At 58.5% G+C, this 111,891-nt stretch carries 106 protein-coding genes and 7 pseudogenes (2 of these 113 only partly in view); 69 read left to right on the top strand and 44 right to left on the bottom strand.

What is annotated here, in order from left to right; translation table 11 throughout:
* The 13 genes from AC4ANK_RS18240 to AC4ANK_RS18180 form a co-directional block, all read left to right on the top strand.
* Positions 1–231, top strand: partial view of an STAS domain-containing protein gene (locus AC4ANK_RS18240; RefSeq protein WP_002554287.1) — the 3' portion only. 120 nt of this gene lie to the left of the window's left edge; 231 of the gene's 351 nt are visible here — the last part of the coding sequence; its start codon lies off the left edge, out of view; its stop codon occupies positions 229–231.
* Positions 188–1,894: a fused response regulator/phosphatase gene (locus tag AC4ANK_RS18235; RefSeq protein WP_031597201.1), complete on the top strand. Its 1,707-nt coding sequence runs from the start codon at positions 188–190 to the stop codon at positions 1,892–1,894. The genes AC4ANK_RS18240 and AC4ANK_RS18235 overlap by 44 nt, the downstream gene beginning before the upstream one ends.
* A gap of 33 nt (positions 1,895–1,927) precedes the next feature.
* Complete coding sequence (locus AC4ANK_RS18230) at positions 1,928–2,284, top strand: Hpt domain-containing protein (RefSeq protein ID WP_002554284.1); 357 nt, start codon at positions 1,928–1,930, stop codon at positions 2,282–2,284.
* A gap of 125 nt (positions 2,285–2,409) precedes the next feature.
* Entirely contained in the window at positions 2,410–3,813 is a 1,404-nt protein-coding gene (locus AC4ANK_RS18225) for a flagellar hook-length control protein FliK (RefSeq protein WP_002554283.1), read from the top strand.
* Between the two features lie 778 nt (positions 3,814–4,591).
* Complete coding sequence (gene fliL, locus AC4ANK_RS18220; RefSeq protein WP_002554282.1) at positions 4,592–5,092, top strand: flagellar basal body-associated protein FliL; 501 nt, start codon at positions 4,592–4,594, stop codon at positions 5,090–5,092.
* A gap of 9 nt (positions 5,093–5,101) precedes the next feature.
* Positions 5,102–6,070, top strand: coding sequence for a flagellar motor switch protein FliM (gene fliM, locus AC4ANK_RS18215; RefSeq protein WP_002554281.1), 969 nt, complete (start codon positions 5,102–5,104; stop codon positions 6,068–6,070).
* A gap of 61 nt (positions 6,071–6,131) precedes the next feature.
* Positions 6,132–6,590, top strand: coding sequence for a flagellar motor switch protein FliN (gene fliN / locus AC4ANK_RS18210; RefSeq protein ID WP_002554280.1), 459 nt, complete (start codon positions 6,132–6,134; stop codon positions 6,588–6,590).
* Entirely contained in the window at positions 6,591–7,031 is a 441-nt protein-coding gene (fliO, locus tag AC4ANK_RS18205; protein ID WP_002554279.1) for a flagellar biosynthetic protein FliO, read from the top strand.
* Complete coding sequence (gene fliP, locus AC4ANK_RS18200) at positions 7,031–7,783, top strand: flagellar type III secretion system pore protein FliP (RefSeq protein WP_002554278.1); 753 nt, start codon at positions 7,031–7,033, stop codon at positions 7,781–7,783. The genes fliO and fliP overlap by 1 nt, the downstream gene beginning before the upstream one ends.
* A gap of 25 nt (positions 7,784–7,808) precedes the next feature.
* Entirely contained in the window at positions 7,809–8,078 is a 270-nt protein-coding gene (locus AC4ANK_RS18195; RefSeq protein WP_002554277.1) for a flagellar biosynthetic protein FliQ, read from the top strand.
* Positions 8,079–8,084: 6 nt separating this feature from the next.
* Positions 8,085–8,870: a flagellar biosynthetic protein FliR gene (gene fliR / locus AC4ANK_RS18190; protein ID WP_002554276.1), complete on the top strand. Its 786-nt coding sequence runs from the start codon at positions 8,085–8,087 to the stop codon at positions 8,868–8,870.
* Position 8,871: 1 nt separating this feature from the next.
* Entirely contained in the window at positions 8,872–10,008 is a 1,137-nt protein-coding gene (gene flhB, locus AC4ANK_RS18185; RefSeq protein WP_002554275.1) for a flagellar biosynthesis protein FlhB, read from the top strand.
* A gap of 525 nt (positions 10,009–10,533) precedes the next feature.
* Entirely contained in the window at positions 10,534–11,514 is a 981-nt protein-coding gene (locus AC4ANK_RS18180) for an IS5 family transposase (RefSeq protein WP_044424202.1), read from the top strand.
* 199 nt (positions 11,515–11,713) lie between these two features.
* Here the strand turns inward: AC4ANK_RS18180 and AC4ANK_RS18175 are convergent, their stop codons facing one another.
* The gene (locus AC4ANK_RS18175; RefSeq protein ID WP_081050563.1) at positions 11,714–11,968 is read right to left on the bottom strand and encodes a hypothetical protein; all 255 of its coding nucleotides are present in this window, start codon (positions 11,966–11,968) and stop codon (positions 11,714–11,716) included.
* Positions 11,969–12,122: 154 nt separating this feature from the next.
* On the opposite strand from AC4ANK_RS18175, the gene AC4ANK_RS18170 reads away from it, so the two are divergent.
* The 10 genes from AC4ANK_RS18170 to AC4ANK_RS18125 all read left to right on the top strand — a co-directional run bounded on the left by AC4ANK_RS18170 (position 12,123) and on the right by AC4ANK_RS18125 (position 23,103).
* Positions 12,123–12,821, top strand: a complete 699-nt coding sequence (locus AC4ANK_RS18170; protein ID WP_003370693.1) for a phage minor tail protein L — start codon at positions 12,123–12,125, stop codon at positions 12,819–12,821.
* 2 nt (positions 12,822–12,823) lie between these two features.
* A complete protein-coding gene (locus AC4ANK_RS18165; protein WP_058887070.1) occupies positions 12,824–13,606 on the top strand; it encodes a C40 family peptidase in 783 nt (260 codons plus the stop codon).
* A complete protein-coding gene (locus AC4ANK_RS18160; RefSeq protein ID WP_058887069.1) occupies positions 13,603–14,190 on the top strand; it encodes a tail assembly protein in 588 nt (195 codons plus the stop codon). Before AC4ANK_RS18165 ends, AC4ANK_RS18160 begins: the two co-directional genes overlap by 4 nt.
* A gap of 54 nt (positions 14,191–14,244) precedes the next feature.
* Positions 14,245–17,985: a TipJ family phage tail tip protein gene (locus tag AC4ANK_RS18155; RefSeq protein ID WP_460384841.1), complete on the top strand. Its 3,741-nt coding sequence runs from the start codon at positions 14,245–14,247 to the stop codon at positions 17,983–17,985.
* A gap of 426 nt (positions 17,986–18,411) precedes the next feature.
* Positions 18,412–19,137, top strand: coding sequence for a hypothetical protein (locus AC4ANK_RS18150; protein ID WP_460384843.1), 726 nt, complete (start codon positions 18,412–18,414; stop codon positions 19,135–19,137).
* A gap of 23 nt (positions 19,138–19,160) precedes the next feature.
* Entirely contained in the window at positions 19,161–20,501 is a 1,341-nt protein-coding gene (locus AC4ANK_RS18145) for a tail fiber domain-containing protein (RefSeq protein WP_058887066.1), read from the top strand.
* A 64-nt stretch (positions 20,502–20,565) separates the two neighbouring features.
* A complete protein-coding gene (locus tag AC4ANK_RS18140) occupies positions 20,566–21,099 on the top strand; it encodes a glycoside hydrolase family 19 protein (protein ID WP_058887065.1) in 534 nt (177 codons plus the stop codon).
* Entirely contained in the window at positions 21,096–21,626 is a 531-nt protein-coding gene (locus AC4ANK_RS18135) for a DUF2514 domain-containing protein (RefSeq protein WP_095179052.1), read from the top strand. The genes AC4ANK_RS18140 and AC4ANK_RS18135 overlap by 4 nt, the downstream gene beginning before the upstream one ends.
* A gap of 56 nt (positions 21,627–21,682) precedes the next feature.
* Complete coding sequence (locus tag AC4ANK_RS18130; protein WP_019741277.1) at positions 21,683–21,862, top strand: hypothetical protein; 180 nt, start codon at positions 21,683–21,685, stop codon at positions 21,860–21,862.
* Positions 21,859–23,103 carry an SGNH/GDSL hydrolase family protein gene (locus AC4ANK_RS18125; protein WP_460384846.1) on the top strand — a complete coding sequence of 415 codons (1,245 nt, stop codon included), beginning with the start codon at positions 21,859–21,861 and terminating at the stop codon, positions 23,101–23,103. The genes AC4ANK_RS18130 and AC4ANK_RS18125 overlap by 4 nt, the downstream gene beginning before the upstream one ends.
* A gap of 81 nt (positions 23,104–23,184) precedes the next feature.
* On the opposite strand, the gene AC4ANK_RS18120 is transcribed toward AC4ANK_RS18125, so the two are convergent.
* The 3 genes from AC4ANK_RS18120 to AC4ANK_RS18110 are packed head-to-tail and all read right to left on the bottom strand — an operon-like array spanning position 23,185 to position 24,558.
* The gene (locus tag AC4ANK_RS18120) at positions 23,185–23,634 is read right to left on the bottom strand and encodes a DUF1493 family protein (RefSeq protein WP_058886975.1); all 450 of its coding nucleotides are present in this window, start codon (positions 23,632–23,634) and stop codon (positions 23,185–23,187) included.
* A complete protein-coding gene (locus AC4ANK_RS18115; RefSeq protein WP_081050543.1) occupies positions 23,612–24,043 on the bottom strand; it encodes an STM2901 family protein in 432 nt (143 codons plus the stop codon). Before AC4ANK_RS18115 ends, AC4ANK_RS18120 begins: the two co-directional genes overlap by 23 nt.
* 11 nt (positions 24,044–24,054) lie before the next feature.
* Positions 24,055–24,558 (bottom strand): Hcp family type VI secretion system effector, encoded by a 504-nt coding sequence (locus AC4ANK_RS18110; RefSeq protein ID WP_002553420.1) that lies wholly within the window; start codon positions 24,556–24,558, stop codon positions 24,055–24,057.
* Between the two features lie 167 nt (positions 24,559–24,725).
* Here AC4ANK_RS18110 and AC4ANK_RS18105 point away from each other — a divergent pair.
* Positions 24,726–24,923: pseudogene (locus tag AC4ANK_RS18105) on the top strand (SGNH/GDSL hydrolase family protein); the annotation flags it as partial.
* 21 nt (positions 24,924–24,944) lie between these two features.
* Here AC4ANK_RS18105 and AC4ANK_RS18100 read toward each other — a convergent pair.
* From AC4ANK_RS18100 to istA, 4 genes are all read right to left on the bottom strand, one after another.
* Positions 24,945–25,583, bottom strand: coding sequence for a hypothetical protein (locus tag AC4ANK_RS18100; RefSeq protein ID WP_058886976.1), 639 nt, complete (start codon positions 25,581–25,583; stop codon positions 24,945–24,947).
* Positions 25,584–25,937: 354 nt separating this feature from the next.
* Positions 25,938–26,393 (bottom strand): topoisomerase DNA-binding C4 zinc finger domain-containing protein, encoded by a 456-nt coding sequence (locus AC4ANK_RS18095; protein ID WP_081050545.1) that lies wholly within the window; start codon positions 26,391–26,393, stop codon positions 25,938–25,940.
* 210 nt (positions 26,394–26,603) lie between these two features.
* Positions 26,604–27,407, bottom strand: a complete 804-nt coding sequence (gene istB / locus AC4ANK_RS18090) for an IS21-like element ISPsy20 family helper ATPase IstB (RefSeq protein WP_031598096.1) — start codon at positions 27,405–27,407, stop codon at positions 26,604–26,606.
* A complete protein-coding gene (istA, locus tag AC4ANK_RS18085) occupies positions 27,400–28,899 on the bottom strand; it encodes an IS21-like element ISPsy20 family transposase (protein ID WP_122302115.1) in 1,500 nt (499 codons plus the stop codon). Before istA ends, istB begins: the two co-directional genes overlap by 8 nt.
* A 137-nt stretch (positions 28,900–29,036) precedes the next feature.
* Here istA and AC4ANK_RS18080 point away from each other — a divergent pair, with 137 nt between their 5' ends.
* The 4 genes and pseudogenes from AC4ANK_RS18080 (at position 29,037) to AC4ANK_RS18065 (ending at position 30,930) form a co-directional block, all read left to right on the top strand.
* Positions 29,037–29,552 carry a hypothetical protein gene (locus AC4ANK_RS18080; protein WP_460384848.1) on the top strand — a complete coding sequence of 172 codons (516 nt, stop codon included), beginning with the start codon at positions 29,037–29,039 and terminating at the stop codon, positions 29,550–29,552.
* A gap of 60 nt (positions 29,553–29,612) precedes the next feature.
* A complete protein-coding gene (locus AC4ANK_RS18075; RefSeq protein ID WP_460382697.1) occupies positions 29,613–30,362 on the top strand; it encodes an IS5 family transposase in 750 nt (249 codons plus the stop codon).
* A 14-nt stretch (positions 30,363–30,376) separates the two neighbouring features.
* Positions 30,377–30,739, top strand: a pseudogene (locus AC4ANK_RS18070) (chemotaxis protein CheW); the annotation flags it as partial.
* Positions 30,740–30,804: 65 nt separating this feature from the next.
* Positions 30,805–30,930, top strand: a complete 126-nt coding sequence (locus AC4ANK_RS18065; protein WP_080164905.1) for a hypothetical protein — start codon at positions 30,805–30,807, stop codon at positions 30,928–30,930.
* A gap of 87 nt (positions 30,931–31,017) precedes the next feature.
* Here the strand turns inward: AC4ANK_RS18065 and AC4ANK_RS18060 are convergent, their stop codons facing one another.
* Together AC4ANK_RS18060 and AC4ANK_RS18055 are read right to left on the bottom strand one after the other, a co-directional pair.
* Positions 31,018–31,416 carry a hypothetical protein gene (locus AC4ANK_RS18060; protein WP_002553904.1) on the bottom strand — a complete coding sequence of 133 codons (399 nt, stop codon included), beginning with the start codon at positions 31,414–31,416 and terminating at the stop codon, positions 31,018–31,020.
* Positions 31,417–31,510: 94 nt separating this feature from the next.
* A complete protein-coding gene (locus AC4ANK_RS18055) occupies positions 31,511–32,386 on the bottom strand; it encodes an MBL fold metallo-hydrolase (RefSeq protein WP_057425750.1) in 876 nt (291 codons plus the stop codon).
* A gap of 109 nt (positions 32,387–32,495) precedes the next feature.
* Here AC4ANK_RS18055 and AC4ANK_RS18050 point away from each other — a divergent pair, with 109 nt between their 5' ends.
* The gene (locus tag AC4ANK_RS18050; RefSeq protein ID WP_002553902.1) at positions 32,496–33,392 is read left to right on the top strand and encodes a LysR family transcriptional regulator; all 897 of its coding nucleotides are present in this window, start codon (positions 32,496–32,498) and stop codon (positions 33,390–33,392) included.
* A gap of 120 nt (positions 33,393–33,512) precedes the next feature.
* Here the strand turns inward: AC4ANK_RS18050 and AC4ANK_RS18045 are convergent, their stop codons facing one another.
* From AC4ANK_RS18045 to AC4ANK_RS17995, 11 genes and pseudogenes are all read right to left on the bottom strand, one after another.
* Positions 33,513–34,241, bottom strand: coding sequence for a methyl-accepting chemotaxis protein (locus AC4ANK_RS18045; RefSeq protein WP_369812063.1), 729 nt, complete (start codon positions 34,239–34,241; stop codon positions 33,513–33,515).
* Between the two features lie 129 nt (positions 34,242–34,370).
* Positions 34,371–35,297 (bottom strand): annotated as a pseudogene (locus AC4ANK_RS18040) (HAMP domain-containing protein); the annotation flags it as partial.
* A gap of 370 nt (positions 35,298–35,667) precedes the next feature.
* Positions 35,668–36,240, bottom strand: coding sequence for a sarcosine oxidase subunit gamma (locus AC4ANK_RS18035; RefSeq protein WP_002553900.1), 573 nt, complete (start codon positions 36,238–36,240; stop codon positions 35,668–35,670).
* Between the two features lie 3 nt (positions 36,241–36,243).
* Complete coding sequence (locus AC4ANK_RS18030; RefSeq protein ID WP_002553899.1) at positions 36,244–39,150, bottom strand: 2Fe-2S iron-sulfur cluster-binding protein; 2,907 nt, start codon at positions 39,148–39,150, stop codon at positions 36,244–36,246.
* Positions 39,147–39,452 carry a sarcosine oxidase subunit delta gene (locus tag AC4ANK_RS18025; protein WP_002553898.1) on the bottom strand — a complete coding sequence of 102 codons (306 nt, stop codon included), beginning with the start codon at positions 39,450–39,452 and terminating at the stop codon, positions 39,147–39,149. The genes AC4ANK_RS18030 and AC4ANK_RS18025 overlap by 4 nt, the downstream gene beginning before the upstream one ends.
* 13 nt (positions 39,453–39,465) lie before the next feature.
* The gene (locus AC4ANK_RS18020; RefSeq protein WP_002553897.1) at positions 39,466–40,707 is read right to left on the bottom strand and encodes an FAD-dependent oxidoreductase; all 1,242 of its coding nucleotides are present in this window, start codon (positions 40,705–40,707) and stop codon (positions 39,466–39,468) included.
* On the bottom strand, positions 40,689–41,591 hold the full coding sequence (gene folD / locus AC4ANK_RS18015; RefSeq protein WP_002553896.1) for a bifunctional methylenetetrahydrofolate dehydrogenase/methenyltetrahydrofolate cyclohydrolase FolD: 903 nt from the start codon (positions 41,589–41,591) through the stop codon (positions 40,689–40,691). Before folD ends, AC4ANK_RS18020 begins: the two co-directional genes overlap by 19 nt.
* Complete coding sequence (purU, locus tag AC4ANK_RS18010; protein WP_460384852.1) at positions 41,588–42,454, bottom strand: formyltetrahydrofolate deformylase; 867 nt, start codon at positions 42,452–42,454, stop codon at positions 41,588–41,590. The genes folD and purU overlap by 4 nt, the downstream gene beginning before the upstream one ends.
* 271 nt (positions 42,455–42,725) lie before the next feature.
* Complete coding sequence (locus tag AC4ANK_RS18005) at positions 42,726–43,454, bottom strand: DUF4198 domain-containing protein (protein WP_002553894.1); 729 nt, start codon at positions 43,452–43,454, stop codon at positions 42,726–42,728.
* A gap of 38 nt (positions 43,455–43,492) precedes the next feature.
* Positions 43,493–45,604 carry a TonB-dependent siderophore receptor gene (locus AC4ANK_RS18000; RefSeq protein ID WP_031595376.1) on the bottom strand — a complete coding sequence of 704 codons (2,112 nt, stop codon included), beginning with the start codon at positions 45,602–45,604 and terminating at the stop codon, positions 43,493–43,495.
* 225 nt (positions 45,605–45,829) lie between these two features.
* Complete coding sequence (locus AC4ANK_RS17995; protein WP_002553892.1) at positions 45,830–47,131, bottom strand: Nramp family divalent metal transporter; 1,302 nt, start codon at positions 47,129–47,131, stop codon at positions 45,830–45,832.
* Between the two features lie 162 nt (positions 47,132–47,293).
* On the opposite strand from AC4ANK_RS17995, the gene AC4ANK_RS17990 reads away from it, so the two are divergent.
* Positions 47,294–48,034, top strand: coding sequence for a carbon-nitrogen hydrolase family protein (locus tag AC4ANK_RS17990; protein WP_002553891.1), 741 nt, complete (start codon positions 47,294–47,296; stop codon positions 48,032–48,034).
* 6 nt (positions 48,035–48,040) lie between these two features.
* Here AC4ANK_RS17990 and AC4ANK_RS17985 read toward each other — a convergent pair whose 3' ends face one another.
* From AC4ANK_RS17985 to AC4ANK_RS17975, 3 genes are all read right to left on the bottom strand, one after another.
* Positions 48,041–49,294 carry an MFS transporter gene (locus AC4ANK_RS17985; RefSeq protein WP_031595374.1) on the bottom strand — a complete coding sequence of 418 codons (1,254 nt, stop codon included), beginning with the start codon at positions 49,292–49,294 and terminating at the stop codon, positions 48,041–48,043.
* Between the two features lie 106 nt (positions 49,295–49,400).
* Entirely contained in the window at positions 49,401–49,583 is a 183-nt protein-coding gene (locus AC4ANK_RS17980; RefSeq protein WP_002553889.1) for a DUF1289 domain-containing protein, read from the bottom strand.
* 1 nt (position 49,584) lies between these two features.
* On the bottom strand, positions 49,585–49,956 hold the full coding sequence (locus AC4ANK_RS17975) for a hypothetical protein (RefSeq protein WP_002553888.1): 372 nt from the start codon (positions 49,954–49,956) through the stop codon (positions 49,585–49,587).
* Between the two features lie 341 nt (positions 49,957–50,297).
* On the opposite strand from AC4ANK_RS17975, the gene AC4ANK_RS17970 reads away from it, so the two are divergent.
* From AC4ANK_RS17970 to AC4ANK_RS17930, 9 genes and pseudogenes are all read left to right on the top strand, one after another.
* Positions 50,298–50,798, top strand: a complete 501-nt coding sequence (locus tag AC4ANK_RS17970; protein ID WP_031595372.1) for an Hcp family type VI secretion system effector — start codon at positions 50,298–50,300, stop codon at positions 50,796–50,798.
* A gap of 23 nt (positions 50,799–50,821) precedes the next feature.
* Positions 50,822–51,341, top strand: a pseudogene (locus AC4ANK_RS17965) (DUF2778 domain-containing protein).
* A 25-nt stretch (positions 51,342–51,366) separates the two neighbouring features.
* Complete coding sequence (locus AC4ANK_RS17960) at positions 51,367–51,636, top strand: hypothetical protein (RefSeq protein ID WP_016981348.1); 270 nt, start codon at positions 51,367–51,369, stop codon at positions 51,634–51,636.
* Between the two features lie 151 nt (positions 51,637–51,787).
* The gene (locus AC4ANK_RS17955; RefSeq protein WP_054082596.1) at positions 51,788–53,047 is read left to right on the top strand and encodes an IS256-like element ISPsy17 family transposase; all 1,260 of its coding nucleotides are present in this window, start codon (positions 51,788–51,790) and stop codon (positions 53,045–53,047) included.
* Positions 53,048–53,140: 93 nt separating this feature from the next.
* Positions 53,141–54,213: pseudogene (locus AC4ANK_RS17950) on the top strand (SMP-30/gluconolactonase/LRE family protein).
* Between the two features lie 72 nt (positions 54,214–54,285).
* Complete coding sequence (locus AC4ANK_RS17945) at positions 54,286–55,119, top strand: DUF1206 domain-containing protein (protein WP_460384856.1); 834 nt, start codon at positions 54,286–54,288, stop codon at positions 55,117–55,119.
* Between the two features lie 199 nt (positions 55,120–55,318).
* Positions 55,319–56,449 (top strand): annotated as a pseudogene (locus AC4ANK_RS17940) (HAMP domain-containing protein); the annotation flags it as partial.
* Positions 56,450–56,590: 141 nt separating this feature from the next.
* Positions 56,591–57,304, top strand: coding sequence for a methyl-accepting chemotaxis protein (locus AC4ANK_RS17935; RefSeq protein WP_369812062.1), 714 nt, complete (start codon positions 56,591–56,593; stop codon positions 57,302–57,304).
* A 17-nt stretch (positions 57,305–57,321) separates the two neighbouring features.
* Positions 57,322–58,242, top strand: a complete 921-nt coding sequence (locus AC4ANK_RS17930; RefSeq protein ID WP_002553883.1) for a substrate-binding domain-containing protein — start codon at positions 57,322–57,324, stop codon at positions 58,240–58,242.
* A 135-nt stretch (positions 58,243–58,377) separates the two neighbouring features.
* Here the strand turns inward: AC4ANK_RS17930 and AC4ANK_RS17925 are convergent, their stop codons facing one another.
* Positions 58,378–59,322 (bottom strand): DNA/RNA non-specific endonuclease, encoded by a 945-nt coding sequence (locus AC4ANK_RS17925; protein ID WP_002553882.1) that lies wholly within the window; start codon positions 59,320–59,322, stop codon positions 58,378–58,380.
* A gap of 210 nt (positions 59,323–59,532) precedes the next feature.
* Between AC4ANK_RS17925 and AC4ANK_RS17920 the strand changes: the two genes are divergently transcribed.
* The 3 genes from AC4ANK_RS17920 (at position 59,533) to AC4ANK_RS17910 (ending at position 63,526) form a co-directional block, all read left to right on the top strand.
* Complete coding sequence (locus tag AC4ANK_RS17920; protein ID WP_002553881.1) at positions 59,533–61,146, top strand: methyl-accepting chemotaxis protein; 1,614 nt, start codon at positions 59,533–59,535, stop codon at positions 61,144–61,146.
* A gap of 165 nt (positions 61,147–61,311) precedes the next feature.
* Positions 61,312–63,108, top strand: coding sequence for a methyl-accepting chemotaxis protein (locus AC4ANK_RS17915; protein WP_002553880.1), 1,797 nt, complete (start codon positions 61,312–61,314; stop codon positions 63,106–63,108).
* Between the two features lie 106 nt (positions 63,109–63,214).
* Complete coding sequence (locus AC4ANK_RS17910) at positions 63,215–63,526, top strand: DUF6482 family protein (RefSeq protein WP_031595366.1); 312 nt, start codon at positions 63,215–63,217, stop codon at positions 63,524–63,526.
* 8 nt (positions 63,527–63,534) lie between these two features.
* Here AC4ANK_RS17910 and AC4ANK_RS17905 read toward each other — a convergent pair whose 3' ends face one another.
* The 3 genes from AC4ANK_RS17905 to AC4ANK_RS17895 all read right to left on the bottom strand — a co-directional run bounded on the left by AC4ANK_RS17905 (position 63,535) and on the right by AC4ANK_RS17895 (position 66,970).
* Positions 63,535–63,933, bottom strand: coding sequence for a RidA family protein (locus AC4ANK_RS17905; RefSeq protein WP_460384859.1), 399 nt, complete (start codon positions 63,931–63,933; stop codon positions 63,535–63,537).
* Positions 63,934–64,010: 77 nt separating this feature from the next.
* Positions 64,011–65,984: a DNA topoisomerase III gene (locus AC4ANK_RS17900; protein ID WP_460384861.1), complete on the bottom strand. Its 1,974-nt coding sequence runs from the start codon at positions 65,982–65,984 to the stop codon at positions 64,011–64,013.
* A gap of 158 nt (positions 65,985–66,142) precedes the next feature.
* A complete protein-coding gene (locus tag AC4ANK_RS17895; RefSeq protein ID WP_002553876.1) occupies positions 66,143–66,970 on the bottom strand; it encodes an HDOD domain-containing protein in 828 nt (275 codons plus the stop codon).
* 333 nt (positions 66,971–67,303) lie between these two features.
* Here AC4ANK_RS17895 and AC4ANK_RS17890 point away from each other — a divergent pair.
* From AC4ANK_RS17890 to AC4ANK_RS17815, 16 genes and pseudogenes are all read left to right on the top strand, one after another.
* Positions 67,304–68,332: pseudogene (locus tag AC4ANK_RS17890) on the top strand (HAMP domain-containing protein); the annotation flags it as partial.
* Positions 68,333–68,425: 93 nt separating this feature from the next.
* Positions 68,426–69,190: a methyl-accepting chemotaxis protein gene (locus tag AC4ANK_RS17885; protein WP_369812061.1), complete on the top strand. Its 765-nt coding sequence runs from the start codon at positions 68,426–68,428 to the stop codon at positions 69,188–69,190.
* Positions 69,191–69,447: 257 nt separating this feature from the next.
* Positions 69,448–70,281 (top strand): phosphonate ABC transporter ATP-binding protein, encoded by an 834-nt coding sequence (gene phnC / locus AC4ANK_RS17880; protein ID WP_002553874.1) that lies wholly within the window; start codon positions 69,448–69,450, stop codon positions 70,279–70,281.
* Positions 70,282–70,319: 38 nt separating this feature from the next.
* Positions 70,320–71,330 carry a phosphonate ABC transporter substrate-binding protein gene (phnD, locus tag AC4ANK_RS17875; protein ID WP_002553873.1) on the top strand — a complete coding sequence of 337 codons (1,011 nt, stop codon included), beginning with the start codon at positions 70,320–70,322 and terminating at the stop codon, positions 71,328–71,330.
* A gap of 28 nt (positions 71,331–71,358) precedes the next feature.
* Entirely contained in the window at positions 71,359–72,147 is a 789-nt protein-coding gene (gene phnE, locus AC4ANK_RS17870; RefSeq protein ID WP_002553872.1) for a phosphonate ABC transporter, permease protein PhnE, read from the top strand.
* A 36-nt stretch (positions 72,148–72,183) separates the two neighbouring features.
* Positions 72,184–72,918 (top strand): phosphonate metabolism transcriptional regulator PhnF, encoded by a 735-nt coding sequence (gene phnF, locus AC4ANK_RS17865; RefSeq protein ID WP_002553871.1) that lies wholly within the window; start codon positions 72,184–72,186, stop codon positions 72,916–72,918.
* A gap of 14 nt (positions 72,919–72,932) precedes the next feature.
* Positions 72,933–73,397, top strand: a complete 465-nt coding sequence (gene phnG, locus AC4ANK_RS17860) for a phosphonate C-P lyase system protein PhnG (RefSeq protein ID WP_002553870.1) — start codon at positions 72,933–72,935, stop codon at positions 73,395–73,397.
* Complete coding sequence (phnH, locus tag AC4ANK_RS17855) at positions 73,397–73,993, top strand: phosphonate C-P lyase system protein PhnH (RefSeq protein WP_005732946.1); 597 nt, start codon at positions 73,397–73,399, stop codon at positions 73,991–73,993. The genes phnG and phnH overlap by 1 nt, the downstream gene beginning before the upstream one ends.
* Positions 73,993–75,072: a carbon-phosphorus lyase complex subunit gene (locus tag AC4ANK_RS17850; protein ID WP_002553868.1), complete on the top strand. Its 1,080-nt coding sequence runs from the start codon at positions 73,993–73,995 to the stop codon at positions 75,070–75,072. The genes phnH and AC4ANK_RS17850 overlap by 1 nt, the downstream gene beginning before the upstream one ends.
* Before the next feature lie 11 nt (positions 75,073–75,083).
* Complete coding sequence (locus tag AC4ANK_RS17845) at positions 75,084–75,956, top strand: alpha-D-ribose 1-methylphosphonate 5-phosphate C-P-lyase PhnJ (RefSeq protein ID WP_369812060.1); 873 nt, start codon at positions 75,084–75,086, stop codon at positions 75,954–75,956.
* Positions 75,953–76,774: a phosphonate C-P lyase system protein PhnK gene (gene phnK, locus AC4ANK_RS17840; RefSeq protein WP_031596842.1), complete on the top strand. Its 822-nt coding sequence runs from the start codon at positions 75,953–75,955 to the stop codon at positions 76,772–76,774. Before AC4ANK_RS17845 ends, phnK begins: the two co-directional genes overlap by 4 nt.
* 41 nt (positions 76,775–76,815) lie before the next feature.
* Positions 76,816–77,532 (top strand): phosphonate C-P lyase system protein PhnL, encoded by a 717-nt coding sequence (phnL, locus tag AC4ANK_RS17835; protein WP_002553866.1) that lies wholly within the window; start codon positions 76,816–76,818, stop codon positions 77,530–77,532.
* Positions 77,526–78,671: an alpha-D-ribose 1-methylphosphonate 5-triphosphate diphosphatase gene (locus tag AC4ANK_RS17830; RefSeq protein ID WP_460384866.1), complete on the top strand. Its 1,146-nt coding sequence runs from the start codon at positions 77,526–77,528 to the stop codon at positions 78,669–78,671. Before phnL ends, AC4ANK_RS17830 begins: the two co-directional genes overlap by 7 nt.
* The gene (gene phnN / locus AC4ANK_RS17825) at positions 78,671–79,237 is read left to right on the top strand and encodes a phosphonate metabolism protein/1,5-bisphosphokinase (PRPP-forming) PhnN (RefSeq protein ID WP_002553865.1); all 567 of its coding nucleotides are present in this window, start codon (positions 78,671–78,673) and stop codon (positions 79,235–79,237) included. Before AC4ANK_RS17830 ends, phnN begins: the two co-directional genes overlap by 1 nt.
* The gene (gene phnP / locus AC4ANK_RS17820) at positions 79,228–79,977 is read left to right on the top strand and encodes a phosphonate metabolism protein PhnP (protein WP_460384868.1); all 750 of its coding nucleotides are present in this window, start codon (positions 79,228–79,230) and stop codon (positions 79,975–79,977) included. The genes phnN and phnP overlap by 10 nt, the downstream gene beginning before the upstream one ends.
* 138 nt (positions 79,978–80,115) lie before the next feature.
* The gene (locus AC4ANK_RS17815; protein ID WP_002553863.1) at positions 80,116–82,485 is read left to right on the top strand and encodes a glucose/quinate/shikimate family membrane-bound PQQ-dependent dehydrogenase; all 2,370 of its coding nucleotides are present in this window, start codon (positions 80,116–80,118) and stop codon (positions 82,483–82,485) included.
* Between the two features lie 79 nt (positions 82,486–82,564).
* Here the strand turns inward: AC4ANK_RS17815 and AC4ANK_RS17810 are convergent, their stop codons facing one another.
* From AC4ANK_RS17810 to AC4ANK_RS17755, 12 genes are all read right to left on the bottom strand, one after another.
* Positions 82,565–82,867, bottom strand: a complete 303-nt coding sequence (locus AC4ANK_RS17810; protein WP_031596837.1) for a contact-dependent growth inhibition system immunity protein — start codon at positions 82,865–82,867, stop codon at positions 82,565–82,567.
* A gap of 145 nt (positions 82,868–83,012) precedes the next feature.
* The gene (locus tag AC4ANK_RS17805) at positions 83,013–83,459 is read right to left on the bottom strand and encodes an SMI1/KNR4 family protein (RefSeq protein ID WP_460384871.1); all 447 of its coding nucleotides are present in this window, start codon (positions 83,457–83,459) and stop codon (positions 83,013–83,015) included.
* Positions 83,460–83,560: 101 nt separating this feature from the next.
* Positions 83,561–84,034, bottom strand: a complete 474-nt coding sequence (locus tag AC4ANK_RS17800; RefSeq protein WP_004665578.1) for a hypothetical protein — start codon at positions 84,032–84,034, stop codon at positions 83,561–83,563.
* Positions 84,034–85,404, bottom strand: coding sequence for a DUF6861 domain-containing protein (locus tag AC4ANK_RS17795; RefSeq protein ID WP_002553862.1), 1,371 nt, complete (start codon positions 85,402–85,404; stop codon positions 84,034–84,036). The genes AC4ANK_RS17800 and AC4ANK_RS17795 overlap by 1 nt, the downstream gene beginning before the upstream one ends.
* A gap of 347 nt (positions 85,405–85,751) precedes the next feature.
* Complete coding sequence (locus tag AC4ANK_RS17790; protein ID WP_031596835.1) at positions 85,752–87,275, bottom strand: amidase; 1,524 nt, start codon at positions 87,273–87,275, stop codon at positions 85,752–85,754.
* Positions 87,276–87,393: 118 nt separating this feature from the next.
* Complete coding sequence (locus tag AC4ANK_RS17785; RefSeq protein WP_002553860.1) at positions 87,394–88,545, bottom strand: M20 family metallopeptidase; 1,152 nt, start codon at positions 88,543–88,545, stop codon at positions 87,394–87,396.
* Positions 88,542–89,969 carry a M20 family metallopeptidase gene (locus AC4ANK_RS17780; protein ID WP_002553859.1) on the bottom strand — a complete coding sequence of 476 codons (1,428 nt, stop codon included), beginning with the start codon at positions 89,967–89,969 and terminating at the stop codon, positions 88,542–88,544. The genes AC4ANK_RS17785 and AC4ANK_RS17780 overlap by 4 nt, the downstream gene beginning before the upstream one ends.
* Positions 89,966–90,979: an ABC transporter ATP-binding protein gene (locus AC4ANK_RS17775; RefSeq protein WP_031596834.1), complete on the bottom strand. Its 1,014-nt coding sequence runs from the start codon at positions 90,977–90,979 to the stop codon at positions 89,966–89,968. Before AC4ANK_RS17775 ends, AC4ANK_RS17780 begins: the two co-directional genes overlap by 4 nt.
* A complete protein-coding gene (locus AC4ANK_RS17770; RefSeq protein ID WP_460384874.1) occupies positions 90,976–91,977 on the bottom strand; it encodes an ABC transporter ATP-binding protein in 1,002 nt (333 codons plus the stop codon). The genes AC4ANK_RS17775 and AC4ANK_RS17770 overlap by 4 nt, the downstream gene beginning before the upstream one ends.
* Positions 91,978–91,993: 16 nt before the next feature.
* Positions 91,994–92,902, bottom strand: coding sequence for an ABC transporter permease (locus AC4ANK_RS17765; RefSeq protein WP_002553856.1), 909 nt, complete (start codon positions 92,900–92,902; stop codon positions 91,994–91,996).
* 8 nt (positions 92,903–92,910) lie between these two features.
* A complete protein-coding gene (locus AC4ANK_RS17760) occupies positions 92,911–93,828 on the bottom strand; it encodes an ABC transporter permease (RefSeq protein ID WP_002553855.1) in 918 nt (305 codons plus the stop codon).
* 102 nt (positions 93,829–93,930) lie between these two features.
* On the bottom strand, positions 93,931–95,451 hold the full coding sequence (locus AC4ANK_RS17755; protein ID WP_031596833.1) for an ABC transporter substrate-binding protein: 1,521 nt from the start codon (positions 95,449–95,451) through the stop codon (positions 93,931–93,933).
* Between the two features lie 205 nt (positions 95,452–95,656).
* Between AC4ANK_RS17755 and AC4ANK_RS17750 the strand changes: the two genes are divergently transcribed.
* The 4 genes from AC4ANK_RS17750 to AC4ANK_RS17735 all read left to right on the top strand — a co-directional run bounded on the left by AC4ANK_RS17750 (position 95,657) and on the right by AC4ANK_RS17735 (position 99,434).
* A complete protein-coding gene (locus AC4ANK_RS17750) occupies positions 95,657–96,565 on the top strand; it encodes a LysR substrate-binding domain-containing protein (RefSeq protein WP_002553853.1) in 909 nt (302 codons plus the stop codon).
* Positions 96,566–96,738: 173 nt separating this feature from the next.
* The gene (gene folE2, locus AC4ANK_RS17745) at positions 96,739–97,644 is read left to right on the top strand and encodes a GTP cyclohydrolase FolE2 (RefSeq protein ID WP_002553852.1); all 906 of its coding nucleotides are present in this window, start codon (positions 96,739–96,741) and stop codon (positions 97,642–97,644) included.
* 11 nt (positions 97,645–97,655) lie between these two features.
* Positions 97,656–98,216 (top strand): gamma carbonic anhydrase family protein, encoded by a 561-nt coding sequence (locus AC4ANK_RS17740; protein WP_460384877.1) that lies wholly within the window; start codon positions 97,656–97,658, stop codon positions 98,214–98,216.
* Positions 98,217–98,267: 51 nt separating this feature from the next.
* Positions 98,268–99,434, top strand: coding sequence for an acetyltransferase domain-containing protein (locus tag AC4ANK_RS17735; protein ID WP_002553850.1), 1,167 nt, complete (start codon positions 98,268–98,270; stop codon positions 99,432–99,434).
* A gap of 48 nt (positions 99,435–99,482) precedes the next feature.
* Here the strand turns inward: AC4ANK_RS17735 and AC4ANK_RS17730 are convergent, their stop codons facing one another.
* On the bottom strand, positions 99,483–100,088 hold the full coding sequence (locus AC4ANK_RS17730; protein WP_460384879.1) for a helix-turn-helix domain-containing protein: 606 nt from the start codon (positions 100,086–100,088) through the stop codon (positions 99,483–99,485).
* A 290-nt stretch (positions 100,089–100,378) separates the two neighbouring features.
* On the opposite strand from AC4ANK_RS17730, the gene glnT reads away from it, so the two are divergent.
* The 6 genes from glnT to AC4ANK_RS17700 all read left to right on the top strand — a co-directional run bounded on the left by glnT (position 100,379) and on the right by AC4ANK_RS17700 (position 108,169).
* Complete coding sequence (glnT, locus tag AC4ANK_RS17725) at positions 100,379–101,713, top strand: type III glutamate--ammonia ligase (RefSeq protein WP_002553848.1); 1,335 nt, start codon at positions 100,379–100,381, stop codon at positions 101,711–101,713.
* 124 nt (positions 101,714–101,837) lie between these two features.
* Positions 101,838–102,758 (top strand): class II glutamine amidotransferase, encoded by a 921-nt coding sequence (locus AC4ANK_RS17720; protein WP_004665566.1) that lies wholly within the window; start codon positions 101,838–101,840, stop codon positions 102,756–102,758.
* Complete coding sequence (locus AC4ANK_RS17715) at positions 102,755–103,438, top strand: GltB/FmdC/FwdC-like GXGXG domain-containing protein (RefSeq protein ID WP_002553846.1); 684 nt, start codon at positions 102,755–102,757, stop codon at positions 103,436–103,438. Before AC4ANK_RS17720 ends, AC4ANK_RS17715 begins: the two co-directional genes overlap by 4 nt.
* Positions 103,439–103,453: 15 nt before the next feature.
* Positions 103,454–104,788 carry an FMN-binding glutamate synthase family protein gene (locus AC4ANK_RS17710; protein ID WP_002553845.1) on the top strand — a complete coding sequence of 445 codons (1,335 nt, stop codon included), beginning with the start codon at positions 103,454–103,456 and terminating at the stop codon, positions 104,786–104,788.
* Between the two features lie 587 nt (positions 104,789–105,375).
* Positions 105,376–106,701, top strand: coding sequence for an ammonium transporter (locus AC4ANK_RS17705; RefSeq protein WP_460384882.1), 1,326 nt, complete (start codon positions 105,376–105,378; stop codon positions 106,699–106,701).
* Positions 106,702–106,817: 116 nt separating this feature from the next.
* Positions 106,818–108,169, top strand: a protein-coding gene (locus AC4ANK_RS17700) for an IS3 family transposase (protein ID WP_095077641.1) whose coding sequence is annotated in 2 segments (ribosomal slippage) — positions 106,818–107,277 and positions 107,277–108,169 — 1,353 coding nt in all. Because the reading frame shifts where the segments join, the coding sequence is not laid out codon by codon here.
* Positions 108,170–108,705: 536 nt separating this feature from the next.
* On the opposite strand, the gene AC4ANK_RS17695 is transcribed toward AC4ANK_RS17700, so the two are convergent.
* From AC4ANK_RS17695 to AC4ANK_RS17685, 3 genes are all read right to left on the bottom strand, one after another.
* Positions 108,706–109,032: a DUF7693 family protein gene (locus AC4ANK_RS17695; protein ID WP_002554133.1), complete on the bottom strand. Its 327-nt coding sequence runs from the start codon at positions 109,030–109,032 to the stop codon at positions 108,706–108,708.
* A gap of 82 nt (positions 109,033–109,114) precedes the next feature.
* The gene (locus AC4ANK_RS17690; RefSeq protein WP_002554132.1) at positions 109,115–110,026 is read right to left on the bottom strand and encodes a hypothetical protein; all 912 of its coding nucleotides are present in this window, start codon (positions 110,024–110,026) and stop codon (positions 109,115–109,117) included.
* A gap of 65 nt (positions 110,027–110,091) precedes the next feature.
* Complete coding sequence (locus AC4ANK_RS17685) at positions 110,092–111,252, bottom strand: TDT family transporter (protein ID WP_002554131.1); 1,161 nt, start codon at positions 111,250–111,252, stop codon at positions 110,092–110,094.
* A gap of 129 nt (positions 111,253–111,381) precedes the next feature.
* On the opposite strand from AC4ANK_RS17685, the gene AC4ANK_RS17680 reads away from it, so the two are divergent.
* Positions 111,382–111,891, top strand: the 5' portion of a protein-coding gene (locus tag AC4ANK_RS17680; RefSeq protein ID WP_460384885.1) for a LysR family transcriptional regulator. The gene runs 441 nt beyond the window's last position; 510 of the gene's 951 nt are visible here — the first part of the coding sequence; the start codon lies at positions 111,382–111,384; its stop codon lies beyond the right edge, outside the window.

Below are 111,891 nucleotides of genomic sequence, written 5' to 3'. Positions count from 1 at the left end.
CTGAACTATGTGGTCGACCTGCGGGGCACGCATTACCTGGACAGTTCTGCGTTGGGGATGCTGTTGCTGTTACGCGACCATGCCGGTGGCGATAAAGCGGTGGTGCACCTTGTCAATTGCACGCCTGATGTACTGAAGATTCTGGCTATTTCCAATTTCTCGAAGTTGTTCGAACTGAGCATACCCAGTGCAGTCATCCCCGAAAAAACTGTGCATTCTGATCGCCGATGACAGTGCCAGTGACCGGTTGCTGCTTTCAACCATCGTTGCGCGGCAGGGCCACAGGGTTCTCAGTGCTGGCAATGGTGTCGAGGCTGTGGCCATCTTCAAGGCCGAAAGCCCGCATTTGATCCTGCTGGACGCCATGATGCCGGTCATGGATGGTTTTGAAGCGGCGCGACGGATCAAGGCGATGAGTGGTGAGTCGCTGGTGCCGATCATCTTCCTCACCTCGCTGACTGAAGGCGAAGCGCTTGCACGCTGTCTGGATGCCGGTGGCGACGACTTCATGTCCAAGCCTTACAACCCGCTGGTGCTGGCCGCCAAACTCAATGCCATGAACCGCTTGCGGGTGTTGCACGAAACCGTCCGTCAACAACGTGACCAGATCAGCAAGCACCACGAGTACCTGCTCAACGAGCAGCGTGTCGCCAAGGCGGTGTTCGATCAGATTGCCCACGCCGGTTGCCTTGGGGCCGGCAATATCCGCTATTTGCAGTCTCCTTATGCCTTGTTCAACGGCGACCTGATGCTGGCCGCCTACACGCCGGCCGGGCACATGCAGGTCCTGCTTGGGGATTTCACCGGGCACGGCTTGCCGGCTGCCGTCGGGGCGATGCCGCTTGCCGAGGTGTTCTACGGCATGACCGCCAAGGGCTACGGCCTGGTTGAAATCCTTCGTGAAATGAACGCCAAGCTCAAACGCATCCTCCCCGTCGACATGTTCTGTTGTGCAACGCTGCTTTGTATCAACCTTGCACAACGGCAGGTCGAGGTCTGGAGCGGGGGCTTGCCGGACGGCTACCTGTTGCGTGGCGCGCAGGGTGAGCATGTGCCGCTGGCTTCCAGTCACCTGCCATTGGGCGTGCTGAGTGTCGATGCTTTCGATGCACGCACCGAGGTCTATCCGTTGGCGCCGGGCGATCGCATCTTCCTGCTGTCCGACGGGGTGCTCGACACCAGCAACAACAATGACGAACTGTTCGGTGCGCAGCGTTTGCGCCAGGTGCTTTCTACCAACCGCGAGCCGCATTTGCTGATCGAGGAAATTCTCGTAGCGCTCAACGATTTTGGTGGCAAGGCACGTGACGATGTCAGTCTGCTGGAAATCAGCGCCGTCGATGAGCCATTGCAGAGTCTGCCTGCCCTGACCTATTCGGACAGCGGTGCCTCCAGCCCACTGGACTGGTCGGCCAGCTTCGAGTTTCGCGCTTCGACCCTGAGGCGCTTCAACCCGTTGCCGTACGTCTTGCAGTTGCTGCTTGAAGTTCATGGCCTGCGCAATCAGGGTGCTGCATTGCACATGGTGCTCGGCGAGCTTTATAGCAATGCACTGGAACATGGTGTACTAGGGCTGGATTCGGCGCTAAAGCATGATGCAGCAGGTTTCGCCCTGTATTATCAGCAGCGCGCCGAGCGGCTTGGCATGCTTCAGACCGGGTTTATCCGCGTGACTGTGCGGGTCGAGCCGGTCGCAGCGGGTGGTCGGCTGACCCTCAGCGTGGAGGACAGTGGTCAGGGATTTGATATTGAAAAAGTCCGGATGCAGATACCTGCGGGCAATGAGCTGTATGGTCGCGGGCTCCGCCTGGTGTGTGAATTGAGTCGTGAGGCTCGATGGTCCGCGGATGGCAGGACGGCCTGCGTGGAATTTTCCTGGGAGGGAGTGGCATAATCCCCCCTGGAGTCTTGATCAAGGAGTGAACAAGTGTCGATTCATCTGGATTACAGCGTGCTGAATGCCTTGCAGGAAGTCATGGAGGACGAATATCCGACCTTGCTGGATGTGTTCCTCAAGGATTCCGAGCAGCGTATCGCGCAACTGCGTCTTGCTGTTCAAGTCAGCCATCCTGACTTTCAGGAATTGAGCCTCACCGCGCACAGTTTCAAGGGCAGCAGCGCCAATATGGGTGCCTTGCAACTTTCCGAGTTGTGTCGTCAGTTGGAAGAGCAGTCCCGTCAGCAGTTGTTCACAGGTCTGCCAGAGTTGATCGGTAAAATCGACAGCGAATACATGACTATTCGCGGTTTGTTTAACGCAGAGCGGCAGTTGTTTGTCAGCTGATCACTGATTTCCAGATCCCCGATCTTCCTTTATTCGGCAACCTTTGAAGTGGGTGTGGAAGGTTGGCCCGCATATTGCTAAGTGTTCTGGTAAGGCGATAACCAGCAGCTTATGCGGAGACCGAAATGCCCCTCGCTACCAATGCGCTTCTTCAGGCCACAAGCACTGCGACCTCAAGGTCCGGTACGGCCAATAATGCGGTCAAGTCTGCTGACAGCAGCAAAGACGGGGCCTCCAGCTTTTCCAATGTCTATGCCAAACAGGCGAAGGATGCCGTTCCGTCGCGTGATGATGCGCCGGTCAAGCCGGCTCGCGACAAGGCTGCGCCTGACAAGGACAAGGTTGCCGCCGGCAAGGACAAGCCTGCCAGTGATCAGGCCAATGCCGCTGACACGTCGAGTGTTGCCGATAGCGGCAATGATTTGCCAACCCGATCGACTGCCGCTGAGGATGATGCTGCCAGTGCCGGTTCAAAGCAGGATGACGCACAGGCATCTGCCGACTCTGCATTGACTGAAGGGCTGGCGATTGTCGATCCGGTGCTTGACCCGGCGTTGCAGGCGATGGCTGCTCAAGCGCCTGCGTTGCCGGTCGCCAGACCACAAAGCCCTGACGCCACGGCTGCGCCCGTAGCTACCGTGCTCACGGTCACTCAGGCTGCTCCGCCCGCAGCGACTGAAGAAGCATTCAATCCGGACGCCGATCCGCTTGATGGTCTGGATGCAGTGCAATTGGCGCTGGAGAATGCCAACGCCAAAACGCAGCTGGCTGCGCAGAATACCCATGCTGCCAACAAAGCGACGCCGACCAACGCAGAGGCCGATCCAAACCAGAATCTCGTCAATAACCTGTCGGCCCTGAGCGAGCAGCTTCCCTCGGAAGAGAGCAGCACGGAAAGCAGTGACAAGTCGTTCAGCGGCTTGATCGGCGAAGGACTGAAGGATGTCAAAAGCGCCGCGGGCGACACGCGCGTCGACAACTTTGCCGATCGCCTCGCTGCGCTGAGCCAGGCCGCGCAACCGGCCCGTGTTGCGGCAGCACCTGCCGCAGCGCCGTTGATGAATCAGCCGTTGGCCATGCACCAAAGCGGCTGGACCGAAGGCATTGTCGACCGCGTCATGTACCTGTCGAGCCAGAACCTCAAAACCGCCGATATCAAGCTGGAGCCCGCCGAACTCGGACGTCTGGACATTCGCATCAACATGGCACCTGAGCAGCAGACCCAGGTAACGTTCATGAGCGCCCATATGGGCGTGCGTGACGCACTGGAAAGCCAGATGTCGAGGTTGCGTGAGTCGTTCGTTCAGCAGGGGCTTGGCAACGTCGACGTCAACGTTTCCGACCAGTCGCAACAGCAGGCCCAGCAACAGGCTCAAGAGCAGGCCAGCCGTGCCCAGCGCAACGGTCGTGGCAATGGCGTGAGCTCAGGCGACACTTCGGATGAGATTGCAGGCGTCGATGCCGCTGTTCCGGTCAGCCAGCCGGCTGCACGCGTGATCGGCAGCAGCGAGATCGATTATTACGCGTGATGCTCCTTGCCTCACATGGCAGCCGCGACGCGAAGTCATGCCTTGTCTGCTAGTTGTTAAGGCAGAAATGATTTTCGATCCCGATGGTACAGACGACGCAAATTGCGACCTTAGTGACGGCTGAGTCCTGGCGCTGATCCGGGGGTAGCCTGGCAGGACGCCAGGCTAGCCGCACCGGGCCATGGATGGCCCGTTGCGGCGACCCCCGGATCAGTGACAGGGCGAAGGAACCCGACGAAGTCGGGCCGGAAACAGGAGCGAGGGGATTTGCCTACTTTGGCCTCATCAAAGTAGGTCGCCGAGGGACGAAAAGGTAACCTGAGCCGGACACAAACATAACTGACATAGCAGAACCGCTGTGTGACGCAGAGCGTCACGAAAGGCATTACCACGCGGAGCGTGGGAACGAGAATCTGGGCCGAACGCCAATCCACCTGATCTCGCAGGACCGCTGTGTGACGCAGAGCGTCACGAAAGGCATTACCACGCGGAGCGTGGGAGCGAGAATCTGGGCCGAACGCCAATCTACCTGAAGTCGCAGAACTGCCGTGTGACGCAGAGCGTCACGAACGGCATTCCCACGCGGAGCGTGGGGACGATAGTCATCAGCTCCCGGGTCGGGCTGATTCGGCACTGACACAAGCATTACCATCCCTCCGCGCCCAGCCGCGTAACCGGTTGTGTCCAATACATCTCCATCTCGTACAACTCTGGCATAACACTTGCTCTGCCTCTGTCACGTATTGAAGAACCTATTGAATAGTGACGGATTATTGGCATGGCGAAGAGCGAAGAAGTTAAAGACCCGGCAACCAAAGGCAAACTCAAGCTCATCATCCTCGCCGTTGTGGCGTTGCTGCTGGCGGTAGGTTTGTCGGTGGGCGCGACCTGGTTCCTCATGCACAAGAGCGAAAGCACACCAGACCCGGCTGCTGCCGCTGCCGCAGCTAACGTCAAGCCAGTGGCGGTGTTCGAACCCATGACCCCGGCCTTCGTGGTCAACTTCAACTCCAATGGTCGCCAGCGCTATATGCAGGTCAGTATCACCATGCTGGCGCGCAATGCCGCCGATATGGAAGCGCTGAAGGCGCATATGCCGCTGATCCGCAACAACCTGGTCATGCTGTTTGCTGCTATACCCTTTGAGTCGCTGGCCTCGCCGATCGGCCAGGAAATGCTGCGTCAGAAAGCGACCGCGAGCATTCAGGAAGTGGCACAGAAAGAACTCGGCAAGACTGTGATTGAACAGCTGCTCTTCACTAACTTCGTATTGCAGTAGGACTCTCACATGGCCGTGCAAGACCTGCTCTCCCAGGATGAGATCGACGCGCTGCTGCATGGCGTCGACGACGGGATGGTCCAGACCGACACCGTCAGCGAGCCTGGCAGCGTCAAAAGCTACGACCTGACCAGTCAGGACCGGATTGTCCGCGGGCGCATGCCGACGCTGGAAATGATCAACGAGCGATTCGCCCGCTACACGCGTATCAGCATGTTCAACCTGCTGCGCCGCTCGGCGGACGTGGCGGTGGGTGGCGTTCAGGTCATGAAGTTCGGCGAGTACGTGCATTCGCTGTACGTGCCGACCAGCCTCAACCTGGCCAAGATCAAGCCGCTGCGTGGTACTGCGCTGTTCATCCTTGATGCCAAGCTGGTGTTCAAGCTGGTGGACAACTTTTTCGGTGGCGATGGCCGTCACGCCAAGATCGAAGGCCGTGAGTTCACGCCGACCGAACTTCGCGTCGTGCGCATGGTGCTGGATCAGGCGTTCATCGACCTCAAGGAAGCCTGGCAGGCCATCATGGAAGTGAACTTCGAGTACATCAACTCGGAAGTGAACCCGGCCATGGCCAACATCGTCGGGCCGAGCGAGGCCGTGGTGATTTCCACTTTCCATATCGAACTGGATGGCGGTGGCGGCGATCTGCACGTGACCATGCCGTACTCGATGATCGAGCCGATCCGCGAAATGCTCGATGCCGGTTTTCAGTCGGATCTGGACGATCAGGATGAGCGCTGGATCAACGCGCTCAAGGAAGACGTTCTTGATGTCAATGTGCCGCTCACCACGACCATCGCTCAGCGCCAGTTGCCGTTGCGGGACATCCTGCACATGCGTCCTGGTGACGTTATCCCGGTGGAACTGAGCGAGTCGCTGGTCATGCGTGCCAATGGCGTACCGTCATTCAAGGTCAAGCTTGGCTCGCACAAGGGCAAGATGGCCCTGCAAGTAATCGAACCCATAGCGCGACGCTGACCTGTCTGGTCAACGTCGGAAATTGTTGCGTAACTGAAATACTGCGTGCAGAGGACAACTGATGGCTGATGAAAACGATATGACGTCTGCTGAAGATCAGGCGTTGGCCGACGAGTGGGCTGCTGCATTGGGCGAAGCTGGCGACAGTCAGGCTGATATCGATGCGTTGCTGGCGGCGGATGCGGGGAATTCGGGTAGCCGGATGACCATGGAAGAGTTCGGCAGCGTGCCGAAAAGCACGGGTCCGGTTTCTCTGGACGGTCCCAACCTGGATGTGATTCTCGACATTCCGGTGTCGATCTCCATGGAAGTGGGCAGCACCGATATCAATATTCGTAACTTGTTGCAGCTCAACCAGGGCTCGGTGATCGAGCTGGATCGCCTGGCTGGCGAACCGCTGGATGTGCTGGTCAACGGCACGCTCATCGCGCATGGCGAGGTGGTGGTGGTCAACGAGAAGTTCGGCATCCGTCTGACCGACGTGATCAGCCCGAGCGAACGCATCAAGAAGCTGCGCTAAATGAGGCGCTGGCTAAGTGTTCTGCTAACCCTGCCGTCGCTGGCCTGGGCTGCCGAGCCCGCTGCTCAGGCCGCACCTGCGCAGGTAGCCAATACGGTATCCGGCGGTATGGGCGGGCAGTTGGTGCAGCTGCTGTTCGGTCTGATATTGGTGATCGGTCTGATTTTCGTGCTCGCATGGCTGATGCGCCGCGTGCAGCGCGTGGGGCCGAACAATGGTCAGGTCATCGAATTGGTGAGTTCGCGCGCGCTCGGTCCGCGTGATCGGTTGGTGCTGGTGCAGATCGGCAGTGAACAGATCTTGCTGGGTATCACGCCAGGGCGGATCACGCCCCTGCATGTGCTCAAGGAACCGGTACAGGTGCCAGTGCGTGAGCAGGCGACCCCTGAATTCGCTCAGCGCCTGATGGAGCTGATGGGCAAGGATAAGGACAAGAAGTGATGGGCGCGCTGCGTTTCGTGATACTGCTGTTGCTGGTCATGGTGACGCCTGCTGTACTGGCAGCCGATCCGCTATCGATACCGGCGATCACGCTGTCCAATGGTGCGGATGGTCAGCAGGAGTATTCGGTCAGTCTGCAGATCCTGCTGATCATGACTGCGCTGAGCTTCATTCCGGCGTTTGTCATGCTAATGACCAGTTTCACCCGGATCATCATCGTCTTCTCGATTCTGCGTCAGGCCCTCGGTTTGCAGCAGACACCTTCCAACCAGATCCTGACGGGCATGGCGCTGTTTCTGACCATGTTCATCATGGCGCCGGTTTTCGACCGTGTGAATCAGGATGCGCTGCAGCCTTACCTGGCTGAAAAGCTCACTGCACAGGATGCAGTCGCCAAGGCGCAGGTGCCGATCAAGGATTTCATGCTGGCGCAAACCCGTACCAGTGACCTTGAGCTGTTCATGCGCCTGTCCAAGCGTACCGACATCCCCACCCCGGATGCCGCGCCGCTGACCATTCTGGTTCCAGCGTTCGTGATTTCGGAGCTCAAGACGGCGTTTCAGATCGGCTTCATGATCTTCATTCCGTTTCTGATCATCGATCTGGTGGTGGCCAGTGTGCTGATGGCGATGGGTATGATGATGCTGTCGCCGCTGATCATTTCGCTGCCGTTCAAGATCATGCTGTTCGTGCTGGTGGATGGCTGGGCGCTGATCGTCGGCACCCTGGCTGGCAGTTTTGGTGGCGTATGAGCCGTTTCACTGAGGAGTCTGCCCGATGACGCCGGAAGTAGCTGTCGATCTGTTTCGCGAGGCGCTGTGGCTGACCACCGTGCTGGTCGCGATTCTTGTGGTGCCGAGCCTGTTGTGCGGTCTGCTGGTGGCGATGTTTCAGGCGGCCACGCAGATCAACGAACAGACCCTGAGCTTCCTGCCGCGCCTGTTGGTCATGCTCGTGACGCTGATTGTCATCGGCCCCTGGCTGCTGAAAATTTTCATGGAATACATGCTGTCGTTGTACACCAGTATTCCGACGCTGATCGGCTAGCGCCGCATGCAGCCGATGCTTGCGCTGACCGATATCCAGATCAGTACCTGGGTAGCGAGCTTCATGCTGCCGATGTTTCGTATCGTCGCGTTGCTGATGACCATGCCGGTGATCGGCACCACGCTGGTTCCCCGACGCGTGCGTCTTTACCTCGCATTTGCCATCACTGTGGTGGTCGCTCCAGCGCTGCCAGCCATGCCGCCGGTTCAGGCGCTTGACCTCAGTGGGCTGTTGCTGATCGGCGAGCAGATCATCATCGGTGCCGGCATGGGGCTGTCCCTGCAGATGTTTTTCCATATCTTCGTGATCGCCGGGCAGATCATCTCGACGCAGATGGGCATGGGCTTTGCCTCGATGGTCGACCCTACCAACGGCGTATCTTCGGCTGTCATTGGCCAGTTTTTTACCATGCTGGTCACGCTATTGTTCTTGTCCATGAACGGCCATCTGGTGGTGTTGGAAGTGCTTGTCGAAAGCTTCACCACGATGCCGGTGGGTGGTGGTCTGCTGGTCAATAATTTCTGGGAGCTGGCGAACGGGCTAGGCTGGGCGTTGAGTTCCGGACTCAGGCTGGTGTTACCTGCTATTACTGCGTTGCTGATCATCAACATCGCTTTTGGCGTCATGACCCGTGCAGCGCCGCAACTCAACATCTTCTCGATCGGTTTCCCGCTGACTCTCGTGCTGGGCATGGTCATCCTGTGGATGAGCATGGGCGATATTCTCAATCAGTATCAGCCGATTGCCAGTCAGGCACTGCAATCGTTGCGCGACATGGTGAGGGCTCGTTGAGATGGCAGAAAACGAGAATGGCCAGGACAAGACAGAAGACCCCACGGAAAAAAAGGTCAAGGACTCCAGAGCGGATGGGCAGATTGCGCGCTCCAAGGAGCTGACCACGCTGGTGGTCATGCTGATGGGGGCGGGCGGGTTGCTGATGTTCGGCTCAGGCATTGCGCAGATGATGTCCGAGCTGATGCGCGACAATTTTACGATCAGCCGCGAAACGCTCATGGATCAGTCATACATGGGCAAGGCGTTGCTCAGCTCCGGCCTGCACGCGCTGGTCGTGATGCTGCCGTTTCTGATCGCCATGCTGGTGGCGGCGCTGGTGGGGCCGATCATGCTTGGCGGCTGGTTGTTCGCAACCAAATCGCTGATGCCCAAATTCAGCCGGATGAACCCGGCGGCAGGGCTCAAACGCATGTTTTCACCGCATGCGCTGGTCGAGCTGCTCAAATCCTTCGGCAAGTTTTTGATCATCCTCGCCGTTGCGCTGGTGGTCTTGAGCAACGAGCGCAATGATCTGGTGGCCATCGCTCATGAGCCATTGGAACAGGCGATGATACACAGCCTGCTGGTGGTCGGCTGGAGCAGCTTCTGGATGGCCTGTGGTCTGATATTCATTGCTGCTGCCGACGTGCCCTTTGTACTGTATGAGGCGCACAAGAAGTTGCTGATGACCAAGCAGGAAGTGCGCGACGAGCATAAGAACAGCGAGGGCAGCCCCGAGGTTAAACAGCGTATTCGCCAGTTGCAGCGCGAAATGTCCCAGCGGCGGATGATGGCGTCGATTCCGGAAGCGGATGTCATTATTACCAACCCGACGCACTTTGCCGTAGCCTTGAAATACGATCCCGAGCAGGGCGGGGCGCCGATGTTGCTGGCCAAGGGCACGGACCTGGTGGCGCTGAAGATTCGCGAAATCGGCGCGCATAACCAGATACTGATTCTGGAATCTGCGGCGTTGGCCCGCTCCATCTACTACAGCACCGAGCTGGACCAGGAAATCCCTGCCGGGCTCTATCTGGCCGTGGCCCAGGTGCTGGCCTATGTCTACCAGATCCGCCAATTCCGCGCCGGTCAAGGCAAGCGCCCAGACCCACTGGGTGACATCAAGATCCCGCCCGACCTGCAGCGCGATGCGTAGCCCTTTGCTTTGTCGCCAGCAGACCACCCTCGCACCCGTGCTCCGCATGGGTATGCGGTTCCTGAAGCTCTGCGTCCGCTCTTGGGCGTGTGGTGCGGCGCAGATTTGTGACGCAGAGCGTCACCCACGGCATTCCCACGCTGGAGCGTGAGGAACGATCATCTCAACTATCGTGCGACGCTCCGCGTCGCATGCCGTTCCGGGCGCTCTGCGTCCGCTCTGTGCGATTCCCACGCAGAGCGTGAGGAACGATCATCTCAACTATCGTGCGACGCTCCGCGTCGCATGCCGTTCCGGGCGCTCTGCGTCCGCTCTGTGCGATTCCCACGCAGAGCGTGAGGAGCGATCATCTCAACTATCGTGCGACGCTCCGCGTCGCATGCCGTTCTGGACGCTCTGCGTCCGCTCTTGAAGATTTTCTGACTGCGCAAGGTATGCTGGTTTCCCATTACTTCTGTCTCTAAGGAATCTCCGAACAAGTCCCGGTTATGCGAAAATCGCCTGACCACCTGATCCGAGCCTCCCATGAGCCAGATGAGCTTTTCCGATTTCGAATATGCCAGCAAGCGCAAGCAGACACGCCGCGAACGCTTCCTCGCCGAGATGGATCAGGTCGTCCCCTGGACAGGTCTGCTGGGCCTGATCGAACCGTTCTACCCCAAGGCCGGCGGTGGCAGAAAACCTTATCCGCTGGAAACCATGCTGCGCATTCACCTGCTGCAGAACTGGTTCTCCCTGAGTGATCCGGCCATGGAAGAAGCGCTCTACGAAATCACCCCCATGCGCCAGTTTGCACGCCTGACGTTGAGTGCGCCGATACCGGAAGACACCACGATCATGAACTTCCGGCACCTGCTGGAGAAACATCAACTGGCTCCTGCAATCCTCGCGGTCATCAACGGTTATTTGCAGGAAAAAGGCCTGTCGCTGCGCCAGGGCACCATCGTCGATGCCACCATTATTCATGCCCCAAGCTCGACCAAGAACAAAGACGGCGAGCGTGATCCCGAGATGCATCAGACAAAGAAGGGTAACCAGTATTTCTTCGGTATGAAGGCCCACATCGGCGCTGACGTTGAGTCTGGACTGGTTCATCACGTCCATGGCACTGCGGCCAATGTGGCCGATGTCACTCAAGTCGCCGAACTGCTCCACGGGGAAGAAAACGCGGTCTATGCGGACGCTGGCTACACCGGTGTCGAGAAGCGTGAAGAGCACGAAAATCGTAACGTGATCTGGCAAATCGCGGCGCGGCGCAGCACGTATTCCAAGCTGAACAAACGCAGCCTGTTGTACAAAGCCAAGCGCAAGATCGAGTACTGCAAAGCGCAGACACGCGCCAAGGTCGAGCATCCGTTTCGGGTCATCAAGCGCCAGTTTGGTTACGTGAAAGTACGCTTTCGTGGGCTGATGAAAAACACGGCCCAACTGACCACGCTGTTCGCCCTGTCGAACCTGTGGATGGCTCGAAAGCGACTAATGGGTTTGGGTGAGTTGCGCGCTTAACACGGAAAACCGAGCGAAAAACGCGCTCGACTCACACTGCATCAGACCGTTTTCAGAAAAATAGCGCTATGTGCCTGGCAAATTACGGCTTGCCACCGCTGCGCGGCAAGTTGATCGGAGCATCCCTAGGTCATCATTTACATAAATATCGTCGTTTTTCAGTCTTCAGCTGCAAAGCGCGACGGATTTTAGGAACTATTTAGAACTTTGTTTGTGCTTTAACTATCAAGCGCCATTGAACTTTACGCGCGTCTCTATGCTTGTGTTCATCATGCAAAGGAAGGCATGCGCCTTTTAATGAAATAGTTTCATCCCCACATCCTTCGCAACGATAAATTCCCGATGCCAGAGCACTTTCTCCAGGAACATGAAGCCTGTTCCATTCGACATCGCCCAGAAGCGACGCTCTGGCCTTGGACAGATGCATTACTGTCTCTTCAGTCACGAGAGCCATTTGATTCCTATAGTCCGTTAAAACTTTGACGCTACCGCATGCATCCTACCGTCGCCACTGGATTTTCATCCATTCCTGGTTGTATAAACAGTGGGTGTGGGAATTTTTGACCCTAATCACCCGCCAAGTACGGGGTTTTTTATAGGTAATTACCATGATTTACAGCGCGGACATCCAAAAGTTGGAGCCCGGGAACCAGATTCGCCTGTACGAACTGGATGCGACGAGGCTGGGAGCCACGCTCTGGCGCTTCCACGGGCATGAGCATGAGGGCGACATCATCTGGCAGGGCCAGCTGTATTCGCCTATCCAGATCGAGGTCACCGGTTTAGATATCCGTGGTGATGGCCGCCCAGCCACACCCAAGCTCAGGCTGGCCAACGAGCTGTCGGGTATTCCGCGAGCAGTGTCAGCGCTTTGCCTTCAGTTCAAGGACCTCGCTGGCGCGGACTTCAAGGTGATCGAAACCTTCAAGCACTTCCTGGATGCCGCGAACTTCGACGGGGGCAACCCAGATGCCGCAGATCAAAGCCGCACCAGCCTTTGGAGGATCGAGCAGAAGACCGAAGAGAACTTTTCGGCGGTCGGCTTCGAGCTTTCCAGCCCCATCGACATGGAAGGCCAGCAGCTGCCGTCCCAGCAGATCACCAAGTTGTGCCGCTGGGCGATGCGTGGCCAGTACCGGCAGGAGGCTTGCGCCTACACAGGCACCGCGTATTTCGACAAGAAGAACGAACCCACCGACAACCCTGCGCTTGACCGCTGCGGGGGCTGGTGGAGCAGCTGCAAGTTGCGCGGCAATACCCGCCGGTTCGGCGGCTCCATGGGCGCAAGCCTGATCGCCAAGGGATAACCATGCGAATCAATCAAAAGCTTCAGGACGACATGAGGGCGCACGCCGAGCAGTCACACCCGGCCGAGGCCTGCGGGCTGCTGATCAAGACCGAGGCCGGGCGTGAATACGTGCCGTGCGGCAATGTGGCCACCAACCCGCTGCAGCACTTCCTGATCGACAAGCACGACGCTGCGGCGGCAGAAGACAGGGGCGAGGTGCTGGCCATCGTGCACAGCCACCCTGACCGAGCCGCAACGCCGAGCATGACCGATCTGGTCAGCTGTGAGCTGCATGAATTGCCTTGGGCGATTGTGAGCTGGCCTGTCGGTGACATTCAGTGGTTCAAGCCGAGCGGTTTCCAGGCCCCCTTGCTGGGCCGGGACTTCTCTCATGGCCTGCTCGATTGCTGGGCGGCCTGCCGCGACTGGTACGCCCGCGAGGCCTCACTCCCGCTGCCGAACTTCGAACGCAAGGAACTGTGGTGGGAAGATCCGGACAGCCCCAGCCATTACGAAGAGAACTACGAGGCCTGCGGCTTCGTCCGGGTCGAACAGCCCCAGCGCGGCGACCTGCTGGTGTTCCAGGTCCCTACCGTGGGCAGGCCTTGTCACTTCCCGAACCACGCCGCGATCTACCTCGGGGCCGATGCCAGCCTGCACAGCGAGGACGCGCCGGCACTGGGCGGGTCTGGTCCGTTCATCTATCACCACATGCCCGGTCGCCTGGCTGCCCGTGAGGTCTACGGCTGGTCGATGGCCAACCGCGTGAAACTGATCCTGCGCCACAAGGAATACACCCCATGACCATGCGCACCATCGTGCTCTACGGCGTTCTGCGCAAGCATTTCGGCCGGGAGTACCGTATCGACGTGCACAGCGTGCGCGATGCCGTGAATGCCCTTTGCGCGATGAAGCCCGGCTTCGAGAAGTTTCTGCGGACCGGCGAAGAGCGTGGCTTGGTGTTCAGCGTCTTCTGCGGCAAGCGCAACGCCGGCGAGGCCGAGTTCGATATGCAGGGCAGCGACAACACCGATATCCGCATCGTGCCGCTGATCCAAGGTAGCAAGCAGGCCGGGTTGTTCCAGGTGGTGCTGGGCGTGGCGCTCGTCGTGGGCGGCCTGTTCTCTGGCGGTACGACTACAGCGCTGGGCATGGGTCTGCTTGGCGCGGGTGCGGCGGTCGGCCTCGGTGGTGTGGTGCAGATGCTTTCTCCCACAACGACTGCCAGCGTGGGCAACAACAACGATGACGGCAACAACCCCAGCTACGGTTTCGGCGGCGCAGTGACCACTGTTGCCCAGGGCAACCCCTATCCCGTGCTCTACGGCGAACGAGAGATCGGCGGTGCCGTCGAGTCGGGCGGCATTTACACACAAGATCAGATTTGATCATCAGGTAACACCAGACCCGCTTCGGCGGGTTTTCTTTTTTCTGGGGGCGGTATGGCAAGTGCGGTAGCAGCGCGAAGCATTCGCGGGAGCAAGGGCGGCGAGGCCACACAGAAGCAGCCGACGATTGCGTTAAACAGCACAGCTTCCATTGCCACCGCGCGCATCGTCTACCTGTGGAGCTGGGGGCCGATCGTCGGCCCAGTGAACGGTCGTCGGTCAATCAAGCTTGACGGCACTCCTTTGGAGGCCGAGGACGGCACAGATAATTTTCCGGGCGTGAAGTGGCAGTTCCGCAATGGCGAGCTGAACCAGCAGCGCCTTGAGGGCATTGCCGAGTCCAGCAACGAAGTCGACGTAAACCAGCAGTTGCTCAGCACTACACCTTACCTGCGCACCGTGAATAACCCGGTGCTGGATGCGCTTCGCATCCGGTTCAGCTGGCCACAACTCCAGTCGCAGGACCAGAGCGGCAATATAAACGGCGTGCGAATCGATTACGCGATCGACCTGGCCACTGATGGCGGGCCGTTTGTTCAGGTCCTGGCGGACTCCGTAGACCGCAAGAACGTCACCAAGTACGAGCGCAGTCATCGCATCAACCTGCCTGCGGGCAGCCGCTGGACTATGCGCGTGCGCCGGATCACGCCGGAGGCCAACAGCTCGCTGATTCAGGACAGCATGTTTATCGAGGCGGTGGCCGAGGTCGTAGACAGCGATCAGGAGTTTCCGCTCACCGCCGTGGGCTGCGTTGAATATGACGCCCAGCAGTTCGGCGGCGATATCGCCAAGATTGCAGTGCTAATGCGCGGGCGCATCGTGCGCGTGCCGAACAACTACGACCCGGAGACGCGGACCTATGCAACGTCCGGCGCGGGTACCAGCAACGGGATATGGGACGGTACGTTCAAAGAGGCCTACACGAATAACCCGGCCTGGGTGTGCTACGACATTGCGCTGAACCCGTATTACGGCCTCGGACACCGGATCGATGCCACGATGGTGGACCGCTGGAACCTGTACCGCATTGCGCAGTATTGCGACCAGATGGTGCCGAACGGCGTGGGCGGCACGCACCCCCGGATGACTTGCAATATCTACCTGCAAAAGCAGGCGGATGCTTACGCGGTGCTGCAGGACCTGTCGGCCATCTTCCACGGCATGAGCACCTGGGATGGCAGCCAGATCACGTTCAACGCCGACATGCCAGGCGACCCGGTCTACACCTACAACCCGTCGCAGATCCTGAACAACGGTGAAATCCAGTATTCGGGCACCCGGGCGCGCGACCGCCACAACCTGGCAATGGTGACCTGGGACAACCCTGACCAGAGTTTTGCGACGGACAAAGAGCCTGTCTTTGATGATGTGGCGATGGCCGAATCTGGATCGGTCAACGAGCTGTCGGTGGACGCCTACGGCTGCACTTCACTCGGGCAGGCGCAGCGCGCAGGCCAATACGCTCTGATCACCGAACAGATGCAGACAAGGCCCGCGACCTTCCGCGTTGGCCTGGACGGCGGCATTCCGAAGACAGGGCAGATCATTGCCGTGGCTGACCCCATGCTGGCCGGTCGTGCGAACGGCGGTCGGATCAGCGCGGTGGCGGGGCGCGTCATCACCGTTGACCGCGACATCGATCTTTCGACCGGTGCCAAGCTGCGGGTGAACTTGCCCAGCGGCAAGACCGAGGCGCGCGTTATCACCTCGCTCGCCGGCCGGCGGGTAACTGTGGCGGCCAGCTTCAGCGAAGTGCCAGAAGCCGAATGCGGCTGGATACTCGAATACGAAGACCTGAAAACCATGCAGTTTCTGGTGCGCAACATCACGCGCCCGGAATGGCACCAGTACCAGCTCGAGTGCATCCAGCACGAACCGAGCAAGTTTGACGCCATCGACTTCGGCGCCGTCGTGGACATCCGCCCAATCAGCGGCATTCCAGTGGGCGTACAGGCTGCGCCGGGCGCAGTGTTTGTGACCCAGCACGTCGTGATCGAGCAGGGCATTGCGGTTACAAACATGACCATCAGCTGGGACGCTGCGCCAGGCGCGGTTGCGTACGACGTGGAATGGCGCTGGGGCTCGCGCGAGTGGGTCAAGGTGCCGCGCACTGGCGAGCAGTCGGTGGATGTGCCGGGTATCTACTCCGGTCAGTACATGGCCAGGGTGCGCGCTGTCAGCGCCTTGAACGTTTCATCCTTGCCGGCCACCTCGCTGCTCACGAACTTGCAGGGCAAGACCAGTTTGCCGCCTGCCGTCACGTCGCTGACTGCCACCCCGCTGATCTATGGGATAGGCCTGAAGTGGACCTTCCCGCCTGGCGCGGAAGATGCGCAGCGCACCGAGATATGGAACAGCAAGATCAATGATCGGAGTAAAGCGACAAAGCTTGCAGATTTTGCCTATCCACAATCCAGTCACGAACTGCAAAACATCACGCCGGGGACAAACCTGTTCTTCTGGGCGCGTATTGTCGATCGGTCTGGAAACGTCGGGCCTTGGTTCCCAGCAGATAAAGGTGTGCTCGGACAGGTAAGTGTTGACCAGCCCGCTTATGAGCAGTATTTCCTCGGCAAGATCAACGCGTCCGCCCTGGGTGAGCAGCTGTTCTCCGAGTTCGGCAAAATATCCGGGGATGGGGATGGCTCGGTAAATCAACGGATTGCCGAGCTGAAAAGTGAGATCGGCGAAATCACCGACGCGCTGGCCTACGTGGCGACCGACGCCTACGTGCGGGACAACACCGTGCGCGTGGGCGATAACCTCTGGACTGCTATCGCGGCGGTGCCAGCGGCTGCCAACGGATCGAATGCTCCGCCGAACCCGACCTACTGGGTTAACAGCGGCCAGTCAATCCGAACCGCCAACGCTCTGGCAGCTCAGGTAACGAAAAACACCGCTGACATCAGTACGGTGGACGGCAAGACCAGCGTTACCGCTAGCCAGCTTCAGGCGGTGCAGGCTCAGTACCGTGCCGACAGTGGGGAAGGCGATCTGCTAGACGCGCTCAAGGGGTGGGACAGCACGGCCAGCTACGCACAGGAAGTGAAAGTCAGGACGGAACAGGACTTCGCACAGGCCCAGCGCACCACACTGCTTGATTCTCGGGTCGGCGGCAATGAGTCGAAAATCAGCGTCGTTGAAACGACGATTGCGACTGACAGGCAGGCCACTGCTCAGCAGATCACAACGCTGAGTGCGGCAGTCGATGCGAGTCAGGCCGCCATCCGGAGCGAGGCAACAGCAAGAGCGGACGCTGATGGTGCGTTGTCCCGCCAGGTAACCACTGCGCAATCGACAGCCAACGGGGCGAGCGCCAGTGCTGAAACGGCAACTAACACCGTTTCGGCGCTAGGAGGCAAGGTTTCATCTCTCACGACCATAAAAACTTCGACCACGGTCGGTGGCCGTACGGTCATGGCAGGGCTGGCAATAGGTGTTGAGGGGCAGCAGCAGGAGTCGCAGATACTTGCTTTTGCGCAGCGCTTCGCAATTCTGGACGAGGCCAGCGGAACGATGATTGCGCCGTTTGTGGTGCAAGGCGGGCAGGTGTTTATCAACACCGCGATCATCAACACGGCCTTCATCAAAGAAATCATTGCGGGAATGTCGATCACATCCCAGGCAAAGAACTCGCGTGGCGAACCTTTGTTAGATCTCAACTTTGTGACTGGAGCAGTGAATATCCGGAGCCAAGATGCTGACGGTTCGACTCTGCTTAATAATCGCGGGCTCTATGTGTATGACGCCAACCTTGTAGAACGCACGGCAGTAGGCCGCCTGACCGCGTCTTAATCTCGTACTGATAAACCATTTCGGAGAAAAGATGGATACTTATGGAGTGCGAGTGCGAGACGCTAGCAATGCTCAGACTTTAGGGATGGAAGATTTTACTATTAGAAAGCTGGCTTCGATTGTTATTCCAGCCTCTCGCACAAGCGGTGAGGGCGTTCGAAGTGATTATATTCTAATGGATGTTCCTAACTATGATCCTGCGAAGTGCTTCGTATTAATTACCCCTAGACAATACGCTTCCTATGGTCAACCTGGCACCCCCGATGCGTGGGGGTATGTTCCCACGTATAAAGATTTGGGAGGGACGAGAATTGGAATATTCACTTACGTCAACAGAAAACGCCCTACCGGTGTGGGCGGGCGCTTCAGGGATGAATGGATAGAGCATGCTGTTGAGTCTGTAGTGGAAGTTGTGAGGGTAGGGTGATGGTGGACTATGGTTTCTCTGCAGTTAATGGGGCAAGCTCGGTTATTATCGGTAGCAAGTACAAGGTGCTGGTATTTTCCGAGCGAGGCCAGTTCGCTATCACTTCCCAATATACCGATAGGGAAGGGTTTGGATCTGTAGTGTTCGCCCGGCCAATTCTGACCCAAGAGCCGCCCCAGATTTTTGTCAGGCATATAAGTGGTAGTCATCCAAGCTTGGGTGTTTATACCACCATGTCTGGAAGTTCCGGTAACTGGACTGGTTTTTTGGTGACGTCGGCAGTTAGGCCTGGCGGGACGCTTCAGAATTATTCTATGGAATTCGTCTCTTGCAAGTTCGCTGATCAGCCAAGCTCCCAGGTCTACGGAATGAATATTCGGGATGAAGGTGGGCGCATAGTATTTTCGTCCTCTGACAAAATTGTCAGATATAGTAAGTTTGCCAAAGGCTGGACATTACAAAAAGGCGATTTGGTCGATATTTATAACAGCAATCTAACTATCGATGCTGATGACTTTGTCTGCATTTCCAGTATAGATCGGGGAGTTATGTGGTTTGCAGATGGTGTCCAATTCGCGGGGCTTACCCTGCTCGCTAACGGCGTGCCAGTTTTGCAAATAAACGCTCAAATCGCGGGCGGCGGATACTGGTATTACCAAGGAGTAAATGAGACAAGCTTTGCTATTCCGGTCTGTAAGTTCCCTGTCTCTAGATATTATAACTAAGCACCTTTTTTGGAGTTGCACGCATGCCTTGGTATAAAGCCGGGACGGTTTCCGTTACCCAAAATTCGAACGCCGTTATCGGTAGTGGTACGGCCTTCATTGCAAATAGCCGAGTAGGCGATGGATTTCGCGGCCCTGACGGTGGCTGGTACGAGGTAACGAACATCGCCAGCGACACGGCGATGTCGATCGCGCCGAACTACCAAGGCGCAAGCAACAGCGCGGGCGGCTATGCGCTTGCCCCTCTGCAGGGCTACGTCAAAGAATCAGCGGATGCTTTGCGCGCGCTGGTGAACAAGTTCGGTACGCAGCTGGCCGCACTCGGCACCACCGGTAACTACGACACGCTTCCGGTAGCCAAGGGCGGCACTGGCCGCTCGGACGGACGGGTTATTTTTTCTGAGGTCGGTGTTCAGCAGGCCAGCGCGCTTTACAACGTGCAAGGCATGTACATGGGCTGGAACTCTAATTCTCAGGGTGAAGGCCACTTCGTTGTAAACCGTGGCGGCGGTGCTGGCGGGTTCACCTGGCGGTCAGTGAATGCTGGTAATACAGCCACCGGGCCAGCAATGACGTACAGCTACGAAGGGTTGCTTACGGTTTCGTCGCTTTCTGTGACTGCTGCCCCGATCAGCATTGCATCAGGCGGCACCGGCGGCAACAGCCAGACTACAGCGCGTAATTCGTTAGGTATCGGCCCGGCCTCTGCTCCCACGTTTGCCGGCTTGGAACTCAGCAACAACGCTCCCTATATCGACTTTCATTATAACAACACTACAGCAGACTATGACGTCAGGCTGATCAACCAAGCAGGGGGCGTGCTGACACTACAGGGTGCGATGCAGATCACAGGGAGACTTGAGTCAGCAGGCACCTGGTGCAGGGCAGGTCTGAGCGCCGGTCGTGGCGGAACTGTCTACAACTACAACTGGACCGGCTCGAACGTTGATGTTTGGATCGACAACACCTACGTCGGGACGATGACCCTGTTCGGGTCTGACTACCGGTTCAAGAAGTACATCGCCGATGCGAAAGTGCCTTCGTACCGCGATCGCATCAACGCTTACAGAATCGTCACCTACCAGCGCAAGGTGTTCGGCGCAGTGTTTCGTGGCGATGGCACCACCTATCAAGGCCTGATTGCACATGAGGCGCAGGCGGTAAATCCACTGGCCGTGACCGGCGAGAAGGACGGCGTCGACGAAAATGGCAACGCACGCATTCAGCAGCTGGACCCGATGGCCTTGATCACCGATCTGATGGGCGCTGTCAAAGAGCTGCACTCAGAATCGGTAGAGCTGCGTGCCGAACTGGCGGCGCTCAAGGCATCGATTCAACCAGCCCCAGAACCTGCCGCCGCATAACACCAGAACAGCAGCACCCGCACCCCGCCATTGAGCGGGTATTTTTTTGCCTGGAGAAACACCGATGCCGATCACCGCGCAGCAACTACTGCAGATCCTCCCGAACGCCGGCCAGAAAGCCAGCGTTTTTGCACCCGTCCTCAACACAGCGATGAGCAAGTACCAGATCGTGACCCCGCTGCGCATTGCTGCATTCATCGCCCAGGTTGGTCATGAGTCCGGTCAGCTGCGTTACGTCCGCGAGATTTGGGGGCCGACTCCGCAGCAGTTGGGGTACGAGGGGCGCAAAGATCTGGGCAATACCGTGCCGGGCGATGGCTCCAAATACCGTGGGCGCGGCCTGATCCAGATCACTGGTCGGGCGAACTATGCCGAGTGCGCCGAAGCGCTGGGCCTGGATCTGATCAACCATCCCGAATTGCTCGAGCTGGCGCAGCACGCCGCGATGTCGGCGGGGTGGTTCTGGCACCGGGCCGCGCTCAACACGCTGGCGGACAAGGGCGACTTCTTGACCATCACCCGTCGCATCAACGGCGGCACGAACGGCCTTGCCGACCGGCAGGCGCTGCACACCCGGGCGCTTGAGGTGCTGGCGTGAAGGCCCTGCCGTGGAAGGCGGTCGGCCTGCTGCTGATCCTGCTGGCGCTGGCCGGTGCGTTGTACGGGGCATACCTGCACGGCGTGACCGTCACCGATCTGGCCTGGAAGGCGAAGTGGGCCGAGGAAGTCAGCACCCAATCCGAAGCGGTGGCCACCACGACCACCGACTACCGAACCGAAGAGCAACGCCGCCAGAAAGCGGCCAACCAGGTGGCAAACGATGCAAGACAAGACCAGACCGCTGCGATTACTGATGGCTCTGTCGATGATGCTTCTGGTGAGCTCATGCGCATCGAAGCCGGAAAAATGGCAGCCACGGCAAGTTGCGTGCCCAGCGATACCGGAGCTTCCGAGCGAGGCAAGGCAGCCACCCGCGCCGCAATGGTGCTCTCCGACTTGCTCGGCAGGGCTGACGCGCGAGCGCGAGAGCTGGCTAAGGATTATGACCAGTCCCAAATAGCAGGGCAGGCGTGTAACCGCTTTGTCGATGAGCTATCCAGTACCACCAATTCAGCCAGGCCGTAGGCCGCCGGGGAAGCACTGTGCAGACAGCAACGAAGCAAGAAACCTACGACCGCACGATGAAAGTGACGTTGGCAGTGAAGGCGAACGGCGGGTCGGTGACGGTCCAGATCCAGGCCGGTGATAACTGGATCACCACCGACACGTTCTGGAAAGACGGTGGCTATCAGCTGAGCATTCCGCCCGCGACGATCCGCTACGTGCCCGCTGCTGGCGCTTCATTTGAGGTCTACGCATGAGCCTTCTGGTCAACCCAATCCCACGTCGCCAACCGATCCGGCGCGGCCTGGGTCTGCTCGGCGATAGCTTCTCGGGCAACTGCCACACCATCGCGGCGACGGCGTTTGGCACCGAGGCCTATGGCTATGCGGGCTGGATCGCGGCGCGTACCGGCCTGTTCCCGAGCTACGTCGACAACCAGGGCAAGCTCGGGGACCACACCGGGCAGTTTCTGGCCAGGCTTCCCGCCTGCATTGCATCGTCCACTGCCGACCTGTGGCTGCTGCTGTCGCGCACCAATGACAGCACCACGGCAGGTATGAGCCTGGCCGACACGAAAGCCAACGTGATGAAGATCGTCACCGCGTTCCTGAACACGCCCGGCAAGCACCTGATCGTCGGCACTGGTACGCCGCGCTTCGGTAGCAGGGCGTTGACCGGGCAGGCGCTGGCCGATGCGATCGCTTACAAGGACTGGGTGTTGAACTATGTCAGCCAGTTCGTGCCGGTCGTGAACATCTGGGACGGCTTCACCGAAGCGATGACAGTCGAGGGCCTGCATCCCAACATCCTGGGCGCCGAGTTCATCAGTTCACGGGTGGTGCCGATCATCACCGCCAACTTCGAATTCCCCGGCATCCCGCTGCCCACTGACGCTGGCGACGTTTACTCGGCCATCCGCCCGTTCGGCTGCCTCAATGCCAACCCTCTGCTGGCGGGCACCGGCGGTTCTCTGCCTGCTGGCGTGAACGCTCTGGCCGGGTCGGTGCTTGCGGACGGCTACAAAGCCATTGGCTCTGGCCTGACCGGTATCACCACGCGCTGGTTCAAGGAGCCTGCCGCCTATGGCGAGGCGCAGTGCATCGAGCTGCGTGGCAACATGGCGGCGGCGGGCGGCTACATCTACATGCAGCCCACGGCCAACGTGGTACAGACCAACCTGGCAGCCGGCGACGTTATCGAAATGGTGTCGGCGGTGGAAATCATGGGTTCGTCGCGCGGCATTCTGGCTTGGGAGGCTGAGTTAACCATCACCAAGACGGTCAGCGGTGCTGCGTCCACGTTTTACTATCGGTCGATGGACAAGTACCAAGAGCCGTTCACCATGCCGGCCAGCTTTTCCGGGGCGTTGGAAACGCAGCGCGGCACTATTGACCTGAGTGAAACCGTGATCACCTCGCGTATGGGCCTGTACTTGGCTGCAGGTGTGGCGCAGAACTCAACAGTCAAGGCAGCGCAGTTCGGGATTCGCAAGGTTTAAATATTTATGCCGAGGATGAGGTGCGCTTTTGAACGAGCTCAGTCACTTGGGTTTTTGCTAAGCTATCCTCTAATATAAATATTACCTGGTGTTTATGCTAAAACCCTCAATAGGGATTTCTTCGGTTCGATTGTAAATTGGCAAAGTGCTAAAGTTGGTCTTTTCAAGAGTTTCGCAGTTCCATGCCTTGGTTTGGGCTGCGTTATACAACATGCCTAACGTCATTGCCGTCTTTGCGCGCCGATCTTTAGATCTAAAGAATACGAAAATGTCAGTCCCTTCTGGCTTGAAGTAACGGTAGTGGTCGTAGTCGCCGGATTCAACACCAAAGTGTTCGAAAAAATTCTCCATAAAGTCACTGGCGTCGTCACCATCAAGCCCTAGCTCCCAACTGACTCTAGTAGCGAGGCTGAGAGTCTCGAATGCCTTTCGGCTAAATCCTACATAAAAGTAGATTCTCTCTACAAGATAATCAACTACTTCATAGTTTAGATCGCTTCTATCCATTTTAAAAAACCTGATCTTGTTCATCTACGATAGAATTGTAGGTATTCACCGTTACGTAACCTATTTTGCCAAGCTCGTATGCAGTATAGGACCATCCTATAACGGGTGTTGCTCGTGCGATGAAGCCACCAATGCTTCTTGTCCATCGGAGGTGCGGCGGAAACCATCCTGTAAGAGATGGTGCTCTGAAGTCTCCAGGAAACTTGCGGTTGTTTAGAGTGCGCCGCATTACTATAGACATGACGGAAGTGTTATTAATCGCTCCGCCAGGCTTTGTTCTAGTTGGTATTATGTTGGCGCCTAAGACGATGCCTAATGCAGCCCCTACATCGTCCAGTCCAAATTCCTCCATTGCCACCTCTGTGGCAATAACATAAAGTAGTTCATTTGCAGTTAGTCCGCAGTCACCGTCATAACAATATATTCTCGCCACTTAAAATATCCTTATGCGTAAGTGCTATTTCGTATTTGATCCCAGCCACCGGAGATCTGTCCAATTATCAAGCCGGTGGTTCGGCTTTGCTGTGAATACTGCATGCTGACTTTGGCGTAACTAAATCTTATCACCTCCTCTGGAAAACTTGAAGGCGATCGCTCAAATAGATTGCCGGAGGCAACGCCGCTTATGATGACTTCGTCAAACACATATTCCAGATATTTTTGCTTTTCGCCGCCAGCACGACGTACGTACAGCTTCATTTGCTTAATATGTTGCCCTGCGCAACATGCCTCGAGAATCTTAGGGGTCGCAATGTCAACAGCTTTTACAATGCTGAAGTCGCTTAAGTAAACTCGACCAACTGTAGCCCCACCAGCCGAGCTTGCGGTTCTTGACACCGACTGAGCGGCTGACAAGCAAAAAGTGGTAATCTCAACCCAGTTTTTGCAGTCAGAGTCCGTAGACTCTCCACTAATGCCATCAATCCAAAGATATGCATCTATACTCATTCCGGCTCCTTGGAACATCTCTTAATGTAATTTATTGCCGTAGCACGATAGCATAAAGTCTGCCTTTGCGACTCGTGAGCGCCCTTTTCGTCGGCGCAGATTGGCGTCCCGCAACACTGCACTCTGAACTTGCGCCACCACATCCTTGGAGTGGGAACCCGACCAAGTTCGAGTGCCGGTCGATGGGCAAGTACCAAGAGCCGTTCACCATGCTGGCCAGCTTTGCCGGGGCGTTGGAAACGCAGCGCGGCACTATTGACCTGAGTGAAACCGTGATCACCTCGCGCATGGGCCTGTACCTGGCAGCAGGCGTGCCGCAGGACTCGACGGTCAAGGCCGCGCAGTTCGGGATACCCAAGATATAGGTGGGCGAGCGGGCCGCTCCGCTACTCTGTCGGAACGCCTCGTTGGCGGCTGAGTGACTGCGGCAGCTTGTTCGGGCATTCCGGGTCTTCGATAAAGCCTCGTCCATCGCAGTGCGTGCAATCGTCACGCACTGCGAATCCGTCCAGGCAGTGAAGGCATCTGATAAATATCGAGTAGCTATGACGCTCCCACAGCGAAACGTAGGCCTTGAAGTCGCCTTGTTCGAGGGCTACCGCTGAGGCGTCGACGAGCGCTCGATATTGATCTTCATCGCTCAGGCGTTGATAGCTCACACCGTTGATCTGCCTGGATTGCTCAACCAGCGTCAGCGTCTGGCCGGTTTCGGTGTAGATGTAGCGACCCTCGAGCACGCCGTACTTCTTGTAATCCCTCATGATGAGTTCGTTTTTCTCGTCGAGAAATGCAAAGTGGGCGGCATGGTAGGGCGACTGGTCGGCCTCATGAAGCACGTATCGGGAGTTGAGCAGGCTGCCGACTATTACACCGCCCTTGTTGTAGGCCAGATAGTCCGACGCCTGATGCCGCCATTCGTGGTTGCCTTCCTCGGTGAAGTGGCAGAAAGCAGCGCTGGCCAGCTCGAAGAGCTCAAAGCGCTCCAATGGATCGACCAGCCCGCCAGCCTGCATGTCTTCGGCCATGCGTGCCAGAAACCGGTAAGTGACCCCGGGGTTCGTCCACTGCCTCCTGTCGTTGAGCCTTTTGTGCCATTCGGCCAAGGCTTCTGAGCTGTTGCTCTCGTTCATGGGGGTGATTCTCAATTGCTGTATGGGCATACAGTAGTTGGGTCTTTCAGATTTGGGGAGTGGTGTTCGTCGGCAGGACGCCGGGGGAGGGGGTTTCTGTCTAATACTCGGGCATGATAAATCGGTTTTATTGGTCGAAACCGAGCCAAAAACGCCGATGTGCATTAGACAATTTCTTGGCTTGAGCCTTTACCTGCAAGGGCTTGGATCGACCTTTTCCCATACTGCTGCAATATGGTCAGTAAGAATTTATCCAGGGAGACGGGGTTTACGAGTCCCGACGCAATTAGGGTAGGTGGAGCAGCCCATAAATGTGCGTCCCGCATACCTTCCTCTCTTCACTGTTCTACGACGCATAGTGCTGCCACACCTGGGGCACAGCCCCAAATTTTCCAGATCGGCAGGCGGCTTGACTGATCCTATTGGGTGCGTGTGTGCGGTGGGACCATGCGCTGGCTTGGCCGGTAGACCGGAAAGGGGCTTTATATGTCGGGCTGAGGACCGCCCGAAGAACTTACCGTATAGCCAGATACAGCCAATGCTGCCAGCGATAAATAAGATCAGGCCAAGGCCGCCCGATGATCCGCCACGACTCCTTCCCCATCCACGCCGACCGCGGCCTCCACCGCGAGCGGACGCTGTGTCGGTAAGCACTGCGGCAGCTAACAGCAACAACGCGCGGCGTGAAAACTGCTTTCCATCCATGACGAGCTTCCTGCGCTTGATCGGGTTATTCACAATGTAGCAGCACACGTGTTGGCGCTGATTGAAAACTGACCCACCCTGCCGATTGAAAATTGACCCAGGACGGATTGCTGATTTTTGCCCCAGCAATTGTGGATAAGCTTAGCAGCAGTGTTCCGATTGAAGACGCATCAAGCCCCACCGCATGCAGCAGGGCATTTATGGTGCGGATCAAAATGGCTCATCGTCCTCGATATCATTTCCGTCCTTTCGCTTTCGTTCGCGTGTTTTGATCTTTGTCTGGGCAGCCAATGTGCTGTGTTGTAGGCGGTAGGACTCGTTGCCCGTTTCGACGATGTGGCAGTGGTGTGTCAGCCGATCCAGCAACGCGGTGGTCATCTTGGCGTCGCCAAACACACTCGACCATTCCGAGAAGCTCAGGTTGGTGGTGATGACCACGCTGGTGTGTTCGTACAGTTTGGACAGCAGGTGAAATAACAGGGCGCCACCGCTTTGGCTGAAGGGCAAATATCCGAGTTCATCCAGTATCACCAGGTCTGTGCGCAGCAGTGCCTGGGCGATTCGCCCTGCCTTGCCATCGTACTTCTCACGCTCCAGCAGATTCACCAGATCCACCGTGGAAAAGAAGCGCACGCGTTTGTTGTAGGCCGTGATTCCGGATACAGCCAAGGCACTGGCCAGGTGTGTTTTCCCGGTGCCAGGGCCGCCGATGAACACGACATTCTGCGCGGTTTCAGTGAACGCCAAGCTGGATAGATCGCTGACCAGCCGGGCATCAGCGCTGGAAGCGCTGAAGTCAAAGCCAGCTAAGTCACGGTGCATGGGGAGTTTTGCCATGTTCATCTGATGATTCACCGAGCGCACCGCGCGATCCGCATGTTCCTGCTGAAGCAGATGTTCCAGCAGCCATTTCGATGAAGCCGTCGACGCTGTTCCTTGAGAGACCAGTTCTTCCCAAGCACTGGCCATGCCGTGCAGGCGCAGTTCTTTGAGTTCAGTCATTAGGTCACGCATTGCGATTCTCCTCATCGGTCGTACGGAGCCGGTCGTAGCGTGCTGTATTGGCAACCGGCGCCACTTTGAGTTGCAGGCTGGTTTCTACACAGGGAGGTGGTGCGGTGGAGGTCAGGCGGGCAACGACATTGAGGATGTGATCGGCGCTCAGACTTCCCGATTCAAGTACCAGCTCCACCGCCACCAGCACTGGTTCGAGACCGGCGATGGGCACAGCAGCCAGTACCTGCATCATGATTCGATCACCGTTGGTGTGACGCCTCAGTCCGCGTTTAAGAAGCTGTAACGGTTTTGGCAGATCAGCAAATGGAGCGCCATTGCGCAGTGCACCAGGCTTGCGTTCGATGAGTGGGATGTAGTGCTGCCAGTCAAAACCGATCTGATCTCGATCAAAGAGGCGCTCGTGACTGGCGATCACCGTTTCGTCGGCAATGACCACGATTCGCGAAGGGTACAAACGGCTGCTGACCCATTGACCCACACGCTCGCAAGGCACCGAATAACGATTGCGCGCCACGCTGATCAGGCAGGTGCTAGAGACACGGACGGTGCGTTCCACGTAGCCATCAAAGGCCGTCGGCATTGGCATCATTTCAGCCTGCTCCAGCTCCAGGACTTCTGCCACCGTCAAACCGTTGTACTGCGGATGTACAAGTTCAGCCCAGAGCGTACGACAGCGTTGGCCGAGCCAGACGTTCAGCTCCTCGAAGGTATGGAACATGCAATTTTGAGCATCGAGCCAGATTCGCCTCCGGCTGTCTTGCACGTTCTTTTCGACGATGCCTTTCTCCCAGCCAGAGGCCACGTTGCAGAAGTCCGGATCGAACAGATAGTGCGCGCACATCACGGAAAACCGGGCATTGACCGTGCGGCCTTTGCCTTTGTTAACCTTGTCGACAGCCGTTTTCATGTTGTCGTAGATGCCGCGACGTGGCACGCCACCCAACGCTCCAAACGAACGTGTATGGGCATCAAACAGCATCTCGTGGCCTTGACTGGGGTACGCAACCAACCAGAACGCGCGACTTGCGCACAGCTTCATATGGGAGACCTGGATACGTCGAAACAGGCCACCGATCAGCAGGCCTTCTTCGCTCCAGTCAAACTGAAAGGCCTCACCGAGGGCAAAAGTCAGCGGTACAAAAGCGCGTACAGACTTGCCTTGCTCGCACCGCCAAGAGCGGACAAACGCCGTGAGCTGGCTGTAACCGCCGTCATAACCCTCGGCCTTGATCTGCTCAAAAAGTGCCTTGGCGCTCCTACGGTTGTGTTTTGGCCGGAACGAATCAGCCTTGAGCGCCTGCTCTAAGGTCTCGTGAAAAGGGTTGAGCTTATTGAAGGATGCGCACCGTTGGTACGCTGGTTGATTGGCTTCGGGCGCTCTGACCCATTTTCGGATGGTGTTTCTCGACAGCCCGGTACGCTTGGCTATCTGATGCAGCGAGAGCTTGTCGCGGAAGTACATCCGCCGGATTTTTCCCAACATTTCCATGCTGATCACCCTGTGTTCTCCTGCTCAAAAAGTGAGCAGAAGCAGTTGAACACCTGGGTCAGTTTTCAGTCGGCAGAACAGCCTCTACTGGGTCAGTTTTCGGTCAGCGGCAACACCAGGAGACCTCATTTGGTTTCATGTCTTTCGACCCGACCAGAGCAAGGAGGCAGCACGAGCAAGACCTGATCAAACTGGATGACGATATCAAGGACTGTGATGACCTCATTCAGCGTCTAAACGATGACAGCAAGTTGACTGCTGAGCAGGCCAAGGATAAAGCCAAGAAGCTGACCCGCGAGCGGATTGAAACTGATGAAGAGGTTCAACTACTCAGTCGACATGGCTACATGCGCGAGCAGCAGAAAGCATTGGAACTTGAGGTGGGGGAACAGACGGTAGAGTTGGCCAAGCTACATGAGAGTGTGGCGGATGCCGCCGGCGAGCTGGAGGTCCTAGCGGTACAGGTTGAGCGCGCAAAAGAAGTGCTCGCCAGGGTCAGGAAGGAAAACGAAGATCTGCGCAATTACCTTGAGCAGATCCGGAACGTAGCTGAGATCACTTTAGGATTCCTTTCGATCCGCGAAATGAAGCTGAAAGCTCGCGATACTTTCTTTCACCCTAGGGTCTGTTCCCGTTTCGACGTAACCCATTGATCTCTATGAGAACAGGCCCGTATTGTTGGAGTTCTCACACAACACCAATACGAGCCTGCAATGCCCCGATTAATGCTCAGTGATGAGCACTGGCCGAAGCTTCGAGAAATTTTGCTGCACGAATCGATCTACAACAAGCGAGATTTGCGCACCACGGTTGAAGGCATGCTGTACCGCATGCGTGTGGGTTGCCCTTGGCGAGACCTGCCGAAAGCGTTTGGAAACTGGAGCAAGGTCTACAAGCGGTTCAATGCCTGGTCTGCTTCAGGCAAGTGGGTCAAGGTGCTTGAGGTGCTGATGACCGATCCTGACATGGAGTGGGTTTTCATTGATGGCAGTTATGTAAAGGCTCATCAGCACAGTGCAGGTGCTGCCAGCACGCAGGACCAGGCCATCGGAAAAAGCCGAGCCGGTAACACCAGCAAGATTCACCTGGCTGTAGACGCTTGTGGGCTGCCCATTGCATTTGACGTGACCGGAGGCCAGACCAATGATTGTTCGCAGGCGGCCTCGTTGATTGCCAAGATGCCCAATGCAGAAGTGATCATTGCGGACAAGGGCTACGACACTGAAGCGATACGCGCTCAGGTCGAGCAGCAAGGCAGCAAAGTGGTGATTCCACGAAAGCGCAATTCTCTGAAAGGGAACGCAGATCTGGACAAAGGGTTATATCGCAATCGACATCTCGTAGAAAACGCCTTTGCCCGGTTGAAGCATTTCCGGGCGGCGGCTTCTCGGTTCGACAAACTCAAGAGAAACTATGAAAGCGTCATAGCAATGGCCTGCGCTTTTCTGTGGCTGCCAATGTGAAACGGGAACAGACCCTAGGGCAATTCAATCTGCGTGGCGAGCAAGTGCCGCTGATCTGCCTGAGCAGCCTGCTGGGCGAGGGGGCGCAAACCCCGTGTGAAGCGTCCCGTGTCCTGATCGTGCGTGGCGAGCGCCTGTGCTTCGGTTTTGCCGTGAGCCGGGTCGATGCGATCGACGCGTTCAATCAGTTCGACCCGGCCATGCTCGAGCAGGGCTGGCAGGCCAATACCGGCAAGGGGATCTCGGTCAATGACCGAGTGCGCTCGCTGGTCAGCGTCGGCAGTCAGGAACGCAGTTGGCGCGCAACCCTGCTCGATTTGCAGGGGCTGGCCAGGCAACTGGAGTGCAATGTCGCCGAACGAGTGGCAGCGCGCTAATCAATCGGAACCGAATGCTTCGCGCGTGGCCTTATTTTGAGTGTCCACGAGCGGAGAGAATGACCATGACTGACCAGAAAGACGAGAAAAAGCCGGAACCGGCAAACGATGTGCCTGCGCACTCGACGCCAGAAGAGAAGGAACGCCTGAAGGACTTCAACAAGGGTGGTATTCCGCCGGGGGCCTGTTGATCAGTCAACAGGACAATGCACATGACGCCCGGTCTGTTTTAGATCGGGCGTTATGGTTTCAAAGGCCTGTTCGGGCTCTGTATTGACTCACGCGTCGCGTAGCAGGTCGTTGGCGTTGAGTAGTTCATAGGCGATCTGCGGGCGTGCCTCAAGTGCACTGCGGATTGCGCTTGCAACCGACTTGCGCGTCTTGCGGCACAGGCCGGTCTTTTTCTGCACGACAATGCTGATGCCGCGCATGGTGCGTACTTCGTTGAAGCCCGGTGCGATTTCGACGCGCACACCCAGTTGCTCGAAAATCCTGCGCTGCATGTGCTCCAGATCCTTCAGGCTTTCGACACGGCTCAGGCGCTCAAGCAGCGTGTTTTCCGCATCACGGGTCAGCTTGAGGATGCGCAGGTCGGCGTCTTCCGCATCCAGCCGTTCGCGCTCGCAGTCGCAAGCGCCGGGCGGACAGGGGTTACGGATTTTGACGGGAGCATTCATGGGTGCAGCATAGCGATTGACGGGGGCGTCTGACCATACCCCGGAACTGCTGCGCGCAACTGCGGCGATGCGGCAACAGTTCCCTGGTTTCAGATCAGTTCGGCCACTTCATCTCGCCCTTGATGACCTTGGCACTCAGTTCCAGCGAACTCGGTTCGGCCAGTTGTGGCCAGGCATTCTGCATGGCATCGATCAGGCCCTTGGAATCCTTGGTTTTGGCCGCTTGTTGTTCAAAGGACTTCAGGTAGTCGGCGGTGAACGTCACAGCCTTGGTGCCCGCTGGAACCTCGCCCAGATAATGGCCCGGAATTACCGTGACCGGTTTCAGCGCCTCAATGCCCTTGAGGGTCGCGAGCCAGTCCTGACGCGATTTCGGGCTTTGGGTATCAGCAATCCATACATGAATGCCGCTGGACACCACGACGCCGCCGACCACCGCCTTGAGCGATGGAATCCATACGTAGCTGCGCTCGGGGGCCGGGCCGTTCAGGCCTTTGATCTGTAATGGCTGACCCTCAAGGGTAAGATGGTCACCCTTGAGCACCTCTGGCAGGACCAGTCTGGCCGGAGCATTGTCCTTGAGAATCGGTCCCCAGTAGGCAAGCTTGCCCTGCATCGACGCCTTGATCGCTTTCACGGTAGGAGCGCTGGCAACGATCTTCGCATCGGGGAAAGCAGCTTTGATGACGTCCAGCCCGAAGTAGTAATCCGGGTCGCTGTGGCTGATGTACACGGTAGTGAGTTTCTTGCCGCTGGCCTTGATCTTCTCTACCAGCGCCTGAGCATCGTTACGCTGAAACTGCGCATCGATCAGCACCGCATCATGCTTGCCGGTGATCAGTTCGGATGACACCGGGAAGATGGCTTTTTCGGCCGGATTGTAGACCTCGATCGCCAGTGGATCAGCGGCCTGGGCTGCAAGCGGGAATAGCACCGCGAACGATAGAGCAAGCAGGGAATTGCGTAGCATGGGGTACGACCTTTTTATAGAGCAAGACTGAGGTCGTTATCTTATGTTGCTTAAAATGAAACAAAAGCCTCAATATTGGCAACTATTGATTGCTTATATCGGATGAATCATGGATCGGATCATGGCGGCGCGGGTGTTCATGGCCATCAACGAACGCGGCAGCCTCATTGCTGCCGCTGAGGCGCTGGACATGTCACGGGCGATGGTGACCCGTTATCTGGCGCAGATGGAAACCTGGGCGGGAGCGCGCTTGCTGCACCGCACCACGCGCAAGCTGGGGCTCACTGCGCCCGGACAGGTGACGTTGCTGCGTTGCCAGCGGCTTGTCGAGCTGGCTGACGCAGTGCCGCTGGCAGCCGATACGCAAGTCGATGAGCCGCGTGGCATGCTGCGTATTGCCTGTTCGCAGTCACTGGCACTGGCGGTTCTGGCCCCAGCGGTGACGGCTTACCTGCAACGCTACCCCGGCACCTCGGTGGATCTGCTGATTGGCAACGAGGCCGTGGACCTGGTCAGCGAGCGCATCGATCTGGCAATCCGCATCACCAATCAGCTGGACCCCAATGTGATTGCCCGTCCATTGGGGCATTGCGATTCGGTTGTCTGTGCCTCTCCAGCCTACCTCGCCATGCACGGCACTCCCTCCAGTCCGCAAGAACTGGCTGCACACAACTGCCTGACCTATTCGTACTTCGGCAAGAGCCTGTGGGAGTTCACCCGGCAGCAGTTGCCGCTCAGCGTTCCGGTGGGCGGCAACCTCAGCGCCAACGATTCAGTGGTGTTGCTGGAGGCCGCAGTGGCTGGCGCGGGGATCACCTTGCAACCGGTGCATTCGGCAGCGCCGCTGATTGCAAGTGGCAAGCTGATCGCGGTGCTGCCCGACCACCAGCCAAGGGCGCTGGGCATCCACGCGATCTACACCTCGCGGCATCACCAGTCGGCCACCTTGCGCACCATGCTGGATTTTCTGACTGAATGGTTTGAGAGGAGCGGCGCAGAGCCTTGAGGTTGGATCACCTGCTGCGCAAAGGACGCAGAGCGTCCAGAACGGCATGCCCACGCGGAGCATGGGCACGATAGGGGACACACAGACACCTATCGTTTCTCACGCTCCGAGTGTGCAGTATCAGGTCTTGAACTTGCGCACCAGGCCGTCGAGTTCGCTGGACAGTAGTTCCAGACTTCTGGAATCCGCACGGGCGGAGTCCGAGAGGTCGGCGATCAACTGGGCGTCGCCATGGATCTGGCTGATGTGACGGTTGATGTCTTCGGCCACCTGATGCTGCTCTTCGGCGGCGGTTGCAATCTGGGTGTTCATGTCGCGAATCACATCAACTGACTCACGGATCTGCCCGAAGCTGCTGCGTGCCTGCCCGATCTTGGTCACCGATTGCTGCGACACGTCGAGGCTGGCGTGCATCTGTTGCGCCACCGAAGCGGTGCGTTTGGCCAGATTGCCCAGCAGGTTGTCGATTTCGGCGGTCGAGTCCGAGGTACGTTTGGCCAGCGCGCGGACTTCGTCGGCTACCACGGCAAAGCCGCGACCCTGCTCGCCTGCGCGAGCTGCTTCGATGGCCGCGTTGAGGGCCAGCAGGTTGGTCTGCTCGGCAATCGAACGGATGGTGTTGAGGATCGACTGAATGCCTGCGCTGTCCTTTTCCAGTTGCGTCATGTCCTTGGCCGAGCGGGTGAGTTCCTCGCTGAGCTGGTCGACACTGCGCACCGCATCGTCGATCTGTCGCTGACCTTCACGCGCCTGCTGCTGACCGCTGTCGGCCGAATCGGCGGCCTGGCTGCAGGAACGAGCGACTTCGTTGGAGGTGGCGACCATTTCATGGAAGGCCGTGGAGACCATGTCCACCGCCTCGCGCTGACGTCCAGCGGCTTCGGCCATGTCGTTGGAGACACGGGTGGAGCTGTGTGAGGCTTCAAGAATCTTCCCGGCAGCCTGGCCGATGTGCTGGATCAGGTTGCGAATCGCGGTAAGGAACTTGTTGAACCAGCCTGCCAGTTGCGCAGTTTCATCCTTGCCGCGCACGGCGAGGTTCTGGGTCAGGTCGCCTTCGCCGCCAGCAATGCCTTCCAGGCCGCTCGACACGCTGTGGATCGGACGCACGATGACGCTGGCAAAGCTGGCACCGACAATCGCAAAGACCACCGCCAATACCGCAGCGATAACGCCGATCAGCCAGGTCAGGCGGGTGGCCGAGGCCATCACTTCGTCCTGTTTGATCAGACCGATGAAGTTCCAGCCCAGTTGCTCGGACGGGTACACGTTGGCCATGTAGCGTTCGCCGTTGAGTGTTACCTCGACCAGACCGCTGCCGGTTTTGGCCAGCTCGGTGAAACCGTCGCCCAGTTCACCCAGTTTCTTGAAGTTATGCTCGGGCTGTTTGGGATCGACCAGCACGGTGCCGTTCTTTTCCATCAGCATCAGGTAGCCGCTTTCGCCGAGCTTGATCTGCTTGACGATGTTGGTCAGTTGCTTGAGCGATACGTCGATATTGACCACGCCACCAGGGTTGCCCAGTTTATTGGGGATCGCCCGAATGGTGCTGACCAGCACCGCGTCATCGTTGGCCCAGTAATAGGCATCGCTGCGCACGGTTTTGCCAGCATTGGCCATTGCGGTCTTGTACCACGGGCGAACACGTGGGTCGTAGTTGCTCATTTTCGGGTCTTCCGGCGTCATGATGTAGCTGCCGTTGATCAACCCGTAAGAGACGTAGGAGTAGGCCGGGTGAGCCTTGGCGATATTGGCGAACAGCTCGGTCGCCTGCCTGTCATTCTCGGACTGCGGGGGAGGCGTTGCGCCCATGTAGTTGCGGAAATCATCGCTCGCCCCGGCGATCAGCGGGTGCGCCGCGATGTAATTGACGTTCTGCGTAATGCCGTCGAAAAACAGTTGCATGGCATTGTCGACCTGGCGAATCTCGCGTGCGCTGCTGTCCACGAAATCACTGGTCGCCTTGTCGCGCAGGTTCACGACCACGATGGCGGCGACGACTAATATGGGCAAGCACGCAATGACTGCGAACGCCCACGTCAATTTCTGTTTGATATTCATTTGAGCTCCGGGGGGCGTGTTACTGCCGCAAGTGTCGGGTGCTGCATGGATGCAGTCTGCGACCCGAGGCATTGAGCTGAGGGTCGCTCTTATGGTCTACCAAGAGGTCAACGACTTTTTGCCAGCATTCTTTAGGCGGCTTGGCGGTAACAGACACTTGTTGTCGTTCATGAGCACGAAACGGCCTTTATTCACTGAAGCAGTAACCCGTTGTTCATGAGAGGCGCCCTCCAAACTCGGTCATGGCATCCAGCATCGCTTCCTTGAAGTAAGCCAGTGAAGCCCGATCAAAGAGAATCTGAAAACAGGGTTCGCTCTGCGCGCCAACATTGATCACGATCACATTGATTCGCGCTGCCGAGGTCTGCGCCACCGAGCCGACTGCGAATGCTGACGGACGCAGGTCCACGCCGCACAATTTAGCCATCACCTCGGGGATGCACGGGCCGCTCAGTTGCAGCCACGCATGGCTGTCTTCGCGAGGCAGCAGGTAGTTGGCGTTATGGTCCAGTTCCCAACGGGCTTCCTCATCGGCTATGCGCTGGCCTTTATCAAGCGGGCTGCCGAGCAGCAGGTATTCGGTCTGCGAAAGACGTGCAACATGGCTGCCGTCGGCCTGAGTAACCGCGCGGTTCGGCGTGTCGGGCAGACTGAAACCACGTGCTGTCAGGTATTCGGCGCTTTGCGTACCGCGAAACCCCACGCGCGGCAGATCGGTCAGGTCTTGCAGTGTGCACAGTGAGGGCGCGCCAGCTCTGACCGGGCGGTCCTGGATAAGGCTATTCATGGTTCAGAGCTCCTGGCGCTGGTTTTCAGGATCGAAGAAGGGCATTTTCACGACGGTCGCCTGAACCACCACACCGTCTTCGACGCGAATCGGGATCTGCTGGCCGGGTGTGCTTTGGTCGAACGCGGCATAAGCCATGCCGATAATCATGCCGAGGGTTGACGAGTATTCGCAGGAGGTCACGTTGCCACTGATGTCCGGACCTTTGAGCACCAGATGACCTTCAAGCGGCAGCGGACTGGCCTTGGACAGGGTGAAGCCCACCAGCTTGCGTTTCTGTGGCTGGGCTTCGAGGATATCCACTGAGCGGCGGCCGACGAAGAACGGCTTGCTCCGGCTGACCGCCCAGCCCATGTCGATTTCGGCTGGATGGGTCATGCCATCGGTGTCCTGGCTGATGATGACGTGGCCTTTTTCCAGGCGTAACAGACGTTGAGTTTCGACGCCGAACGGACGCATATCAAACGCCTTGCCAGCCTCGGTCAGCGCGTCCCACAGTGTCAGGGCATGCCGGGCCGGAACGTGGATTTCGTAGCCCAGTTCGCCGACGAAACCGACTCGCAACAGCCGCGCCTTGATGCCGGCAACAGTGCCCAGGCGCACGCCCAGATAGGGGAAACCTGCGGCGGACAGATCAAGGTCGGTACACACTTGCTCCAGTACCTTGCGTGAATCCGGGCCCGCCACGTTGACCGCAGCAATGGCCGCTGTGACGTTGGTGATGTCCACATTCAGACGCCACTGGGCATTCCACTTGAGCATCTGTTGGTAGATGCGATCCACACCGCTGGTGGTGGCGGTGACGTAGAAGTGCTGGTCGGCAAAGCGTGCACAAACGCCGTCGTCAATGACCACGCCTTGCTCGTTGGTCATCAGCGCATAGCGTGAACGCCCGACCGGCTGCTTGAGGAACGCAAAGGTGTACATGCGGTTGAGCAGCTCGGCGGCATCGGGTCCGCGCACGTCCAGGCCACCTAGTGTCGACACATCGATAATCCCGACCTTGTTGCGCACATGCAGTGCTTCTTGCTGCATGCAGGTATCGCGTTGCGATGGCTTGCCATAGAACGCTGGACGCTGCCAGATCCCGGCCGGCATCATCTTCGCGCCTGCCTGCACATGCCGTTGGTGCATGGGCGTCTGGCGGTAGGGGTCGAAGGCCCGTCCCGCGACGTGCGCCAGTTTCTCTGCCTCGAAGGGCGGCCGGGCAGTGGTCACACCGGTTTCGCTGATGCTGCGCTGGGTAAACGCGGCCACCAGTCGTGCGGTTGGCAACGCTGAGTGACGACCCTGCGACGGCCCCATCCCGACAGTGGAATAACGCTTTACCAACTGAATGTCGCGATAGCCAATGCGGGTGGCATTGACGATATCGCGCACCTGCAAGTCTTCGTCGAAATCGACAAAATCCTTGCCTTCGGGATGCGGAAAAATCGGCCAGGCAAAGTTGACCTGCGCTTCGCTGCGCAGTGCGGCCGGTTTGTCGGTCGATTCCAGGCCTAGCGCCGAGAGCACCCCGGCGGCGGCATTCGCCGCATCGGTCAGCACGTTATCCAGCGCGTGATAACCGTTGACCGAACCAGCGATGCCCAGGTTCTGCGGCAGGCTGCTGATCGCGAACTCGGCCTGCCGATCGTCATAGGCCAGCTTGCCGCCCGCCTGACACAGCAACTGGTAGGCCGGCATGTAGCCGCCGGACATGCACAGCAGGTCGCACTCGACACTCAAACCCTTGTTGGCCACCTGACCCTGGCCGGTGATCTTGCGCAGCTCGGCCCCGCTTACGTGACGCATGCCTTTCTCGTGCAGCGCTTCATACACGGTGGTGCTCATGTGGCAGACGATGCCGCGTTGCTCCAGCGCAACCTGCAATCCCCGATCCGACGGATTGGCGCGCATGTCGGCGACCGCGACCACTTCGACACCCTGATCGTGCAAATCCAGTGCAGCGAGGTAACCGTCATCATTGCCGGTCAGCACCACCGCGCGCTTGCCGGGCTTGACTGCGTACAGCCTGATCAGACGCTGCACGGCGCTGGTCAGCATCACACCGGGCAAATCATTGTTGCGAAAAATAACCGGCTGGTCGAACGAGCCACTGCACACCAGGCATTGCGTAGCGCGCACCTTGTACAGACGCTTGCCCTGAATCACTGGCAGATAGTTGTCGGTAAACCAGGCATTGCAAGTGGCCTGTGTGAGGACCTGAATATTGGCGTGCGCCTGCACGGCGTCGACCAGTTCGCGCCGCAGTTGCCCGGCACGCTGACCGTCGATATCGAAGCGCGCGTAAGTCAGCGAACCTCCGAGTATCGGCTGCTGTTCGATCAACAGCACCCTGGCTCCGGCGTTGGCTGCGGTCAGAGCCGCCTGTAACCCGGCAGGTCCTGCACCGATTACCGCCAGATCTGTGAACAGGTACGCCTTGTCGTAGTATTCAGGCTGAAAGTCCAGATCCAGCACGCCGAGGCCCGCTTTCCTGCGAATGATCGGCTCCCAGACTTTCCACATGCCTTTGGGCTTGTAGAACGAGCGGTAGTAGAAACCCACCGGCATGAACTTCGAGAACTTGCCCAGCCAGGCGTCCCTGTCGTGGTCCAGCGAGCCGCTGAAATTCTGTCCGGTTGCCTGCAAGCCATCCTGCAAGACAAAAGTGTCGGCCAGCACGTTAGGCTCGTGTGGCAACTGGATCAGGCTGTTGGCGTCCTGTCCGGCCATGCTCAGCGGTCCGCGCGGGCGATGGTATTTGAACGAGCGCGAGAGCAGAAAGCGACCATTGGCCAGCAGTGCGCTGGCAATGCTGTCGCCTTGCAGGCCCTGATACGTTTTGCCATCGAAGCTGAAGGTGAGCGGCTGGTTGCGATCGATCAGCAGGCCCATGGGCTCGGGCAAGCGGGCTGGGGTGGTCATCCTGCGATCTCCTTGGATGGGAGGGGAGCGAAGTCGATACGTGCGGTAAATATTTCCCGCGGGTCGAAGGTGCGAATGATCTCGTCGCTGCCGGTATGACGTTCGGCCAGAAACCAGTAGCTGGACGGGTTATGCATCCACCACTCGCGCACCACGCCCAGGGTGTCCTCACTGTTGAACACGTAATCGGCCCATTGCGCATCGCTGCAGGTTTGCGGGTCAGGCATGTGCTTGAATTCGCCGCCGTAGGTGAATTCGCTGATGTTGCGCGGCCCGTTGAGCGGGCAGGTCATGATTTTCATGTGTCGCTCTCCGTCAGTGGCTGGCCGCTGTCGCGCCCATTTCGTTGACTTGCTGGAAGGTCGAGAAGCGTTCCAGCGCGAATGGCCTGATCAACTCAGGCACCTTGCCGCCACTGGCCACCAGTTCGGCTATGGTCTTGCCGCAGATCGGCGTCGCCTTGAAGCCCCATGTGCCCCAGCCTGCGTCCAGGTAATAATTCCTGACCGGCGAGAGGCCCATGATCGGGCTGTAGTCGGGGGTCATGTCGGTGATTCCGGCCCACTGGCGCATCAATTTGGCGTTGGCCAGAAACGGAAACATCTCGATGGCGTGGGCCAGCAGGCTTTCCTTGAGGTCCAGCGTCGAGCGCGTGTTGAACAGTGGATACGGGTCCGAGCCGCCGCCAAACACCACCTCGCCACGGCTGGTCTGCTGGACATAGCAGTGCAGGGCGGACGAACTCACCAACGGGTCGAGGAACGGCTTGAAGGGTTGAGTGACCATCGCTTGCAGCGGGAAGGTCTGGATCGGTGAGCGAATTCCGGCCTTTTTCATCATCTGCGAACTCATGCCCGCGACCGCCTGTACGGCGCAACCGCACTGGATGGTGCCGCGATTGGTTTTCACAGCAATGATGGCGCCATTCTCGATTACCAGTTCCTGCACTTCGGTCAGTTGATGAATCTCGACGCCGCGCTTGGCCGCCTGTTTGGCATAGCCCCAGGCCACCGCGTCATGACGTGCGGTGCCGCCGTCGATATGCCACAGGCCCGCGAGCACCGGCAGATGGCCAGGGTCCAGATTGAGGCTCGGCACCAGTTCGTGGATCTGCTGGCGGTCGATCATTTCGGTGCGGCCGCCGAAATGCTTATTGACCTCGGCGCGCTGACGGAACGAGCGTACGGTGGCGTCGGTATGCGCGAGGGTTAGCTGGCCGCGCTCCGAATACATGATATTGAAGTCGAACTCGTTGGACAGGCCCTGAAACATCTTCACCGACTCGGCATAGAACTTCACACCTTCGCTGGTCAGGTAATTGGAGCGGATAACCGCCGTGTTGCGCGCCGTGTTGCCGCCGCCCAGATAGCCTTTTTCCAGCACGGCGATATTGGTGATGCCGTGGTATTTCGACAGGTAGTACGCGGTCGCCACGCCATGACCACCGCCGCCGATGATCACCACGTCGTAGGAAGGCTTGAGTTCCTTGGGCGCAGGCAGATCCACCTCGACCGGATACTCCGGGCTGAGCCCGTATTTCAATAGGTTGAAAGGCATACGGCCTCCGATTGGCTGCGCTGTGCGAGGGCTTGCTGCCTGGCAGCAGTCACTGTGTTTTTCATCAGAAAGGCGATGGTCATCGGCCCGACGCCACCGGGTACCGGTGTGATGGCAGAAGCCACGCTCAGGGCGCTGTCGAAATCGACATCGCCCACCAGGCGGCTGCGGCCTTGATCCTCGATGCAGTTGATGCCGACATCGATCACCACTGCGCCGGGCTTGAGCCAACTGGCGTCGATGATGCGCGGGCGACCCACTGCTACGACGACGATGTCTGCCAGCTGGCACAAGGCCTTGGCGTCGGTACTGCGCGAATGAACCACTGTCACCGAGCAATGCGCTTGCAACAGCAGGGCGGCCATCGGTTTGCCGACGATATTGGAGCGACCGATAACCACCGCATGTTTGCCGCTCAGATCGCCGCAGGTCTCTTCAAGCAAGTGCATGCAGCCGCTGGGCGTGCAGGGCGTCAGTACGCTGCGTCCCTGGCTGAGGCCGCCCACGTTTTCACTGTGAAAGCCATCGACGTCCTTGCCCGGATCAATGGCCTGCAAGGCGCGGGCTTCTTCCATGTGCGACGGCAGTGGCAGTTGCAGCAGGATGCCGTTTACCGAGTCGTCGGCGTTCAGTTCGGCAATCAGCGCCAGCACCTGTGCCTGGCTGCTCTTGGCAGGCAGGCGGTGCTCCAGCGAACGAATGCCTGCTTCCTCGGCGCGCAGGATCTTGTTGCGTACATACACCTCACTGGCCGGGTCGTTACCGACCAGAATGACCGCCAGTGCCGGTTCGATGCCGTCGGCCTTCAAGATTTTCACTTCGGTGCTGACCTGTTCCAGAACACGAGCGGCGGCTGCCTTGCCATCGATGATGCGCGCGCTCATCGGAAGATCACCGTTCGGTCAGTGTTGAGAAACACCCGATGCTCAAGGTGGTACTTGACTGCCCGCGACAGCGCGATGGTTTCGTTATTACGGCCTGCTGCGACCAGGTCTTCAGGCAGGTAGAAGTGATCGACACGCCGCACTTCCTGCTCGATGATCGGGCCTTCGTCCAGGTCGCTGGTGACGTAATGCGCAGTGGCACCGATCAATTTCACGCCGCGCTCATAAGCCTGGTGATACGGCTTGGCGCCCTTGAAACCTGGCAGAAACGAGTGATGAATGTTGATTGCCCGCCCCGCCAGTTGCTTGCACAGGTCGTCGGAGAGAATCTGCATGTAGCGCGCCAGCACCACCAGTTCGGTACCGGTTTCGTCGACCACCTTCATCAGCGCAGCTTCCTGCGCAGCCTTGGTTTCTTTACTCACAGGCAGGTAAATGAAACGAATGCCTTCCCGCTCGGCCATCGGTCGTAAGTCCAAGTGGTTGGACACAATGGCGGTGATGGTCATGTCCATTTCCCCCTTGTGGTAGCGGTACAGCAGGTCTGTCAGGCAGTGATCGAACTTGCTGACCATCAACAAAACGCGCATCGGACGACGCGTGTCATGCAGTTCCCACTGCATGGCGAAGTCTTTGGCCACCACATCGAAACCGGTTTTCAACTGCTGGATGTCGCCGTCGTGACCGTCGTTGAAGCGAAACACTGCGCGCATGAAAAAGGTGCCGCTGTACTCGTCGTCGAACTGGGCCATTTCACCGATGTAGCAGCCGTTGCCAGCCAGGCAGGAAGCCACTGCCGCGACAATGCCGGAGGTCGCCGGGCAGCTGATCTTCAGGATGAAATGGTTCTTCTCGTGTTGCATGGCTTGTCCTCTGGAATAGGGCGGCAGCTCGGCAAAGGGGGCAAAAGTCAGATACAGAGGTTTTTGAGTGGCGAATAAAATTCTCTACAGGAATTTAATATTCTTGAAGGCTGTTTTATAGGCGAAAGGAAGAGCAGCGTCCAGGGGTTTCTGGAAACTTTGTTTACTAAAGGGAATATGGGGGCTGGCGTGGTGGGGAGCGGGTGCCTTTTTTTCAGTTACCCTGAGGCAGAAAACGCCCAAGGCAGGCGTTTTCAGGAAGCAGTAAGGGTCAGTCGTGATGCGCCTCACCGACAAACGTTAATGAGGTAAACAAGCCACGCTCGGCGATATCGACATTATCCTTGACCGGCTGCGTGACCTCGGCAGCGATGATATTCAGCCCTTCGTTGCGCACGATCACGCTGGCCAGGCCCTGGGCGTCGGTTTCGGCGCTGACGACATCCGGTGCGCTGCGGTAATCGCCGATCAGTTTGATACCGGCAGCGGGTTTACCGTCGATCAGTACGCGTACCGGTAAGGGTTTGCCAACCCCGACCTTCAATGGATCAGCCTGTGGCACGATCACAAAATTCAGTTTGCTGAACGAGGGCAGGTGCGCGTCTTCTGCGTAGATTGCCACGCTGTATTTGAAGGTATGAATCGAGTCGGTGCCATTGGGCACTTTGCTACGGCCTTCGTTGATCCACTTTTTCTCGGCGTTGCGTGTCCACATGCCGTTGTCCAGCGCCACCGTCATCACGGCGGGCGGCTTGAGCGGCACCAGTCGCGCGTGATCCTCAAGGCGTTGTACCGTCACCGGGATCATTTTGCCCTGCTGGTCATACGCCCATGCGCCGCTGACTTTTTGCGCTTTGAACGCGTTGTCTTCCGCGCCATGACCGTAGACCACCTCGATATTGCCGCGCCGCTGTTCGGTCCACAGGCCGTGTGCGTTCACTTGACTGGCGAACAATGCGCCGAGCAGGCCCAGGGCCACGAAAGGTTTTGTTGACAGCATGGTGCATCCTTATTGTTGTGAAGCGAGGGTTACAGGAGTCAAAGGCCGAGTGTCAGGCTGACCGTAAAGTTACGCGGTTCGCCGGGCGCGACCCAGTAATTGCTGTAGGAGCGCTCGTAGTATTTTTCATCGAAAATGTTGTTGAGGTTCAAGCCCACTGTCACGTTCTCGCTGGCTTTATAGTGAGCCAGCAGGTCGACGGTCTGGTAGGCCGGCAGCTCGAAGTCGGTGCCGGACTGGCCGGAACGATCGCCGACGTAGGTATATGCCGCGCCTACGTCCGAACCGCGCAATACGCCTTCCTGAAATTCATAGACGCTCAACAGGCTGCCACTGTGTTTGGCGACCCCGAGGATGCGACTGCCTGCCGGGATGGTCCGGTCGCCCTTGGTGACTTCGGCATCAATGTAGGCGAATGCTCCGATGATCCGCACCGCGTCAGTGATTTGTCCGGTGAATTGCATGTCGAAACCCTGGCTGCGGGCCTTGCCCACGGCGCGATTTGTGTCGGTGCCCGGGTCCAGGGCCAGAACGTTTTCCTTTTCTATGTGGAAGGCGGCGAGGGTGGTACTCAGGCGGTTGTCGAACAGTTCGCTCTTGATCCCGGCCTCATAACCGATGCCTTCTTCCGGGTCGAAGGTTTTGCCGGCGGCGTCCAGGCCATTGTTCGGCTTGAACGAGGTGGACGCGTTGGCGAACAGCCCAACCTGCGGTGTGAGCTGATAAAGCAGCCCGGCGCGCTGGGTGAAAGCGTCGTGACGCTGACCGGAGGTGGCATTGGTGGTGAAGTCATCGACCTGCTGATCGAAGTGCTCGTAGCGCGCGCCGATCATCCCGCGCAGCTTGTCGGTAAAGACAATCTGGTCCTGCAGGTTCAGCGCACGGCTTTCAATGTGCTCGTAGAAATCAGTGCCGGAACGCGCGCCATTGGGTTTCGGCTGGCCGTACACCGGGTTATAGATGTCGATGGCGTATGGGCTGCCTGCAATGGTAGTCACCCGCTCGTTCTTACGGTAATTCTCGTATTCGGTGCCGATCAGCACTTCGTGCTCCAGACCGACCGCGTCGAAATGGCCGCGCAATTCCAGTTGGGTGATGCTGTCGTGCCAGTTGTTGTCGCGTTCGCGGTAACGACGGTTGACGGTACGACCGTCGGCATTCAGGGAGCGTGCCTCGCTGGCAAAACCTGACATTTCGCCTTGCTTGTAGTGGCTGGCCAGACGCAGCGACCACACATCACTGAGTTGATGGTCGAGGGCAAACTGAACCATGTTGTTGTCGTTATCGATGTCGTCGTCCGGTTCGCCGAGGAAGGTCGAGCGGGACACGCCACTCCATTTATTGTTGGGGGCGACCACACCCCGGTCGAAAGTCGATGTCTGCCGCACGAATTCGGTTTCCACCAACAGACTGGTGTCGGGGTTCAACTGCCAACTGAATGAGGGGGCGACGAAGACCCGCTTGCTTTCGACATGGTCACGAAAGCTGTTGTTGTCTTCGACGGCCAGATTGACGCGAGACAGCAGCCTGCCTTCCTCATCCAGCGGTGTGTTGACATCCAGTGCGGTGCGATAGCGATCCCAGCTACCCGCACTAGTTTGCAGGGTGGTGAATGCTTCACGCTGGGGTTTTTTAGTGACAATGTTGACCGTCCCGCCAGGGTCGCCACGGCCATACAGACTGGCAGCGGGGCCTTTGAGCACTTCGATACGCTCGATGTTGGCGGCATCCGGCGTGGCAGGGTAGCCGCGGTTGGCGCTGAAGCCGTCCTTGTAGAATTCGGAGGTGGTGAAGCCGCGGATGCTGTATTCGTAGAGCGTCAGGCCTCCGAAGTTGTTTTGCTTCGACACGCCCCCGGCAAACTCAAGCGCGCGCTCGACACTGTTACTGCCCAGGTCCTTGAGCACCGAAGCGGGCACTACGCTGATCGACTGCGGAATGTCCTGGATGGCGGTATCGGTTTTGGTGGCGGTGGCCGAACGGGTAGCGCGATAGCCCTGAACCGGGCTGGTGGCTGTCTCGTACTGATAGTCGGAGGTTACGTTGACGCTTTCCAGTTCAATGGTTTGCGGATGTTCCTCCGCATAGCCGGTATTGCCAAAAACCCCGATTGCCAAGCCTGCCAGAGACGCGATTCTACGAGACGACATGTGAGACTTCCTGATGATAATGGATACAATATAACATCTCCGTTGAGAATTATTTCTGTTTGTTTTTGGCGGGATGTGACAGTTGTACCCATCAGCAGGAGCCTGACGCGTGAAGGTAGGGCTTGAGATATGGGGAAGATTCGGTCATTGAAACCGAGTCCATTTCCATGGACGGAAATGGACTCGAGGAAGGTTTATTCAGCGCACATGTAGCGTTCTATCTGCTCAGGCGAGCAACTCTGTCCCCAGTTGAAACGCCACCCACAAGGCCAGTCCGGTCGCAAAGGTCAGCGCAATGTTCTCGAACCAGTTGTTGCGGTATTCCTTGCTTAGCAGCGACTTCTGATTGGACATGATCAGCAGCCCCAGCGAGATGACCGGTAGCCCCACGATGTTCAGTGCGTTGACGCCCAGCGTCAGGGTCACGAAGTCCGGCATGCCGGGCAGCGACCAGATCAGCGGGGTGACCAGAATGAACAGCATGAACCATTTGTGCATCGGGTCGTTGTGGAACACTTTGCCGTAGCGTTCGCGACGCTTCGGGCGAATGTGCTGGAAGGCATCGGTGATCAGCATTGGGAAGGCGGTGGTTTTGCCGGAAATACTGGCAAACAGCGTGGCGAACACACCGATGAAGAAGATGTACCAGCCCAGCGGGCCGAAGAATATCTCCAGCGCCTTGCCCAGATCAGCCAGAGTGTTCACCTGAATACCGTTGGGTCGCAAAATTTCGACGCCCACCACCCAGATGGCCAGGTTGATGATAATGCCGACGATCACGGCGAACAGCAGATCGTTGCGCTGAATACGTTTGTGCTCGGGGCCGGTCCAGCCTTTTTCACGCATCACGTAAGGGTGGACGAAGTTGGCGATGGAGCCGGCTACGGCACCGATCACCGAGACCGCCACCAGCAGCGCCCCATGCACGCCTTCATCGGGTGGAATGCTGAAACCGATAGTGCCCTTGATGATGCCGCTGACATCCGGACCGGACATGATCGCCAGGGTAAGAAACGCCAGGGTCATGATTGCCAGCAATACCTTCATGACGCCTTCGATCATCGTGTAGATATTGCGTCCCACCAGCAGCCATACGGCGATCACCACCGCAACCGAGCAGAGCAACGGCTGATTGATGTGCAGCAGCATGGCAAGCGCTTCACCGGCACCCTTGATCATGTAGGCGTTGATCAGATGGCCCATCAACAACGCGTAGCCCAGCATGAACCAGGCAAACAGCGGATGCAGTTGCGCATAGCCCTGCAGAATGGTCATGCCCTGGTTATTGCAGAGCTGGAAGCGGGCAATGATGTTGACGATCAGGAACCTGAGCAACAGCGAAATCGCCAGCACCCACATCATGGCGTAGCCATAACTGGCACCTGCCACCGACGATGTGATCAGATCACCCGCGCCCAGCCAGGACAGCACCGCGATGATGCCGGGGCCCAGCAGTTTGGCGAGTTTTTTGAGACGAGGTTCGCTGGCGGGTGTAGCTGTTTCTTTGAGAGACGGGGTATGAGGCATGCGTTGAATCTCCGTTTTTATTGTAATGAGATGTCATTCACTGCCAGCTAAGATAGGACGTCGTACAACATTGGTCGTGGTTGAAAATGTAACCAGGTGTGAACCGGGCAGCGCGTGTTAGATAATGTCCGACTTGTCACCACTGTGTTCTCAGGAGAGTCCATGAAGTTTCCGATACTCGCTGTTGCTCAGTTCTGCTCTGCAAGGGGAGATATCGAACAGAACCTCGCCGGACACCTCGCGTTCATGCAGCGCGCCGCTGATCTTGGGGCCAGTTACCTGCTGTTTCCCGAGCTCTCATTGACAGGCTACGAACCCGATCTGGCCCGAGCGCTGGCGTTGCATGCGGACGACGCCCGTCTTGAGCCGATTAAGGCGTTGGCCATGAAGCTGCGCCTGGTTACCACCATTGGCGTACCGCTCAAAGGAGCAAATGACAGCATCCTGATTGGTGCGCTGACCTTCACCGCTGACGGCGACGTCACTACCTATGCCAAGCAATACCTGCATCCCGGTGAGGACAAGGTGTTCAGTGAGGGAAACAAAGACTGCTATCTGTCCATTGATCAGCATCGGATCGGCCTGTGCGTGTGTGCCGACTTCACGCAGCCTGAGCATGTGCAGCGTATGGCAGCAGGTGGCGCTTGGGTGTATGCAGCGAGCGTACTGATTTCGCCGGGTGGCTATGCACAGGATGCAGAGCTGCTCGCGGGGCATGCCCGACGTCATAACCTGCCGGTGCTGGTGGCCAATCACGGTGCACCGACTGGCGGCTGGGAGTCGGCAGGCCGCAGCGGTCTATGGGACGGGGCAGGGCGCTGGATAGGCGGGATGCAGGGCGCAGGAAGCGGGCTGGTCATCGTGACCTGCCAGCGCGAAGGCTGGCAGGTTCGGGTGGCGTAAACAGATTTAAGTGCTCACCGCGTGGTCTGGTTTGAGGTCAGGTTCATTATTCGAACGTGAAAGTGTCTCCGGTACGGCCACCAGCAACAGACAAAACGCCGCCGCCGCAACACCCGCGAGGGTCAGGAACGCAGCGCTGTAGCCCGCTGCATGTACCACGAAACCTGCCAGGCCGTTGCTCAGCGCCGCGCCCAGTCCGAACAGAGTGGACAGCGCCCCGAGGCTTACATTGAAACGTCCGCTGCCTTGAGTGAGGTCCTTGACCATCAATGGAAACAGCGCGCCGAACAGGCCGGCCCCAATACCGTCGAGCATCTGCACCGCCACCAGCCAGTAGGGGTCGTCTGACAGGGTATAAAGCACACCACGAATCGGCAGAATCAGAAAGCCTGCCAGCAGCAGCGGCTTGCGACCCCAGTCATCCGCTTTCATACCCACCAGCAGCGCCGCAGGTACCATGACCAGTTGGGCTGCAACGATGCACGCCGAGGTCAGCGGCGTCGCCATCTGCATATTGATTTGCGAAAGCTTCTGACTGACCAGTGGCAACATGGCTGCGTTGGCCAGATGGAACAGTGCGCAACAGATACCGAAAAGCAGCAGCGGCTTGTTGCTCAGTAACGTAGCAAGTCCGGAAGGCTGAGCTCCATGAGCGTTGTGGTTCGCATCAAAACCCCGGGCGACGTTGTGATCGATGGCATCCGCAGAAACGAAGCTGATCGCGATAACACTCGCCAGGGCCATCGCTGCCATCAGATAGAACACCGCAATAGGCCCGAAGAGGTAGGCAAAGCCGCCCGCTAACAGGGCTGCGCAGGCATTACCGGCATGGTTGAATGTTTCATTGCGTCCGGTACGACGCGTAAAGGCTTTCGGCCCGGTTATGCCCAGAGAGATGGCCGCGATGGCCGGTGCGAACACCGAGGACGCGATGCTGCTCAGCGCCTGGGTCAGGGCGACGACCGAGAAGGACGAAGTGAAAGGCAGAATCAGGCAACTCAGGGTCACCAGCAGCGCCGCCACACCAATCATGGCGCGCTTGTAAGGCGTACGGTCGATAAGCGCGCCAGCAGGGGTTTGGGTCAGCAGCCCGGCAATACCTGCGATGGTCATCACCACGCCTATGCTGGCCGGGTCCCATTTATGCACGGCCAGTAGATAGATCGCCAGGTAAGGCCCCAGGCCGTCGCGCACATCGGCGAGGAAGAAATTCAGGCTATCCAGTGAAAGGGTGTTGCGGCGATCTGCATGACTGGCCAAGAGCGGAATTCCCGTAATTCGTCAGACTCCAGGTAGCCGAGTCTCGGGTAATACTGACCGGGGCCGTTTTAAAGAAGTTTCCGCACCGAAGATGAAATTTTCGGTTTCACACGTTCTTTTTCTGCAGGCTTTTCATGCGCTGTGTGGCACGTTGCACGGCGGCCATCTTTTCCGGACGTTTCATGCGTCTCCACTTGCGGATATCGTCCTTGGTACGCCCGCAGCTCACGCACAGATCGCCGCTGAGCTGGCACACGGAAATGCACGGGTTTTCGATGTCCTTGGCCATATCAACTCCGCCTGGCGTATTTGCGCTTGATACGCTGCTGCCAGTCGCCACCGTTCTCGCGCAGGCACTGCTCTTCGCAGTCGACATGCACATGAGCCGCTGCATTCGACAGGCTAACCTGTGCATCGTCAAGTGCCTCTACCGTGAGACCGATCATCCGCTCCATCAGCCCGCGCGCCAGCGCAGTGTTCTTGTCGGCCAGCGTGTCGAACACCCATACCACCTGCAAGCTGGCAGGGAAGGCTGCGTAATCAACTTCGTGAGTCAGCCAGCAGAAACCGGGCATTTCCGTTTTGGCCGTTTCACAGGCATGCGTCAGCGCTGTAACAAGCTGGCGCTCAGTGCGGGCCTGCTCGCGTTTGCTTGAGGGCATCTGGTGTGCTCGGGCAGTAAAAGGGATAGCTGCGTACGATACCTGAATTGTCGGCAGCTTCGCAGTACCGAGCAATCATGATTTTTTTGGATACCGTGCTGACAGGTAACTTAACCAGTTCGAATGCGGCACGCAAAAAAATCGATGTTTGTATTTAAACTTTTTTTGACGATCATTCCTTCATCATCTTCAGATAAAGATGATGGTTTTGGCGAGTATGCTCATGTAGTCTTTTACTTGATGCACGAATGCTTACGATTCTGACGCGGTTAATAAGTGGCTTTCAAAATCACAAGACTCAGTTAGTAAAGGGTTTTCTTCGTTTTAATAGGGTTTTTACTATGGTGCTTGACACTTATATGCAGATTGAGGGTATTCCAGGCGAATCTCTTGATGCGGTATTTAAAGATTGGATCGAGCTTTCTGATTTCGATATTGGTGCCAGCCAGTCAGCGTCAGCGACTGCAACAAGTGCCGGCGGTGCAAGCAGTGGTCGAGCCAGTATGAGCGATTTTTTCTTTCGTAAGGCTGTGGACAAGTCTACACCTAAGCTTCATGAGGCCTGCTGTAGTGGAAAGCATTTTAAAGAGGTTACTATTGCTGTAAATCGTGCGGGGTCGGAAAAAATAAAATACCTAGAGATTAAACTTGAAGAGGTTATACTTTCGTCGGTATCTCTCAATGGTAATGGTTCGGTAGAGAATGGTTTTCCAACCGAAACTATACGCCTTAATTATGGGCGAATAAAAATGCTTTATACTCAGCAAAAGCGCTCCGACGGTCAAGGTGGCGGGCAAGTTGTTGGCGGATGGGATGGTATAAAAAATAAGGTTTACGCTTGATTTTGGCAAGGGACGGGCGTCGCATGTCTGGAAATACCAATAATCCTAATATCGCGTACTGCAGTTTTTCTTTAAATGGTGAGCCTGTAAGCAATTTGCGTTGCGGGCAAGCTACCTATGAAGCTTTCTCGGGTATGGGCGTCCCTTTTGTCAACAGTCCGAAGTATCAGTCTGTGGAGGGAAAGGGTGCAATTCCAGTTGTTCGATATTTTATTGTTGATCGGCAAAGTGGGGGTAGTCTTGGTTGGATTAAAGAGCCTATACAGGACTTTTTAGCTGGTACAGATAGGGGGGGAGTGGTTTGGTCTTTACAGAGATGATGGAGAGGTTGATGATCAGACAACCATTGATAACATAAGACGAGGCGCGTTTAGGCTTCATCCCGTTGGGCCGCGTGGTATAAGCCAAGGCTGTATCACTCTTAACTCTCAGATTGGATTCGATGAGCTTAAAAATTTTCTTCGCAGTCAGCATGGCGAAATTCTTCCGGGGACGAATCTGAAGTACTATGGCGTAATAGATGTGTCTGCTTTTAGCGAATAGTGGAGATATCTCAATGAAAAAAATAATGAAGCTCATCACAAAGAGCACGCTAATTTTAGTGTTGGCTGCGCTGCTCACTAAATGGCTTGTCGCGCTAGGCCTGATGGGCTGGCTGCTTCAAACTGAAACAGGCCTCGATATGTATGTTTCGGCTGCAAGTGCTTTGGGTATAATCGGCGGAGAAAATGGAGAGTTCATGCTTCTTGTCATAATGGTATTGGTGATGTTGGTGCCGTCAACATTTATTGTACGGGGTGCGGCTAAAACTCTTTGTCGATTCAGATCAGTAAGGTGATAAACGCAGGGCATGGGAATTGGAGGTTTACCAGAGCCCTGTCGTGACTGAAGATATCTTGTAGGATGCCTTGCGGCTGCAAGGCGGGCGCCGTTCCAGAGACTGTCAGAAATTTTGTGTTCGGGCATAACATGTAGCTAGAGGTGCATGTATGCCGACCAAAAAGAAGTCCGCCAATGCAACAGCGAGGGAGTTGCCCTCGATTCCCCAAGAGCTGATCGAGCAGTTTGTTAAAGGCCCGATGAGCGCCGAAGCCATTCAAGACGCGTCCATGGCGTTCAAGAAGGCTCTGATCGAGCGTGCGCTAGGCGCCGAGCTGGGTCACCACCTTGGTTACCCTCAGGGCGCGGAGCGCCCTGAGGAGTCGACCAATCAGCGTAATGGCAAAAGCAGCAAGACGGTTCTGACCGACGACGGGCCGCTTCGCCTGGATATCCCCAGAGACCGCGATGGTAGCTTCGCCCCGATCCTGATTCCCAAGCACGAACGACGTTTTACAGGCTTCGACGACAAGATAATTGCCATGTACGCCCGGGGCATGACGGTGCGTGAGATCCGCGCTTTTCTATCTGAGCAGTATGGAACTAACGTGTCCCATGACTTCATCAGCTCAGTCACCGATGCGGTCATGGAAGAGGTGGGCACTTGGCAGCAACGACCCTTGGAACCGATGTATCCGGTGATCTTCTTCGATGCGTTACGGGTCAAAATCCGGGACGAGGGGTTAGTGTGCAACAAGGCTATTTATCTGGCGCTGGGGGTATTACCTGATGGCACGCGCGACATTCTGGGTATATGGATCGAGAGCACCGAGGGTGCCAAGTTTTGGATGAAGGTGTTCAACGACCTCAAGACTCGTGGCGTTGAAGATGTTCTGATCGCCGTCACGGATGGCCTCAAAGGAATACCGGAGGCGTTGGGGGCGGTTTTTCCTGCCACGACGCTGCAAACCTGCATCGTGCATCTGATCCGCAACAGCTTGGACTATGCCGCTTGGGATAAACGTCGGGCACTGGCCAAAGCACTCAAGCCGATCTACCAGGCGATCAATGCAGATGTGGCTGAGCAAGAGCTTAACGCCTTTGAAGCGGGCCCCTGGGGCAAGCAGTATCCGACTGTGGTTGCTGCATGGCGTCGCGCCTGGGATCGGGTTATACCGTTTTTTGTTTTCCCGGCGGGCATCCGCAAAGTGGTTTACACGACCAATGCCATCGAGAGCATCAATGCCCAGTTACGCAAGATCATCAAGACTCGAGGGCACTTCCCGACCGATGAGGCCGCGACGAAACTGATATGGCTTGGGTTGCGCAACATCACCGCCAACTGGGGTCATGCGGCACACGACTGGAAAGTGGCAATGAATCAATTTGCGATCCTGTACGGGGACCGATTTACCAGACCGAGCTGGTAAAACAAGGGCCTGCCTGACGGCAGGCCCTAACCAGCCCGAACACAAAAAAACTGATACTCCCCCGTTCCAAAAATAACAACAAGGAGACGCACCATGGATTTCTCACCCCTAACCACCACCGCAGACCAAAGCCGTAGAGGCTTCCTGAAACAATCACTGGCTGTTTCGGCCACGGTTGCCGCCATTGGCGCATTGCCGCGTCTTTCCAGCGCTACCCCGACCCATTGGTCAGTGTTCTGGATGACAGCTTTACCCAAATACGAATATTCAATGCCAGCGTCGAGAAGCTGGCCAGCGGCATGCGTTGGGCCGAAGGGCCGGTGTGGATTGGAGACGGTCGCTACTTGCTGGTCAGCGATATCGCCAACAATCGGATCATGCGCTGGGACGAGGTAACGGGTCAGCTGTCGGTGTACCGCGAGCATTCGAACTTTTCCAATGGCATGTGCCGCGATCGCCAGGGCAGGCTGCTGGTCTGTGAGGGGTCGAGCACCACCACCGAAGGACGGCGGGTGACGCGTACCGAATACAACGGGCGTATTACCGTGCTGGCCGACAGTTTCGAGGGCAAGCCTTTCAATTCGCCCAACGACATTGCCTGCAAACGCGATGGGTCTATCTGGTTCACCGATCCTACCTTCCAGGCCGAAAGCAACTATGAAGGTCAAAAGGTCAAGCAGGAGCAACCCTTCGGCGTCTATCGCATAGACCCGTCGAACGGCAAGGTCTCCAGGGTTATCGATGATCTGGCAGATCCAAATGGTTTGTGCTTCTCGCCGGACGAGAAAACCTTGCATGTGGTCGAAGGGCGCGCCAAACCCCACGGCCTCATCTGGGCGATAGCGGTCAACGAAGATGGCACGCTGGGCGAGCGGCGTAAACACATCGAAGGTCTGGACTACGCGGCCATCGACGGCATCAAATGCGACGAAAGCGGCAATCTGTGGTGTGGCTGGGGCGGTAACGGTGATCCCAAGGCCGATATGGAGAAACTCGACGGCGTGCGAGTGTTCAACCCTCAAGGCAATGCCATCGGCCATATCAGCTTGCCGGAGCGCTGCGCCAATGTCTGCTTTGGCGGGCGAGAGGGCAATCGGCTGTTCATGGCCAGCAGCCATTCACTTTACTCGGTGTTCATGAATACGCGAGGCGCCACGTTTGCCTGAAGGGTCAATCGGGTCGAACCCCTGTGAACATGCCGGGTCTGTTCCTGTAATTACTCTCAGGGATAGTTATTTATGTCGGCGCAACGCGGCCTTGTTCTACTTGCACGAGGCGGTTATGCCGCCCGTGGTGTTGTTTATCTGATTATTGGTTTGTTCGCAGTACTGGCGGCGCAGGGATCTTCACAGCCTGCCGACAGCCACAGCAGTCTTGAAGCCTTGTTGAGCCAGCCGTTCGGCAGCGTGCTGGTCGGGGTGGTAATTGTCGGTCTACTGGCGTTCGCCGCATGGCGTGTGCTGCAGGCCACGCGTGATGTGGACCATCATGGCCGCGAACTCAAGGGGCTGGTGATTCGTGGCGGTCTTCTGGTGGGCGGCTTTACTTATGGGGCATTGGCGTTTTTCGCGCTGGGCCTGCTGGTCAGTGGGCTCAAGAGCTCCGGTGGCTCATCGGGTGGTCAGGCCAAGGATCTGCTGGCAACCCTTCTGTCCTGGGATCACTCCAACCTGCTGGTCTACGTCGTGGCACTGGTGCCACTGGCGCTGGGCATTGTGCATATCATCAAGGGCTACAAGGCGTCCTTCGAGAAGTATTTCGAGGCTGATGAAGACGTCATGAAATATGTGCGTCCGGTGTCGCGCTTCGGGCTGATCGCCCGCGGCGTGGCGTTTATCGAAATTGCAGTGTTGCTGGCCGTAAGCTGTTCCAGCTATCAGGCCATGCACCCGCCTGGCATGAAGGATGCGCTCAACGGTTTGCAGGATCTGCCGGCCGGTGGTCTGGTGCTACTGATCGTGGCGCTGGGTCTGATCGCGTTTTCGGTATACAGCTTCGCCCAGGCCGCATGGCGCAGGATCAACATGGATGTGCCCGATGCACCGGAGGCGGTAGCGCGTCATTTCCGCTGATCTCCATTCGGGTAGTAAGAGGGCTGCGTGACTCTTCAGGTCAGGCGGCCCTTTTTTCGATAAAAATAATGTGAACCATGCCTCAAGTCGCCTTCCGCCCGGCCGACATTCCCTCTTGAGCTCCGATCATTTTCCGGACTGACGTTCTCTACGCAGGCCCGGATCAGATTCGGCGCAATAAAAATAAAAGAGGATAGCCATGACCATTCTTCAGCGAGTGATCGGTGGGTTTGCCGTGCTGGTTGTGCTGCTGCTCGCCATGGCAGGTATCAGCTACCAAAGCACCCATTCCATAAGCGACCGGATCAGCATCATTACCGGGCAGTCGGCACCCTTGAGCAGGGCGGCGAGCGAGCTTTATGTACATGTGTTGCGCGCCAATCAGGCACTGCTCGGGATTCTGGTCAGCAATGACCCCAAGCAGATTGACGATGGCAAGCAGCCCTTCAACGACAGCATGGCCCGGTTCAATCAGTTGCTGGACAGCACGCCTGCCTACATCGGCGATCGCGCTGAACTGCGCGACAACCTGAATCAGCAGCGTCAGTTGAGCGCTGCTTATGCCGAACAGGCGCAGACTCTGATTGCCAGTCACCGACAGCACGTTTTGCAGTCACTCCAGAGCCGGGTATTGCAGGGCTACAGCAGCAGCCAGGGCGCCCAACTGACCGGTTATCTTCGTGATTACATTGCCCGCGAGCGCAGTGCAGGGGCTGCGGATAACGTGGCCGCAGGTGAAAAGCTGTTGCTGGAAGTCGGCAAATCCTACGAGGGGCTGGCTGCCCACGCGGCGACGCCGGATATCCAGACCTTGCAGCGTGTGCTCAACCTGCAGGATGAGGTAATCAGTACTCGGGCGCGCGAACTCACGGCAGTAGATCCACGCGGCGGTCGTATCGCTGGTGTGATGGTCAACCGCCTGCTCAACGACCTCACCGGCAGTGACGGCGTTTATCAGGCCTACAGGCAGGAGGCGGCGCTCGCCGAGCAGGTTGGTAAACAGCGCCAGGCGGCGGAAACCCGGCTTCAGGCAACACTGGACAAGATCGGCGAGTTCGGTAATCAGTCACTGGCGGTGGCCAACGAGGCCAAGGCGGGTGCGGATTCGACCATCGCCACCAGCCTCAGCCTGCTGCTGATCGCTTGCCTGCTGGCGGTAGTTGCAGCGGCAGTCATCGGTACCTGGGTCGCGTTCAGCCTTCGGCGTCCATTGGCGGCGTTTCGCGAGGTGCTCAAGACCCTCACCAGCGGCGACATGCGGGTGCGTTTCGATGTCAGCCGTCGCGACGAGTTCGGCGAGCTGGGCGGTTACCTCAATGAGTTCACCCAGTCGTTGCAACAGACGTTTCGGCAGTTGATCGGCTCTGCCGACACCCTGGCGTTGACTGCCAGTCAGAACGCCCAGATCAGTGAGCAGACCACCCGCGTGGTCGACGAGCAGAAAGACCGTCTCAATTCTGCCGCGTCGGCCATGAATGAAATGGAAAGCACCGTGGAAGAAGTGGCCCGTCGTGCTCAGGATACGCGTGGCGCGGTGGACAGCACCAGCGAACTGACCAACAAGGTGCAGAAGCGCGTGGCTGAAACCATCGTCAACATTCGTCAGCAGGCTGAACAGGTCAACAAGGCGTCTGCGGTCACCGACGAGCTGCAGAAGTACGGGCAAAACATTGACGGTATTGTCGATGCCATTCGTACCATTGCCGAGCAGACCAACCTGCTGGCGCTCAACGCGGCCATCGAAGCGGCACGCGCTGGCGAGCAGGGCAGGGGCTTTGCGGTGGTGGCCGATGAAGTACGCTCGCTGGCCAGTCGCACCCAGACCTCTACCAGCGAGATTCAGGAAATGATCGGCCAGATGCAGAGCAAGATCCACTCTGCTGTGCAGGTGATGAACGAAAGCCAGATCCAGTCCAATCACTGCGTGACGCTGGCTTCCGGTGCCGACCAGTTGCTGGTGGAAATGGGCGAGGCGGTGGACACGATTCGCGACATGAATATCCAGATCGCAGCTGCCACCGAGCAGCAAAGCGCAACGGTGCAGGAAACCAGTCGCATGGTCACGCACATCAACGATTCTGCCCAGCAGGCCGCCGACGGTGCCGAACAGTCTGCGAGCAGCAGTCAGGACCTGTCGAAAATGGCCAGGGATCAGCGCGAGCTGCTCCATCATTTCAGCGTTTGATGCCCGGGAGTCAGAACATGAAACAGTGGTTATCGATTTCCCTGAGTGCAAGCCTGCTGGTCGCGGGCCTGGCACAGGCGGCCACGCCATTGATCGGCGTGGGTATGGCCAAGTACAACGACAATTTTCAGACCATTCTGCGCCACGGGGTGGAAAAGCAGGTGGCGCTGCTGGATGCCGACATCTTCATGGAGAACGGTCAGGACGACGTCGAGCTGCAGATGCGTCAATTCCGCAATCTGGTCAATTCGAAAGTCGACGCCATCGTTGTCGCGATGGTGAACGGCAAAAGCGCAGCGGAAATGATGCGCCTGGCCAATGAGGCCAAGGTTCCGCTGGTATTCGTCAACCGCAATCCGGAACCGGCCAAGTGGCCTGCGCTGACGGCATTTGTCGGCTCTGACGAACTGGAGTCCGGCACTTTGCAAATGGAAGAGCTGGCCCGTCGTGCCGGTTACAAGGGTAACGTGGTGATTCTGGTGGGTGATCCGAGTAACAAGTCGTCGGTCATGCGCACCGAGGACGTGGAAAAGGTGGTCGCAAAGTACCCGAACATGAAGGTCGTGCAGAAGAAAATCGGCAACTGGGAGCGCAGCCAGGCCGCGACAATCGTGATTGACTGGGTCAAGCAGGGTGTGGACTTCTCTATCGTCGCGGCTAACAACGACGAAATGGCGATCGGTGCGATCATGGGGCTGGAGAAGGCCGGAAAGAATGCCAGGGATTATCTGGTGGGCGGCATCGACGGCACCCCGGACGGCTTGAAGCTGATGGCCGAGGGCAAGATGGCCGTCAGCGTGTTTCAGGATGCGGTCGGCCAGGCCAACCGCGCAGTAGATGCCGCGCTGAGCATGGCGCGTGGCGAAACACTGGCATCTCCGGTCATTTGGGTACCGTTCAAACTCATCACCCCGGAGAATCGCCAGCAGTTCGAATAGGGCCGCGGTGTGGGCTGACTGTCTTTCCAGTGAACCGCACGCGGAGCGCTCAGCGTTGTTTCAATTAGCCCGGAAGCTCCATGCTTTCCGGGCACAAGCCCACTCTACGGCATCTCAGGGCTTGTCTATAACGCGCTATAACCGGATATCCTGCGGCCCGCGAATCTGTGCTTCGATGCGTGTGCCGGTCAGGCGCTCTTCGTTGGAGAAACCATCGTAGCTGGCCAGGTCGCCGAAGCTGATGCCAGTGAGTTTTTCGATCTGCAGGACGCTGCGCTGCCAGGTTCTGAGTGGACCGAATACGATCTCCAGCTTACCCAGCTCGCTGCTCTGGTCGATCATGTAGGCACTGGCTGAAGGTTTGCCGTCGTCGCCAAGAAACGCCACGACCTTCCAGAATGCCGAAGGGATCTTGAGGTTGCGGTAGTTGCGGTCGTCTTCGCGCAGCACCGGCCCGCTGAAAACGGTTACCCGGGATTTCCAGCGTCGCGTGTTCTCAAGGATGTAGTCCTCAAGTTCCAGCCATGTCTTCTGATTGAAGGCGGCCATCTGCGGTGAGCAGTTGGTGAAGTGAAAGGTATCGCTGTTGGCCGTTTCGGCTTCCTTGCCCCAATTAGGGTCCTGACGCCTGACCAGATGACCGCGATCCAGCAGATTGTCGGCGTACAGGCTTTCGCCGATCTGCGCCTCGGCAGGCAGCCTGCCATCAAAAGACCACGAATCCTTGCCACGCTTGACCTCGACGCTGCTGGCACCGTCGATATTGACACCGACATACAGAGCAAGACGCCGACTGCGCGACATGGTGATTGAAAAGTGGGTGTAATCGAGGCGATTTCCGGCGTTGTCCAGCGGATAGACATCCGGTGCCAGCTCCGCGTCGGTCGAGGGCCATGGCACGACGAAGTCACCGAGAAAATTCTCGACATACCCCTTACGTTTCTGCAATTCGCTCGCCGGTGTGGTGCGTGGCGATGCAAGAGGTTGCGGTGCAAGCAATTCGGCCGAAGGGAGCAGTGGCTTGAGGTCGGCGAGGCGTGGTCGGTAGGTGAGATCGATAGCGGGCTTTTTGTCAGACACTTGGTTGGCTCCTGCGGTGGGCGTGAGTTCATTACAGTTCACCATAGCCGCGTTACAGGTCGACGTCAGGCCGGGTAATCGATCGTTCGCGGGCACTCATACAGTAAAAAACTGTAAACGGGTTCAAGTTACGGGTAACAGGCGTCGATAAGCTCTGAATAAGAGCACTCCGCAGTTCATGTTATTTCACTGATCGCAGGGGACATCAGGATGTCGATAAAGCTACGTCTATTGTTGTTGATTGGCACCAGCGTGCTGACGGCTCTGATCATCAGCCTGGTCAACTATGTGGGCAATACCCGCACGGAGACGGCGATGATCGACAGCGAGGTCAGCATGACCGCGCTCAGCAATCATCTGGAAGCCGACATGATGCACGATGCGCTGCGTGCCGATGTGCTGTCGGCGATGCTGGTCGGCCTGGGCAAAAGCAACAGCACGCGTGAAGAGGTGCAGAAATCCCTTGATGAGCATGCTGCACATTTTCGAGCTGTGCTGAACGATAACCTCAAACTTCCCATCACCGAAGCGATCAAGGCGGAGCTGAACAGGATCAAGCCCAGCCTCGATACCTATATTGCCAGTGGCGAGCGTATTGTCGGTCTGGCTCTGGATAATCCGGAACGAGCGCAACAGGAACTGGGCACGTTCACCAGCGCCTTCACGCAACTGGAAGAGCAGATGTCCAGTCTCAGCGACCTGATCGAGGGGAATTTCAAGGCAAGCGGCGAAGGTGCCCGTCAGGCAATCCGCAGCGCCAACATCGCTCTGGTTGTGGTGCTGGTGGCCAGTATCCTGCTGCTTCTGGTTCAGGGCCGTTGGGTAACCCGCAGCATCATGATTCCTCTTGCCTCTGCCAGCCGCATTGCCGATAGCATTGCTCACGGCAATCTCAGTGAACCTATCAACGAGCCTCGTGGCCGTGACGAGGCCAGCATGCTGATTCGCAGTCTGGCGGTCATGCAGCGCGACCTGCGGGGGATGATCGAAGTGGTGCGCAGTAACGCGCATGGCGTCAGCGGTATGAGCCGCCAGCTCAGCAGTGGCTGCCATGAAGTGGCCGACAGCAGTCGGCAGCAGAGCTCGGCAGCGGGCACCATGTCGGCAGCGACCAGCGAGATGACGGCGAGCATCGAAGAAATCACCCGGCATGCCGGGCACGCGCTGGAAATGGCAAATCAGGCTGAAACACTGGCAAAAAATGGTGGCCGGGTGATTCATCAGGTGGTCAGTGACATGGACAGCATTGCCCGCTCGGCGCAGCTGTCGGCGCAGGTTATCCGTACGCTGGACAAGGACTCGGAAGGAATTTTCAATATTATTCAGGTGATCAAGGGCATTGCCGATCAGACCAACCTGCTGGCGCTTAACGCAGCCATTGAAGCTGCACGCGCTGGCGAGCAGGGTCGAGGTTTTGCCGTAGTCGCCGACGAAGTTCGCAATCTGGCGGGGCGCACCAGCACCTCGACCCAGGAAATCACCGCGATGGTCGCTCGTATTCAGCAAAGTACCCGCGAGGCGGTGACCAGCATGGAAGCAGGCGTTGCCCAGGTCGACAAGGGCATGGCCGTCACCGCTGAAGTGCAACGCTCGATCAGCGAGATACTGGAGGCCACGTTGAGCACCACACAACTGGTCAACGACATCACTCGCACCATTGGTGAACAGAGCCTGGCCAGTAACGAAATCGCTCACCAAGTGGAGATGATTGCCAGTATGTCCGAGGGCAATAGCCGGGTCATCGGGCAGACCGCCAGCACTACCGATGAACTTTCGGCAATGGCCGGACAGCTTTCGCAATCGGTGGATCGTTTCCGTCTTTGATATCAAATAGCCCCGACCTGCAGTACTCTCCGGCGCATTCGACCCCCGGTCGAGTCGCGCAGGGGTCATCACAGGCCTGTATTGGCCGGTTCAGCCATTGAATCTTCGGCACCGACAAGCGTTAATTTTCGTGGATGAATCATTTTTCACCCCAGGAGCAGCGACATGCAGACGTTAAAGGCCTTATACGAGTCAGTCGAAAAGCAGTTTTTCGACACACTGACCAAAAAGCTCTCGAGCCTTTTTCTGCTGGTCCTGGTCAGCGCGCTGCTGTACTGGGTGGCTCTGAACATCCGCTCTGACATCATGCTGCAACTCCACGGCACGCAACTGGATGCGGCCGAACTGGGCAAAATTCAGGGCCAACTGGATGTCCTCAGCAACGCAATCCTGCTGAGCACCCTGTTTACGCTGGTCATGGTCAGTTTCATGGTCTGGTACTTCCGCCATTTGATTGTGCGTCCAGTGATGTTCATGACTCACGCACTCGAAGAAATCGCCAACGGCGAGGGCGACCTGTCCCGTGACTTGCCATTATTGACCCATGACGAAATTCGAGTGCTGGCCAGTACCTGCAATCGTTTTCTGGCCAAGCAGCGCGAGGTTATCAGCAGTATTCAGGCGCTGACGGTGCAGATCGCAGTCGAATCGGCACGCTCGCTGAAAAACATCAGTGATTCCAGCGACAGCGCGACCGATCAGGCGCGTTTCGCCAGAGAGGTGATGGACCAGAGCAATATGGCGGTGGGCAGCATTGAGGACGTCTCGCAGCAGACGCAGGGCATTTCCACTACCACTGCGCAGAACCTGAGCATGGCGCGTGACTCTTATGCCGAATTGCTGGAGGTGACTGGAAACATTAGCCAGATATCCAGCAGTCTCAATGAATTCGGCGGGCTGGTATCCGGCTTGAATGAGCGTTCTTCAAGCATCAAGTCGATTGTCGGGCTCATCCAGCAGATATCCTCGCAGACCAACCTGCTCGCGCTCAATGCGGCCATCGAAGCGGCGCGGGCCGGTGAAAGCGGTCGAGGGTTTGCTGTGGTGGCGGATGAGGTGCGCACCCTGGCGCAGAACGTCAGTAAAGCCACTGACGATATCTCCCGGAACATCGACGCGATGCTTCAGGAGGTCAGCTCCACCCACGAACAGACCATTCAGATCAGCCACAGCGCCCGCGAAACCCAGCAGGTCGTAGAGCGCGCATCCGGCCATTTCGAGAGCATGATCGGTGATTTCGAGTCCACCAATGACAAGTTGGCCGACATCGCTGCGCACATCCAGCAGTTCGCAACCACCAACACTGGCATCAACGAACGGGTGACCCGGATTTACTCCGACAGCCAGGCTATCGATCAGCGTATGCAGCACTCTGCCACCGCCACCCGTGACCTGTCCGGTGTAGCCGAGCAGGTTCAGGCCTTGCTGGGGCGTTTCGTGCTGGGGCATGGCGAACTGGACGCTGCCATTACCCGCGCGAGTCAGTGCCGGGACATCCTGCAGGTGCGGCTGGCCGAGCTGCACAAGCAAGGCGTCAATCTGTTCGATCAGAGCTACAAGCTGATTCCCGGCACCGACCCCAAGCAGTACATGACCGGTTACACAGAGCGCTTCGCACAAGTCTGTCAGGAAGAGTGCGACAAACTCACCAAGGGCACCCGGGGCGGCAAGGTCACCTTTATCGTGGATAACAAAGGTTACTGCCCGGTCAACAACAGCTGGGTGTCACTGAAACCGACCGGCGACCGTGCCGTCGACTTGCCGGTGTGCCGCAACAAACGCATGTTCTCCGACCCGATAGGCTTGCGTGCGGCGGGCAACCAGCAGCGTTTTCTATTGCAGACCTACCTGCGTGATACCGGCGAGATCATGACCGAAATCGATGTGCCGTTCTTTTTTGAAGGGCGTCATTGGGGCAACTTGCGGATGGGCTTCGACGCAGCGCTGTTGCTAGGCAAGTGAGGCAGCGCTACTGTTGCGTCGATAAGGCATACAACACGACTGAACGTTCGCGCCGGTAAAAGCTCCACTTCTACAAGGCGCTGATTTTCAGAACGCCACCGGAGGTGTGACTTTGAACATTCAAGATCTGACAAAACATGCGAAGGATAAAAAGGTTCGTGAACTCGATCTGATCTCCATCGAGGGCGGTTCCTATGTGCTCCATGCGCAACTGGAAGGCAAGTCTGTGCCGGTTGAAGACTCGACTGGCAAAACCTTGCACGTTGCCTCGGTGGAAGAGGAGCGCAAGGTGCTTTCTTCGGTATCTGATGTAAAGCTGTTCCTGACCCAGGCTGTGGCTCACGACGAAATGGTCGGTCTGGGCAGCGTTCAGGCAGAGTCATCACGCCAGGAGATCCCGTTGCGCTCAAGCCACTGATCGCGATGTCAGGCGCCGCGCCTGACCGCGATGCACTTGATTTCCAGCAGCAGCCCGGGATGCGCCAGCTCGGCAACGCCGATGCAGGTCCATGCACATTGGCCGCGCGGAAATATACGGTTTTTCACGTCACGAAACACCGCCATGTGCTCGCTCATGGCTACGTGATAAGTCGTCATGTCGACTATATCGTCGAACGTGCAGTCGCCCTCAGCCAGTACCGTGCGCAGGTTTTCCCAGCAGGCGATGAACTGCGCTTCGGGGTTGAGGATGACTTCCATTTCCCGTGTGCGTCCCACCTGCCCGGCGCAGTAAAGGGTGTCGCCGACTCTGACTGCGGGTGCATAGCCTGCTCGGTCTATGATCGGCTGCATGGTGGGCGGAACGATGATCTCTCGGTCTGACATGTTGTAACACCTGTTTGTAACGCTTGAGTGTGTAACACCCGACTATGCGATGGCTGATCGGGTTGTATATGAGCCAGTCATCTGGCCGCCGGTTTGGCTGTACGTCGCGGTTTTTTCGTCGCAGTGCCCGTTGCAGCAGAGGACGTAGCAGTGCTGCGCTTGGTGATTTTGCGTTTTTTCTTCCAGGGCGGCGCAACGCCTGCCGGGCTGGCCGGGCCGCTGATGCTCATGCGCATGCCGACGCAGCGGCTGACCTGTTTGCTCATCCACGCTGCCTGTTTGGCGACGAACTCTTCAAGGCTCATTTCGCCGCTCTGTACCATGTCGAGTGCCTGTTCCCAGATCGCTGTAGTGCCTGGGTCGGCGATGGCGCGGGGGACGGCGTCGATCAGGCTGAATGCTGCGGGCGCTGCGCACAGGGCCTTGCCCTGTTTGGTCAGATAGCCACGGTCCAGCAGGCCCTGAATGATGCCGGCGCGGGTGGCTTCGGTACCGATGCCGGTCGTGTCCTTGAGCTTTTGCTTGAGCAGTGGGTCTTCCACCAGTTTGGCGACGTTTTTCATGGCCTTGATCAGGTCGCCTTCAGTGAATGGTTTGGGCGGCTGGGTCCAGAGGTCCTTGAGGATGACCTCAGCGACGGCGCACTCGCAGCCCTGGAACAATGCCGGCAACGGCTGCGGCGCAGGCGCTTCGCGACCCTTGGCCGGTGCCAGTGCCTCGGGCATGGCACGTTTCCAGCCTGGCTCGACAATTTGTTTGCCGACCGCCCGCAGCGCATGGCCTGCGCAGTCGAAGTCGGCCTGGGTACGGTCGTATTCGTGGTTGGGCAGGAACTGCGCCAGATAGCGCGCCCTGATCAGGGTGTACACCGCTCGCAGCTTGCCGGTCAGACGCTCGACGCCGCGCACGGCAGCAGTGGGAATGATGCCGTGGTGGGCAGTCACTTTGCCGTCATTCCAGGCCCGCGATCGGCGTTGCGGGTCAAGGTGTGGCGACAGGCTGGCCAGCGTCGGGTCTGCCTTGCACAGCGCTGCGATGATACCCGCAGCTTCGCCATGCTGACTGTTCGGCAGGTAACCGCAATCGCTGCGCGGGTACGTGATGACCTTGTGGGTTTCATACAGCGACTGGGCTATATCAAGGGTTTCCTGCGCCCCAAGCCCGAGCTTTTTCGAGCAGATTTCCTGCAGGGTGCCCAGATCGAAAGGCAGTGGGGCAACTTCGCGAATCCGCTCGGTGCGCAGTTTGACCAACCGTGCGCTGGCCGCATTGCGCATCGCTTGGGCAGCCTGTTGCGCCAGCGGTTGATTCAGGCAGCGGTCCTGATCGTCGCAGGCGTCGGACGGTGCGCGCCATTGGGCGATAAAAGCCTGGTTGTCGTGCAGCAGCCTGACGTCAATGGCCCAGTAGGGTGCCGGTACGAAGTTGGCGATGCTGCGATCACGGTCCACCACCAGCCGCAGGGTCGGGGTTTGTACCCGTCCGACTGGCAATACGCCCTGATAACCCGACTGGCGACCCAGCAGGGTGAACAGGCGGCTCATGTTCATGCCGATCAGCCAGTCGGCACGGGATCGACCCAGCGCCGAGTGATACAGGCTGAACGTATCGGCACCGGGTTTGAGCGCTGCCAGCGCCTTGCGGATGGAAGCGTCATCGAGTGCCGACAGCCACAAACGCTGAATCGGCCCGCGATAGCGGCAGTGTTCGACAAGCTCGCGGGCGATCATCTCGCCTTCGCGGTCGGCATCGGTGGCAATCACCAGCTCTTGAGCCTCGCCCAGCAATCGCTTGACTGCCTTGAACTGGCTGGCAGTTCTCGGCTTGACGAGCATCTTCCACTTTTCCGGAATGATGGGCAGGTCTTCCAGCACCCAGCGTTTGTAACGCGCATCGTAGGCGTCGGGCGGGGCGGTTTCCAGCAAGTGGCCGATGCACCAGGTTACGGTGGCATTGGCACCCACCCAGCAGCCGTTGCCACGCCTGGTCGCGCCGAGCGCAGCCGCAATGTCTTTGGCCTGGGAGGGTTTTTCGCAAAGAAACAGCCGCATGACTACCGTCGTCGATTACCGGTGCAAGGGCTGCAAGGATGAACGTTGAATACGCTACGGGCAAGTTTTATCTGTATGGATATACAGATAAATAAGGAGGGCCATGGGGTGAAGCACTCACGCCATGACCGCTCTTGCAGCCGCGGAGAGTGGCCGGCTTAGCTCAACAGGTCGGAGAACGCCTTGTCGGCTTCAAGCACCGCTGGCAGCCCGGCAAACAGTGCGTCCAGATCGACTCCTTCCATCAATGGCCCGCCGCAGGCCTGCTGCGCTTGCACAGTTGCGCCGCCGTGGGCTTCCAGTGCATCGGAGATGGTGATGGCCTGAGCAACGATCTTTGGCAGCGGTGCGTCGGCCGGAGCCTTCAGCGGTGTTGCCTGATAGGCGATAGCCTGTTTGATCAGCTCTGGCAGATGCCAGCGACTGGCCAGTTCTGCGCCTACTTCCGGGTAGCTGAAACCCAGTTGCAGGGTTTCGTTGGCTGCACGCCCCGGTGTACCGGCCTTGGCTGCGTTGTTCAAGCGCTCTGCAACGTCGGGCGCGCCGGTCTGGATCAGCAGTTCGCCGATGTTATGCATGACCCCGCAGGTAAAGGCGATTTCTGGGTCGACACCCGTCTGTTTCGCCAGCATCCGGCAGATCCCTGCCACCTGAAAGCTTTTGAGCCAGAACCCTTTGAGGTCAAAACTTGGCCCGGCTTTGAACGCGCCGGTCACTGCCGAGGCCATTACCAGGGTGCGCAGGGTGTTGAAACCCAGGCGCATGGCCGCGTCTTCGATGCTGGAGGATTCTCGCGAGCCGCGAAACCGCGCCGAGTTGGCAAGGCGCAGCACCTTGGCAGCAATCACCGGGTCTTTCTCGATGTTTCGGGCAATGCTTTCCAGGTTCGAGGAAGGGTTGTCAAATTGCAGCATCAGGTCCTGAGCCACTTTGGGGATGCTCGGGAGACTGTGCAAATCGTCAAAAAGTTTTTCGATACTCAGCATGGCAAGACCATCCTCTGCACGGCGGGGATGATTCAACCATAGCCAGTTTTTCCGGCTCTGCACGTTTCACCGTCGATTGTGGGAGACAGGTCTCAGCACGCTTCGAAAAAAATAATCAAGGACTCGTCCATCGCGGCCGATAAGGCGATACAAGCGTCTCTGTAAGGTTTCGGTACCTGAACCTGCCTGATGATCGACATGGCAGGCGCTGGTGTATCGACTCCGGTTGCTGAACGGCCTGTAGGTTGTTACGTGAAAAGGACGGCACAGTTGGAAGTTTGATTGGCGATTCAGAGATCGTCCTTATTGGTTTTTGCCGTGGAAGTAACCGCTATGAAAAGTCTGGGTTTCAGCAAGAAAATTCTTCTCGCCGCCGCATTGATTGTGGTTGTCGCGTTCAGTGTGTTCATTGTCATCAATGACTATCGACAACGTCAGTCGCTCAAATCCAGCGTCAGGTCCGAGTTGCAACAACTGGGTACGCTCACCACGCAGAACATCCAGACCTGGCTGGAAAGCCGCATGCAATTGCTGCAATCGATGTCGCAGCAAGTCGCCGCGGATGGCAAGGAGCTGCCACAGTTGCAGCGCGCGATTGGCCTGCCTGCCTACAGCGAAAGTTTTCAGTTGAGTTACTTTGGCAGCACCGATGGCGTGATGTTCTCGGTGCCGTCGGCCAATCGCCCCGCTGACTACGATCCGCGTGCACGTGGCTGGTACAAGGCGGCACAGAATGCGCCCGGCACCATTGTGACCGAACCCTACATCGCGGCATCTTCCGGCAAGCTGGTCATGACCATGGCCACACCGGTCAAGTTTCAGAATCAGTTCGTGGGCGTGGCCGGTGCTGATATCGCTCTGGACAACGTCACCAAGATCATCAACTCGCTGAACTTTGATGGCCATGGTTATGCGTTTCTGGTCAGTGCCGACGGCAAGATTCTGGTGCACCCGGACAGCAAACTGGTGCTCAAGAACATCAGTGAAGCCTACCCGACCAACACTCCGAAAATTGCTGCCGGGGTGAGTGAAATCGACTCCGGTAAAAAGCCGGAGATCATTTCCTTCACGCCCGTTCAAGGTGTCTCGACGGCCAACTGGTACGTGGCACTGGTACTGGAGCAGGATTCCGCCTACGCCATGTTGACCGAGTTCCGTACCTCGGCCATCACTGCGATGGTTGTGGTGATGGTGATCATCCTGCTGCTGGGCCTGTTGATCCGGGTGTTGATGCAACCCTTGCATCAGATGGGCCGCGCGATGCGAGATATCGCTGACGGCGAGGGCGATTTGACCAAGCGTCTGGCCATCACATCGCAGGACGAATTCGGTGCACTGGCGCAGTCGTTCAACCATTTTGTCGAACGTATCCATACCTCGATCCGCGAAGTGGCCTCGACTGCCGCGCAACTGGGGGCGGTGGCCACACAAGTGGTCAAGGTCTCCAACGCGTCGATGGACAACTCCGACCAGCAGGCCAACCGCACTGAAAGCGTGGCAGCGGCGATCAACGAATTGGGTGCCGCCGCCCAGGAAATCGCCCAGAACGCCGCGCGTACCTCGCAGCAGTCGAGCGATGCGAGCGGCCTGGCCAGCGACGGCCAGAACGTCGTGCAGCAGACCATCAAGGCCATGAACGAGCTGTCCGGCAAGATCAGCGAGTCGTGCGTGAACATCGAAAGCCTGAATGGCAAGACCGCCAACATCGGGCAGATTCTCGAGGTAATCACCAGCATTTCCCAGCAGACCAACCTGCTGGCGCTCAACGCGGCCATCGAAGCGGCGCGTGCCGGTGAAGCCGGGCGCGGGTTTGCCGTGGTGGCTGACGAGGTGCGTAACCTTGCGCACCGCACTCAGGATTCGGCGCAACAAGTGCAGAAAATGATTGAAGAGCTGCAGGTCGGCGCTCGTGAGGCAGTGGTCAACATGACTGAAAGCCAGCGTCAGAGTGAGGACAGCGTAGGCATCGCCAACCTCGCCGGCGAACGCCTGAGCAGCGTGACCCGACGCATCGAAGAGATCAACGGCATGAACCAGTCGGTGGCCGCAGCAACGGAGGAGCAGACCTCGGTGGTGGAGTCGATCAATGTCGACATCACTCATATCAACACCCTCAACCAGCTGGGCGTCGACAATCTGCGCCAGACCCTGGACGCCTGCAACTCGCTGGAAGAGCAGGCTGCCCGCTTGCAGCAACTGGTCGGCAGCTTCCGGATCTGATCCGGCAGCTGTCTGCACCAAGCGGAGGGCTCATCGTGATGTACAGGTCCCGATGGGCCTGTAAATAGGGCTCAAACCACGATGACGATCGTTACCACGCTCCGCGTGGTAATGCATTTCGTGACGCTGCAACACCTTCTGCGACAAACTGTTATCAGCTAGTCACTCACGGTTCATGAGGCTGCAACAACACAGGTTCAGTTTGGTTGACAACCGAATACGACCTGTCCCGGGTCGTGCGCAGACCGAGAAGCCTCATGAACGATGCCATTCATGTACAGGGCCTGAACAAGACCTTCTCGCACAAAAGTGCGTTGGTTGACCTTGCATTGTCTATACAACCTGGTGAGATGGTTGCGCTGATTGGCGCTTCCGGCTCTGGCAAGTCAACCTTGCTGCGCCATCTTGCCGGCCTGGCGTGCTGTGATCGCAGCAATGGCGGTCAGGTTCAGGTGCTGGGGCGCGAGGTTCAGTCGTCCGGTCGTCTCAACAGTCAGGTGCGACGTCTGCGCGCCGATATCGGCTATATCTTCCAGCAATTCAATCTGGTCAATCGCCTCAGTGTGCTGGACAACGTTTTGCTCGGTTGTCTGGGACGCATGCCGCGCTGGCGCGGCAGTCTGGCGCTGTTCAATCGCGAGGAAAAACAGCGTGCGATGGCCGCGCTGGACAGGGTAGGGCTGGCAGATCTTGCCGCCCAGCGGGCTTCGACCCTGTCTGGCGGCCAGCAGCAACGAGTTGCGATTGCTCGTGCCTTGACCCAGCGCGCCGAAGTGATCCTGGCCGACGAACCGATTGCCTCGCTGGACCCCGAATCGGCCCGCAGGGTCATGGAAATTCTTGCCGACATCAATCGCAGCGATGGCAAGACCGTCGTCGTCACCCTGCATCAGGTGGATTACGCGGTGCGCTATTGCCCGCGTGCCGTGGCCCTCAAGGGCGGGCGGATCCATTTTGATGGCCTGGCGCAGGATCTCAGCAAACAGTTCCTCAATGACCTCTACGGTGCAGACGCGGACGCGAGCCTGATGATCACCGAACGAAGCCGTCGCGTTCGGCAGAAGCCGCGTCTGGAACTGGCCAAAGTCTGAAGCTTTTCAACATCACCCTATTTATCAGGAGAGCCTGCATGTTCGAGCGTATCGGTCGTCTTCTCGCCTCTGCCGCCTTGCTGACCGCCTGCGCGTTGGGCACGGTCCAGGCTGCAGAAGAAAAAGCCATCAATTTCGGCATCATGTCCACCGAGTCATCGCAGAACCTGAAAAGTATCTGGCAGCCGTTTCTCGATGACATGAGCCGCAAAACCGGTCTGAAGGTCAATGCCACCTTTGCCTCGGACTACGCCGGTCTGATTCAGGGCATGCGCTTCAACAAGGTCGATGTGGCCTGGCTGGGCAACAAGGCCGCGATGGAAGCGGTAGACCGCTCCAATGGCGAGATCTTTGCCCAGACGTCTGCCGCCAACGGCGATGCGGGCTACTGGAGCCTGTTGATCGTGCGCAAGGACAGCCCGATCAACTCCGTCGAAGACATGCTCAAGAACGCCAAGAGTCTGACCTTCGGCAACGGTGACCCGAACTCCACGTCGGGTTATCTGGTGCCTGGCTATTACGTATTTGCCAAAAACCACGTGGATGCCTCCACCGCCTTCAAGCGCACCTTGAACTCCAGCCATGAGGTCAATGCCCTGAGTGTTGCCAAAGGTCAGCTGGATGTCGCGACCTTCAATACCGAAAGCTGGGACCGCCTGGCCGTGACTCAACCGGACAAGGTCGAGCAGTTGAAGGTGATCTGGAAGTCGCCGCTGATTCCAGCCGACCCGATTGTCTGGAGCAAAGCTCTGTCGGACGAAAACAAGGCGAAGATCCGTGATTTCTTCGCCGATTATGGCGATACCGCTGAAGAGAAAACCGTCCTGAAGAACATGCAGATGGGCAAGTTCCTCAAGTCCAGCGACGACCAGTTGTTGCCCATTCGCCAGCTTGAGCTGTTCAAGCAGCGTACTGAGGTGGCCGCCAGCACCACGCTGGATGCTCAGGAGAAAGCGACCCGCCTCAAGGACATCGACGCCAGCCTGAACAAGTTGCAGGAGCGCATCACCGAGCTGAACCAGAAAACGGCAGACAGCTCTGCAGGTTGAGCCAATCGATCACTATCAGGAGTTCGCCATGACCACTCAAGTTGCCTATGCCCAGGCTGCGGGCAAGCCCAACTGGTCTCGTTACCTGGGCTGGGGGCTGTTGCTTGCGGCACTGGCCTGGGCCTGGCAGGGCGCGGAAATGAACCCGATGACGCTGGTTCGGGACTCGTCGAACATGGCGACCTTCGCCGCCGATTTCTTCCCGCCGGACTTCCGTGAGTGGCGCAGCTACCTCAAGGAAATGCTGGTGACCATCCAGATTGCCCTGTGGGGTACGGCGCTGGCGATTGTCTGTTCGATACCGCTGGGCGTTCTTTGCGCCGAGAACATCACGCCGTGGTGGATTCACCTGCCATTGCGGCGCTGCATGGACGCCTTTCGCTCGATCAATGAGATGGTTTTTGCGATGTTGTTTGTGGTCGCGGTCGGGCTTGGGCCGTTTGCCGGGGTGCTGGCGCTCTGGATCAGTACCACCGGTGTGCTCGCCAAGCTGTTCGCCGAAGCCGTCGAGGCCATAGAGCCTGGTCCTGTCGAAGGGGTACGTGCGACCGGTGCCAGTGCTTTACAGGAAGTCATCTACGGTGTAATTCCTCAGGTTATGCCGCTATGGATCTCCTATGCTTTATACCGGTTCGAATCCAATGTGCGCTCGGCGACCGTGGTGGGCATGGTCGGTGCAGGCGGCATCGGGGTCATTCTCTGGGAGAATATCCGGGCCTTTGCGTTCGTCCAGACCAGCGCCGTGCTGCTGGTGATCATCGTTGTGGTAAGCGTCATCGACATCATGTCGCAGCGCCTGCGCAAGCAATTCATCTGACAGAAGAGGGGTGTTCAATGAACACTTTTTTTAATCATGCAGTTGTCTAGACAAGCTGAGCCGATGTACCTCGAACTGGCTGAAACCCTGCGCGATGAGCTGGTCTCGTATCGGCCCGGCGATTATCTGCCTGCCGAGTTTCAGTTGGCCGAACGCTTCTGTGTCAACCGCCATACGATCCGCCGAGCGGTCGATGAACTGGTCCGTGAGGGCAGTGTGCTGCGACGCCAGGGCAAGGGCACGCAAGTGCTGGAACGTCCGTTGATCTACCCGATGCAGGCCGACAGCGCCTACAGCCAGTCGCTCTCGGCACAAGGCATCGGCGTGGAAGCGATTCTGCTGTTGCGCCGCGAATGCCTCGCCAGTCACGAAGATGCGCTGCATCTGGGGCTGGCCGAGCATGCGCCGCTGATCGAAATGCAGACATTGCGCAAGCTGGATGGCCAGCCTGTGAGCCTGATCTGCCATCGCTACAGCGCCCGCTACAGCGATGTGCTGGCTGATTATCAGGGTGGCTCGGTTCGCCAGTACCTGGCTGAGCGCGAGTTGCCGCTGAGCCGTGCGCAGAGCCTGATCGGAGCCCGCCTGCCGTCCCGTGAAGAGGCCGGGCTGCTGCTGATGCCCCGGCACATGCCGGCGCTGACGGTGTTGACGGTTTCGTGTGACCGATCGGGGCGGCCGGTGGAGCTTTCCCGCTCGGCCAGCCGCTGCGACCGCTTCCAGTATCAGGTGGCGTTCAACCAGATCGCCGTCACCCCAACGACTGACTGACATTGAGGTGTTCCATGCAAGCAACCCCTGAAACGGCCGCACGGCAGCACTGGATGGGCGTACTGGCGCGCGCCCTTGTCGATGAGCCGAGCCGCGAACAGTTGCAGCGTCACGAGGCGGCGTTGCGCGACACCGATTACCAGATGATCCGCGCCCCGGAAATCGGCATGACCCTGGTGCGTGGTCGCATGGGCGGCACCGGTTCGGCGTTCAATCTTGGCGAGATGAGCGTTACCCGCTGCGTGGTCCGTCTGGCCGATGGCCGCACGGGTTACAGCTACCTGGCCGGACGCGACAAGCGCCATGCCGAACTGGCGGCGCTGGCTGATGCCCATTTGCAAGGCGCGCAACAGGCCTGGTGGCTGTCCGAACTGATCGGGCCCCTGGCGCGTGCGCAAGCCGAGCGTCGTGCACGCAAGGACGCAGAAGCCGCTGCAACCAAAGTGGAATTCTTTACCCTGGTCCGAGGAGAAGACTGATGAATGCCGTCCTTCTGCAACCTGCCTTCACCGATCCGGTGCTGGATGCCCAGCGCAGTTTTCGCGTAGCGCTCAAGGCCTTGTCCGGTCCGGGTGTGATTCAGACCCTGCCCACCAGACATCAGCCGCCTGCCTTGCAGGGCCTGGACAGCGCAACTCATGCCTTGTGCCTGGCGCTGCTGGATCTGGACACTCCGCTCTGGCTCGCCCCTGCATTTGATACCCCGGCGATTCGCGCGAACATTGCCTTTCATTGCGGCAGCCCGATTGTCACTGACCGGAGTGCTGCCCGTTTCGCGTTGCTCGATGCGTCGACTGTCGGGGACCTGCACGGTTTCGATACCGGCAACGACCGTTACCCTGATCAGTCCTGCACCTTGCTGATTCAGTTGCCAGGCCTGCAAGGCGGACAGACCCTTGCCTGGAGCGGTCCCGGCATCGAGCAGCAAAATTCTGTGGCGTTGCCGCTGGACGAAGCGTTCTGGACCGAGCGTGAAGCACGGAATGTCTTCCCCTGCGGGCTGGACGTGTTCTTTGTGTCGGGCAATCAAATGCTCGGCTTGCCACGCAGCACCCGCGTGCAGGAGTGTGCCTGATGTACGTCGCCGTGAAGGGTGGCGAACAGGCCATCGATAACGCCCACCGCCTGCTGGCCAACAAGCGCCGTGGCGATACAAGCATTGCCGAGCTCGATGTCGAGCAGATCCGCCAGCAGTTGCCACTGGCGGTTGCGCGAGTCATGAGCGAGGGTTCGCTGTACGACCCGCAGCTGGCCGCACTGGCGATCAAGCAATCGGCGGGGGATTTGATCGAAGCGATCTTTCTGCTGCGCGCCTACCGCACGACGCTGACGCGTTTTTGCGCCAGCGTGCCCATCGACACCTCGAACATGCAGCTCAACCGGCGCTTGTCTGCCACGTTCAAGGACGTCCCCGGCGGGCAATTGCTGGGCCCGACCTTTGACTACACCCACCGCCTGCTGGATTTCACCTTGCTGGCCGAAGGCGAGCACCCTGGCCCGGACGTGGCGCCGGATGCAACGCTGCAACCCTGCCCGCGAGTGCTGGGGTTGCTGGCCAAAGAAGGGTTGATCAAACCTGAAGTGGACGATGGCGAGAGCGTCGCGGACATCACCCGCGAACCGCTGGAGTATCCGTCCAGTCGTGCCCAGCGTTTGCAGGCGCTGGCCCGTGGCGATGAGGGTTTCCTGCTGGCGCTGGGTTATTCGACCCAACGTGGTTACGGCCGCAACCATCCGTTCGCCGGGGAAATCCGCATCGGCGAGGTAGAGGTCTGGATAGAGCCTGAAGAACTGGGTTTTCCGATTGTGATCGGCGACATCGAAGTGACCGAGTGCGAGATGGTCAACCAGTTCGTCGGCTCGGCCAGCGAACCTGCGCAGTTCACCCGTGGCTACGGCCTGGCATTCGGCAACGCAGAGCGCAAGGCAATGGGCATGGCACTGGTGGACCGATCATTGCGCGCCGGGGAATTCAACGAAGAAGTCCGCTCGCCGGCCCAGCAGGAAGAGTTCGTGCTGGCGCATTGCGACAACGTCGAGGCGGCCGGTTTTGTCTCGCACCTCAAGCTGCCGCATTACGTGGACTTCCAGTCCGAGCTGGAGTTGATCCGCAAGCTGCGCAAGTCCGCACCGCAACCGGAGAGCGACCAATGACTAATGCACCGATGAACACCGCAGAGCAAAGGCCCGCACGGGATGACGCCTACAACTTCGCGTATCTGGACGAGCAGACCAAACGCATGATTCGCCGTGCCTTGCTCAAGGCGGTAGCGATTCCCGGTTATCAGGTACCGTTCGGCGGGCGCGAGATGCCGCTGCCTTATGGTTGGGGCACCGGCGGGATGCAGCTGACCGCTGCGATCCTGGGCGCTGATGATGTGCTCAAGGTCATCGACCAGGGCGCTGACGACACCACCAACGCAGTCTCGATCAGGCGTTTCTTTGCCCGTACGGCCGGTATCGCCACCACCGAGCGCACCCCCGAGGCGACTGTCATCCAGACCCGTCACCGCATTCCGGAAACACCGTTGCACGCCGATCAGATCATGGTCTATCAGGTGCCGATTCCCGAGCCGCTGCGTTTCATCGAGCCTTCGGAAACCGAGACCCGCACCATGCACGCGCTGGATGATTACGGTGTCATGCACGTCAAGCTCTACGAAGACATCGCTACCTTCGGCCACATCGCTACCAGTTACGCCTACCCGGTCATGGTCGATGAGCGTTACGTGATGGACCCGTCGCCGATCCCTAAATTCGACAACCCCAAGCTGCACATGAGCCCTGCGCTGATGCTGTTTGGTGCTGGACGGGAAAAGCGTCTGTATGCCGTACCGCCGTTTACCCGGGTGGTAAGTCTGGACTTTGAAGATCACCCGTTTGAAGTGCAGCGCTGGGAGCAGTCCTGCGCAATCTGCGGCAGCCATGAGTCCTTTCTCGACGAGCTGATTCTCGACGATGCCGGGACGCAGAGCTTTGTCTGCTCCGACACCGATTACTGCGCCCAGCGCGTCAAACAGCAGGAGAACGACCGATGATCAGTGCACGTTCGTTGGACGCGGCGGGCGGGCGCCTTCCTGACGCTGTGCAGCCGCTGCTCAAGGTACGCGGCCTGACTCGCCTGTACGGTGTGCAGAAGGGCTGTCAGGACGTCAGTTTCGATCTGTACCCCGGCGAAGTGCTGGGCATCGTTGGCGAGTCCGGCTCAGGGAAGTCCACGCTGCTGTCGCTGTTGAGCGGGCGCTGCCCGCCGGACCGCGGCAGCATCGACTATCGCAGCAAGGCGGGCGACTGGTTCGACCTGTACAGCGCCAGTGAGGCGCAGCGGCGCACCTTGCTGCGCACCGAGTGGGGTTTTGTCGAACAGAACCCGCGCGATGGCCTGCGCATGGGCGTGTCTGCCGGAGCCAATATCGGCGAGCGCCTGATGGCTCAGGGCGTGCGCAATTATCAGCAATTGCGCAGTGCGGCGGTGGACTGGCTGAGCCAGGTCGAGATCGACCCGCTGCGCATTGATGATCTGCCGCGCACGTTTTCCGGCGGCATGCAGCAACGCCTGCAGATCGCCCGCAACCTGGTGTCCAGTCCCAGACTGGTATTCATGGACGAACCCACCGGTGGGCTGGATGTGTCGGTGCAGGCGCGGTTGCTCGACCTGTTGCGTGGTCTGGTTCGAGAGCTGGACCTGGCCGTGGTCATCGTCACTCACGACCTGGCGGTCGCGCGGTTGCTGGCTGATCGGCTGATGGTCATGCGTCGCTCGGAAGTGGTCGAAAGCGGCCTGACCGATCAGATTCTCGATGACCCGCAGCATCCGTATTCACAACTGCTGGTGTCCTCGGTATTGCAGCCATGAGCCGCACTGTCCGAACAGCCTGTAAAGAAGAGGTGAGCCCGATGACAACCTTGATCGAGGTCCGTGACCTGTCGAAAACCTTCACCCTGCACCAGCACAACGGCGTGGTCCTCAATGTGCTGCGCGGGCTCAGTTTCTCGGTGCGCGCTGGCGAATGCCTGGTGCTCAGCGGGCAGTCCGGCGCGGGCAAAAGCACATTGTTGCGCACTTTGTACGGCAACTACCTGCCTGCCGCTGGCAGCATCCGCGTACAGCACGAAGGCGAGTGGACCGAACTGGTCGGGGCAACCCCGCGCCAGGTGCTTGAGGTGCGGCGCAAAACGCTCGGCTATGTCAGCCAGTTCTTGCGCGTCATTCCGCGTGTCTCCAGCCTGGATGTAGTGATGGAGCCGGCACTCGCACGCGGATGGTCGCGCGAACAGGCTCAGGAGCGCGCGCAACTGCTGCTGAACCGGCTGAACATTCCCCAGCGCCTTTGGCCACTGGCCCCCAGCACGTTTTCCGGTGGTGAACAGCAGCGTATCAACATCGCCCGGGCATTCATGGTGCCGTGGCCGGTTTTATTGCTCGACGAACCGACGGCTTCGCTGGACGACGCCAACCGTCAGGTGGTGCTGGAGCTGGTCGACGAGGCTAAACAGGCCGGTGCCGCACTGATCGGTATTTTTCATGACCGCGACGCCCGCGAGGCAGTCGCCAATCGTCAACTCGACATGAGCCCGGTGGACCTCACCGCCAAGGAGTTGCTGCAATGCTGAACGAACAGATCTTTAGTAACGCCCGTGTGGTGACTGCCGAGCAGGTGTTCGTCGGCACAGTCGTGGTCCGCGACGGCCTGATTGCCGAGGTTCAGAGCGGGCGCAGCCAACTGAGCCAGGCTCAGGACATGCAGGGCGATTACCTGCTGCCGGGCCTGGTGGAGTTGCACACCGACAATCTGGAGAAGCACCTGTCGCCGCGGCCGGGTGTCGACTGGCCGTCGATGTCGGCGGTGATCAGCCATGATGCGCAAATTGTCGCGGCCGGGATTACCACGGTATTCGATGCACTGTCGATTGGCGACATCAACCCCAAAGGCAAGCGCATGCAGCAACTGCCCGCAATGCTTCAGGCGATTGCCGACGCCAACGCAGCGGGCCTGACCCGCGCCGAGCACCTGTTGCACCTGCGTTGTGAGGTCAGTCATCCGGATACCCTGAGCGTGTTTCGTGACCTGGTGGACCAGCCACTGGTGCAACTGGTTTCGGTGATGGACCACGCGCCCGGCCAGCGCCAATTTGCCCTGGAGTCCAAGTACCGCGAGTACTACATGGGCAAGTACCACATGAGTCATGAGGAAATGGACCGCTTTATCGTCGAACAGGTGGCCAATTCCACCGAGTATGCCGACCGCTACCGGCGCGCGATTGTCGAACTGTGCCTGGCGCGCGGCCTGTCGATTGCGAGCCACGACGACGCAACCATGGCGCATGTCGAGGAATCGGCAGGTTTCGGCATGAACATCGCCGAATTCCCGACCACACTCGAAGCGGCCCGTGGCTGTCGGCAACTGGGCATGAGTGTGCTGATGGGCGCACCGAACATCGTGCGCGGCGGCTCGCACTCCGGTAACGTGGCGGCAGCATCGCTGGCCCGACACGGGCTGCTGGACATTCTGTCCAGCGATTACTACCCGGCCAGCCTGTTCCAGGCCGCGTTCATGCTGGCCGAACAGGACAACGACTGCGAGCTGCCGCACGCGATCAATATGGTCAGCCGCACGCCCGCCGTTGCGGCAGGGTTGGCGGATCGGGGCGAGATTCGCATCGGTCTGCGCGCTGATCTGATTCAGGCGCGCAATCATGCAGGCCTGCCGGTTATCGACAAGGTCTGGCGACAAGGCAAGAGGGTGTTTTGATGGTTGGCAGGTTGATCTATCTCATCGGGCCGTCCGGTTCAGGCAAGGACAGCTTGCTGGATGCGGCCCGTGAAACGTTGGCGCAACGCAACTGCCGGGTTGTACGGCGGGTGATCACCCGTTCTGCCGAAGCGGTGGGCGAGGCGGCACAGGCGGTGACGGTCGAACAGTTCGAGCAGATGCGCGAGCGTGGTGCGTTTGCCTTGAGCTGGCAGGCGAATGGCTTGCACTACGGCATCCCCATCGAGATCGATCAGTGGCTGCTGGAGGGCCACGACGTGTTGATCAACGGCTCCCGGGCGCATCTGCAGAAAGCGCAAATGCGTTACCCGACGCTGCTGGCGGTGCTGCTGACCGTCAATCAGGACGTGCTGCGCCAACGGCTGTTGGCGCGCAACAGGGAAACCCTTGCGGAAATCGAGGAGCGCCTAGCGCGCAACTCGCGCTTTGCCGGGGATTTACTGGCGAACAATCCACAGGTCTTCCCGCTGGATAATTCGGGTGATCTGCAACAGACCGTCGCCACGCTTATCGGCCTGATGGAGCGGCGTGACGCATGCGCCTGACCCTGCTGGGCACCGGTGACGCACGACAGGTGCCCGTCTACGGTTGCCAGTGCCCGGCCTGCTCGGCGGCGCGGGCGAATCAGGACCTGCGACGCTTGCCGTGCAGTGCGCTGATTGAATGCGCCGATCAGCGCTGGTTGATCGACAGCGGCCTGACCGACCTTACCGAACGTTTCCCGCCGCGCAGCCTGAGTGGCATCCTGCAGACGCATTACCATGCCGACCATGCCCAGGGCCTGCTGCATCTGCGCTGGGGCCAGGGGCTGGTGATTCCGGTCCACGGCCCGGCGCACCCGGAAGGCCTGGCCGACCTCTACAAGCACCCCGGCATTCTCGATTTCAGCCAGCCGTTTGCAGCCTTCGAAACCCGGGCACTGGGCGCACTGCAGGTCACGGCGTTGCCGCTGACGCACTCCAAGCCCACGTTCGGGTACATGTTTGAAGGCGACGGGCAACGTTTTGCCTACCTGACCGACACAGTCGGCTTGCCCGACGCGACCTGCGAGTTTTTGCAACGCCAACCGCTGGATGTGTTGATTCTCGATTGTTCCATGCCCCCACAGCCTCAGCCGCCACGCAATCACAATGACCTGACCCTGGCGCTGCAAACCATCGACCAGTTGCGACCGGGCAAGGCGGTATTGACGCACATCGGCCATACGCTGGATGCGTGGTTGATGGGGCTGCCGCCAGGACTGCCGGGCCATGTATTGATCGGTCGGGACGGCATGGCGCCATAGGCGTGCGCATAAACGCAAAAATTGTGCGCTGATCGCCCGCAAAAGCCTATTCCAGAAGCTTGGCAGCCTGCGACAATTTGTCATTATGAACCGTTTGGTACATTCTGTTCGGCTGTAAAAATCCGACAGGTTTGAAAAATGACAAACAAGCAAGACACAGGAACTGGCGGCAGGTTGCTGCTGCTCGGGCTGGGAGTACTGATCGCCCTGATCGGGCTCGGTCTGGCAGGTGGCGGCGGCTATCTGGTGACATTGGGCGGCAGCTGGTTCTTCCTGCTGATGGGACTGGCGATGCTGGTCAGTGGTGCGCTGATCGCCGCGCGCAAACCCAAAGGTGCTTTGTTGTATGGCATCGCCCTGGTACTGACCGCCATCTGGGCTATCTGGGATGCAGGCCTGCACTATTGGCCGCTGGTGTCCCGCCTATTGACCTTTGCCGTGATCGGCCTGGTGATTGCGCTGATCTACCCGGCACTGGTGCGCGCTTCGGGTGCTCAGGCGGGTCGTGGCGCATATGGCCTGACCGGCATGCTGGCCATCGGTGTTGTGGCGACCATTGGCTACATGTTCGTTCCGAGCCATGTGGTCAGCGCCAGCAGCGTGCCGCCTATTGTCCCGGTGGCGCCGGGTGCCGAGCAGAAGGACTGGGCACACTGGGGCAATACGCCGGCAGGTAACCGGTTCGCTGCTCTGGATCAGATCAACAAGAGCAACGTCGACAAGCTGCAGGTTGCCTGGACCTTCCACACCGGCGACATTCCGCAGAGCACAGGTGCCGGTGCAGAAGACCAGAACACCCCGCTGCAGATCGGCGACACGGTGTACACCTGCACCGCCTACGGCAAAGTATTCGCACTGGATGCTGACACCGGCACTCAGCGCTGGAAGTTCGATCCGCAGGGCAGTGCGCCCAACTGGCAGCGCTGCCGAGGCCTGGGCTACTTCGCCGCACCCGCAGCTGCACCCGACGCACCTGCCCAGCCAGCCGCCGCGTGCGCCACACGCGTGTTTCTGCCGACTGGCGACGCTCGCCTGATCGCACTCGATGCCAGGACCGGCGAGACCTGCAAGGACTTTGGTAATCAAGGCGTAGTCGATCTGAAAACCGACATGGGCGAAGTCAAGGAAGGCTACTACCAGCAGACCTCGACGCCGCTGGTGGCGGGCAATGTGGTTGTGGTGGGCGGTCGGGTTGCCGACAACTTCTCCACCGGCGAACCTCCAGGCGTGGTGCGTGCTTTCGACGTACACAGCGGCGAGCTGGTCTGGGCATGGGATCCGGGTAACCCGAATACCACCAAACGTCCGCCCGCAGGCGAAACCTATACCCGTGGCACGCCTAACGTCTGGTCGGCCATGTCCTACGATGACAAGCTCGGCCTGATCTACCTGCCGACCGGTAACGCTACACCCGACTTCTTCGGCGGGACGCGTACCGAGCAGGACGACAAATGGTCCTCGTCAGTGGTTGCGGTAGACGCCAAAACCGGTCAGGTGCGCTGGAACTTCCAGATGACCCACCATGATCTGTGGGACTTCGACATTCCGGCGCAGCCGTTGCTGTATGACATTCCGGACGGCAAGGGCGGTACGCAGCCGGCATTGGCGCAAGTCACCAAGCAGGGCGAGATTTTCCTGCTCAACCGCGAAACCGGCGTGCCGATCTCGCGTGTCGAAGAACGCCCTGTGCCGCAGGGTAATGTGCCGGGCGAGCGCTATTCGCCGACCCAGCCGTTCTCGGTAGACATGCCGTCGATTGGCAACCAGACCCTCAAAGAGTCGGACATGTGGGGTGCTGCGGCGTTCGACCAGCTGATGTGCCGCATCGCTTTCAAAGGCATGCGTCACGAGGGCGTTTACACACCGCCAGGCCTGGACCCTGCGTTGCAGTTCCCCGGCTCGCTGGGCGGCATGAACTGGGGCAGCGTCTCGGTCGACCCGACCAACAACTATATGTTCGTCAATGACATGCGCCTGGGCCTGGCCAACTACATGATCCCGCGCGACAAGATCGCCGCCGGTGCCAGTGGTATCGAGATGGGCGTCGTGCCGCAGACCGGCACGCCGTTTGGTGCCATGCGCCAGCGCTTCCTGTCTGCCGTCGGCATACCGTGCCAGGCACCGCCGTTCGGCACCATGTCGGCGATTGACCTGAAAACCAAAAAGCTGATGTGGCAGGTTCCGGTCGGCACCGTGAAAGACACAGGCCCGATGGGCATCCGCATGGGCCTGCCGATTCCGATTGGCATGCCGACGCTGGGCGCTTCGTTGTCCACCCAGTCGGGCCTGCTGTTCTTCGCCGGTACTCAGGACTTCTACCTGCGCGCCTTCGACAGCGGCAACGGCAACGAAATCTGGAAGGCCCGTCTGCCAGTCGGCAGCCAGTCCGGCCCGATGACCTACGTATCGCCCAAAACCGGCAAGCAGTACATCCTGCTCACCGCCGGCGGCGCCCGCCAATCGCCGGATCGTGGCGATTACGTGATTGCCTACGCGTTACCCAAGTAACGTGCTTCAACGTTGAGGGGCAGATTTTGCCCCTCGATTTGTCATGTCACATGCTGGATGTCTTGCGTACAGATGGATGCTATTGTTGGCTTGTGAAGTAAATGGCCATTTTGGATAGCCAATCCGAATAATGAGTGTGTTCACTGCTGGGCTCGAAATGGCACCCCGATGTGGTTGTCATTATTTCGCTGTAGTCTGTTTCCGTCATGGGCTGGCTTAACAGATGCTCAATTTCTTTTACGCTATCTCGCAAACAGCTCAAGGGTTCACATTTTACGATCTCTTCAAACACGTGATTGCTGTCCGAGAACTCTTCCGTCCAGTCCTGATGAAAATAGCAGCCTAGTAATCGGCTCAGGTTGGCGTATTGATCTGTTTTCATGAGGATGTCCGGCTTTTTGTTATGGGGGCAGGCTTCAATTTTTGATAATTGATGATATAAGGTGCGAATCTATTTGATATGAATGGGCGAGGCGGAATTGTTGATGGGATGTTATATGTTATTAGGCTGCAGTTTGGCTTTGCGTTTAGGAGTGGGCGATTATTCTTTTGACAAGATACTCATAAAAAATCGCTGCTCCTGAAGGTATTTTCAAGAAGATCTGGCATTCATTGTTTTTGTAAGTATTATAGTCAAAGAAGAAAACTTCGCCCAGGTCCGTTCTGCTGATGACCAATTTTTCTGGGGTGGTCGACTTGTTTTTGAGTTCGTTAATATGTTGGAAGACAATATCTCCACCCTGTATGCCATCGAAGTCCATGCCGTAGATACTGCAAATCTCCTCGGTGCCTACTTCTCCTCCCGCATAATTCCGTAAAAACCATTTGTAGGAGTCAGGCAGTGGGTGACCTAAACGCTGTTCTGCCTTAATAATCAACTCATCGGCCACAGCGTCGGCAGGTGTTCCAAATGCTGCTACATCCTCATGTGTCTTTATAAGGTTTCCAAGATCAAATGCTGTCAAATTAGTCATTTCATTACTCGTGAGTATTCGCGCAGTTAAATCTAGTTCCACCTCTTGTATCTGCTCCTGAAAATTCAAATAGTTCAGTATTTTTTAGAGGCTTTCCACGCTCATCTGTTGACTTTGGTTACGTTTGAGTAATCGCCGAACTCGGGGATTTTTTCGTAATTGTCTTTAGGCTCGAAATGCGATTTGGCTTCCTCAAGCTTATGTGGGTTTAGCTGCTCCCGACGAATCAAAAGCTCGCCGCTTTCTTTGAAGATGTAGCTGGTTCCAACTGAGATTTTCCCAGCGTCATCAAATTCACGATGGGTTGCCATCGTGAGGAAAAGCGTTTCTGAATCCAGGCATTGAAACTGATAGGTAAGGTATTCGCGCTGATGGTCATCCAGAAATCCAACGCCCACCATGTTCTTGTCTAAAATCATTTCTACGAAACAAGCTGGTTTAGAGTCTGAGCCTATCAACGCTGTATAAGGCTTTTTAGCCAAATGCAAAGCGTTGGCGGTAGCCTCGTCCATAGGGTCGATTGCACGATGCTTAAGGCGGAACCAGGACTTGCAATAAAAAATAGAAGGACTCATCAATACACCTTTCCGTTGATATCTCTAATTAAAACTCCTGCTTTGTCTGCAGAGTCTAAAATAGTTTGGGGTATTATACCTGTTTGAGGTGGAACTTCCAGTATCAAAGCGCCCTGTAATTTTTGTCCTGCCAAAGAGCCACTGGATGGAACATTCGCTATAGTAGAGCCGCTCGGGTACTTTGATATTGCTTCATTTATATAGCTTTTGGCGGTGGGTTCAGATATTTTTGAAAATTGAGTTAATTTACGTGATATGATTTCCCCAGTTGTTGGGTTGTATGAATCTAGTCGGTAATAGCCATTGCCGTCAGGCCTCTGTATGTAGACCTCATTGTAGGGGTAATTTTTTGATTGAACTCTATTAAACTCGTTACCTGCATCGAGTCGCTGCAGCCACTCTGGTTTTGATGAGGTATTTGCCACGTCGTTGGATTCTTTTTTTGCACCTGGCCGATTAGATGGCGAGGGTGTAGTTGGCGGCTCTTGGGTGTCCATTACTCCCCGGAGCGGTGAAGGCTCACTCCTCCGCAACTCAGGATGAGCCAGCAACTTCTGCTCATTCCGAGCCAACCAACCCGCAATTTGCTTGTTGGTCATGTCTGCTTGAAGCTTCGCGCTTCTTGCGGCGATGCCGTCCAGACTGCCTACGATCCCTGCTTTGACCTGACCTCGCGTGATGTAGGTGACGATGGCAGTCAGCAGGAGCATGACCAATTGCTCCTGACCTTTTGCGAGTTGCCGCGCGGCAGCATCTATACGCTCATCAATCAACCACGCGGAGGCTCCTGTGGGATCAAGACCCGGCGGTTTGACACCTTCCTCTGCATTCCAGGCAGTCACAATGCCTTCATAGAGAGTTGCAAGACAGGCAGGGAGCCCTTGATAAAAGTACTCGGCAATGGCTGAAAGCCCCATGCCCAGCAGAATTAGGTTGCCGACCTGTAAGCCTATGCCGCTGCCTGCTATGGCCCCTGGTACAGCGCCCGCCCCAAATGCTAGCGATCCAGCCGCACCACCAACAAGAGTTCCTACGGCTACGCTGCCGCCCATGATCATGGCGACCTCTTTTACCAGTTGCAGCAAGACAGGAAGTATTTCCGTAATGTCTATGGAAGCCCACTTGCGCATCAGATTCAGCTGGATGATTGGGTAAGACTTGGACATCGCCAGCTTCACCGACTCAATGCGGTTTCCGCCGATACTGCCGAATGCCAGTGTGGCCTCGTTACTGACTCGCCGAGTGAAACCGTTCCAACCATCGAAAGCGCTTTCCCAGCCTTGATCGAAAGACTGATTCAGATGGTTGAATTTGTTATCGAGGGTTCGCTCGATGTCTTCCCATTTGGGGACGTTGGCTAAAAGATCCATTTATTCATCTCTGTCCTTGAAAAGAGTAAATTCCGATTCTCGATCCTTGAGTCATCGGACTACAGCCTGCGCTAGAGGTAACCTTTGCCTGACCGTCTGGCATGCCAATTCGATCTCAGATACTGCCATTTTTCTCATTTGTGCGACGATCGCAATGATGTCAATGAGATAGCAGTTGGATGTTCACGACTGTGATAGCTAGGTGACGCATTGAATTCCCGGCGCTTTTTCTCACCGCTGTGGTTTGAAAGTTTTTTTGGTTGATCGCTAAGTTGATCGCTAAAAAGTGAAGTGCGGCACGTTTGTTGAACGCCTGGTATTGGTCTTGCTCCTTCACACATCCCCAACTACATCGCACCAATCTCCGGCTTGCCCGTTCTCGACCCGCCATAAACCGGTGGATGCGTGACGATGTGCGTCAGGTCGACTGCCGAGGCCAGCAGTTTTTGCAGGTCCGGGCGTGGCCGGGACAAACGTGGGTCATTCTCCGTCGCCTGTTCGAGCGCTTCGGCGCAGGCGAGCAGTTTTGCGTCGCCGCGAAACCCGCCGATCACCTGAAGCCCGAACGGCATGCCGTTGTGGTCGGTGCCGCAGGGCAGGGACAGTGCCGGGTTGGTGGTCAGGGTGATGGTGTAGCACAGCGCCAGCCAGCGATAGTAATTGTCCAGTGGCACGCCGTTGACTTCGCGCAGGTACAGTTCGCTCCAGGGGAAGGGCGAGACTGGTGTGGTCGGCGCGAGGATCAGGTCGTAGTGTTCGAATTGCTTCTGGAAACCGCGGAAGATCCGGCTCTGCTCGCCATGTGCCTTTACGCAGTCCTGCAGCGACATGGCGGCGCCCATCTCAAAGTTGGCGCGGGTGTTGGGTCCCAACGCATCAGGATCGCGGTCGTGGGCGTCCTGCAACCCGGCAACGAAGGCTTCGGCACGCAGTACGTCGAAGGTGTGATGGGCGCTGCCCAGATTCAGGTCGATGGCTTCGCAGGATTTGAAGAGCGGCTTCAGTGCGTTGATTTTTTCCCGGAAAACGGCACGGATTGTGTCATCGACTGCGCACGCGCCGAAGTCTTCGCTATAGCCGACCCGCAGTTGGCTGAGGTCGACGGTGCGTGGTGCAAATTCGTCATCGGCAATGGCATAGCTCAACGGATCGGACTGCCCCAGCCCGGCGCTGGCGCGCAGTTGCAGCAGCGTGTCGGCGACATTGCGACCCATCGGGCCAACAACGGAAATCGGCGTCCAGCCGAGTTTTTTGCGTTCGCTCGGTACCAAGCCGGGTGAAGGTCGCAGGCCGACGATGCCGCACAGTGCTGCGGGAATGCGCAACGAGCCACCGGTATCTGAACCGCTGCACAACGGCACCATGTCCACAGCCAATGCGGCGGCTGAACCACCCGAGGAACCGCCTGCGTTGAGTTCCGGATTGAACGGGTTGCCGGTCGCGCCCCACACTACGTTGCGGGTGTTGGCTCCGGCGCCGAGTTCCGGGACATTGGTCTTGCCGACGACGATTACCCCGGCAGCACGCAGGCGGGCGACGAACAGGTTGTCCTGCGCGGGGATGTTGTCGCGGAACAATTGTGAGCCGTAAGTGGTGAGTACCCCGGCAGTTTCTTCCAGATCCTTGATGCCGATTGGCAGGCCATGCAGCAGCCCCAGCGGTTTGCCTTGCAGGACTGCATGCTCGGCCAGCAGCGCCTCGTCGCGGGCGCGCTTGAAACAGGTGGCGGCGAACGCATTGATTTTCGGATTGAGGGTTTCAATCCGCTCGATACAGGCGTCGAGCAATTCCACTGGCGAGATCTGTTTGTTGCCGATCAGCGCACGCAGTTCGGTGGCGGATTTGCCGAGCAGCCCGGATGGGTTTTGCATGGAGTGTTCTCCCGAATGTAATCGTTCACCGCGTGGGAATGCATTTCGTGACGCTCTGCGTCACACATCTGCGTCGCGCCTCTTTTTCCAGGTCGGGCACAGCACGTGGGCAGTCTCTTCAAACATCCCCCAGCGCCAATATCGTCGCCACCAGCGCCTGGCCTCTGGGCACCAGGGTATCAAGCTCCAGATATTCACGGTCGGTGTGTACCTTGCCGCCGACCGGGCCGAGACCGCACAGGGTAGGGATGCCCAGGCTGGCGGTGAAACCAGAGTCGGCGCAGCCCCCGGTGAACTCACCTTCCACGCTGAAACCCAGTTCCTGCGCAAGCCCCTGATAGATACTCAACAGTTCAGTGCTGTGCCGGGCTTCCATGGGCAGGAAGGTCGTGGCTTCCAGCAGTCTGGCCGATGTGCCGGGCAGTTCCTCTTCGGCGACGATGGCCTGGACGGCGGCGAGAATTTCATCCCATTGGCGCAGTTCGACAAAGCGCCCGTCGAGTTTCGCCGTCGCGCTGGGTGCAACGGTGTTGCTGGAGGTGCCGCCTGAGATCAAGCCGACGTTGGTGGTAATGCCCGCTGCATAGTCGGTCAACGCATGCAGCTTGATCACCTTGTGCGCCAGCGCCTGAATCGCGCTGGCACCGTCGGCGTGATTGACCCCGGAATGCGCCGCACGGCCGCTGACTTCAATGATCAGCGTGGCACCGCCTTTGCGGGCACTGACCACGTTGCCGCTGGCGCGTCCCGGTTCCGGGTTGAGCACCGCGCGGGCCTGACGGGCATACTTTTCGATGTGAACACGAGCGCTGGCGGAGCCGATTTCTTCGTCTCCGGTATAGAGGATCTGTACCGGAAATGGCAGCGGGCCGATGCGCTTCAACGCTTTCAGCGCAAAGCAGTTCAGCACCAGTCCGCCTTTCATATCCGCCACGCCAGGGCCATAAGCCAGTTCGGCATCTTTGGTATAGCCGCGAGTGGACGTGGTGCCTTTGGGAAATACCGTGTCGCGATGGCCGAGCAGCAGCACCGGCTTGCCGGGGCCGCCTGGCAATTCAGCCAGCAGCACATCGCCGAAACCGTCAACCGGGATACGTTCGACGCTGATCCCGTCGGCCAGCAATTGCGTGGCGAGCAGTACGCCGACCGCATCCACTCCGGCCTTGTCGTAACTGTTGGAGTCGGTATCGACCAGGCGCTGCAGCAGCGCTTCCATCGCCTCATATTGCTCGGCCAGCCACGCGGTGGCGTGCAGTTGTGCCTCATTCATTCACTCAGCTCCTGTGCCCGCTGCTCCCGGGTCAGTCGTGCGCCGTCCGTGCCCAGGTCCCAGAACAGTCCGGCCATGATTTGCAGGCTCTCCTTGACCACCGGAGCCAGCAAGTGCTCGTCAGGTGCATGCTGCGAGCACGCCGGGTATGAGTGTGGCACCCAGACCGTCGGCAGGCCCAGCACTTCAGCGAATACGTCATTGGGCAGCGAACCGCCCAGATTGGGCAGCAGCGCGGGTTTCTTGCCCGTGGTGGCGGCCAGCGAATCCAGCGCCCAGCCGACCCACGGGCTGTCCGGTGACAGGCGCGTGGCGTGCATCACGTCCATGCGCGTTTGTCTGACCTCGACACGATCGAAGCCATGGGCATCCAGGTGCGCGCGCACCGCGGGGATGAACGCGTTGTAATCACTGTCGACCACAAAGCGAATGTGACACAACGCGTGAGCCTTGCCGGGAATGGCGTGTACCGGGGCGTCCGGGTTGCCGGTCTTGAAGGCGAGCACGTCGAGGGTGTTCCAGCCAAAGACTTTTTCGCTGAGCGACAGTGCCGGGTCGCCCCAGCCAGCGTCGATGTCCGGGTCGCCGGGGCCGCCGCCGACCTCGATATCCGCCAGCGCAGTGCGCACGGCATCGGGAATTGCTGTCGGCATCAGGCCCGCGACTTTCACGCGGCCATGCGCATCGACCATGCTGGCAATTGCGTTGGCCAGAATGATGCCTGGGTTGGCCAGCAGCCCGCCCCAGTTGCCGGAATGGTGCGCGCCTTCACGCAGGTTCACCGTCAGCTCGAAGTTGAACACCCCGCGCGAGCCAAGAAACAGGGTAGGGCGCGCCGCTGCCAGGCGTGGGCCGTCGGAGGCGATGAAAATGTCTGCGGCGAGTTCTTCTGCGTGGGCCCGGCAGAACGCGCCAAGACCCGGCGAGCCGTCTTCTTCGCCCATTTCCAGCAGCAGTTTGACGTTGAAACCCAGCTTGCCGTCGCGTGCCTTGAGGGTCTGCTCCAGAGCGGTCAGGTTGATCAGGTGCTGGCCCTTGTTGTCCGCAGTGCCACGTCCGTACCAGCGTTCGCCACGTTCGATGACCTGCCACGGCGACAAGCCCGGTTGCCACTGCGCGTCATAACCGCGAACCACATCGCCATGACCATAACTGAGCAGGGTCGGCAGGGCCGGGTCTTCGATACGGGTCGCGATCATAAGGGGGCCACGCCCGGCGACCGGGTTGTCATGCACCGCCACGCTGAAGCCTAAACGCTCTACATGCGGTGTAATGAATTCGTGCAGATAGCGATAAAGCTCCGGCAGGCTCTCGGCCTCCTGGCTCTGGGTCGGATAGGCGACGCTTTCGCCAAGCAGGGCGAAAAATGCGCCGTTGTCGAACTGTTCAGTGACGTTTTCGATGGCGTGCGAACGGCTACTCATGAGGGCATCAGCTCCAGGGTTTTCGAGGTGTCGCGCAAGTGGCAGCGCACGGTTCCGCCTTCCATGCGGCCAATCACCGGAGACTTCTCCTTGCACACCGCCATGCAGGCCGGGCAGCGCGGGTGAAAGGCACAGCCGGATGGCGGCGACATAGGGTTGGGGAAGGTCCCGTGCAAACCCAGATCGGGAATGCCCAGATGCGGGTCAGGGGTCAGTACCGAGTCCAGCAACGCCTGGGTGTAGGGATGACCGGGTCTGGCGAACAGCGATTCGCGGCTGCGCTCTTCGACAATCCGCCCCAGGTACATCACCGCGACGCGGTCGGCGAGGTGTTCGATGACGGCCAGGTTGTGGCTGATCAGCAGGTACGTCAGGCCGAATTCCTGTTTCAGGTCCTGTAGCAGATTAAGAATTTGCGCCTGCACCGAAACGTCCAGCGCCGAGGTCGGCTCGTCGCAAATCAACACATCCGGGCGCATCACCAGGGCCCTCGCAATCGCTACCCGCTGGCGCTGGCCACCGGAAAGCTGGCTCGGGTAACTGTCGATCACGCGCTTGGGCAAGCCGACCACGTCCATCATCGCCTCGGCACGCTGGCGACGTTCGGTATGGGTGCCGATGTCATGCACGATCAGCGGCAGAGTGACGATTTCGCGCAGGGTCTTGCGCGGGTTGAGCGACGAGTAAGGATCCTGAAAGATCGGCTGGATGCGCCGTGCCATCTCCTTGCGGTCGGTTCCGGCGAGGTGTTTGCCGTTGACCAGCACATCGCCGCTGCTGGGCGCGAGCAGGCCCAGCAGCATCTTGGCCAGGGTGCTCTTGCCGCATCCCGATTCGCCGACCAGCCCGAGGGTTTCGCCGCGCATCAGGCGCAGTGACACACCGTCGACTGCTTTCAAAGTCGCATTGGGTTTGAAAAAGCCACGGCTGATGCTGAATTCGCGACGGATGTCGCACAGCTCCAGAGCAATGTCTTTTTTGGCGCTCGTGTTAAGGGCCTGATTATTCATGACGTCATGCCCTCACGGTGCAATACAGTTTCTTCGCCCGTTGAAGCAAACAGGCAGCGGGTCATGTGGTCCTGGCTATTGATTGGCGGCACGTCTTCGGCGCAGGCCGGGATTGCCAGCGAGCAGCGATTGCGAAATGCACAGCCATGTTGCTCGCCCACCAGGCTGGGCACCAGCCCCGGAATCGAACCCAGCGGCTGGCCTGGCTGGGTGCGCCCGGGGATCGGTATGCTCGCCAGCAAGCCGCGGGTATAGGGGTGTTGCGGGTTCTCGAACAACTCGATGGCCGGGGCGGTTTCGACGATCTGTCCGGCGTACATCACCGCAACCCGGTCGGCGATACGTGCTACCAGCCCCAGGTTGTGGGTGATGAAGATCACGGCCAGACCCAGCTCCTTCTGAATGTCGCGGATCAGGCGCAGGATCTGTGCCTGAATGGTCACGTCCAGTGCGGTGGTCGGCTCGTCGGCGATGATCACGTCCGGTTCGCACATCAGTGCCATGGCGATGATCACCCGCTGGCGCATGCCGCCCGACAATTGATGCGGGTACTGACGCAGGCGTTCGCTGGCGTTGCTGATCCCGACTTTTTCGAGCATCTGCGCGGCGCGCTGCAGGGCCTCCTTGCGGGACACCTTGCGGTGTCGGGTGAGCACTTCGCTGAGCTGATCGCCGATGCTGTAGGCTGGGTTCAGCGAGGTCATCGGCTCCTGAAAGATCATCGCCAGGCGGTTGCCGCGCAGGTCGCACATCTGCCGCTCGCTCTGGGTCAGCATGTCGATGCCGTCCAGGCTCAGTGTCGTTGCGGTACGCCGGGCCTTGCGCGGCAGCAGGTCCATGAGTGCCAGCGAAGTCAGGGATTTGCCGCAGCCGGACTCGCCGACGATGCACAGCATTTCGCCGCGCTCGACCTGAAAATCCAGGCCGCGCACTGCGTGGAGCGTGTCTTGGCCGAGAGGAATCTCGACACGCAGGTTTTCAACCTGTAACAGGGCCATGCGCGTATCTCCTCTGTTAGTTGCGCCCGTCGGGCAGGATCAGATCGCGCAGGCCGTCGCCGACCAGGTTGATGCCCAGCACCAGCACCATCAGGGCGATGCCGGGAATCGCGATAACCCAAGGGGAAAAGAACATGTACGGTTTGCCTTCGGCGATCATCAGTCCCCAGGACGGAATCGGTGGCTGTACGCCGACCCCGAGGAACGACAGTGCCGACTCGAGGAGGATCGCGTGAGCCATTTCCAGGGTAGCGACAACGATCAGCGCGCCGACCAGATTGGGCAGGATTTCGCTGGCCAGAATGCGTAGCGTCGAGCAGCCCAGCGCCTGGGCCGAGGCAACGTATTCAGCGTCGCGGATCTGCTGCACAGCAGCGCGGACCACCACGGCAAAGCGGTCCCAGAGCAGGCAGCCAAGCAGCACGATCACCACTTTCAGCGAACCACCGATCAGCGATGCGGAGGCCAGTGCGATCATCACCACTGGCATTGCCAGGCGCGTGGTGATCAGGTAGCTGATCACAGCGTCGGTCTTGCCGCCGAAGTAGCCGGCCAGCAGGCCCATGATGGTGCCGATGACGCCAGAGATGAGCGCCGCCGAGAAACCGATGAATAGCGAGATGCGTGCGCCGTACAGCAGGCGTGACAAGTAATCGCGGCCCAGTTTGTCGGTGCCCAGCACATAGTCCCAGGTGCCGTTGGCCATCCATACCGGTGGTTTCATGCGCAGCATTACATCCTGCGTGTAAGGGTCGTAGGGGGCCAGCCAGGGGGCGAACAGTGCGCCGAACAGGATGATCAGCAACAACACCGCGCCGATGGCAAAACCGCGGTGCGCGAAGCTGCTGCGTAATGTGCGCCAGACGCTGCGCGCCGGAGGCTGGTAATCGTTGATCAGCAGCGGCGATGAAGTGGTTGTGCTCATGGGGCCTCCTATTTCACGCGGATGCGCGGGTCGAGCAGTGCGTTGAGCACGTCGGCCAGCAGGGTGAGGACGATGTAGATCACCGCGATCAACAGCACGACCGCCTGCACCACCGGGAAGTCGTCACGGGCAATCGCGTCCCAGGCCAACTGGCCAATGCCCTGCAGCGAGAAAACCGTCTCGATGACCACCGAGCCGCCAAGCATGAAGCCGAACTCCACGGCGGCCAGTGCCACCACCGGGATCAACGCGTTGCGCAACGCATGCTTGAACAGCACGGTGGCGGGGCGCAAGCCCTTGGCACGCGCGGTGCGGATGTAATCGGAATTGAGCACGTCGAGCATGCCGGCGCGAGTCAGGCGCATGATCGCCGGTGTGGCGTAATAACCCAGCGCGATGGCAGGCATGACGAAGTGCGCCCAGGTCGAGTTGCCCGACACCGGCAGCCATTTCAGGGTGACCGAGAACACCACGATCAGCATCAGCGCGAACCAGAAACTCGGCATGGCCTGACCCAGTACCGCGATGCTCAGTGCCAGGCGATCGATCCACGTGTCGCGTTTCACGGCGGCCAGCACACCCAGCGGAATGGCGATCAGCAGCGCAATACTCAGGGCCATTGCGCCCAGCCCGAGGGTGATCGACAGGCGCGAGGCGATCAGGTTGTAGACCGACTCCTGGAAGAAGAACGAGTCGCCCAGATCAAGACGCACCACGTCGGCCAGCCATTCGAAATACTGCGTAACCAACGGCTTGTTGAGGCCGTACTGCACCCGGATCTGTTCGATCTGCTCGCTGGTGGCTTCCGGCCCGCCGATGGCAGTGGCCAGATCGCCTGACAGGTGCAGCAGGGAAAAGCTGATCACCGACACGGTAATCGCTACGCACAGGGCAATGCCCAGGCGGCGCAAGAGAAATCCGAACATGGCAAGTGACCTTGTGTTCAGGGAATGACGGGGTGGCTGACCCAACTGCAAGGCGCGTCATGCGCCTCACAGCCAGGCTTGCCGACGGTCTTGGTCAGGCGCTTATTTCCAGCTCGACAGCACGAAGCGCGGCAACTCGTCCGGGTAAGGCTTGAAGTTCAGGTCCGAGACATAGGCGTAGTTCATCGAGTAGTTGAACAACGGCGCCCAGTAGGCCTGTTCGCTGATGCGCTGCAAGGCCTTGCGGTAATTGTCCTTGCGCACCTGCGGGTCCAGTGCATTGTCGGCGGTCTGCAGCCAGCCCTGGACTTGCGGGTCCTTGATGTTGTCGTCCGGGTTGCCCTTGAACCAGGTGCCGGCCGAGGCTGAGGTATCGAGGATCGAGAACGAGCCCCAGGCCTGAAACGACATTGGCACTTTGCCGCCACGTTGCTGATCACGCAGGGCCGCGTACTTGAGGTAGCGCAGCTTGGCGTTGATGCCGACTGCACGCAGGTTGCCGATGATTGCTTCAACGTAGTCGCGGTCGCGGTAGGCGAATATTTCGGTTTCAAAGCCGTTCGGGTAACCCGCTTCGTTGAGCAGCGCCTTGGCCTTGGCCGGGTCATAGTTGTAGACCGTGGCTGCCGTGGTGTCGCAACCGAACTGACCGGGGTAGCAGGCGACCTGCAATGGTTTGCTTTCACCACCGACCAGTTGCGAGGCCAGACCGTCACGGTTGATCGCATAGTTGATTGCCTGGCGTACTTTCAGGTGCTTCATCGGCGAGTCGGCGCTGGAGGTGCCGCGCGCATCCAGAATCAGAAAGCCGATACGCATGGTCGCGCCGCTGGTGACCACCAGGTTGGGCATGGCTTTGAGGTTTTCGGCCTGATCCGGCGCTACGCGCCAGGTCCAGTCGATGCCACCGGTCATCAGCTCGGCCAGACGTGTTTCAGCATCGGCAATCACGCGAAAATTGATGTGAGCGATCTTCGGCTGGCCCTGTGGGCTGCCCTGAAAGTAATCCGGGTTCTTGTCCATCTTCACGCCTTCACCGGTAGCAATGGCCGTCACCTTGTAAGGCCCCGTGCCAATCGGTTTACGGCTGAAGCCTGCCATCCCGACTTCTTCGAAATACTTTTTCGGGAACATCGGCACAGCGTTGGAAAGGTATTCCAGCGCAGGCGGGAAAGGCTTTTTCAGGTGCAGGCGCACGCTGTAGTCACCCAGTTTTTCGGCACTCTTGATCCAGTCGACGTTTTGTACCGTGACCACCTTGGATTCGGGCGATACCACGTAATTGAGGGTAAATACCACGTCATCTGCCGTGAACGGATCACCGTTGTGAAACTTCACGCCCTCGCGCAGCTGGAAATCGATGGTGGTGTCGTCGACCTGCTTCCAGCTGGTGGCGAGCATGGGTTGGTACTCGCCATTGTCCGGGTTGCGATAGACCAGGTTGTCCCAGATCAGGCGACCGAGAATCACTCCCTCGCGCAGGTCGTTGTGATAGGGGCTGATGTTCTCCGGTTCGCTGTCGGAGGCGTAGACCAGTGTGTCGTCGGCCTTGCCAGCCAGGGCGGAAAAACTGCTGAACAGGCTCAATAGCGCGATGCTGCGAGCGAAACCCTTGATTCCCATGCCGTCGTCTCCAAAAGGCAAAGTGGATGTATCAAAGGGCAGTGGGGTCGCAAATGCGAGAAGAGGGGAGAAACGAGGCTGCAGTGTTCTTTTGATTGCGTTGTATTGATGTTGCGCCTCGACATGACTCTAGGCAAAGCGTATCAATGCCACAAGCACAATATTTCGAACCTTTCATTGCCGAAAAGGCAACGCAGGAGCCGCGATGCAACTCTACGGCGTACAGTCCACCGCGTTGCGCTACTTCCTTGAAGTGGCGCGTTGCGGGTCGATCAGCGAGGCGTCGATACGGCTCAATGTCGCGTCCTCGGCAGTCAGTCGGCAGATCAGCAAGCTGGAGCGCGAGCTGGATGCCGTGCTGTTCGAGCGCCAGGCACGCGGCATGATGCTTAGCGAGGCGGGTATCCGTCTGGCAGCCTATGCGCGCAAATCACAGCTGGAAGCCGAGCAGGTCGTACTGGAAATCACCGAGCTGCAAGGCTTGCAGCGTGGTCATGTACGACTTGCCTGCTCGGAAGGCTTTGCCCTGGATTTCCTGCCACGGTGCATTGCGCGATTCCGGCGGCTGTATCAAGGCATTCATTTCTCGATGGAGGTCTGCGCGCCGGCCCAGGCCACCGAGCGGGTGCGCTCCGGGGATGCGGACCTGTGTCTGACCTTCAGCCTGACACCGCAGAACGAAATCAAGGTCGAGCACATTCACAGCGGCGCGATCTGCGCGGTGGTCAGTCATAACCATCCGCTGGCCTCACGCACCGAAGTCTCGCTGGCCGAGCTGCAACCCTATGCCATCGCCCTGACCAATCCCGACACGACCTTGCGCCAGTTGTTCGACATCTGTTGCGGGGTGCAGGGCCTGCTGTTCGATCCGGTGCTGACCAGCAATTACATTGGCGCGCTACTGCGGTTTGTGCGTGAGGAGGGCGGTATCAGCCTGTCCAGCGAGATGACGCTGGACAAGCGCGCACACGAAAAACAGCTCAAGTCGCTGCCGATCAGCGACGAAGGCATGAAGGCGCGTCGTATCGAACTGCAAAGCATGGCCGGACGCAACCTGCCCGCAGCGGTTGCGGCCTTTCGGGATTTTCTGATCGAGGAGCTGGCAAAGACCTGACACGCAGGTGGCGTCGGTGGTGCGCTTTAACGGGCTGGTAGCGTTTGGTTGATGAAGTCCATAAGCATGATGTTATAGTGTAACGAATTTGCGGCTGCACTCTGTGCGGCCGTGAACCGCCAACATCAGGCTTCGCCCCTCGGCGAGGTTCGCCAAAGAGACGACTGACGCACATGAACAACCCCCTCCCAGACGTTGCCCTGACGGAAGTTTCCTCGGCCCTGGTTTCACTTGACTGGGTCGGCATGCAGGTCGTCGAAGTGCCTGTCAGGCTGGCCGAAGCGGGCGTCCGGCACCCGGTCCATGCGCATGTCGATCTGCAAGTCGATCTGGCCGATCCGAGTGTCAAAGGTATCCATATGTCGCGGCTCTACCGGCTCCTCGACAGGTATGCCGAGCACCAGATACTGAGCCCCGATACGCTGGGTGCGCTGATGGAAGCCATGGTCGAAAGTCACCTGGACTGCCATTCCAGCCGCGCCCGGCTCACCCTGAGCTTCAATCTGCTGTGCCGTCGCCCGGCGTTGATTACCGAAGGGCTCAGTGGCTGGAAATCCTACCCGGTGAAGCTTGACGCCACATGGCGCGCCGGTCGTTTGTGCCTCGACGTTTCAGCCGACATCACTTATTCGTCTACCTGCCCGTGCTCGGCTGCACTGTCTCGACAACTGCTGGAAGGGGCTTTTACGGCACGCTTTGGCAGGCAGTCGTTTGTCGACCCGATGCAGGTTGCGACCTGGCTGCGCGAGAACGCCTCGTTCGCCACGCCGCACAGCCAGCGCAGCGTGGCTACCGTCCAGGTGCGGGTGGCAGAGCAGGCGACCGAACTGGGCCTGATGACGCTGATCGACGCGGTCGAGCAGGCGTTGGGCACCCCGGTACAAACCGCCGTCAAGCGTGCCGATGAGCAGGCATTCGCCCGGCTCAACGGCCAGAATCTGATGTACGTCGAAGACGCCGCGCGCAAGGTCCAGCAAGCGCTGGAAGGCCGCTATGCAGCCTCCAGCGTCAGTGTGCGTCACTTCGAAAGCCTGCATCCGCACGATGCGGCCGCCCAGACTTCCAACTACCTGTCCTGAGGCTTCATACCGTGATCCGTAAAAATCCTTCCGGCCATCTGCCGGTCATCGCCGAATCCGCTTACATCGATAAAACCGCGATCATCTGCGGCAAGGTGATCATCAAGGACAACGTGTTTGTCGGCCCCTATGCCGTGATCCGCGCTGACGAAGTCGACGCTACAGGGGACATGGAGCCGATTGTCATCGGCGCCAACTCCAATATTCAGGATGGCGTGGTGATTCACTCCAAATCGGGTGCTGCGGTGACCATCGGCGAGTTCACCTCGATTGCCCACCGCTCCATCGTGCACGGACCTTGCATAGTCGGAGATCGGGTGTTCATCGGCTTCAACAGCGTGCTGTTCAACTGCCAGGTCGGCAAAGGCAGTGTGGTCAGACACAACTTGGTGGTCGACGGTCGCGATTTGCCGGAGAATTTTTACGTGCCGTCCACCACCCGGATCGGGCCTAATACTGATCTTTCGCAATTCCCACCGGTGAGCATTTCGGCTTCGGAGTTTTCCGAAGACGTGGCGCACACCAACATTGACCTGGTGCGCGGCTACAAGGCACTTCAGAACGAGTTCTGACACAGAACACAATCGACTCATTGCACTTCCGGCTACGGATCTGGATTTTTCATGACAGCAGTTGTTCAACCAACCCGCGCGCCAGCATCACGGCTGCGCTCTATCGATGCTCTGCGCGGGCTGATCATTCTCTTCATGCTGCTGGACCACGTACGGGAAACCTTCTTCCTGCACCGCCAGGTCCTCGACCCGATGGAGGTCGCAAGCACCGAACCCGCCCTGTTTTTCAGTCGCACACTGGCGCATTTATGTGCGCCGCTGTTCGTTCTGCTGACCGGGCTTTCGGCGTATCTGTATGGCGAGAAATATCAGGGCAGGACCGACGTGTCGGCGTTTCTGCTCAAGCGCGGGCTGTTTCTGATTGCCTTGGAGTTCACCCTGGTGAGCTTCGCCTGGACCTTCCAGTTCCCGCCGACCATCATCTACCTGCAAGTGATCTGGGCCATCGGCCTGAGCATGGTTGCGCTGTCGCTGATGGTGTATCTGCCGCGCTGGGCGCTGGTGGTCATTGGCGTGGTGATCATTGCCGGGCATAACCTGCTGGACTCACTGCACTTTGGTGTCGAGTCGGCCATGCACATTCCGTGGGCGATTCTGCATGATCGGGGCTGGATCGAGGTCTCCGATAACCTGCGTTTCCGTACCTCTTACCCGTTATTGCCGTGGATTGGCATTATCGCGCTGGGCTACGCCGCAGGCCCTTGGTTTGCCGGTAGTTACGATGCGGCGAAACGACGTGCAAACCTGTGGATGTGGGGTGGGGGAGCGCTGTCGGGCTTTGTGGTCCTGCGCATGATCAACGGCTACGGTGAAAAACCGTGGAGCGTTGGCGAGACCGGTGTGCAAACGGTCATGAGCTTCTTCAACATCACCAAATACCCACCGTCGTTGCTGTTCATCAGCCTGACGCTGGGGATCGGTTTGCTGATTCTCATCGCCTTCGAACGCAGTCAGGAAAAAAGCTGGTTGCGGTCCTTGGTGGTGCTCGGCTCGGCACCGATGTTTTTCTACCTGCTGCACCTGTACGTCCTGAAGATTCTGTACCTGATTGCCGTAGCGATCTGGGGAACCAACCAGGGCAAATACTTCGGTTTCGACCACATATGGGGTGTCTGGCTGACCTCGGTGGTACTGGCGGTGCTGCTGTTTCCGGCCGTGCGCTGGTTCGCTGAGCTGAAGGCGCGTCGTCGCGATATCAGCTGGTTGAAATACCTGTAACCACCGTAGGCACGGCGCGCCATCAGGCGCGCCGCTGCCGGTCTGACCTCAATCGCTCTGCGCACCATAGTTCATGATCGACAGCAGCTTGATCGGCACCTGCACCAGTTGCTCGGGACCGTGGGGAATGTCGCCGTCGAAGGTCAGGCTGTCACCGGCCTGCATCGGATACAGCTGATTGCCGTGGCGGTAGATCAGCTCGCCTTCGAGCAGGTGGAGAAACTCGGTGCCAGGGTGTGAGAAGGTCGGAAACTCCTCGCTGGCATCGTCCATCGTCACCATGTACGCCTCGAAACTCTTCTTCGGCCCACGGGTATGGTTGAGCAAGTGATAGGTGTGGCCTTTCTCGGTGCCGCGCCTTACCACCTCAAGCCCTTCATCGGCTTTCACCAGCAGTGCACTGCTGCCTTGCTGATCGTACTGGCTGAACAGCTTGGACATGGGCATACCCAGCACGTCGCAAAGACGGCTGAGGTTGTCGAGACTGGTTGACACCTGTGCGTTCTCGATCTTGCTCAGCATGCCCTGGCTGATACCGGCAATGCGCGCTACGTCGGCAAGCTTCAGCTCCTGAGCCTGGCGCTGGCGTTTGACCTGAATACCCAGGTATTGCTCAAGCTTCAATTTCGGATGCGGTTCGGTCGGCATATTCATCGGCTGCGCACAGTTTCCGTTCAATAATTTTTATTTTGCACTGGGAATGTGCATTTCGCCGCTGTCATCGCGTACTTCAGTTGCAAATTATTCCCGGAGAGAAAACGAGTTTCCCATATAAACAGCTGAATTGCCCCTTCCACGTCTCTTCGATTTGCTGGCATACCAAACTGGCAAGCGCTTTGCATTCCTAAAGGGAAAGTAACTTTCCTGCTCAGAATATATTCTCGGCGGGTAGTGAAACAACGCTCCTTCCCTGAAACGTTTTGCCATGCCAGGAGACACGTCCCATGTTGCCACCCGAAACACAGCGCCTGATCGAACAGCACGGCATCAAGTATGTGCTGGCTCAGTTCGTGGATATTCATGGTTCGGCCAAGACCAAGTCGGTTCCTGTGACGGGCCTGGAAATGGTTGCAGAGGACGGTGCCGGGTTCGCCGGTTTCGCTATCTGCGGCATGGGCATGGAACCCCACGGCCCGGACTTCATGGCCAGGGGCGACCTGTCGTCGCTGACCCCGGTGCCGTGGCAGCCGGGGTATGGGCGGGTGGTGTGCATCGGTCATGTGGATGGCAAGCCGTGGCCCTATGACAGCCGTTATGTGTTGCAGCAGCAGGTCGAACGCCTCAGCCAGCGTGGCTGGACCCTCAATACCGGGCTGGAGCCCGAGTTCAGCCTGTTCAAGCGCGATGCTGCGGGCAGCCTGCAAATGGTCGATGCCAGCGATAACCTCGACAAGCCTTGCTATGACTACAAGGGGCTGTCGCGTTCACGTGAGTTTCTCGAGCGCTTGACCGAGGCGCTACAGCCGGTGGGCTTCGACATTTATCAGATCGATCACGAAGACGCCAACGGCCAGTTCGAGATCAATTACACCTACAGCGAGGCCATGGAGTCGGCGGACCGCTTCACTTTCTTCCGCATGGCGGCCGGGGAGATCGCCAACGACATGGGCATGATCTGCTCGTTCATGCCCAAACCCGATCCGAAGCGTGCGGGCAACGGCATGCACTTCCACCTGTCGATCGCCAGTGCCAGCAGCAAGAACCTGTTTCACGACGCCAGCGACCCCAGCGGCATGGGCCTGTCGAAGATGGCCTATCACTTTGCGGCTGGCCTGCTGGCTCACGGCCCCGCGCTGTGTGCCTTCGCGGCACCCACGGTCAACTCCTACAAACGCCTGGTGGTCGGCAACTCGCTGTCGGGGGCGACCTGGGCTCCAGCGTTCATCGCCTTCGGCGCCAACAACCGTTCGGCGATGGTGCGGGTGCCCTATGGCCGCCTCGAGTTTCGCCTGCCGGATGCCGGTTGCAACCCGTATCTGGTCAGCGCCGCGATCATCGCCGCAGGGCTGGACGGTATCGACCGGCAGCTGGAGATCGATCATGTCTGCAACGAGAACCTTTACACATTGAGCCTGGAAGAAATCGCCGCACGGGGCATCAAGACCCTGCCGCAGTCGCTCAAGGAAGCCTGCGATGCACTCGAAGCCGACCCTTTGTTCGCCGAGGTGCTGGGCAACGAGATCGTTGGTGAGTTCATCCGCCTCAAACGCATGGAATGGGTGGAGTACAGCCGCCACGTGAGTGACTGGGAAGTGAAGCGTTATATCGAGTTTTTCTAGCTGCACGTTTCAAGCTTCAGGCTGCAATAAGAAGCTGGATTGCGGCGTATTGAATTTTTCTGTCTATGCGGTTGGCTTGCAGCTTGTAGCTAAAAGCTTGCCGCTTCCGAACAAGGTGAGGCTTATGTGCGGAATCGTTGGTTTGTATCTGAAGAACCCGGCGCTGGAATCACAACTCGGCAGGTTGTTCGAACCGATGCTCGAGGCTATGACGGACCGCGGGCCGGACAGCGCCGGGTTTGCCATTTATGGCGATGAAGTGGCGCAGGGCTGGGTCAAGCTGACCTTGCAGGCCACCACCGAACAGTATGATTTCAAGGCGCTGATCGCGGCGCTGCAAAGCAGACTGGATGCACCACTGGACTGGTTTCAGAACGCCAGCGCCGTGGTATTGAAGATTCAGGCAGAAGAAGCCCCGGTGCGTGCTGCACTGGCGCAGTTGGCGCCCACCGTGCGCATCATGAGCGCCGGACAGAGTATCGAGATCCTCAAGGGCATGGGGTTGCCGAGGGAGATTTCCGAGCGCTTCGGTCTGGCGTCCATGAAGGGCAGCCACATCATCGGCCATACGCGCATGGCCACTGAAAGTGCGGTGACCATGGAAGGCAGTCATCCGTTTTCCACGGGTTCGGACCTGTGTCTGGTGCACAACGGCTCGCTGTCCAATCACTTTCGCCTGCGCCAGAACCTGCGTCGTGAAGGCATTCACTTCGAGACCGACAACGACACCGAGGTGGCCGCCGGTTATCTGGCCTGGCGCCTGCAACAGGGCGACAGCCTCAAGCAGGCGCTCGACAAATCGCTGGAGGACCTCGATGGCTTTTTTACCTTCGCCATCGGCACGCGCAATGGTTTTGCGGTGATTCGCGATCCGATTGCCTGCAAACCGGCCATTCTCGCCGAAACCGACGATTACGTCGCCATGGCCTCGGAATACCAGGCGCTGTCCAGCCTGCCGGGTATCGAAAACGCCAGGGTCTGGGAACCGGTCCCGGCCACTATGTACATCTGGGAACGCGAGCCAGCCGAGGGAGCACGCTCATGAAAACCGTCGATCTTTCCAGCGCCACCGTGCGTGATCTCAACCAGACTCTGCACGATCAGGTCAAGGCATTGCAAGAGCGCGAATGGCTGGTCACCCACCCTGACGGCGCGCATAACCTGGCGGTCGGCGTCAACGAGGCCATCTCCATCGATATTCAGGGCCATGCCGGCTATTACTGCGCGGGTATGAACCAGAAAGCTTCGATCACCGTGCACGGCAATGTCGGTGTTGGTTGCGCCGAGAACATGATGTCCGGCGCAGTCCGGGTCAAGGGCAGCGCCTCGCAGGCCGCAGGTGCCACGGCGCACGGCGGTTTGCTGGTGATTGAAGGCGATGCCGGAGCGCGCTGTGGCATTTCCATGAAAGGCATCGACATTGTGGTCGGCGGCAGCATCGGCCACATGAGCTGCTTCATGGGCCAGGCCGGTCGGCTGGTGGTCTGTGGCGACGCCGGTGATGCGCTGGGCGACTCGTTGTATGAAACGCGGATCTACGTCAAAGGCAAGGTCGAGTCACTGGGCTCTGACTGCATCGCCAAGGAGATGCGTGAAGAGCATCTGCAGGAGCTGCAGGAGTTGCTCAATCGCGCTGGCTTTAACGAGAAGGCAGCGGATTTCAAACGCTACGGCTCGGCCCGTCAGCTTTACAACTTCAAAATCGATAACGCCTCCGCGTACTGATTCAGGAGCATTACCATGAGCGACCCCATCAGCCAAAAACCTGCTCCAGTCCTGCGCGAGTCGGCCACCTTCGATCGCCTGACCATTCAGGAAATCCAGCGTGCTGCGGAAACCGGCATCTACGACATTCGCGGTGGCGGCACAAAACGCAAACTGCCGCACTTCGACGACCTGCTGCTGCTTGGCGCAAGCGTCTCGCGCTACCCGCTGGAAGGCTATCGCGAGAAGTGCGGCACCGACGTGGTGCTGGGTAATCGTTTCGCCAAAAAGCCGCTGTACCTGAAAATTCCGGTGACTATCGCAGGCATGAGCTTCGGCGCATTGTCGGCCAACGCCAAGGAAGCGCTGGGCCGCGGCGCAACTATCGCGGGAACCAGCACCACCACCGGCGACGGAGGCATGACCCCGGAAGAGCGTGGCCAGTCGCAGCATCTGGTCTATCAGTACCTGCCATCGCGTTATGGCATGAACCCGGACGATCTGCGCAAGGCCGACGCCATCGAGATCGTCCTGGGGCAGGGCGCCAAACCGGGCGGCGGTGGCATGTTGCTGGGCATGAAAGTGACGGAACGTGTGGCTGGCATGCGTACCTTGCCGGTCGGCGTCGATCAGCGTTCGGCATGCCGTCACCCGGACTGGACAGGCCCGGACGATCTGGCGATCAAGATTGCCGAGATTCGCGAGATCACCGACTGGGAAAAGCCGATCTACGTGAAGATAGGTGCCAGCCGCCCGTACTACGACGTCAAGCTGGCGGTGAAGGCTGGTGCTGACGTGATTGTGCTCGACGGCATGCAGGGCGGTACTGCGGCCACTCAGGAAGTGTTCATCGAGCACGTCGGCATTCCGATTCTGCCTGCCATCCCGCAAGCCGTGCAGGCGCTGCAGGAGATGGGCATGCATCGCAAGGTGCAGTTGATCGTCTCCGGCGGGATTCGCAACGGCGCCGATGTGGCCAAGGCCATGGCTCTGGGCGCTGATGCAGTGGCAATTGGTACAGCCGCTTTGATAGCGCTGGGCGACAACCATCCGCGTCTCGACGAAGAACTGAGAAAGATCGGCTCGGCAGCGGGTTACTACGACGACTGGCAGAACGGCCGCGACCCTGCGGGCATCACCACGCAGGACCCGGAACTGTCCAAACGTCTCGACCCGGTCGAAGGCGGGCGGCGTCTGGCCAACTACCTGCGCGTGCTGGTGCTGGAGGCTCAGACCATGGCCCGCGCCTGCGGCAAGTCGCACCTGCACAACCTCGACCCGGAAGACCTGGTGGCGCTGACCGTCGAGTCTGCGGCGATGGCCCGAGTGCCCTTGGCCGGGACGTCGTGGATTCCGGGTTCTGGTTACTGATTCGATAACGTGCTTATCGACCGCGATGGCACCGGCTGACGCCATAACGTGCTTTTCGACCGCGATGGCACCGACTGACGCCATAACGTGCTTTTCGATCACGATGGCACAGACGACGCAGAGTGCGACGTTAGTGACGGCTGAGTCCTGGCGCTGATCCGGGGGTAGCCTGGCAGGACGCCAGGCTAGCCGCACCGGACCATGGATGGTCCGTTGCGGCGACCCCCGGATCAGTGACAGGGCGAAGGAACCCGACGAAGTCGGGCCGGAAACAGGAGCGAAGGGATTTGCCTACTTTGGCCCCATCAAAGTAGGTCGCCGAGGGGCGAAAAGGTGACTCAAGTCGAGCCTGAATCTCACTGAGTCGCAGAACTGTGTGACGCGGAGCGTCACGAACTGCATTACCACGCGGAGCGTGGGAACGAGAACCTTGGTGGTTTAAGCCCCCGCTTTCGGGCTCATCGGACTTATATATAACGCCATTCGCGCCACGAGCGCTTGCCCCCAAAGAGGCCGAAGAGCCTCGCCTGTCTCGATGACCTTTCTTGCTGCCAGACACTTTCCATTCATTTGCGGGAGCTTTGAACATGGTCAATCGTCTACACGGCAAATCCCTTACAGCTTTACTCGCGCTCGGCGCTCTTGCCCCGTTGGCGCAGGCAGCTGACGCCCCCGTTCTGAACACCGGCAGCACGGCGTGGATGATCACCGCAGCCGTGCTGGTGCTGTTCATGTGCCTTCCGGGGCTGGCACTATTTTACGGCGGGCTGGTGCGGGCCAAGAACATGTTGTCGCTGTTCACCCAATGCTTCGGCATTGCCGGAGTGGTCGGCGTGCTGTGGGTCATCTACGGGTACAGCATGGTAGTGGATACCAGCAACATGGTCGAAGGGCAGGTGAGCTTCAACAGCTTTGTCGGCGGACTGAGCCGCGCGTTTCTGGCCGGCATGACCCCCGACAGTCTGGTCGGTGACATTCCGGAAGGCGTGTTTGTGACCTTCCAGATGACCTTCGCCATTATCACGCCTGCGCTGATTGCCGGAGCCTTTGCCGAACGCATGAAGTTCTCGGCCGCGCTGCTGTTCATGGCGCTGTGGTTCACCCTGGTGTATGCGCCGGTCGCGCATATGGTCTGGGGCGGGGCAGGTGCGCTGATGCATAACTGGGGCGTGCTGGACTTTGCCGGTGGCACCGTCGTGCACATCAATGCCGGTGTCGCGGCACTGGCGGCGTGTCTGGTGCTGGGCAAACGCAAGGGTTATCAGAATACCCCGATGCCTGCACACAACCTAAGCCTGACCATGGCTGGCGCGGCGATGCTTTGGGTCGGCTGGTTCGGTTTCAATATCGGCTCCGGTGGCGGCCTGAACGGCACCTCAGGCATCGTCATGCTCAACACGCAAGTGGGTGCCTGCGCCGGAATACTCGGCTGGATGTTCACCGAGTGGTTCAAGGTCGGCAAACCCAGCGCGCTGGGCCTGGCAAGCGGTGCGTTGGCGGGTCTGGTCGGCATCACCCCGGCGTGTGCTTACGTCGGAGTAGGTGGAGCACTGGCGATTGGCGTGCTATGCGGGGTGTTCTGCTACCTGAGTGTGACCGTCCTGAAGAAACGCCTGGGTTACGACGACAGCCTCGACGTCTTCGGCCTGCACGGCATCGGCGGCATGATCGGTGCAGTGCTCACCGGCGTGTTCTGCGTGCCGGCAATGGGCGGGCTGGTGCCGGACGTGACCATGGGAGCCCAAGTGATTGCCCAGATCAAAGGCGTGCTGTTCACCACGGTATATTGCTTCGCAGTCAGCTGGATCATCCTCAAGGCCGTGCAGGCACTGATCGGCCTGCGTGCGCATGAATCAGTGGAAGAGATGGGGCTGGATCTGGCCGAGCATAACGAGCGGGCTTATAACCATTGAAGGTTGGCCTTAATTGAGTGGAGCGAGAGTAAAGTCCAGACACCTCTCGTTCCTCACGCTCCAGTGAACTGCCCCCAAGAAGTTGGACACCAATCCGACCTCACGGGGGTGTTCAAATGGGTAAGTATTCAGAGCAGTTCAAGCTCACTGTCGTCAAAGCGTATCTTGAAGACAACATGGGCTTTCGTATGGTAGCCCGCCAGTTCTCGATCGATTTCAGCCTGCTTCGACGCTGGGTCGCTAACTACAAGAGTCATGGTCACACCGGCCATCGCAAGCCTGGTCTTCGATACAGCGAAGCTTTCAAGCGCTCAGTGCTTGAGCACAGGCGTGAACACAAGCTATCGCTCCGTCAGGCCGCTGCGCATTTTGGTATCGGGGATCCCGGCCAAATAGTCATTTGGGAAAAGCGGCATTACAGTAGCGGTACAGCCCCGTATGTTCCTGCCAGAAGAAAGCCTGTCGCCATGCCAAAGAAGCCTTATCCCGCCAAACCAGTAACCGCCGACGATACGCAGAAGACGCGCGACCAGTTGATGAGCGAGCTTGAATATCTGCGCATGGAGAACGCTTACCTAAAAAAGTTGGAAGAGCTGAAGGAGCAGAAACGACGGCAACCGAAAAAGCCCTGAGCATCAAGCAACTGAGGGGCCGGTTCCCGCTTTGCGCTCTGCTGAGGCTGGCGGGCTTGGCACGCAGCACGTTTTACTATCAGGTTCAGGTGCAATCCAGACCCGATCCCTATGCTGCTTTGAAACAGTTAGTCGAAAGCATTTACCACGAGGAGAAAGGCCTTTATGGCGCTCGGCGTATCACGGCGGTCATTCGCACTGCAGGTATTTTGGTCAACAAGAAGGTTGTAGAACGACTGATGGCAGAACTGGGCCTGCGATCAGTGGTGCGCCCCAAAAAATACCGCTCCTATAAGGGCGTAATCGGAACCATTGCGCCGAATTTGCTGGAGCGCAATTTCAGCGCGCAACGCCCGAACCAGAAGTGGGTGACCGATGTGACTGAGTTCAAGGTAGGCAATCGAAAGCTGTATCTCTCACCCGTGATGGACTTGTACAACGGTGAAATCGTGGCGTATGAAGTGTCGACAAGGCCGAGCTTTGAGCTGGTCACCAGCATGCTGGACAAGGCGCTTCAGCAGTTGCAGGACGAGCCGAAGCTTGTGATGCACTCGGACCAGGGCTGGCAGTATCAACACGCGCAGTATCGCCATAAGCTATCGGTACGAGGCGTCAAACAAAGCATGTCCCGTAAGGGCAACTGCCTGGACAATGCGGCAATGGAAAGCTTTTTCGGTACACTGAAATCCGAGTTTTTCTACCTGAAACAGTTTGAAAGCATCGATGAGTTGAAAGCAGGTCTGGATGAGTACATCCACTACTACAACCATGACCGCATCAAGCTGAAGCTCAACGGCCAAAGCCCCGTAAAATACAGGGCTCAGGCGGCAAGCTAAAACCGTCCAACTTTTGGGGGGCAGTTCACAGAGCGTTGGAACGATGGTCAAACAGCAGCCGCTCTCAGCGCATTGTTTTTTTACCGCGATGGCACTGACGACGCAAAGTGCGACGTTAGTGACGGCTGAGTCCTGGCGCTGATCCGGGGGTAGCCTGGCAGGACGCCAGGCTAGCCGCACCGGACCATGGATGGTCCGTTGCGGCGACCCCCGGATCAGTGCCAGGGCGAAGGAACCCGACGAAGTCGGGCCGGAAACAGGAGCGGGGACTTTGCTCACTTTGGTCCCTCAAAGTAAGGCGCCGTAAGGGCGCAAAGGTGACCTGAGCCGAACCTCAATCCACCTGAAATAACAGAACCGCCGTGTGACGCAGAGCGTCACTAAATGCGTTCCTACGCGGAGCGTGAGAAACGAGAGGTGCCTCTGCTAAACTTGTAGTGACCCAAGCGCGCATTGGCACGTAATCTGGATTGCCCGACGCCCGTTTTCGAACCTGCGGTACTCAGCCATTAATAACGGATGCGTTGCAGGAACGATCATTGAGGCTTAGGTGACTGCCCCCGGACCTGATCGGCCGCCTCACCCAACAACCGCTCGATCTGCGAATGCTCCCAGCCACTGAGCAAACTGACCGGGTCGGTGCGCAGCCAGCTTTCGAACGAGCCCTCCCGGCCTTGCGGACAGCAGCACGCCCGACAGCGCGTCGGGCTGCCATCGGTTATTTCCAGCGTCAGCAGCCAGCCGTCGATATCGACCTTTTGCAGCCCGGAGCCGGAGGTTGTGCCGATAAGCCTCAACGACCGTGTGCCCATCGCAGCGTCCCGCAGTTGCTGATACACCTCACGAGTCGTCAGAGCTTTCACAGGCGTCACCCAATTCCATTTTTTTGAGTAAAGCACGATTTCGAAGCGTGCAGGATGAGATAACTGTCAGCTCAAAAGCCCTTCAGGTCGCCGCGCCAAACAGGCTCTCGATCTCGGGCCGGGTCTGATTGATGGCACCCAGCTGGCGGATCAGCTCGGCCTGCCTGCTGCCACGTATGCCTGCGGTGGTCATGACCGCGTCGCGCACGTAGGTATAGACACCGCTGACGCCAAACGGCGTGATGTAACGCACGTGCTCGCTGATACCTTGAGTGATGGCCTTGAAGTGCTCGCTGGCGTAATAGGTTCGACGGGCCCAGGCCGATTCGAACACCAGTTCCATCATGATGATGTTCAGGCGTGATTCCTCGACCTTGTGATCAACATCAGGCGCAGGCGGTGCCGGCTGGGCGTTGTCGTAGGGCTGCGCGAGGTGCAGGCGCAGTTTGAGTACGGCATCGGCAGCGGCCATTTCACTTGCGAGCTTTTCAATGGCCTTGCGGGCGGCGGGCAGGTCATCGCTGGCGAGATGGAAATGCAGGTGCATTTTGTCCAGCGTGGCTGTTTCGTTGGGGATCGGATCGGGCAGTCGGTCCACCAGTGTGCTGGAGCCATCCGGCACGTCGTAAGCAATGGTTTGCTCAAACATGTTCTGCTCGTCGGAGAACAGCAAAGCGCTGGCGTCCTTGAATTGTTGCTGACTTTCGGCGGATAGAAAGCCGATCTCCACACCGCCATCCAGCACGTAGCCCGGCAGTGGCGTGACGCCTTCGATCAGCGGCCACAAATGACCATCCTTTTCACGCGTCAAGTGATGCTGCACATACCAGCCAAGGCCCTCAAGCCTCGCGCACAGAGGGCCGTGAACATCGCGCCAGTAGGTGGCGAACAAGTCATGGGGAACGCCGTTCCTGCGCAACACCGTGGTATACGAATTGATAACGATGCTTTCATCGCGAGCGCCGTAGTTACCGGAAAATTCTGAGATATGCATGAGTGCTCTTTGTCCTGAAGATGTTTCTCTCAGGCGCTTCGTCCGCGAGGTAAGTTCAAGGGAAATTACCGGCGGACACATTGGCTCGAAGCGATGCAGGGCGAGACGAACAGATGTCCCCGGTAGGCGCCTGCCAGAGTACGTGCCGACACCACCGACCACATCAGTGCCAGCAGCGCGACGAGCCCGGTACCAAACACGTCGAAAAAGCTCAGGTGCAGGGTAGCGCCGAGTTTGAGCGTTGCCAGCGCATACACGCCGAGCGGGAAGGTAAATGCCCACCAGCCCAGATTGAATTCGATACCCTGCTTGAAGTAACGCGCCGTGATCAATACAGCCAGCGCCAACCACCACAGCCCCAGCCCCCAGAACAGCGTACCGACCATCACACCGATGCCAGCCACCACCGTGCCGAGCGACGCCAGGCCGTGGGCGGCAAAGATGACCGGGGCCTCGTTGCCCATCACCAGCATGCCCAATGCGCCTGTGCCGATAGGGCCAAGTGCCAGCCAGCTCGACGCCGCCATGCTTTCATGAGGCAGTTTGTGCAATGCCAGACGCAACAGCAGAATCACCAGAATGCTCAATGCCACCGGTACCGAGTAGGCCCACAACACGTAGCTGGTGATCAGCACGGTGAACTGCGAATCAGCGGCTGCGAGGTGCGGGGTCAGCAGTCCGCCGCAGGCTGCTGCAACTTCTGCTGCCACCACTGGCAACAGCCAGACAGCGGTCATCTTCTCGATACTGTGTTCCTGACGGGTAAACATCATGAACGGAATCAGCACGCCACACGCCAGGGCCATTGCTACATCCAGCCACCACAATGCTTCGGCCAGCGGCACGATGGCAGTGCCCCAGCGCGCCGGACCATACACCAGCAGGCCGCTGATGACAGTCGCCAGCCCCATGGGAATGGTGCCGAAGAACATCGATACGGTGGAGTGCCCGAACACCTGACGCGCCTCGTCGAAAAACAGCAGCCAGCGGCTGGCATACATGACGCTGAAGAGGGCGAACAGGCCTATGTTCAGGAGCCATAACGCTTCACCGAGCGTGCGCAATGCAGCAATGTCCCCCGGCAGTTGCGCCAGCGCCAGTGACAAAATTCCGGTGCCCATAGTCACTGCGAACCAGTTGGGGGTGAATTGTCGAACGGCCTCCAGCGGGCTCGTCAGCGCTGCAAGAGGCGCGTTGACCTTGTTGATAATAGCGAACCTGCTCATGACCGTATCCTGCTGCTGAATGGGAAACAGGTTTTCAGTCTACGTATTCACAGACAATCTTCTAAACGGGTAATCTATCTTCTTGTTACCTGATTTTCAGGTAGATTTACCCGGCTACGGAGTTCAGTCTTGAGACTCAACCTGCGTCAACTACAGATTTTTTGCGCAATCACCCGCTGTGGCAGTACCACCAGCGCGGGTCATGCCTTGTCTTTGTCCCAGTCGGCTACCAGCGCGGCATTGAACGAGTTGGAAAGTGCGCTGGGCACCCGGCTGTTCGATCGAGTGGGCAAGCGGCTGGTCCTCAACGATAACGGCCAGACACTGCTGCCACGTGCCATGAAGATGCTGGAAAACGCCCAGCAGATCGAAGACAGCTTTCTATTGCCGGGCGCGACCTTGAATGCTCGCCTGCGAATCGGCAGTAGCAGCACCATTGGCAATTACGTCGTGCCGCAGATAGTCGGCGCACTGCGCAGTTCGACGCCTCTGCTGCGAGTCGATGTGGACATCGGCAACAGCACACTGATTGCTCGCAAGGTCGCGCAGTTTGAAATCGATATGGGCCTCATCGAGGCACCGTGCCATCTGCCAGAGCTGATCGCTGAGCCATGGCTGGTCGATGAAATGGTCATTGTT

The organism is Pseudomonas sp. Pmew2 (assembly GCF_058129885.1).
This window is presented reverse-complemented; position numbering and strand designations above follow the sequence as displayed.

What these genes read in the sequence shown, in the direction of transcription:
- AC4ANK_RS18225 (WP_002554283.1), top strand. Translation starts at nt 2,410, where the DNA reads ATGCCCCTCGCTACCAATGCGCTTCTTCAGGCCACAAGCACTGCGACC.
- fliL (WP_002554282.1), top strand. Translation starts at nt 4,592, where the DNA reads ATGGCGAAGAGCGAAGAAGTTAAAGACCCGGCAACCAAAGGCAAACTC.
- fliM (WP_002554281.1), top strand. Translation starts at nt 5,102, where the DNA reads ATGGCCGTGCAAGACCTGCTCTCCCAGGATGAGATCGACGCGCTGCTG.
- fliN (WP_002554280.1), top strand. Translation starts at nt 6,132, where the DNA reads ATGGCTGATGAAAACGATATGACGTCTGCTGAAGATCAGGCGTTGGCC.
- fliO (WP_002554279.1), top strand. Translation starts at nt 6,591, where the DNA reads ATGAGGCGCTGGCTAAGTGTTCTGCTAACCCTGCCGTCGCTGGCCTGG.
- fliP (WP_002554278.1), top strand. Translation starts at nt 7,031, where the DNA reads ATGGGCGCGCTGCGTTTCGTGATACTGCTGTTGCTGGTCATGGTGACG.
- AC4ANK_RS18195 (WP_002554277.1), top strand. Translation starts at nt 7,809, where the DNA reads ATGACGCCGGAAGTAGCTGTCGATCTGTTTCGCGAGGCGCTGTGGCTG.
- fliR (WP_002554276.1), top strand. Translation starts at nt 8,085, where the DNA reads ATGCAGCCGATGCTTGCGCTGACCGATATCCAGATCAGTACCTGGGTA.
- flhB (WP_002554275.1), top strand. Translation starts at nt 8,872, where the DNA reads ATGGCAGAAAACGAGAATGGCCAGGACAAGACAGAAGACCCCACGGAA.
- AC4ANK_RS18180 (WP_044424202.1), top strand. Translation starts at nt 10,534, where the DNA reads ATGAGCCAGATGAGCTTTTCCGATTTCGAATATGCCAGCAAGCGCAAG.
- AC4ANK_RS18175 (WP_081050563.1), bottom strand. Translation starts at nt 11,968, where the DNA reads ATGGCTCTCGTGACTGAAGAGACAGTAATGCATCTGTCCAAGGCCAGA.
- AC4ANK_RS18170 (WP_003370693.1), top strand. Translation starts at nt 12,123, where the DNA reads ATGATTTACAGCGCGGACATCCAAAAGTTGGAGCCCGGGAACCAGATT.
- AC4ANK_RS18165 (WP_058887070.1), top strand. Translation starts at nt 12,824, where the DNA reads ATGCGAATCAATCAAAAGCTTCAGGACGACATGAGGGCGCACGCCGAG.
- AC4ANK_RS18160 (WP_058887069.1), top strand. Translation starts at nt 13,603, where the DNA reads ATGACCATGCGCACCATCGTGCTCTACGGCGTTCTGCGCAAGCATTTC.
- AC4ANK_RS18155 (WP_460384841.1), top strand. Translation starts at nt 14,245, where the DNA reads ATGGCAAGTGCGGTAGCAGCGCGAAGCATTCGCGGGAGCAAGGGCGGC.
- AC4ANK_RS18150 (WP_460384843.1), top strand. Translation starts at nt 18,412, where the DNA reads ATGGTGGACTATGGTTTCTCTGCAGTTAATGGGGCAAGCTCGGTTATT.
- AC4ANK_RS18145 (WP_058887066.1), top strand. Translation starts at nt 19,161, where the DNA reads ATGCCTTGGTATAAAGCCGGGACGGTTTCCGTTACCCAAAATTCGAAC.
- AC4ANK_RS18140 (WP_058887065.1), top strand. Translation starts at nt 20,566, where the DNA reads ATGCCGATCACCGCGCAGCAACTACTGCAGATCCTCCCGAACGCCGGC.
- AC4ANK_RS18130 (WP_019741277.1), top strand. Translation starts at nt 21,683, where the DNA reads ATGAAAGTGACGTTGGCAGTGAAGGCGAACGGCGGGTCGGTGACGGTC.
- AC4ANK_RS18125 (WP_460384846.1), top strand. Translation starts at nt 21,859, where the DNA reads ATGAGCCTTCTGGTCAACCCAATCCCACGTCGCCAACCGATCCGGCGC.
- AC4ANK_RS18120 (WP_058886975.1), bottom strand. Translation starts at nt 23,634, where the DNA reads ATGAACAAGATCAGGTTTTTTAAAATGGATAGAAGCGATCTAAACTAT.
- AC4ANK_RS18110 (WP_002553420.1), bottom strand. Translation starts at nt 24,558, where the DNA reads ATGAGTATAGATGCATATCTTTGGATTGATGGCATTAGTGGAGAGTCT.
- AC4ANK_RS18100 (WP_058886976.1), bottom strand. Translation starts at nt 25,583, where the DNA reads ATGGCCGAAGACATGCAGGCTGGCGGGCTGGTCGATCCATTGGAGCGC.
- AC4ANK_RS18095 (WP_081050545.1), bottom strand. Translation starts at nt 26,393, where the DNA reads ATGGATGGAAAGCAGTTTTCACGCCGCGCGTTGTTGCTGTTAGCTGCC.
- istB (WP_031598096.1), bottom strand. Translation starts at nt 27,407, where the DNA reads ATGCGTGACCTAATGACTGAACTCAAAGAACTGCGCCTGCACGGCATG.
- istA (WP_122302115.1), bottom strand. Translation starts at nt 28,899, where the DNA reads ATGGAAATGTTGGGAAAAATCCGGCGGATGTACTTCCGCGACAAGCTC.
- AC4ANK_RS18080 (WP_460384848.1), top strand. Translation starts at nt 29,037, where the DNA reads ATGTCTTTCGACCCGACCAGAGCAAGGAGGCAGCACGAGCAAGACCTG.
- AC4ANK_RS18075 (WP_460382697.1), top strand. Translation starts at nt 29,613, where the DNA reads ATGCCCCGATTAATGCTCAGTGATGAGCACTGGCCGAAGCTTCGAGAA.
- AC4ANK_RS18065 (WP_080164905.1), top strand. Translation starts at nt 30,805, where the DNA reads ATGACTGACCAGAAAGACGAGAAAAAGCCGGAACCGGCAAACGATGTG.
- AC4ANK_RS18060 (WP_002553904.1), bottom strand. Translation starts at nt 31,416, where the DNA reads ATGAATGCTCCCGTCAAAATCCGTAACCCCTGTCCGCCCGGCGCTTGC.
- AC4ANK_RS18055 (WP_057425750.1), bottom strand. Translation starts at nt 32,386, where the DNA reads ATGCTACGCAATTCCCTGCTTGCTCTATCGTTCGCGGTGCTATTCCCG.
- AC4ANK_RS18050 (WP_002553902.1), top strand. Translation starts at nt 32,496, where the DNA reads ATGGATCGGATCATGGCGGCGCGGGTGTTCATGGCCATCAACGAACGC.
- AC4ANK_RS18045 (WP_369812063.1), bottom strand. Translation starts at nt 34,241, where the DNA reads ATGGTCTCCACGGCCTTCCATGAAATGGTCGCCACCTCCAACGAAGTC.
- AC4ANK_RS18035 (WP_002553900.1), bottom strand. Translation starts at nt 36,240, where the DNA reads ATGAATAGCCTTATCCAGGACCGCCCGGTCAGAGCTGGCGCGCCCTCA.
- AC4ANK_RS18030 (WP_002553899.1), bottom strand. Translation starts at nt 39,150, where the DNA reads ATGACCACCCCAGCCCGCTTGCCCGAGCCCATGGGCCTGCTGATCGAT.
- AC4ANK_RS18025 (WP_002553898.1), bottom strand. Translation starts at nt 39,452, where the DNA reads ATGAAAATCATGACCTGCCCGCTCAACGGGCCGCGCAACATCAGCGAA.
- AC4ANK_RS18020 (WP_002553897.1), bottom strand. Translation starts at nt 40,707, where the DNA reads ATGCCTTTCAACCTATTGAAATACGGGCTCAGCCCGGAGTATCCGGTC.
- folD (WP_002553896.1), bottom strand. Translation starts at nt 41,591, where the DNA reads ATGAGCGCGCGCATCATCGATGGCAAGGCAGCCGCCGCTCGTGTTCTG.
- purU (WP_460384852.1), bottom strand. Translation starts at nt 42,454, where the DNA reads ATGCAACACGAGAAGAACCATTTCATCCTGAAGATCAGCTGCCCGGCG.
- AC4ANK_RS18005 (WP_002553894.1), bottom strand. Translation starts at nt 43,454, where the DNA reads ATGCTGTCAACAAAACCTTTCGTGGCCCTGGGCCTGCTCGGCGCATTG.
- AC4ANK_RS18000 (WP_031595376.1), bottom strand. Translation starts at nt 45,604, where the DNA reads ATGTCGTCTCGTAGAATCGCGTCTCTGGCAGGCTTGGCAATCGGGGTT.
- AC4ANK_RS17995 (WP_002553892.1), bottom strand. Translation starts at nt 47,131, where the DNA reads ATGCCTCATACCCCGTCTCTCAAAGAAACAGCTACACCCGCCAGCGAA.
- AC4ANK_RS17990 (WP_002553891.1), top strand. Translation starts at nt 47,294, where the DNA reads ATGAAGTTTCCGATACTCGCTGTTGCTCAGTTCTGCTCTGCAAGGGGA.
- AC4ANK_RS17980 (WP_002553889.1), bottom strand. Translation starts at nt 49,583, where the DNA reads ATGGCCAAGGACATCGAAAACCCGTGCATTTCCGTGTGCCAGCTCAGC.
- AC4ANK_RS17975 (WP_002553888.1), bottom strand. Translation starts at nt 49,956, where the DNA reads ATGCCCTCAAGCAAACGCGAGCAGGCCCGCACTGAGCGCCAGCTTGTT.
- AC4ANK_RS17970 (WP_031595372.1), top strand. Translation starts at nt 50,298, where the DNA reads ATGGTGCTTGACACTTATATGCAGATTGAGGGTATTCCAGGCGAATCT.
- AC4ANK_RS17960 (WP_016981348.1), top strand. Translation starts at nt 51,367, where the DNA reads ATGAAGCTCATCACAAAGAGCACGCTAATTTTAGTGTTGGCTGCGCTG.
- AC4ANK_RS17955 (WP_054082596.1), top strand. Translation starts at nt 51,788, where the DNA reads ATGCCGACCAAAAAGAAGTCCGCCAATGCAACAGCGAGGGAGTTGCCC.
- AC4ANK_RS17945 (WP_460384856.1), top strand. Translation starts at nt 54,286, where the DNA reads ATGTCGGCGCAACGCGGCCTTGTTCTACTTGCACGAGGCGGTTATGCC.
- AC4ANK_RS17935 (WP_369812062.1), top strand. Translation starts at nt 56,591, where the DNA reads ATGAATGAAATGGAAAGCACCGTGGAAGAAGTGGCCCGTCGTGCTCAG.
- AC4ANK_RS17930 (WP_002553883.1), top strand. Translation starts at nt 57,322, where the DNA reads ATGAAACAGTGGTTATCGATTTCCCTGAGTGCAAGCCTGCTGGTCGCG.
- AC4ANK_RS17920 (WP_002553881.1), top strand. Translation starts at nt 59,533, where the DNA reads ATGTCGATAAAGCTACGTCTATTGTTGTTGATTGGCACCAGCGTGCTG.
- AC4ANK_RS17915 (WP_002553880.1), top strand. Translation starts at nt 61,312, where the DNA reads ATGCAGACGTTAAAGGCCTTATACGAGTCAGTCGAAAAGCAGTTTTTC.
- AC4ANK_RS17905 (WP_460384859.1), bottom strand. Translation starts at nt 63,933, where the DNA reads ATGTCAGACCGAGAGATCATCGTTCCGCCCACCATGCAGCCGATCATA.
- AC4ANK_RS17900 (WP_460384861.1), bottom strand. Translation starts at nt 65,984, where the DNA reads ATGCGGCTGTTTCTTTGCGAAAAACCCTCCCAGGCCAAAGACATTGCG.
- AC4ANK_RS17895 (WP_002553876.1), bottom strand. Translation starts at nt 66,970, where the DNA reads ATGCTGAGTATCGAAAAACTTTTTGACGATTTGCACAGTCTCCCGAGC.
- AC4ANK_RS17885 (WP_369812061.1), top strand. Translation starts at nt 68,426, where the DNA reads ATGGACAACTCCGACCAGCAGGCCAACCGCACTGAAAGCGTGGCAGCG.
- phnC (WP_002553874.1), top strand. Translation starts at nt 69,448, where the DNA reads ATGAACGATGCCATTCATGTACAGGGCCTGAACAAGACCTTCTCGCAC.
- phnD (WP_002553873.1), top strand. Translation starts at nt 70,320, where the DNA reads ATGTTCGAGCGTATCGGTCGTCTTCTCGCCTCTGCCGCCTTGCTGACC.
- phnE (WP_002553872.1), top strand. Translation starts at nt 71,359, where the DNA reads ATGACCACTCAAGTTGCCTATGCCCAGGCTGCGGGCAAGCCCAACTGG.
- phnF (WP_002553871.1), top strand. Translation starts at nt 72,184, where the DNA reads ATGCAGTTGTCTAGACAAGCTGAGCCGATGTACCTCGAACTGGCTGAA.
- phnG (WP_002553870.1), top strand. Translation starts at nt 72,933, where the DNA reads ATGCAAGCAACCCCTGAAACGGCCGCACGGCAGCACTGGATGGGCGTA.
- phnH (WP_005732946.1), top strand. Translation starts at nt 73,397, where the DNA reads ATGAATGCCGTCCTTCTGCAACCTGCCTTCACCGATCCGGTGCTGGAT.
- AC4ANK_RS17850 (WP_002553868.1), top strand. Translation starts at nt 73,993, where the DNA reads ATGTACGTCGCCGTGAAGGGTGGCGAACAGGCCATCGATAACGCCCAC.
- AC4ANK_RS17845 (WP_369812060.1), top strand. Translation starts at nt 75,084, where the DNA reads ATGAACACCGCAGAGCAAAGGCCCGCACGGGATGACGCCTACAACTTC.
- phnK (WP_031596842.1), top strand. Translation starts at nt 75,953, where the DNA reads ATGATCAGTGCACGTTCGTTGGACGCGGCGGGCGGGCGCCTTCCTGAC.
- phnL (WP_002553866.1), top strand. Translation starts at nt 76,816, where the DNA reads ATGACAACCTTGATCGAGGTCCGTGACCTGTCGAAAACCTTCACCCTG.
- AC4ANK_RS17830 (WP_460384866.1), top strand. Translation starts at nt 77,526, where the DNA reads ATGCTGAACGAACAGATCTTTAGTAACGCCCGTGTGGTGACTGCCGAG.
- phnN (WP_002553865.1), top strand. Translation starts at nt 78,671, where the DNA reads ATGGTTGGCAGGTTGATCTATCTCATCGGGCCGTCCGGTTCAGGCAAG.
- phnP (WP_460384868.1), top strand. Translation starts at nt 79,228, where the DNA reads ATGCGCCTGACCCTGCTGGGCACCGGTGACGCACGACAGGTGCCCGTC.
- AC4ANK_RS17815 (WP_002553863.1), top strand. Translation starts at nt 80,116, where the DNA reads ATGACAAACAAGCAAGACACAGGAACTGGCGGCAGGTTGCTGCTGCTC.
- AC4ANK_RS17810 (WP_031596837.1), bottom strand. Translation starts at nt 82,867, where the DNA reads ATGAAAACAGATCAATACGCCAACCTGAGCCGATTACTAGGCTGCTAT.
- AC4ANK_RS17805 (WP_460384871.1), bottom strand. Translation starts at nt 83,459, where the DNA reads ATGACTAATTTGACAGCATTTGATCTTGGAAACCTTATAAAGACACAT.
- AC4ANK_RS17800 (WP_004665578.1), bottom strand. Translation starts at nt 84,034, where the DNA reads ATGAGTCCTTCTATTTTTTATTGCAAGTCCTGGTTCCGCCTTAAGCAT.
- AC4ANK_RS17795 (WP_002553862.1), bottom strand. Translation starts at nt 85,404, where the DNA reads ATGGATCTTTTAGCCAACGTCCCCAAATGGGAAGACATCGAGCGAACC.
- AC4ANK_RS17790 (WP_031596835.1), bottom strand. Translation starts at nt 87,275, where the DNA reads ATGCAAAACCCATCCGGGCTGCTCGGCAAATCCGCCACCGAACTGCGT.
- AC4ANK_RS17785 (WP_002553860.1), bottom strand. Translation starts at nt 88,545, where the DNA reads ATGAATGAGGCACAACTGCACGCCACCGCGTGGCTGGCCGAGCAATAT.
- AC4ANK_RS17780 (WP_002553859.1), bottom strand. Translation starts at nt 89,969, where the DNA reads ATGAGTAGCCGTTCGCACGCCATCGAAAACGTCACTGAACAGTTCGAC.
- AC4ANK_RS17775 (WP_031596834.1), bottom strand. Translation starts at nt 90,979, where the DNA reads ATGAATAATCAGGCCCTTAACACGAGCGCCAAAAAAGACATTGCTCTG.
- AC4ANK_RS17770 (WP_460384874.1), bottom strand. Translation starts at nt 91,977, where the DNA reads ATGGCCCTGTTACAGGTTGAAAACCTGCGTGTCGAGATTCCTCTCGGC.
- AC4ANK_RS17765 (WP_002553856.1), bottom strand. Translation starts at nt 92,902, where the DNA reads ATGAGCACAACCACTTCATCGCCGCTGCTGATCAACGATTACCAGCCT.
- AC4ANK_RS17760 (WP_002553855.1), bottom strand. Translation starts at nt 93,828, where the DNA reads ATGTTCGGATTTCTCTTGCGCCGCCTGGGCATTGCCCTGTGCGTAGCG.
- AC4ANK_RS17755 (WP_031596833.1), bottom strand. Translation starts at nt 95,451, where the DNA reads ATGGGAATCAAGGGTTTCGCTCGCAGCATCGCGCTATTGAGCCTGTTC.
- AC4ANK_RS17750 (WP_002553853.1), top strand. Translation starts at nt 95,657, where the DNA reads ATGCAACTCTACGGCGTACAGTCCACCGCGTTGCGCTACTTCCTTGAA.
- folE2 (WP_002553852.1), top strand. Translation starts at nt 96,739, where the DNA reads ATGAACAACCCCCTCCCAGACGTTGCCCTGACGGAAGTTTCCTCGGCC.
- AC4ANK_RS17735 (WP_002553850.1), top strand. Translation starts at nt 98,268, where the DNA reads ATGACAGCAGTTGTTCAACCAACCCGCGCGCCAGCATCACGGCTGCGC.
- AC4ANK_RS17730 (WP_460384879.1), bottom strand. Translation starts at nt 100,088, where the DNA reads ATGAATATGCCGACCGAACCGCATCCGAAATTGAAGCTTGAGCAATAC.
- glnT (WP_002553848.1), top strand. Translation starts at nt 100,379, where the DNA reads ATGTTGCCACCCGAAACACAGCGCCTGATCGAACAGCACGGCATCAAG.
- AC4ANK_RS17720 (WP_004665566.1), top strand. Translation starts at nt 101,838, where the DNA reads ATGTGCGGAATCGTTGGTTTGTATCTGAAGAACCCGGCGCTGGAATCA.
- AC4ANK_RS17715 (WP_002553846.1), top strand. Translation starts at nt 102,755, where the DNA reads ATGAAAACCGTCGATCTTTCCAGCGCCACCGTGCGTGATCTCAACCAG.
- AC4ANK_RS17710 (WP_002553845.1), top strand. Translation starts at nt 103,454, where the DNA reads ATGAGCGACCCCATCAGCCAAAAACCTGCTCCAGTCCTGCGCGAGTCG.
- AC4ANK_RS17705 (WP_460384882.1), top strand. Translation starts at nt 105,376, where the DNA reads ATGGTCAATCGTCTACACGGCAAATCCCTTACAGCTTTACTCGCGCTC.
- AC4ANK_RS17690 (WP_002554132.1), bottom strand. Translation starts at nt 110,026, where the DNA reads ATGCATATCTCAGAATTTTCCGGTAACTACGGCGCTCGCGATGAAAGC.
- AC4ANK_RS17685 (WP_002554131.1), bottom strand. Translation starts at nt 111,252, where the DNA reads ATGAGCAGGTTCGCTATTATCAACAAGGTCAACGCGCCTCTTGCAGCG.